Below are 115,343 nucleotides of genomic sequence, written 5' to 3' on the forward strand. Positions count from 1 at the left end.
AAATAAGTGAAAAGAATATAATAAGTTAACAGCTTTAATGCTGTAATATTTTTGAAGGAAGGTGTGTATATTTTATTATAAGATGTAAGTATAAAAAGCGCCAGAACTCAGGAGATTTTTTAAAATATATATAATTATTTTAAATGTATAAATTACTTTGAGTTGACGAGGATGGGGAGTATCGAATCTTCGGCGGGTGCCCCACGGTATCGCACTACCGTTAACAGCTGGTAAAACCAAAAAGTGATTTTTGGTACAATATCAGCCTGGTGTTAAAACCTTTAATAAATTAAAGCCTTATAACTGGCTTTAAATAGCATAGTTGCCTGTTTAAAATTTTGATAATAATCAGGTTTTATTTGATTATGATTTTTGTATTCAATAGTTAATATTGAACTTTTATTAAAAAACTATGCTTAAGTTTATTATATTAAATATGAAAGGAAGATTAGTATGTGCGGAATAGTTGGCTTTGTTGGAAAAAAAGATGCATCACCTATTTTAATTGAGGGATTAAGTAAATTGGAATATAGAGGATATGATTCTGCAGGTGTTGCTATAATAGATAATGATCATATTAATGTATTGAAGTGTAAAGGAAGGCTTAAAAATCTTCAAAAAAAATTGTCAGGACATCCCCTAAAAGGCATAGTTGGAATTGGTCATACCAGATGGGCAACTCACGGTAAACCTTCAGATTTAAATGCGCATCCCCACAATAGTCAGGATGGAATAATAAGTGTAGTTCACAATGGAATAATAGAAAATTATTCACAACTTAGAGAGTGGCTTATTTCTAAAGGATATAAATTTGTATCTGAAACAGATACTGAAGTTATACCACAACTAGTGAATTATTTTTACAATGGAGACTTAGTTGAGGCAGTTATGAAAGCTGTATCTAAATTAAGAGGTAGTTATGCACTGGGAGTTATTTGTTCAAAAGAGCCAGGAAAATTGGTTGCAGTAAGGAAGGACAGCCCTCTTATAGTAGGCCTTGGAGAAGGTGAGTACTATATAGCTTCAGATATACCTGCTATATTGAATCATACCAGAGAGATATATCTTTTAAATGACAATGAGTTTGTAGTTATAACTGAAAGCGGTGTAAAACTTTTATCAGAGGATGGCAGTGAAGTTAAAAAGGATATATATCATGTTACCTGGAATGCAAATGCTGCTGAAAAGGGTGGATTTGAACATTTTATGATGAAAGAAATCCATGAACAGCCAAAGGCTATTAAAGATACAATGACATCTAGGATTATGATGGATAAGCCTATAACTTTGGATGATATAAAGATAACAAAAGATGAAATTAAAAATATAGATAAAATATATATAGTGGCTTGTGGAACTGCCTATCATGCGGGGATAGTTGGAAAATATGTAATTGAAAAGTTAGTTGGAATGCCGGTGGAAGTGGATATTGCTTCTGAATTTAGATATAGGGAACCTATAATAAATGAAAGGACACTTATGATAATTATAAGTCAGTCGGGAGAAACTGCAGATACGCTGGCGGCTTTAAGAGAATCAAAGGCCCGTGGAGCCAGAGTTATTGCCATAACCAATGTAGTGGGAAGTTCTGTATCCAGGGAAGCGGATGATGTTCTATATACCTGGGCAGGTCCTGAAATAGCAGTTGCTTCTACAAAAGCTTATGTAACTCAGCTTATTGCAATTTATATAATAGCTCTTTTCTTTGCACAGAATAAAAATACTATTAGTAAAGAAGAGATAGATGAAATAAAAAGAGAAATGCTTAGACTTCCTATAAAGGCAGAAGAAGTTTTAGGAAATAAAGAAGCAATCCATGAATTTGCAGCAAAGATTTTTAAAGAGGAAGACTTATTCTTTTTGGGAAGAGGACTTGATTATGCAGTTGCTTTAGAAGGTTCTTTAAAGTTAAAGGAAATATCCTATATCCACTCGGAAGCTTATGCTGGAGGGGAACTAAAGCATGGACCTATAGCACTTATTGAAGATGGAACTGTAGTTATTGCAGGGGCTACACAGGAAAAATTACTTGAGAAAATGATAAGTAATATTAAAGAAGTGACTACAAGGGGAGCTAAGGTCTTAGCTCTTACATCGGAGGGAAATAATGAAATTGAGGAAACAGTGGATTCTGTAATATATCTGCCAAAGGTAATGGATATATTAGCACCGGTGATTTCAGTAATTCCGCTGCAGCTTTTAGCATATTATATATCCATGCAAAAAGGGTGTGACGTAGACAAACCAAGAAATTTGGCCAAGTCAGTCACGGTGGAATAAAGGTAATGGATTAAGTAAAGTTTGTTGTAGTTTTGAAAGAAAGTTAAATCAAAATTAAATAGAATGCCAGTATTAAGCTGAGATATTTAGTATGGGAAAAAATATGAAAGCATATAAAGCTAGACATTTTAAATTAAGAATGCCTAGCTTTTTGTTATATTTAGAGATGGAAAAATGGCGAAAGGGAAAAGAACTCATAATATTGAGAAAATGATTAAAGAAGAATTAGAGGGGGAAGAGATAAATGTCCTTTGGTAATTCCAAATGACTTAAATGGTTCTTTAATACTAAAAGTAAGAATGAGGAGATGTTGACAGGTATATACATAAACATTAAAATAAAGGAAGTATATGAATATTAATGTAAAGATTAGATATATATGGTCAATTACATTAATATAAAAATACAATAAAGCAAATTAGTACATGGGAGAAAATAAATGGATTTTAAATTGGATATTGGTGAATTAACTAATACAATAAATGAAGATGAAAACATTATAAAGACATTAGAAGAAGAAAAAGAAAATATAAATAGAACTATAGCAGAGCTTACTGAAGCTGGATGGTCAGGTGAAGCAAAAGATAAATTTATGGAAAAGCATATTAAAAATCAGGAGTTTTATACAAATTTAATAGAAGATATAAAGTACGTGAAAAATGCTTTAGAAAATGAAGAAAAGCCAAGGGCAGTTAGGTTAAAAAAGCAAAGTGAGGATTTTGTAAACTGCATAAAAAGAAGTGGGGGTGGGACAGCCCTTACAAATGATGATACAGGAATTATTTCACTCCAATATGGGGGACAATTTCAAATAAATAACAATGTTAGTGAATGTATAGATAATTATAAAAAGATGAATTCTAAATTTGAAGAAATATTAAATTTAGCAAATAGTTTAAGTTTTACATCCTTCCCCATTGCAGATGATGTCCTCAATTTACAGAATTCGCTTAAAAATCAAACAACAAGTTTGACAGAATTTAATGACTCATTTAATACATATTGTAATGGTGTAAGAGATATGGAAGAAAATATATGTTCAGTATTTTCAAAAATATCAGGAATAACTGTAGGAATATCTGAATTCAGGGGTGTTTCTGCTATTTCAGAAAATGGACAAGTAGATAAGAATAAAGTAATACAGTTAATGTTAAAAAATCCAAATGACTTGACTAATGGGGAAAAAGAGCTATTATCATATGTAGAAAAAGTATTAAGTAAAGATGAATATAAGAAAATAAAAGAAACCGTATTTACATATGAAGAAGCAGAAAAATATATTAAGTGTGATATTTTAGGACTTAATGTAGGACTTAAGACATATTTTCCAAATGAGATATCTAATTTGCCTAAACAAATAACTTACGAAAAAGATGGATATATTTATACTTATGTTTTAACAGAAAATTCTCCACTTACATTTAATGGAGTAGAACTTCCTGATGATGATATAATAACAAAAGATGGTCAAGTAATTAGCAATAAATTATATGGTTATAAACTTTTTTATACTAATGAACCAAAGATATCGGCAGGAACTGTTTTTGTTTCACCTACAAAAGGGGCGGGAGAAGCTGAACGTGTGGTAAATGGAAAAGGCAATCCATATCCTAAGGTAGAAGTTGAGGGACACGGGGAAGTTCCATTTCCAGAAGGACCTTATGAACCTAATAATAGTAGTACCTTAAGGCCACAATTCACCGATTCTTACAAAAAGCAATTTAAAGAATGGTGGACTGGTCAAGGTAAGCCATGGCCAGAAGGAGAAGTTAACATACATCACATTAAACCACTATCTAAGGGTGGAGATAACAGCTTTGAAAATTTAGTTCCACTTGTACAGCCAGAAGAACATCAACCATTTACAAATTGGTGGCGTAGTTATCCACCAAAGAAATAAGGAGGTTAAACTATATATGAAAGGATTAATTGATTTTAACGCATTAATTAGCACATTAGATGGATTAAAGTTACAAAAATTAGATTGCGAGGGGAAAAGCATTGAAGTAAGGTTTGAGTTAAATGAACCAGCAAATATAGATGACATAATGAATGTTGAGAGAGAATTGGGAGTAAAGTTACCCGACTCATACAAGGAATTCTTAAAGAATTATAATGGTGCACGTATATTTGATTATGATGGTTTAGATGGGTTTATAATATTAGGAACAAAAGATATTCCTAAGGTAAATAAATTCGCTAAAGCTACATTTGAAGATGATTGGCTCGAAAGTATAATTATATTTGCAAAATATATTGGAGAAAGCAATTATTTGGGCTTTGATGGCTCCAAGGATGAAAGTGAGTACGCGGTTATCGATTGCTTTTTCGAAGAACTTCCAGAGGATTGGTCTCAAATAGCTATTAATTTTGACGATTTTCTTGAAAAAGTTGTAGAGCAACAAGGAAAAAAGTTCTGGTTGAGTTAACTTGTATTAAAGTTAAACTGACTACAGAATTATACCGATACTCACTTCAAAACTTCATATGATATGTTTAAAAATCAAAATGATTGATATATATTGTCTCTGAATGAAACAATATTTTGAAGTATAGCTGCATAATTGTAATAATGCAGTGAAAAGATGAAATGAATCAGCTGAATTTAAGTAGGCTGGTTCATTATTTCTTTAGCAGTTAACATATGCTATAAATACATTCTTCAAAAGAACTACATTAATTACTACTGATAGTAAAGAAAGATCTCCTGAAGGAATATAGATATTGGCCCTGTCAAGTTCTATTTTAACGTTTTTGTTTTCTTTCACATCATTCTTTATATTTGTAAACCTGGATGTTCTACCCTTTACCTCAATTGCATGAAATGGAGAAAATAAATGGATTTTAAATTAGACATAGGTGAATTAACTAATACAATAAATGAATATGAAAACATTATAAAGACATTGGAAGAAGAAAAAGAAAATATAAATAAAACTATCGCAGAGCTTACTGAAGCTGGATGGTCAGGTGAAGCAAAAGATAAATTTATGGAAAAGCATATTAAAAATCAGGAGTTTTATACAAATTTAATAGAAGATATAAAGTACGTGAAAAATGCTTTAGAAAATGAAGAAAAGCCAAGGGCAGTTAGGTTAAAAAAGCAAAGTGAGGATTTTGTAAACTGCATAAAAAGAAGTGGGGGTGGGACAGCCCTTACAAATGATGATACAGGAATTATTTCACTCCAATATGGGGGACAATTTCAAATAAATAACAATGTTAGTGAATGTATAGATAATTATAAAAAGATGAATTCTAAATTTGAAGAAATATTAAATTTAGCAAATAGTTTAAGTTTTACATCCTTCCCCATTGCAGATGATGTCCTCAATTTACAGAATTCGCTTAAAAATCAAACAACAAGTTTGACAGAATTTAATGACTCATTTAATACATATTGTAATGGTGTAAGAGATATGGAAGAAAATATATGTTCCGTATTTTCAAAAATATCAGGAATAACTGTAGGAATATCTGAATTTAGAGGTGTTTCTGCTATTTCGGAAAATGGACAAGTAGATAAGAATAAAGTAATGCAGTTAATGCTAAAGAATCCAAATGACTTGACTAATGGGGAAAAAGAGCTATTATCAAGCTATTATCATATGTAGAAAAAGTATTAAGTAAAAATGAATATGCTGAATTAAAAGAACAAGCGATAAAGGGAGATAATGGTCAAGAGATAGCCCATAATTTAAAATTAAAGTTTGGTGACACAAGTATATATGATATGGACCATTTTTTGGAATTAGCAAATAATGATGGTTTTCTTAAGTCTATAAAGAAGGCTGGGAAAGATTTTATAATAGGAGCAGGTAATTCACTTGATAAAAATATTTTTTTGGGGACTGTATTTACTGTTGGTGGAATAAATCAAAGCGGTATGCCTAAATCAATACCATATAAAATAGGTGAGTTAGCTGGTGATATAGGGTCATTTGCATTTGGAGCTGCAGAGGCTGGAACTGGAGTCGGAGGAGAGCTTTTAGGGTTTACAGCAGATGGTACAGTAGTACTCGCTCCCGCTGGTGTTGCTTTAAACGCTGCAAGTTTAGGTCTTGTAACCCATGGGGGTGCTGCTACAATTAAATCAGCACATAATTTTAGTGAAGACTTGTTCTCATTGATTAAAGGTGAAGGGAATAAGGGGTCGGCTGAAGCTGATTTTACAGGTAAATTAAGAGGGGAAGATGTTACATTAAAAGATGTAAAAACGCAAGAAATATCATATGTAAAAAGAGATACTGCAGAATTAAATAGTTTAAGAAGTGCTTTTAATAAAACTGTTAGGAGTGATTTCGTAAAGGATTTATCAAAAAACATAGAGTACTTAAAAGAAGCTGGATTTTCAGATAAAGATATCTTAAAAATGCAGAATGGGAGAATACCAGATGGATGGCAAGTTCATCATAAGTTACCATTAGACGACAGTGGTACAAATAGCTGTGATAATTTAGTTCTAATACAGAATGAACCGTATCACAAGGTTATCACAAATTATCAAAATTCTTTTGCTAAAGAATTAAAGATAGGTGAGATAAAAAAAGTCGAATGGCCAATTCCAGATGGAAATATTTATCCTGAAAAACATTAAAGAGAGGTGGATAAAAGATGTGGGAAGATGACTTTAAGAAAATAGTTGACGAAAAAAAAATGTATAAGGAAGAGGTTAACGTAGGAGCTACAAAAGAAGAAATTAAAAAATTCACCGTAGAAGTTAAAAAAAGCTTGGATAAGGAAATACCAAAAGAATATCTGAATATCATTGAACGAGTAAATGGAATTGAGTTCAATGGATTTATACTATATGGTATTGATGAATTTCTATTAGAAAATGAGCCAAAGCAACATATTTATGGATTGATTGATCTAAATCAAATTTGGTATGAAAATGAGGAACAAAAGCAATATTTGTTTCTAGGTGAGAGTAATATTAGTTGGTATGTATATAAATATGATAACGAAAGTTTTATAGAGCTAGATAATCCATCTGGAAGAGAAATTAATAAATTTTCTAATTTTGAAGATATGTTTGAAAAGTTATTACTAGATGCTTTGATGTAGAAAGGGACAGCATAATTAATAGATGACTAAATGCAAAAAATTTAAATATTAGTAAGCATGTGTAAGCACTAAAATTGGAAAAAATCAACTGTATGCATAATTGTAATAATGCAGTGAAAAGATGAAATGAACTAGCTAAAACTGAGTAGGCTAGTTCATTAATTTTTTTAGTAGGTAATATATGCTGTAAATACATCATTATGAGGTTCATAATCGGAAAGCCATAAGCGCAGCACTAGGAAGTCATAGTATGAGGATGCAGATGGTATACCATGGTCAAAACCACATATATCAAAAAGCAAAGGATCTGAGGCTACTCTTTCAGCCCAATTTGTGATAGAATAGACCTGTTGATCAAGCATCAATATGAGAGATCATATTTATACCTTGCTGATTTTTGGCGGGGCGGCCTAAATCAGAATATAAGGGCTTGATTACGGGAAGCAGGTTATCAAGGTTGAGAAGGATAGAATTTTGAAATACTTTTATCTAGAGCAGCCACCCTGCTTCTTTGCATTTCATTAATGAAGTATCAATTTAAGGCAAAGCTGTTCTTGATATTTTAAATGTAGATTCCAATCTCGTAACATAGTGTACCTCCTCAAGAAAGTAATATTTTTAAATTATAATACAATTTTACTGGAGAAGGGTAAAGGTGAATTTCTTGGAAAAAATCATAATAATTTAGTCTGAATATTAGGGGTGAAGCAGAAATGTGGAACCTTGTAATATATAAAAATCAAGCTCTTTCAGTTTTCGAGAGCGTTCCTTGTAACCCATGGGGGTACTGCTACAATTAAATCAGCACATAATTTTAGTGGAGACTTATTCTCATTGATTAAAGGTGAAGGGAATAAGAGGGCGGGTAAAGCTGAGAATATTCCTAATCGACCTTCATTGGAGGCAATCAGATTTTCCTGATTATGATCCACAGAAATCATTCATTGATGGTGAGGAGGTTCCTTATGGGACAAAAGGAAGTTCTAGACCAGACTTTTATACAGATGAGTCAAGTATAGAAGTTAAAAATTATAAAATTACTACTTCAGAAGGAAGAAGTAGACTGATTAATAACATTTCAAATCAAGTAAATAAAAGAATTACTGATTTGCCAGATGGAACGTCTCAAACTATAATAATTGATACTAGAGGCCAAGATGTTTCTAATGAAATTTTGAGAAATATTAGGGATAGTATTATTGAAAAATCAAATACCAATGTAACTATACAATTTAAGAGGTGATAAAATGGCTATTGGATTTAGAGTAGATTTTTTATGGTATCAAGTAGGCACACCAGATTTTCTACATGCATTCTTTTCTACTATTTGTTATAATTTGGAATCAAAAAAATGGGGAGATAAATATCCTTATTTAATGAACGAATTATATCAAGGGAAATTAAGTTGGAAGAATGCAGATAAGGTAATAGAAGAATTAAAAGAAGTTAAAAGTAAATTCAAGGATTTTAGCCCATCACAAGTAATTTGGGATATTGGAGATATCTTAAAGCAACCTCCGTGGGGTGATAAAATAAGTCCTGAGATTACAGATCTATCTAATTATTTTGTAACAAGTGATGGCAGAGATTTAATTGAGAGTATGCTAATGTCTAAAAACGAAGGGAGTAAAGAAACATGACAAAGGAATTAGTACAAAAATTCAAAACATATTTGGAGGAAAAAGGAAAGAGTTCAAATACGGTAGAAAGCTATGTGGGAGATACTTTAGCATTTGTAACATTTCTTGAAGGTAAAGTAAGTGAGTTTTGCGATATCAAGATAAAGAATAAGGAAGAAACGGCTATATCGTATCTAAAGGAAGGAAACTTTAGTGTTCAAGGGAATCGGGATACATACCCTGAATTTGGAACATTATTTGGCATACAGGCTTTTGGGATTTCAAGCGTGTATTAGAAAGTTAATTGTTGCACCGGGGATTGATCCCAAAGAAAAAGCGATCGTTGTTACCAGCCCGTTATAAATATTATGTTGCTACTTATAAAAATAATTATTATTTAAAGTATTGAACTATTTCTTTTTCTAAATCTTTCTGCTACAATTTTTAATAACATATCAGTTTTGAAATGAGATGAGGATTATAATTCATAAGGATTTTAATAAGTTTAGAATTTTTGCGTTTATATACTGGGGTATGATAATTAGTGTCAGCGGAATGTATACAATGTACATATCACAGATTGGTTTTTGTAAGGAAGAAATTGGAATGACAGTAACACTTTATAGTGTATCAATGCTTGTAGGCCATAGTTTTTTAGGATATCTTGTAGATAAATTAAGATGTATAAAAAAAATTATGTTGTCATCAATCAGCATTGGGTTAATCATAGCCGCAGGGCTGCCCTTGGCGGGATTAAATTGGCAAGTATGCCTTTTAATAGCTATGTGGGGCTTTTTTATAGGAGGTGCATCAACCCTCTTCGATACCTGGTGTATTAGTACATTAAAAGCACATGGAGAGCAAAATAATTTTGGAAAGATCAGAGGCTTTGGTTCTGTAGGTTATGGCCTTTCGGGAGCACTCCTCGGGTTGCTTCTTTCGAAGTTTGGATGGAACATATACTATTTGTATATTGCTGCGGTTGTTATGTTTACTTTGATAATTATATACATAAATGATGATAGGCATATAGAAAATATGGGAGGCAAAAGTCCTAATGTTTCTATAAAGGAAGCACTAACTCAGATCCTTAAAATTAAACCTTTTATTATAATGTTAATCATAGTATTTACGTATAATTTTATATACATGGGAATATACAACTATCTGGGTGTTCTCGTTAAAGATTATGGTGGTGGAGCATTAAGCCTTGGTTTAACATACTTTTTTGATGCTACTCCTGAGATAGTTACTTATTTCCTTACTGCTAGTTTGCTTAAAAAATATAAGAATAAGAGTCTTATTTTTGTAGCTTTTCTTCTTCAGGCAATAAGGCTTGTAGTAATTTATATATTTAGTAATGCACTTGCAGTGATGCTTATGGGCATATTATCAGGTTTTGCCTTTGGTATTATGGATGCCTCTTATAAAACATATGTATATGATCTTGCACCAGAAAAATATAAGACAAGCTGCTTAAGCTTATTTGATTGCATAGTTGGATTTTCGGGCATTATATGTGCACCTATATTTGGATTCTTATTTGTAAGGCTTGGTACAAATGCTATTATAGTTTTTGCACTTATTATAGATATAATTATGGCTTCTGTATTGTTAATAAATATGCTATATCCTGTAATGTCAAGAAAAGGTTTTTCAAAATGCAAAACAACCATTAAAAGTGAAAATACGAATAATGTGCGTTGACAATTAAATAATGTGATGTTTGAAAATCTAAACAAGAACACATGAAAATAATTATAGGTTCAATGAAAGTTAAGCTTTATGGAGAAGATATTTTTAAAAGATATAATAAGATGATATTTTTATAGTAATTTTTTATCACTCAAATTAATCAGCTTTACCTGACTACAGCATGAATAAATTCCTTGGAAATAATGCTTTTCAAATTTATCCCATTCAGAACAATGTACCAGTTACACACTGTGTTGAAATTTATACTGCTTTCTATCTTGTCAATCTACTAAGTCAATAAGGACAAAATAAAGGGTGTTTTAGAGTAAAAGAAGTTATTAATATAAAAATATAAAGTCAAAAAAATCCTTGTAGTATTAATTGATATCAGTATACTTAATATTAACGGCGCCGTAAATAAAATATAAAATAAGGAGATTTATTTATGGAACAGTTTAAATTAAGAGCAGTTGGGAAGATTTGTGTAGATGGCCAAGACATGAGAGTAGTTTTAAATAAAGAGTACATTCCTGCCCTTATAAATTTGGAGGGATTTAGCTATGTAAATGTACTATGGTGGTTTGATAAGTGTGATAATTTTAAATCCAGGACAAAACTTATTGAGAAGAATCCCTATAAAAATGCTCCTGAAATATTAGGAACTTTTGCAACACGCTCCCCAGAGAGACCCAATCCTATTGGTCTCAGCTGCAGTTATGTTACTTACATTGATTATAACAAGGGCATTATTGGACTAGCCTATATAGATGCTATTAATGGAACCACTGTTTTAGATATTAAACCATATACTCCTAGTCTTGATAGAGTAGAGAAACCAGTAGTTCCAAAATGGTGTTCCAATTGGCCCCAAAGTATGGAGGAGTCTGGAGATTTTGACTGGAGTACAGTATTTAATTTTTAATCTACACCAAAACTAAAACTATTTAATATCTTTAGTTTCCTCAAAATGAAGATATGCAGTACGCCTAGATAAGTTTTTCTAAGGTTCAGATGGAGATAAGCATTTCTCTATGGTAAACTTCACCTGAATCTAAGAAAAACTTGAAAAGTATAACTGCAATTTGTAATCTGAACTAATATAGAAAAGTCTCTAACATAAAAATACCATCTGTTGTATCTAGTAAAATCAATCCTGCGGCAAAGAGAATTGGGAGGCATATAAAGAAACAACAGGGATGGATTAAGATGTCGTCCTAGCTGAGATAGCCAATAGTGCTGTTCCAGAGGCAGTATTAAATCCTAATCCAAACAAAAAACTAAGGGGATATAGGGGATATATATGTCAGCTTCTATTGATAAAATCATCTATATGTGACAATACCACTACAATAGTACAATCATTCTTGGAAGCGTTTTTAGATTAAAGCTCATATTTTAAATACTACTTTTATAATTTATTAATTATACTGGCACTATAAGCTGCACCGAAGCCATTATCTATATTTACCACAGTAACACCGCTTGCACAGCTATTTAGCATTGTTAAAAGAGCTGATACTCCTCCAAAATTTGCTCCATATCCAACACTTGTTGGTACTGCAATCAAAGGTTTATCTATGAGACCTCCAACAACACTAGCAAGTGCTCCTTCCATTCCAGCTACAACTATGACTACCTTTGCGCCCCTAATAACGTCCAAACTTTCAAATAATCTGTGAATACCAGCTACTCCAACGTCGGTAATTTTTACTACCTTATTTCCAAATATCATAGCTGTTTCTGCAGCCTCTTCTACTACAGGCAAATCAGAAGTTCCAGCCGAAACTATAGCTATATAGCTATTTGTGAGGTTGTTATTTCTTTTTTTGATAGTTATTGTTCTGCCAAGTGAATTATATTTTGCTTCTTTACAGATTTCTTTTACTGCTTTGTACATTTCGTCACTGGCTCTAGTAGCTAATATGTCATTATCTTTTGTAAGCATGAATTTTATAATATCTTTTACCTGTTCTACTGTCTTTCTTTCACAATATATCACTTCAGGATAACCCATCCTTATTTCTCTATGATTATCAATTTTTGAAAATCCTAAGTCTTTAAATGGTAATTCTATAATTTTTTCAACAGCTTCATCAATTTCCATTTTATTACTGCGTATCATTTTAAGCATTTCTATTAGATCATTCTTATTCATTCCATTCCTCCTAAAGTAAATCTCATGATTTTACTTCTTTCAATTGCTGCCTTCTTCTTTAAATTTTTTGTTCATTATTTTTTAGAAAGAAAGTTTTGCTTCAAATGTATCAGCTATATCCTTTAAACACTTCGTAATCTCAATATGCTGTGGACAACTTTTTTCACACTGTTTGCATCCAATACAGTCTGATGCTTTTCCATGTGTTTTTATATAATTATCATAATATAATCTTTGCGTGGAAAAACCTGAGCTCAGAGATTGTTTTTCTGTATTGTATAATGCAAAATACTTCGGAATAGCTATATTTTTGGGACAGCCCTCTACACAGTACTGACAGGCCGTACAGGGAATTGCAATGGCTTCATTAATAATTCCAATTGCTTTTTTGATGACATCATATTCTTCCTGTACAAATGGTTTAAACTCCTGCATGTAGCTTGTATTATCCAGTAACTGCTCCATATTAGACATTCCACTTAATACCATCATAATTCCCTCATGGCTTGCCACGAAACGGATAGCCCATGATGGTATAGACATGTTAGGATGATATTCTTTAAATAATTGCTCTGCTTTTTCAGGTACCTTTGCAAGGGAACCACCTTTGACAGGCTCCATGACAATAATAGGTTTGTTATGTTTTCTTGCTACTTCATAGCATTTACCTGACTGAATGCTTTCATTGTCCCAATCCATATAATTAATCTGCAGCTGAACGAAATCTACCTCAGGATGTGTTGTCAATATTTTCTCTAGTAAATCCGCATTATCATGGAAAGAAAAACCAATATGTCTAACTTTGCCTTGTTTTTTCTTTTCCTGAATAAATTCAAAACTATTTAATTTTTCAGCTGTTTTATAATTTGTTACACCTAGGTTATGAAGAAGATAGTAATCAAAATACTCTACACCACATTTCTCTAACTGCTCATTAAAAATTTTTTCCTGATCTTCTTTTGTTCTTAAAAGCATAGTTGGAAGTTTTGTAGTAAGGGTAAATTTATCTCTGCTGTGCCTTTTAACCAAAGCTTCTTTTATAGCTACCTCACTCTTGAAACCATGATACATATATGCTGTATCAAAATAAGTAAAGCCTCTTTCTAAAAAGGTATCCACCATTTGATTCAGTGTATCCATATTAATACTTGATGGATCTTCCTGGTTCTTTAATGGCAAACGCATTAATCCAAATCCCAGTTTTTTCTTTTTCATATTTATATTTCCTCCTCTATTTTTATTTATTTCTGAAATGATTTTATGGATGCACGTCTTTGTCTTAGCATCTTTAAAATAATAATACACCTTAGAGTTAGCTCCAAGTCAAGAATTTTCTTTAAAAAAATTTCTAGAGATATGAGCCATTAAAATTTTTCAGAAAAACTACTTGACTTGGAGTACACTTAAAGTGATAGAGTATATATAGAACGAATAAATACAAGTAAAAAGTAAATGAGGTGCTTTTCTATGATGATTGCAGAAGTAAGTCAAAAATATGATATAACAGCTGATACACTGCGGTATTATGAGCGTGTAGGCTTGATTCCACCTGTGAATCGAAATGCCAGTGGAATTAGGAATTACACGGAAGAAGACTGTAATTGGGTTGGATTTATAAAATGTATGCGTAGTGCCGGACTTTCCATTGAAGTATTAGTTGAATATGTAACTATGTTTCAACGGGGAAATTCTACAATTAAGGCTAGAAAAGAGCTTTTGATAGAACAACGTAGGCAGCTTATTGAAAGAATTAATGAAATGAAACAAACGCTGGAGCGTCTGGATATGAAAATTGATGGATATGAAGAAAGAGTATTGGTAAAAGAAGAACAATTGAAAAGAATGGATGACTAATTTGTGTTCTTTAGCATATTTAATTTCAGAAAATAAAAAGGAAAGTTCAATTCGAATGCTCAGAGGGAGTGATAAACATGAAGATTTTATATTATGATTGTTTCTGTGGTATAAGTGGCGACATGAATTTAGCGGCATTGATAGATTTAGGGGTTTCAAAAGAATATTTAATGGAAGAACTTTCAAAAGTTAATTTGAATTCTGAATATGAAATGAAAATTGAAAGGTCTGTAAAACTTGGAATAACAGGAACTAGAGTAGATGTTAAGCTAAATGAAAGTAGTCATAGTGAAGAAGAACATGGTCATGACCACCAGCACCATCATAGAAAATTAAAAGATATAGAGAAAATAATAAATTCAAGTCACTTAAGTGATAAAGTAAAAAACATTAGTTTAGGCATGTTTATGAAGATTGCAGAGGCAGAGGCAAAGATTCACGGAAAAAGTTTATATGAAGTGCATTTTCATGAGGTAGGAGCTATCGACTCAATTGTAGATTTGGTGGGGGCAGCTATTTGTATAGATTATTTAAAGGTTGATAGAATTATTGCATCACCGGTTCAAGTTGGCGGTGGCTTTGTTAAATGTTCTCATGGTATTATGCCAGTACCGGCCCCTGCAACAACAGAAATACTAAAAAACATTCCAATTAGTACAGGAATAGTGCAGTTTGAAACGACTACCCCTACTGGCGCTGCAATACTTGCAGTTAATGTTGAAGAATTCACCTCAAAAATTGATTTTTCAATTAAAAAGACAGGTTATGGAATAGGCCATAGAGATTTAGAAATTCCAAATGTTTTAAGGGTATATTTAGGTAAACAGGAGCGTTCTGAAAAAGTAGAAGAACAGTATATACTTGAAACTAATATAGATGATATGAATCCAGAACTTTATGAATATGTACAAGAAAGACTTTTTGAAGTAGGAGCATTAGATGTATTTAAAACACCTATATATATGAAAAAAGGAAGACCAGGTATAAAATTAAGTGTGTTAACTGATGAAAAAGGTGAAAAGGATATTTTAGATGTTATTTTTCAAGAAACAACTTCAATAGGTGTGAGAAAACATAAAGTTGAAAAAATAATGTTAAATAGAGATTTTTCAAAAGTAAAAACAGAGTATGGAGATATTACAGTAAAAAAATCTTATTATGAAGGAAAGTTAGTGAAATATAAACCAGAATATGAGGAATGCAAGGCTATAGCAAAAGAAAAAAATATATCTATAGATAAGGTATATAAAGCAGTATATAGACAAGATTTAAATTGATGTTATAGATTAGGAATGTAATAATTAATATTAATTTTCCTTTGGATTCAGAACTGTAATTTAAGTATTTTTTATCTGAATCATTGGGTTTTTTACAGTGTAAATATTTATTTAACTTGTACAAAATAATATTGTAACAATTAGAGAATATAATCATAGCAAAAGTATATAATATCCCCAGGTGTTATAGATATGTAGGACTGTGTCTATGGTTGCAGGGCACAATAAATTTAAATGCAACTATCAGAAATTTATGTATCAAACTCGCACCCTTAAAATAATATTTTTAAAAATAAGTCTTCGTCATTTAGAGGGTTTATTTTTATATTAACACATATTTAAAATGTCAATATTATTTAACCTATACGTAATAATATCATAACAATTGATAAATATAATAATTATATACAATACCCAATAATAATGAAATACAACACTACATTCATGTAAGTATAATTCCTTGTAGTATAAGTATACTTATCAATCTAAAAACTTAAAACCACAAAAAGTACCAAGATAATATCTGGTACTTATTTTTTTATTTATTGTAATATGGAGATTTCAACATAATTTCATAGCAATCTTTCTCATTTTATGATATAATAAAAATAATAAGGTGATGGAGTTCACCATAACCGCAGAAATGCTGATGACTCCTACAAATAACATTCTGTTATTTGTAGGAGTCATTTTGTTTAAAGAGGTTCTGAAAGAATACCTATGTAGGACAAGGAGAAAAGAAATGAGAAAGTATATATTTATTAGTATTGGGGGTATTTTAGGCGCTATATTAAGGTATGTTATCAGAAATATTCCTATTGTTCATTATCATGAGAATATTCCCTTAAATACTTTGATTATCAATATCACAGGAAGCTTCATTTTGGCTTTGATTTTAACAGTGGCTTATGAAGTTTTAGAACTTGATTCTGATATCCGGCTCGGGATTGCCACAGGCTTTATAGGAGCGTATACCACCTTTTCTACATTATGCAAGGAAACTGTGACATTGTTTTCTAAAGGGGATTATTTCTCGGCAATTTCCTATGTAACTGTTTCAACCATGTTAGGAATTGCCTTTGTGTATTTGGGCGTCGTGCTTGCCAGAGAAGTTGTAGTAAAATTAATTAATAAGGAAGATAAAAAGTTAAAAGAAGAATCAATTAATGAAAGCGGGTCGGATTGAATATGAATTTTGTTTTTGTGGGGATAGGCGGTGCATTTGGAAGTTTAGCCAGGTATCAATTAGGAAAAGTTATTTCACAGAAATCTGCGACTACGTTCCCTGTAGGTACTTTTATAATCAATATAACAGGTGTTATTCTCTTAGGCATGGTCAGCAGTTTGGATATCAGTAAGAATATGTACTTGCTATTGGGAGATGGCTTCCTGGGTGCATATACTACATTTTCAACATTTATGTATGAGGGCTTCAATTTGTTTCAGGAGAACGAGAAGCTAAATGCATTTATTTATATTTTGGGTTCTTTGATTTTGGGTATCATTGGCTACATATTAGGTTTTTGGTTAGGCAATCTTATTAAAATAATATAAGAAAAAGGAAAGGTGGATAAACATATGGATATCAAGGGGAAATGTAAGATTTTAAAAATCTATATTGGTGAGGATTCCATGTATAAAAAACATAATCTTTATCATGCAATTGTCTTTAAGCTCAAAGAATTAGGAATAGCTGGAGTGACTGTTACACGAGGGATAGAAGGTTATGGTAAGGGAAAAAGATTAAGAACAATGAGGATTCTGGACCTTAGCTCAAGCCTGCCAATTATCGTGGAAGCCATCGATGTACAAGAGCGCATCGAAAAGGCTATACCGGCTATGGAAGAAATGGTGAATGAGGGGCTAATTATGGTTACAGATGTAGATGTTATAAAATACGGCAGAGAACAGACAAATTAGCAACTGTAATCGAAAATATTGCTATAGGTCAATTAGCATCTATCATATGACATTAGCTAGTAAACAAAAATTTGATTTAAGTTGTAGAGTGTGCTATAGTTAACGAGAATTTAAATCCTTTAATAAATAATAGGTTAAAACAGTATAGAGCGGAAAGTATTAGAATCAGCAATATTAAATTGGAATGCTTTCTTAATCTATACAAAATATAAAAAATAAGTAATACTATAGAAGTTATTTAACTGACTATAAACTTATTATACGGGGAGTGTATAAACATAGAAAATATAGGTATAAACAATTTCATTTCTATTGTTGTGGGAATGTTTCTAATTTTATTATGTTGTATAATTTCTTATCTTTTCCAAAAGCATCTATTTAGTAAATATAAGAATAAAGTAAAAAATATAGTAGATAAAGATGACAAACCTATATCCTAATTTAACCTCTTTTCTTTAAAATTAGTGCCATGAAAAAGAGAAACATTTCTAGTACAGTTTCAATAAATATAGCCACAAAAGGATATGAGTAAAAATCAAAGGTTGCTAAATCTAATATGTTTTTAAATGAGGTCGTACTGATAACAAAAGAAAGTAATACAGCTGGGAATACAAGAGGCTTATATGTACTTAATCCTATAATTTGAGATATTCCTAAACTAAAGGCCCATATCATATTTGATGAAGCTATAATTGCTGCTCCAATAGAAATCATGAGCCAGATAGCTTCCACCCGTTCAAAAAATTCACCAATGTGAATAAACCTCGTAAGCTCAAGACTAGCATTAAGCATATTTTTTGCTTGGGGATAACTAAATATTCCTATTGTACTAATAATAAATATAATAATAATGAATGCACCCATGCTTACAGCAGTAAATTTTCCAATAAATCCATTCTCAGGATGATTACAAAGGGGAATATACATACCCATTATAAAACATATTCCTATAAAAGATAAAATAAGGGGAGCACCTGTCAAAGTTGGATATAAACCAACCTCAAACTGGGGTTTAAGTCTATCTATTTTTATATCCGGGATAACAAATAAAAAAAGTACAATGGAACTAAATAGATATACCGGTCCTAAAATTTCACATACTCTTCCTAGTACTTCTATACCTTTTAGAACAGCATAACCAATCACAATATAGGAAGTAGTAAGAAATATCAATTCTGAAGTTTTAGGAAAAAATACTACACTGAGAATCATACTTAGACCCCTTTGTAATATAGCAGAAACTAATAAAAAGAAAATAGGAAATAATATTCCTACAATTCTACCTAACTTTTTTCCAAGAATAGTCATACTATATTGCACCATGTTCTGTCCTGGAAAACGTATGCCCATATAAGCATAGACTACAGCTAAGAGAACATCCAAAAACCAGGCCAAAATTACAGCTAACCAGGCATCCCTCCTTGCTTGAAAAATTAATAATCTTAATACTTGCAAGCCGGTAAAAGAGGTAATAATACAAAAAAGCAGCCATATATATTGATTTGTACTAATAACTTCTTTTTCATGCATATTTTATTCCTCTCCAGACATTTATAATTTATTAAAAAGAATTTTTCCTAAAGGTTTAAATAATTGTTCTATAAAGTTTATTGGAGTTATTATATTTAAAGCTTTACTAATTCCAAGAAGCAGGGATGTTAATAATATAAATGCTATGGATAATAATTCTTTCCACATTTTTTTTTTAATAGTGGAATTCCTTCCAGTACACATATTAGTAATACGGCAATGATTATAGTTGCTATCATTCGGCTTTTCCCTCCTAATCATTTGATACAACAGAATCTTTAATTATACCTATATTGGTTATCTTAATTTTAAAAGTAATTTCATACTTTATATTTGGAAATATTTTATCCCAATTATTTTTCATGATAATCCACTTTTGGGGATAATTATTATATGTTTTTGTTGAAAAACCAACAAAATCTGCATTGAAATGTTTTTGTGATTTATCTATTAATTCACTTAATTGGTTTTTTAATACTATTTCAATATTATGTTCTATTTCCTCTATTATTTTAGGACTCACATCAATGTTTTGTATTTCTCTAATAAAGGCATCTCCTGTGCATTGAATTTCTATATTAACCCTATCTTCAGTCATATGAGGAATTATTCTATTAGATTTTTTTAAAACTTCTACAGTTATATTTTCATTATTTTTTACTGATTTAGTGAGAGATATAACCATATGGCTTTTTGAATAATCAATTAACCACAATAAATTTTTAGATTCTTCATTTGTTAATATTCCAATTAAACGACCATTTTTAAAAACAGCTGTTTTTTCAATTATAATTTTTCCGTTAATATCATCTTTTGACTTTTCAAGTTCAATTACAGGGGCAAAGCTTGTTTTTGATTCCTTTTTTGATTCTATAATAAAGTCGTTTAGAGTGACAGGTAAAATAGAGGGATACTTTTTGAAGCGGTTCATCATATTGGTTATACCCCTTGAAGCAATATCTTCCCCAGGTGTCCTACTCTCTAAAATTTCTCGGGCTGTTTTATTTGTAGCAACTATCCAATTAGTACTACGAATTTGACGATTTCTGTTTAAGTAATCCAGTATCTCAGAAACTCCTGATTCGCATAAATTTCTTGAAAAAATGATTATTTTAGCATGTGAAAAATCCAGAGTTGAAGAATTATTCTTTGAGAAGTTTTGGATTGCATCAAAAATAGAAGTTCCGGTGCTTACTTTTACAATAGATTTATTTTCTTTGCTAGAGGTATTATTGTCACCTTTACCAGATTTAGGATTAATAATTTCTAATGTTAAAAGAAATGGTTTATCGCCGGGGATTTTATCAATACCCATACCCATTACAACGGAAACTTCATTTAGTTCAATTTTATCGCTGCTGCAGCCATAAAGGAGAATAGAAAACGTAAAGATGAAAATATTGAACAATATTAATTTATACTTTACAGTATATTTCATGTCTATTGCCTCTTCTCATCTTTTTTATTTTCATCAGGTGGATCAGGTTTTAAATAAGGTCTTTGCCGCTGTGAGTCACTGGCATAATGGGGTCTATGATTCATATGCCACCATGGAAACCTTATTATGACATCTTTAAATTCTTTTAGGTTTAGAGGTGAAATAGGGGAAAGATAATTTACACCAAAGGATCTTAAGGATGACAGATGAATTAAAATTAGAATAACACCAAGCATAATCCCATATAAACCTAAAAATCCTCCTAGAAAAATCATACAAAAACGTAAAATACGAATAGCATAACCCATATCATAAGACGGTATGCTAAAAGAAGCTATTGCTGTAATAGCTATAATAATAACTGTAATAGGTGAGACAATACCAGCTCTAACAGCTGCCTCGCCAATAACAATTGCACCAACCATACCTACAGTTTGATTAGATGGTGCGGGAAGACGAATTCCTGCTTCTCTAAATGCTTCAAAGGTGATTTCCATCATTAGTGCTTCAACAAGAATAGGAAAAGGAACTCCACGTGCAGCTCCAAGAATACCAATAAGTAGTGGAGTAGGAATCATTTCTTTATGATACAAAATGACTGCCACAAAGCATCCAGGCAGTAAAAGTGAAATTCCAAAAAAAATCAGTCGTATTAATCGAATAAATAAAGCAGTTGGATATCTTTCATAATAATCTTCACTAGCCTGCAAAAATTGAATCATGGTGGCAGGAAGTATCAAAGCACAAGGTGTATCATCTATTAAAATGGCTACTCTACCTTCTAAAATGCCAGCTGCTACCCTATCTGGCCTTTCACTATGTTGAATTTGTGGAAATACTGTATAAGGAGTATCCTCTATTAATTCTTCTATATATCCACTTTCTAAAATGGAGTCTACGTCTATTTTTTCAATTCTTTTTCTTACTTCTTTAACAATGCTGTCGTCCACTATTCCCTGCAGATAAGTAATATTTATTTTTGTTTGTGTCTGTCTACCTACTATGAATTCTTCAATTTTTAATTGATAGGATTTAATCCTTCTTCTAAGCTGAGATATGTTTATGGAAATATTTTCTGTAAATCCTTCGTTTGATCCTCTAAGTACCTTTTCAACGTTTGTTTCTGATACATTTTTTTCTTTCCAACCTGGTGTTGTCATCTTTAAAGCTTTAATATCTCCATCTAATAAAAATACAGTATTTCCATTTAATAAAGCATATACCACTTCTCCAATAGTTGATATTTCACTTGTGTTAGCGATCTTAAGAAAATGTTTCTTGGTTATTTCTATAACATGGGTTAATGCTAAATCCTCTGAGGATATTTCTTTAATATCCATAATTGATGTAAGTATATTTTCATTAATTAATTTAACATTTGCCAGGCCGTTTATGAAAATAAGCGCAGAGGAACGTTGAATTGCGTCTATAATAAATTCATGATAAACTATATCAATGCAATTGGAAAATAAGCTGCGTAAAATATTTAAGTTGTCTGCAATAGATTTGCTTAGAGGTAAAGATTCTTCATCATTAGGTAATTTTTGTGTGTAAATACAGGTTGAAGTTGAAATATTGCCAGAGTTAAAAAATTTCTTCACAATTAAAATCACTCCAATAAAAATTATAATGTATAATTATTCTTTGCATTATGGAAGAAAATATGCAACTTGATATCATATAGGATGCACTTCTCAAATCTTGTAAGGGGTGCCGCCCCATATTGATAAAAATTTTGTTTGGTAGGTGATATAATAAATTTATAATTTATTATGCAGCAGACATAGAATTGTCTGCTATTATTTTTTAATTGATGCAATATATATTTGACATAAAATATATTATATATTACAATATGTAATGTGAGGAGGTTATGATGAAAAATAAAAGAATGAAAATTGCTCGTATGGAACATGACATGAAACAAGAAGATTTAGCAAAAGCTGTCGGAGTTACACGTCAAACTATTGGAATGATTGAATCAGGCAATTATAATCCATCATTGAAATTATGTATTTCAATATGTAAAGTACTTGATAAAACACTAAATGAATTATTTTGGGAGGATAATAATTAATGGGAAGAAAGTTAATGGAGGACGAGAGAATAATAGCTCAAAAGCGCAAGATTCAAAGTGATACTTGCAGTATAGTACTTATTGTACTGCTTATGTCTACAGTTGTTCAGCAATATATTTTTAATGCACCTTTTTCACAATATGCTGTAGAATTCGTATGTTTTCTAGGAGCTTCTATATATATTGTAATCAGAAATATTATCTCAGGAAATGATTTATATGGTACGGAAAATAATGATAGAAAATTAGTTGTAGTGAATAGTCTTGTAAGTGGTATTATAATATGTGTTATTGCAGGAACTTCAAGTTATATAAGATATAGTGAAAAATTCACAAATGGCTTATTGCTTATAACTTTGATAATTACATTTATTTGTGGAACTTTTGCAGCATTTCTAGGATTTTCAGTTATGTACTTTCTAAATAAAAGAAAACAGAAAAAAATATCTGAAGAATTGGACAAAGAAGATGATAATATTTGATTTCTATTTGTAATGTTCTTATTAGACGAACTAATTCAAAAGGCAGTTATGCCTTTGTTCTTTTACTCGATAAAAGTAGTATAATAATTGATTAGGAACCTAAATATTTGTGTTGACATTTAATAAAAGGGTTGGTATACTAAAATTAAGTTAGGTACCTAAGTTGATTTCAACATATTTAGGAGGAAAAAATTATGTCGAAAATAAATTTAAATGATTTGTATCGTACTTTACATCGCTTGAACAGGCAGATGCATCGTGTATCCCATAAAGAAGGTCATAGAAAGGGTAGACTTTATCATGGGCAGGCGAATTTGTTATTGCTGATTTCACAAAATGATGGTGCCAGTCAGAGAGAATTGGGAGAACAGATGGATATACGTCCATCTTCCATGACTGAAATGTTGACGAAGTTAGAACAAAATGGTCTGATTGTGAAGAAACGGGACGACAAAGACCAGAGGGTAATGCACATTCATTTAACTGAAGAAGGTAAAAAAGCATCTGAGAAAATTACTGAAAGTAAAGATACACTTGCAGAATCGTTGTTTACAGGTTTAACAGAGGATGAACAAGAACAATTACTTATTCTTACTCAAAAATTGTGTGCAAGTTTAGAAATGATTGAGAATTCTCATGGAGAAGAAATATACCATAGCCATGGGCTCGGTCATCATGGTGGGCATTGTCATGATTTCTGGAAAGAAAATGGTATGCATCATAGGCATGGATATCATCATAGATATTATTCTGAGTATGAGTAAACCAATAGTTTAAAATTATAAATATAGGATTGAATATTATGGAAGATTTTGAGATGTTGCTTAAAGAAAAAGGATATAGATTGACTGAGCAGCGTCAAATTATATTGAATGTGATGCTGGAAAGTATGGGGGAACACCTAAGCATAAAGGAGATATGGGAGATAGCTAGGAAAAAAGACAGTACATTAGGAATCTCTACTGTTTATCGAACTTTAAAAATTATGGCTGAGATAGGGATTGTTACAGACTTTGATAAAAAAGATGAGCTTAACAAATATGAACTTAATACAGATGAAAAAAACTTTATACATCCTCATCTAATCTGTATGCGTTGTGGAAAGATTATTGGGATTCAAGAAAACTTGCTTATAGGCAACCCGAAAGTAAAAATTTACAATAAGTATAACTTTAAAATAGAAGATATTCGAATTAAATGTTATGGATTCTGTGAGAAATGTGACGAAGAATCGATTAAAAATGTGAAATGATACAATAAAATCATAAAAATGAATTTTAAATGTGTATATTCCATATTTAAATTTAGCTATATATAGAATGTCAAGTGATTCTTAGGTTCAGGTGGAGTTTGCTTATGAGAACTGCTTTTCTCCAGCTGAACTTTAGAAGAACTTATCCAGGCGCGTAGCAGTGCTTATCCCCCACCTTTGATAGAAGATGGGGGTGTTAGCAGTGGTAGCGATCGGATAAAATTGAATAAAAGCAGAGATACACTTTGAAGGATTTAGAGTGGTTTCTGCTTTTATTTCATTAAACTAAAAGTTATTATAGAATACTATTTTCTCTAATGACTCTCTTTTATAATGCAGTGGATTCGGTGAGGCACCTGCTGCAGGGTATCCTAAAGGGAGCAAGGCAACCGGCACAATATGATCTGGCAAAGAAAATTCTTTTTTGATAATATCGGGGTCAAAATGTCCTACCCAGGTAGTACCAAGTCCAAGTTCTGAAGCTTGTAGTATTAAATGTGTAGTTACGATACTGGCGTCTATATCTCCACTATCTTTACTATCGAAACTACGTTTCCAGCTTTCTGAATTGTCATAGCAGATGAGTAATACTACCGGTGCGTTAAAATGATAGGGCGTGCATTTTCTTATTTTCTCCAAGGCTTCTTTATTTTCCATCACAAGAATACGCTGTGGTTGATTATTACAAGCAGTAGGAGCAAGCAGGCTAGCCTTCAGCACAAGGTCAAGTTTTTCTTTTTCCACTGGTTTTTCACTAAATTTGCGAAGGGAATATCTGCTTTTTGCAAGGTCAATAAATTTCATACATCTCATCCTTTCATAACATATTTTTAATAATGTGGAGTGAGCTTTAATAAATCATAAGGGTCAATATTAATAGTTTGCTTAAATACTTGTCAGTTTAACGCCTATATCAAAGGCTTTTTTAAAGTCAATAGAATTGCTCTGCTCTTATGTAAAATTTTACTTTTATTAATAAAAGTATTATACTAATTAAGAAATAAATAATCAAGTACGCATATTTTTGTGCCTTGAATTTGAGGAATATTTAAATTTGTGAACAAACGCTACCTGAACCAAAGAATCACTTGATAGAAAAAAGCTGACCCAAGGTCAGCTCAAAACAATTCGAAAGGGTAATGATATTTATAGTATGTCCAAAATTTTCAAATTATATACATAATTATTTAGGTATAATATAAATGATGTAGGAGGAAATGTTATGAATTATTTAAATAAACCATTAGATACAGGTAAATTATTACTAAAAAATAGATTGATTATGCCCCCTATGGCAACAGCAAAATCGGGGATAGACGGAAGGATAAGCAAAGACATTTTAGATTATTATGATGAAAAATCAAGAGGGGGATATATTTCTCTTATTATCATTGAACACAGTTTTGTATCACAGCAGGGGAAAGCTAGTAACAATCAGCTGTCTATTGCACAGGAAAGTATGGTGGAGGATCTAAAAAAACTAGCAGAAATTATTCATAAAAATGGATGTAAAACGATAATGCAGATAAATCATGCTGGAAGTGCAGCAAATGTTGAGGTCACAGGTATGGAAATTGTGGGGCCTTCAGCTGTTCCTAATCCCTTTGGAACAGGAATGACTCCAAAAGAACTTCAAAAAAATGAGATTAAAACAATTGTAAATGAATTTAAAGAGGCAGCACTAAGGGTAAAAAATGCGGGTTTTGATGGTGTAGAGATTCACTCTGCCCATGGCTATCTTTTAAATCAGTTTTTATCTCCTATTACCAATAAAAGACAAGATGAATATGGAGGAGATATAACAGGAAGAATTAAGATTCATAGGGATATTGTAAAGAATGTACGTGAAGCTGTAGGTGAATCTTTCCCAATATTTATGAGACTGGGTGCATCTGATTATATGGATGGAGGTTTAACTATAGAAGACAGCAAGATAGCCGCACAGCAGCTTGAAAAAGCTGGGGTGAATGTTTTGGATATTTCAGGAGGACTTTGCAGATATACTATTCCCGGAGTAAATGAGGAAGGTTATTTTACACCTCTTTCAAAGGCAATTAAAGAAGTTGTGTCAATACCTGTAATTGTAACAGGTGGAGTTATCCATGCAAAAACAGCAGATGAGATTTTAAGTAGGGGAGAAGCTGATTTAATAGGAGTGGGAAGAGCTATATACAAGGATTCAGATTGGGCTAAGAATGCTATGAAATAATTGAAATACAGTATTTAAGGAATTATATTAAAATAGACAGTTTTGAAAGATTTAAACTGTCTATTGATTTTGTTATTAAATTGTAGGCTATAATGAAAGTCATCAATTTAGGTTATTTGATTTTCTCTGCACTTATTTCTTGACCTGACTCATACAGGGAGATTCCTGTAACCTGATTTTTGTCATTTATATTAAAATTTATTTGAACATCAGATACTCTCAGAAAAAATTTATTTTGTGATTGGGCAAAGAGTTCATATTTTTGTCCACTATTGTTTTGCTCACAATATAGGTGTCCATTCTCATGTGTTATGGATATGCTTCCAAGATTGCCCTCAATTTTATAATTCCCTATATATTTGTCAAGGAGGGCATCATCAACTTTTATTATGGATTTTTTCTTGGGCATCTCATAGTTTTTTCCAAGGGATATATCTGCCAGAGTATCATTAAGAGAATTTATATTGTAATATCCCACATTAGTGAGAATAATTATAGTTAAATCTTTATCTGGATATCTTGCTATATTGCTTGTGAAGCCAAGTGTATTTCCGCCGTGATATATTTTTTTCCCGTAATTTTCTTTTGATAACATCCAACCATAGCCATAGTATATTCCAGATGATGTTATCTGTATGTGATTTGAAAAAATATCTTTTAAAGTTGATTGTTTTACTAATTTATCTGTATAAAGGGCTCTGTCCCATTTATACAAATCTCCTGTGGTGGAACATAAGTCACCTGCACCATAGGCACCGTTAATTGTCACCATATCGCTTATGGGGAAAACATCCAGATAACCACTATATCCTGTGGAGGTATACATTTTTTTCATTCCATTATAACCTAGTCCCGTATTTTTCATGTTAAGAGGATGAAATATATTTTTTTGCAGATAATCTATATAATTTGTTCCGCTTACTTTTTCAACTATATACCCAAGTAGTATATACCCTGAATTGCTGTAGCTAAATTTACTTCCAGGTTGAAATTCCAGAGGCTTATTTTTAAATAAATTTATTACATTATTTATATCATTAAAGGAATCAATACTCATAGACCAGAACTCAGGTAAATTTGTACAGTTTACAATTCCTGAACTGTGGGTCAGAAGCTCTTGTATTGTTATAATATTCCCATTTGGAAAATCTGGTATGTATTTGGATATAACATCATCTACATTTATAGAGCCTCTTTCAACCAGCTGCATTATTGCCATGGCTGTAAATTGTTTGGTCATGGAACCTATGGGAAATGTGGTGTCTTCAGTGTTTTTAATATTTTGTTCAAAGTCAGATTTCCCATATCCCTTATTAAGAATTATACTGCCATTCCGTGCCACAAGTACACTGCCGTGAAAGTTATCTGTAGTTTCCAGTGCATTTAAATAGTTATCCAATTTTTGTGAAATGGTTAAATAATTTTTTAGATTTAACACATCTTTAAAAGAGTATTCTATATTTTTTGAAGAAGTATATATTTCAATGGATTTTGTACTGTTGTCCCAATTTATTGTCTTACCAAGTACTTCACTGAAAAATTCAAGAGGTACAAAAACAATATTCGTTTTAATAACAGGTGCTGTGGCCAAAGTGATATTTTTCCCATTTACAGATATTTTTTTGTTATTGTTTTCAATTTTTATCTTATAATTGGAGATATTCAGTAGAGCACTGTCATTTTTTACTTCAAGTTTTGCATCCGTATCTAGTTTCTGACATAATACGTTAAGTGAAAGCATAACTACTGAATTTAAATTTTGATAGGGTTGTACATATTTTGATGGAATATTGGTGCCATCTACGTTTATGGTAAATTCATTTGAAATGGATGCTGTCTCAGCATGTGCTGTTATCTCTATTATACTACCACTTGAAAATGCTAAAAAGATTGAGAGAAAAATACACATCAATGATTTCTTAAACATTAAATTATCATCTCCTCTGTTAAAAATTAATGGAATAATATAATTATATCATAAAAATAGATAATTTTTATAAATAAGGAAAATTATTACTTTATTTTTGGTGTATTAATTTCATCTCATATTATATGATAGTCAGATTCAGGTGGAGGTTAAATAAGGAATATTTTTCTCCTCCCTGAATCCTAGAATTATCTGATAATTGTTAAAAGCATTTTGAATCTTTCTCCAGCTTCAAGTGCATGAGGAATATTAGAAGGCATTATTATGGTTTCACCTGCTTTGACAGTGAAAGTATTATTATCTATTGTAATTTCTGCTACTCCATCTAATATTTGAACCATAGCATCTCCAGAAGTTACGTGAGTGCTTATTCCTTCACCTTTATCCAGTGAGAATAGGGAGATATTCACAGAAGGTGTCTGTGCAATAGTTCTGCTTACAACTTGACCTTCTTGATAGGATATTAGTTCTTTTAAAGTAAGTATTTTTGAAAATGGTATATTTTTAATTAAAGTATTCATTGTTTTCCTCCTGCTATAATTTTGATTTATTATTTATAGTATAAACCCAGCAGGTCTGAGAGTATGTAATATATGTTACCAACTTTAAAGGTGGATTAAAAATTTTTATTCAGTGTAAAATACCATACTTAACCGTCAGTTAAATTCACCTAGCAGTTATCCTATTTGAAAATAAATTTGAAATTCAATTTACAAGTGGCAAAAATATGATAAAATGTGGTTATCATTTCATATTAATAAAAGCTTATGAGTTTACAAATACAAGGTGGTAGTAAAAAATGACAATTCAAGTTTATTTGGTTTTTATTTTAACCTTTATTATTTACATGATAGGAACATTGGCATATTCTGCAAGAATTGTAGGAGTAAGAACAGGGAGAATTGCGGTATCTTTTGCCGTATTTAATGTATTTGTACTGATACAGAGAACGGCCAATACTGTACAGGCACCTTTACTTGCAAAAACTATTGAGAATGGTATAAATTCAGGACAATCTGCCGGTTTAATACATATCTTTAGATGGGTAATCTTTTCTATTACATTAGCTACAATAGCAGGTGCAATTTTAATGCCTACTTTTATAAAAATATTCAACAAATTAGTTATATCATTTAGTGTTTACAGATCTCTGCCTAGATTAATGATGCATGCATTTTCAAAGTCGGGAATCGAACAATTTAAAAATAGTATTTCAATCCCTAAAAGAGAAAACCTATCTGAACTTAAAAATTTTAACAAAACTCCTAAAAAAGTGATTTTATTAAATATGATTTCATTTTCAGTATCAAGTATAAGTGTTTTGTCAGCTTTGTATGCAGGATGTCTTAGTCCAGATTTGAGAACTACATGCAGCACTTTATCAGCGGTGATTAATAGTATTTCAACAATATTTATGGTTATGTTTATTGATCCCTATTTATCTATGATGACAGATGATGTAATAAGGGGAGAATCTACAGAACTGGAGTTTAATCGTTGTATAATTTTTATTGTAGGAGGTTTAATTGCGGGAAGTATACTTTCCCAATTTTTATTAGTACCTGCTTCAAAGTTAATAGTAATTATTGCAAGGCTTATTTAATTTTTCTAATTCTAGGAGGCTCCCTATGTATTTTTATAGCATAATGTTATTTTCATTGGCTTTTATATTAGTAGGATTTTATGCTTTCCTACATAAAAGAATTAATGTTTCAGGTGTAAGGCCGTTTATTATATGTGTTTTGTTAGTTGCTGTATGGAATAGTACATATTCTATGGAACTATTAAGTTATACACTGAAAGCAAAAGTCATATGGTTTGTAATAAGAATGGCGTTTATATTATATATTCCTGCATTCTGGCTGATGATAACGCTGGAGCTAACAGATAGGCGGAATTTTAAAAGTTGGAAAAATAGTCTTCTTGTCATTATGCCCACCATTTCAGCTTTTCTCATTTTAACCTCTTCCTACAATAATTGGTTTATATATAATTTTTATCTTGAACCCAGTTATGGATATAAAGTTCTGCGATTTGCTACAGGTTCTTGGTTTTGGGTTAATGCAGCTTATAATTATCTTCTCAATACAGTTAATATAGGATTATTAATGCAAGCTGTATTTTCAAAACAATATATTTGGAAAAAGCAGGCCATCATCATGATTATTGGAATGCTTATACCGATTATTAGTAATATTATGCTAGTGGGAAATTTAGGGTTCAATAAGAATTTGGATTTTACTCCTATTTCGTTTTTACTTTCATTGTTAGTAACTGCTTTTGGAATGTTTAAGTATAGGTTTATGGATATTGTTCCTGTTGCTCAAGAATATGCTTTTGATGATATGAATGAACTGATGATAATACTTAATCAAAGTAAAAAGATTGTAGATATGAATAAGAAGGCACTGAAAATGTTCAATACTTCTATTCCAGAAGTAATTGGAACACCAATACATAAAGTTATACAGGATATTACAAAGTATGATTTTTCTAATCCACATAATTCTGCGGTGAAGATTGGTTTAAATTATAAATTTGCAGAGAAAGAGTTTTATTATTATGGTTCCATTAATGTAGTTAAAGGGAGTAGATGCAATATAGTTGGCTATTTAATATTATTGGAGGATATAACAGAATTGACAATTACCCAGCAGAAGTTAGAAAAAGCAAATGAAGAATTGTGGAAATTGAATCAAGAACTTTATAATAAATCCATTAAAGATGGTTTAACTGAAATGTATAACAAAAAACATATTATTATGTTATTGGGGAAAAATCTTCAAAAAGCAATAAAAAATAAGATACCTCTTATAATAGCTATATTTGACATTGATTATTTTAAACGACTTAATGATAATTATGGACATTTAGTTGGAGATAGTGTACTTAAAAAAGTAGCGGAATTAATTAGAGCAGAGTTAGGAGACAATGGAACAGTAGGAAGATTTGGAGGGGAAGAGTTCCTGATATTTATGCCCAATGTAGAATTAAATGCTGGTGGCAAATTATGCGATAAAATCAGATTTACCATAAGTAATTACAAGTTTGAATATGATAGGGTAACTGTTACTATTAGTGCAGGTGTATCACAATTGAAATCAGATGATGATATTAATTCGTTAATAAAAAGAGCAGATGATTGCTTATATAAAGCAAAAGCAAATGGAAGAAATAAAATTGAATTGGAAGAACAATAACACACCATTAATAAAATTTATCTGCATATGGTATAATATGAGTATTTAGAAAGTAAAATTTACTTTTAAAAGGTGATTATTATATGGAAGTAACAGATAAGCTTATGAAACAAATTGATGAAATGAGGTATCTTACAGCAGAAAATGCCTGGAGATACAGAAGTATTTTAAGGTTCTTCTATCTGCAATATGAAAAAATGAAATACTGGATGTATAAAGAAGAGGTATTTGAAGAACTGAAAAAACACGATAAATTTAAGGATTATACCATGGAAGCCTGCCGTCAGGATTTGGATGTGCTTATATCATGGAAAAACCTTGCTGCAATCCAGGATACTGCAAAGGTTACTACAGTGGAGGAATTTAAAAACAAGCAATTCAGGTATGAACTTTCTGAATACAGTGTGGAAATTGAAAGACTGACTATAAAGCTTGAGAATCTGTTTGTGGAAAGTGCTTCCCTTGAACCATCACTTCTTGAGAGAATAAAAGAACATATTGAAAAACTCACTGAAATGGTGTCTAAAAATGAAAAAGAAGTGGGAAATTGGTGGGGTTCTCTAAACAGTGACTTTAAAAGATTGAATCAAAATTATCAGGACTATATAAGAGATTTGTATGGCATTAAGGCAGATGAACTTATGAAGACCAGAGAATTTATCATATTCAAAGATAAATTCATAGATTACTTGAGAGATTTTATAAAAAGTCTTCAATATAATTCATCCCATATAGAGTACCTTCTTGGAAACTTAGATAAGGATCAGGTAAATGAGGTACTTCAAAAGGTTTTAATATATGAAAAGTCTATACCTAGAATTGATATGAAAGTAACGGATGATATGCTAAAAGATAATATCTACGGGCGTTGGGGAAGTCTGTATAATTGGTTTATCGCACCTGCAGGCAGAGAAAGTGAAGCAGAAAAACTTCTTAATATAACAAATGAAATAATAAGAAAAATAACACGATTTGCATCACAAATAGCAGAAAGTAGAAATAATGCCTCTAACAGGAGAGAAGAGTACAGAAAACTTTGCAGTATGTTTTTAAAATGTCAAAACATGGAAGAGGCCCATAAACTCTCGGCAGTAAGTTTTGGGATTTTTAGTATGAGACATATTAAAGCACATACAAATAGAATTACCGAAAGTATAAACAGTGGGATTTTTGAAGAAGAGCCCTATATAAAAAAAATTAATCCTAGAATTCGCAGTTATAGGGAAAAATTGGAGAGAAATGCTATAGTAGACAATGAACAAAAGAAAAAGACTATGCTTCAAAGAATAATGAAGAAAAGAGAAGAGGAGAAAAATATTATGGAGGGTTATGTGAAAGATGGATGCATAGAATTTTCCGCACTTCCTAAAATACCTTCAAGTGTCAGAATAACTCTTCTTAGATGGCTCAGTAAAGGAATAAATAGTTCTGACGGCAGAGGTAAAACTGAAGATGGCATAAAATATATAGTGGAGATACCAGAAGATGAGAAGGAAAAATGTACCCTGAATTGCGACGATGGTAGCCTTATAATGCCTTCTTATATTATAAGGTTTGAAAGGTAGAATTTAAATGAATGATCTTAAAATATTGCTTGAAAATTATTGGATAGGGAAAGATAAAAATAAGGAATTATATTACAGGGTAAAGGACAGTATACCCAAGTTTAAAAACTTTTTAACAGATAAATTGGGTTATAACCTTGTTGTGAATCCACATTTGATAAAACTTGAAAAATTCCCCGGAAAAGCGGAGAGTTGGATGGGAATTAAAGATTTTGAAAGCACCATGGAATATGCATTTTTGTGCATTCTTATAATGTTCCTTGAGGATAAAGGCCGTGAGGAACAATTTGTTTTATCAGAAATTACCGAATACATACAGGCAAATTATCCGGGAGAGGAGAGTGTGGACTGGACGCTGTATAGACATAGAAAATATCTTATAAAAGTTTTGAGATTTGCCGTTTCAATGGATATGATACTGGTGGATGATGGAGATGAGCAGAATTTTAAAAGCAATATGGAGGCAGAAGTGTTGTATGAAAGTACAGGGCTTTCAAGATATTTTGCAAGGAACTTTCCCATGAATATATTAGATTATGATACTTATGAAGATATTGAGAAAGAAGAATGGACCGATATTGAATCAGACAGAGGATTTATAAGAAGACAAAGAGTATATAGAAGACTTGTGATGGGACCTGTAGTATATAATACCGGCTCTGAAGATGTGGACTATAATTACATAAAGAATTACAGAGGCATGATTTCAAACGATATTGAGAAATATTTAGACTGCAATATTCATGTACATAGAAATGGAGCAATGATGGTTATAGATCCCGAAGATAATCTCAAAGATACTTTTCCGGGAAATAGGGCAATAAGTGATGTGGTGATGTTTTTCAATTATTTAATAGTTAATGAAATAAAAGAGGGAAGAATTGAGTTAAAGAGTGATGATACTTCAGTAGTTTCCAAAGCTTATTTTGAAAGCCTGGTGGAAAAGCTTAAACAAAATTATGGTATGGGCTGGAGCAAGGAATACAGGGAAATGAAACAAAGTGATCTGACTGAAGAGATAATATCATACATGAAGGACTTTAACATGATAAATCTTTTGGAGGATGGAAGAGAAATTCAAATACTTCCTCTCTGCGGCAAGGTGGTAGGAATATATCCAGATAGTTTTGTAAAGAAACTGCAAACATAGGAGGGATATTATGGAAGATAACAGGTGGATTATAAATAAGGCGGGACTTTTAAATTTTTGGTACTATGATGAGGAAGAGTTTGATTTTTCAGATGGTAAGCTTCTTTTAAGGGGTTCAAATGGCTCTGGCAAGTCAGTTACCATGCAGAGTTTTATTCCACTTCTTTTAGATGGAAATAAAAGTCCTGAAAGATTAGATCCATTTGGGTCCAAGGCCAGAAAAATAGAAAATTATCTACTTGGCGATGAAGATAGCGGAAAAGATGAATCCATTGGATATATCTATATGGAATTTAAAAAGAGAAAAACAGAAAATTATATGACCATAGGCATGGGATTCAAAGCTTCAAGAGGAAAGGCACTTAAGTCATGGGGCTTTGTTATAAATGATGGAAGAAGAATAGGACAGGATATTTTTCTTTACAAGAAGTCTGGAGGAAAATTGCCTCTTACAGCCAAGGAACTTCAAAATAGGATAGATTCAGGAGGCCAGGTAGTAGAAAGCCAGCACGGATACATGAAACTTGTTAATAACTATCTTTTTGGTTATGACAATATAGATGATTATGATGAACTTATAAAACTTCTGGTTCAGCTCAGAACTCCCAAGCTTTCCAAGGATTTTAAACCTACAGTAAGTTATGAAATAATGGAAAATTCCCTTCAGCAGCTTTCGGAAGATGATTTGAGGCCTATGTCAGAGGCCATAGAGAATATGGATAACATAAAAAGTAGATTGGAAGAAATGAAAGAATCCAGAAAAGCGGTTAATAAAATAAAGTCTGCCTTTGACAAATACAATAGATTCTTCATTCTGGATAAGGCTAAACTTTATATAAAATACAATAAACAATTTCAGGGTATAAAATCTGAAAAGGTAAATTGTGAAAAAGAAAAAGAAAGGGCAAGAGGAGCCCATGAGACTGCGGAAGAAGAACTAAAAAATCTTGATATGGAGAAGAATATATTAGAAGATAAGAAAAGGGAATTGGATAAACATGACAGCATAAAAATAAGAGAAAAAATTGAAAAATTAAAACAGTATATTGAAACTCTAAGTGTACAAAAAACTCAAAAAAATGAAGTACATGAGAAAAAAAGAAGAGATGAAATTACCTTAAATAATAATATAAAAAAATTGGAGGAAGAAAAAGATATAAAGCAGGAAAAAATAGAGGATATATTAGTTGAGATGGATGAAATTTCAAGAGAAATATACTTTGATGAACAGAGTTTTTTTAAAGATGAACTAGAGAGCAATTTAAATAAAAAATATTCCTTTAATTATGTGGAAAATAATCTGGAAAAATACATAAAAGATATAGAAAAGGCACTGGAGGCATTAAAAAAAGAGAGAATAAAGAATATAGAGTATGATAGGGCACTTGAGGAACTTGAAAAAAGCAAACATTACAGAGAAGAAAAGCTTAAGACACTTGAGGAAACAAAAAATCTGCTTATGGAAATAAAAGAGGAATATATTGAGAAATTATATGAATGGAGAAAGAATAGCGTAGAATTTAAATTCTCAGAAGAAGGTATCGTTTCCGCAGCAAGGGCAGTAAACAATTTTGACTATTTAAGTTCTTTTGACGATATAATTACCCTGGTGAGAAATGAATACAATAATTTTGAAAAAGAACTTGGAGGTATGAAATATAAAATTGAGATAGAAGAGGAAAATAGGAAAAAGCTGTTGAAGGAAAAAAATCAGGAAATGGAAATGTGGAAAAATAAAAAAGATCCTGAACCCGAAAGAGAAGAAAAAGTTATTGAAAATAGGAAAAAACTTCAGGAAATGAATATCCCATTTGTACCTCTTTACAAGGCAGTAGATTTTAAAGAGGATGTTCCAGATGAAATAAGAGGTAGGCTGGAAGAATCACTTATGGATATGGGGATTTTAGATGCACTTATCATTCCCAAAAAGTATGAAGATAAAGTTTTAAGTTTCAATTTGAACACTGCTGCAGATAAATATATATTTCCACGTAATAAAAACGAGAAAAATAATATATTGAAATTTCTTAAAGCTGAAAACATTGATTTAGACGGACTTGGTTGTGAAGAGGTTAAGAATGTACTTCAGAGTATATGGGTAGATGAAAATAAAAGTGGAACTTGTGTTAATGAAAAGGGTCAATATTCCATAGGAATTATAAAAGGAAATGTAACTCAATTTTATATGCCCAAATTTATAGGGGCAAGTGCCAGAAATAAATATAGAGAAGATATGATAAATAAGCTTTTAGATGAGATTAAGGAGATAGAAGCACATATTTTAGTCTGTAAAGATGATATAAATAATATTGACTTAAGACTGAAAGTGCTTCAGCAGGAATTTAACAGTATTCCATCTAATAAGGATTTGTCTGAAGCTTTACATCAGCTGAAGGATGCGGATTTTAATTATGAAAAAGCCTGTGAAGATATAGAAAACAAAAATAGTATTGAGAGAAAAATATATGGAGAATTGAAGACTGTTAAAGAAAAAGTATATGAACTTACCTATAAATTAAATATCAAGACCAATGTGGAGAATTATGAAGAAGCCCTTGAAGCTTCACAGGATTACAGGCAAAATTTATTTAAACTTGAAAAAATACACGGTGAATTTCTCCAGGCTCTAGAAAAAATAAAAATTTTCAGGGATAACCTGGAGGATGTTTTGCAGGATATAGATAATATCATATATGATCTATCTTCAATTGAGAGAGAATTAAAAGAATCTTCTATTACCATGGAGAATTCCAGACAACAGCTTGAGCTTTCAGACTATGAATCTGTGAAAAATCAGGTGGAACAATGTATAAGGCTTTTGGGGGAGATACCTAAAAAAATTAAGGACACTGCAAGAAAGAGTGAGAGAGAAAAGAGCATATATGAACAGCAAAATATAAAAATCACAGAAATATCTGGAGAAATAGAAAGACTTGAGAAAATTTCAGGTATATATGAAAAAGCTTTTATGGAAGAGCTTTCACTTGGATATATAAGTAAAAATAAGGATACTAAATCCTTGGAAATGGCTGTAAGTATTGTAAGGGAAATATTAGTGGGAGAGAAAAATTTAAGGGTAAGAGAAGATTATGGGAACCTCCTTTTTCAAAAATTTCAGGAAAATAATCAATATTTAAGGGAATATACTGTAAGAACCGAATATATTTTTTCAGAGGCGCTGGATGATGCGGATGAAGACTTAAATATAGCCAATGCCACAAGAAAACGGGTAGATATAATGGCGAAAGTAAGGGGCAAAGATGTAAGTTTTTATAAATTGGTTGATTTTATAGAAGAGGGTATAAGTGAAAATGAGAAACTCCTTCAAGAAGGGGACAGACAGCTTTTTGAGGATATTCTGGTAAATAACATAAGTAAAAAGATAAGAGCAAGAATATTTCACAGTGAAAAATGGGTGAAGAAAATGAATGAACTTATGGAATCTATGAATACATCCAGTGGATTATCTTTTTCACTTAGATGGAGCAGTAAAAGGGCGGAGACTGAACAGCAGCTGGATACAAGAGAATTGGTAGAACTTTTGAAACAGGATGGAAATTTACTGAAGCCCTCGGATTTGAATAAACTTTCAGAGCATTTCAGATCTAAAATATCAGAAGCACGAAGAATGCTGGAAGATAAAGGACAGAGTCAGACTTTTCACAGCATTATGAGAGAAATACTTGACTATAGAAAATGGTTTGAGTTCAAGCTCTATTATGTGAAAAAAGGAAGCAGCAAAAAGGAACTTACAAACAATGCTTTTTATCAATTCAGCGGAGGGGAAAAAGCCATGGCAATGTATGTACCTCTTTTTTCTGCGGTATATGCAAAATATGAAGGTGCCAGAGGTGACAGCCCTAGAATAATATCACTGGATGAAGCTTTTGCAGGGGTGGATGAGAGAAATATAAGGGATATGTTCAGACTTTTAAACGAACTGGATTTAAATTATATAATAAATTCCCAGATATTATGGGGAGATTATGATACTGTTCCATCTCTTTCTATATGTGAACTTTTAAGACCGGATAATGTGGAATACGTTACAGTTATGAGATATAGATGGAATGGCAGAGTAAAGGAGCTTGTGATGTAATCTTATGGATGAAAAATTATTGGAAGAGTGTGTTGATTATTTTAAAAACAACCCAGGTTTTAAAAGAGCATTTAAAAAGATTGAGGAAAAATATAAATCCCTGGGAGTTTTAGGTGGTACAATAAATTTAGTTAATTTAAGTGACTTTGAGAAAGATGCATTTACAGGATTTTTTAAAAAAAACTACTATAAAAAAGAAGCCTCCATTAAAGTTGAAAATTTTGTTAAAGCATTAGGTGATACAAAATTCTCCGGTGTGGATTTTAAAATTGTACTGGAGAAATATTTTAATCACAAGTTCTATTCAAAAAAAGAAGAAAAAACTCAGTATGATGAGAAAAGATACTTGTTTTATAAAGGTATCATGGATGAATTACATGCATCACGAGGAAAACAGTGGCTCTCAATTATACTTGAAAGTGATGGAAGTGGAACAAGGTTTATAAATCAAAAATATCATGAAGACAGGGAGAATTTAAAGTATAACTTAAAAGCTGTATGCAGGGCGGTTGATATAATATCTTTTAACAGAGACAATTTAATCAGGCTTGCAGTTCTGGCATCTAGAGTAACAAAAAATCCTCACTTTTTTGACAATGATAAGGATGCAGGGAAACTCCTTGTATTTGCAATAATATTTTTTAAAAAGGTACCCTACCCTAAAAATGCAGAGGGTCTTTCAGAGTTAATGTACAGTGCAGGAATAATAAGAGATGAGGTTTCAAATTACACGCTCTGCAGTGGTATGTTGGCATACTCTGAAAAAAATGAAATACACAGGGGATGGCAGGGATTCTATAATAGTGGGGAACCCATACAGGTATCACTTTTTAATATAAGCAGAACCACAAGAATTGTAAGTCCCTGCAAAAAAGTGTATGTATTTGAAAATCCTACTGTTTTCACCGAGATACTTAATAGAACCCTTGAAATTAAGCCTTCTCTTATGTGCACTTTCGGTAATTTTAAACTGGCCTCTCTTATTCTAATGGACAAATTGGTGGAAAGTGGTGCTCTTATATACTATTCGGGGGATATGGACCCGGAAGGCATAATTATGGCAGATAAATTAAATCTCAGGTACGGAAAAAAGCTAATTCTATGGAGATACGATATAGAGGATTACAAGAATATAATATCAGATGTGGAGCTTGGTGAAATGAGAATAAAAAAATTACAACTGGTGGAGAGCCCCAAGCTAAAAAAAATATGTGAAACTATAATAAATTACAAACGTGCAGCTTATCAAGAATTATTGATAGATAAATATGAAGAAGATATCAGAAAAGCGGAGATCCTCTTCAAGGATTTAAAGTGATTTCTGCTTTTATTGTGGAGAAACTTACAATTGTCTTAAGTACTTATAATATGTTTGATTATTTTATGTTTGAAATAATATTAGGATATGTAATTATTGAAAGTTTTTATAGAAGTAATGAATAGTATATTTTAAAAATAAAATGCATTTAATTGATGTGTTTTATTTTTTTTGTCCTTATGTGGCATTATAATCAAATACATGTGAGAGCAGTGTATTATTGCTGTTTTTACTTTTTCATTAATTTAAATATTTCTATATAATTTTGTGAAATATTAATCATATTATTCGTATTAATTAGTGATAGGATAAACTGAAAGGAGCTAAAAATGAAAATTAATGACGAAAATTTTTTATTAGAACTTAAGAAAAAAAATCCTATAGCTTTAGAATACATAATTAATACTTACTGCAATTTAGTTTTTAAAATCGTAATGAATGTACTTGGAAAGGATAATTATGAAAATGCAAAAGAATGTATTAATGATGTATACCTTTTAATATGGAATAAAAGCCATTTATATAATCCTGAAAAATCTTCATTCAAAAATTGGCTTTTAGCTGTAAGTAAATATAAGGCTATAGACTATAAAAGAAGTTTGGTCAAACAGGACAACCTTCAAATAGAAGAACAAATATTAATTTCTAAAACTGATGTTGAAAATGAGTATATATCTAAAGAAAAGAAAGAAATATTGATAAAGCTTCTGCAATGTGAGCATGAGCTGGACAGAGAATTGTTTATACGAAAATACATTTTAGATGAAGATATGGGCAGCTTATGTAAAAACTTTAATTTATCAAGAGGAGCTGTTTACAATAGATTATGGCGTACTAAAAATTCACTTATAAGAAAGTTAAATATTTCAAATGAAGTGGAGGAATTAAAATGAAATTAAATTTAAATGAAGATGATATTTTAATGCTTTTGAATGATATTAATATAAAGGAAAATGAATTTAGCAATGATGAGCTCAATGAAATTGAAAAGAAAAGAATCTGTAAAAATATTATTAGTAAAGTAAATTCTAAGAGAACTAAAAGTAAAAGAAATTTTATTGCAGCAGCGGTTATTTTGTTGATAAGTATTCCAATATTCATATCACAAAAAGATGTTTTAGCTAATATGATAGAAAAACTCACTGTCATATCTGGCATTGGAGAAGTAAAGATTTCTTCAGATACCCCAAAAATTCTTAAAAACAGCCTTAAAAAAGGCAATATAACTTTAGCTAATATGTATGTAGACAAAAGTAAAATTGTAGTTACTTTAACCATTGAACCAGAAGAACTTAAACCCTCTTATTATATTATTAGAGACGAATATGGTAATTCCTATGAACTTAATAGGAGTGATAATCTTGCCATGATGCCAGATAATCACATAGGTTCATATAGAGCAGAATACAATGGTAAAGTAAAAAAAGCTAATAGTTATACTTTAAGTATTATAGATAATGATAAAAAATTTACTAAGGCAACTTTTAAACTGAAAAATTCCGATTTTAAAGAAGCCCCTAAATCAAATATATTATATACTGCAGTTAATGGAATAACTACATTAAACGTGACTTCATTAAAAAGAGAGGGTAATATTTTAAAAGTAGATTACTATTTTACAGATAACTTACCAGACTTTAAACGTAAAAAAATAGATAAAGTTAATTGGGGAACCTTTGAAGAAGGAAAACAGTGGGGATGCAAAGAACCAATTAGTACAGAATCTATAAACAACAGTTCTATACAAAATTCCTATATTATAATTTCTGATGAATATAATAACGCAGTATATGGACATAACAATACTAATTATTTAGATCAGGGAAATGAATCTCTATTTGATTTAAGCAAACTCACCGGCAAAAAGTTAAAATTAACTGTTCCAAAGGCAGTATATCATATTCAAAATGATTACTTGGGTAAAAATAATGATTTTAAGATAGAATTAGATGTTCCTAAATCAGGAAAAAGTATTTTAAATAAAACTGGTGAGTATAAGGGAATTAAGTATAAAATCATTAGTATTGAGCGTTTATCAGATGACAGCGTAGAATTAATTTATAATTATATAAATGACAGCAGTGCAAAATTACAAATTTGGAATATTTACTTTGCAAGCATCACTATAGGTGGAAATGGAAGTAACTATTATAGCCGATATAATGATAGTATTAAACATATTCTTAAAGATGAAAAAGTAATAGGTGATAAATTACAATTAAACGAAATTGATGCATCCTTTTCTTCAATTGGTCCTTTTGAAATAGAAGTAGATCCATCAATAATTAAGTAGTTTCTATACTCATAGTTAATCCATATTTTATATAATAGATTTTAAAAAGTCTGTAAAGAGAGAATCTCTTTCATGGTTCATGTGTTATACACAAGTTATGAAAGGGGTTCTTTCTTTTTTCATCAATATATTAATCTATAATTGACTTTAATAAGTGGTATGAAAAAATAAAAATAAATTGTATAATATTTGATTAAAAGATGATTCAAAAAACTTTTGTAGAATTATAGATATAGACGATGATCAAAAGAGATAATTGAATATGCTGTGATAGAGTACCATTAAACATATATTAGATAATAAAAGCTAAATGAAAGGATGATATCAGATATGATTAAATTTAAAGAGTTAATTAAGCCTATAATACAAAATCCTTTAAAGTATACTGAAAGAGCATTAAGGGATATAAAAAGAACCCATCATAATGATGAGAGGCTCAGGCAGATACTTTTAAATCCAAAAAAAGTAGATATTTATGGTAAAAATACTTTTATAATTCAAGGGAGGAAGACAGCAAAAATGAAAGTTGAGATTATTGAAGGTAAGTATTTGTTAGTGCATTGGTTTGAGTATAATAAAACACTTATTATCTAAAGTGGATTGACAGTATAGTTTGTTTAAAAAGCCGAAAGAGGTCACCGTATTTTTAGAAGTTAAGAGAATTAAAGCATAGGTAACTAATTTATCCACAATATATTGAAAATATTTGAATTTGAAAAAATAAACCTGTGTAGGAAAATGAGGTTTTATATTTATGAAAATAAACAGATTATTGGCAATTATAGTTATGCTTTTAAATAGAGATAAAATATCTGCTGTGGAGTTATCACAAAAATTTGAGGTTTCCATAAGAACCATTTATAGGGATATAGATGCAATCAATATGGCAGGAATTCCGATAGCTTCAAAACAAGGAAATAATGGGGGATTCTATATCTTAGAAAACTATAAAATAAATCATCAATTCCTCACACTGGAGGATATGATCTCCATAGTGGAAGCTTTGAAAAATATAAATGGGGTATTAAATAATAAAAATGTAGAAATTGCCATGGAAAAGATGAAGAATATAATACCGTCTAATAAGAAAAGTGAAGTTGACCTGCACTTCAAGCAAGTTTTTATAGATACACTGCCCTGGGGGTTTAAAAAATCTGAAAATGAAAATATTAAATACAAAGTTATATATAAAGCACTAAAGGAAAATAAGTGTATAAGTTTTAACTACAGAAATTCAAGGGGAGAGTATATTTTAAGAGAGACGGAACCTGTTACTCTTGTATTTAAAGGATTCTCCTGGTATATTTTTTCCTTTTGTCTTTTGAAAGGGGATTACAGAATATTTAAACTCACTAGAATGGATGGATTGGAGATTTTAAATAGGGAAGTTTCAAGAGAAAGAATTTCCTATGGAGAATATATAAGCAGTAAAAGTACGGAAAAAAGTCCTGTAAGACTTTTACTTAAGTTTTCAGAAGAAATCAGATATAGGATACAGGATTATTTCCATGAAGAGGAGATGACATTTCTTGAAGATGGCAGTGTTATAGTAAATACGGAAGTTATAGAAGATGGCTGGGTATATTCTATGGTGTTGAGTTATGGTGAATATGTGGAAGTGCTTGCCCCAAAACATATAAGAGAAATTATAAGAAAAAAGTGCAAAAAAATAATTGATATGTATAAATAAATTCAAACATGACATAATGATGGCAAAGTTCTTCTATATAATGTAGATATCAAATATGAAAGGGGAAATATATTATGGAAGAGAAATATTGTCAGAGTTGTGGAATGCCTTTAAGTGAGGAATTTTATGCCAGTGAATCAGATAATAAGAAAAACTATGAATACTGCATGTACTGCTATGAAAATGGAAGTTTTAAACAGCCGAATTTAACTATGGAAGAAATGATTGAGGTTTGTATTCCTTTCATGAAAGAAAAAGGAATGGGAGAAAAGGAAGCAAGATCTCTTATGAAAAATGTTCTTCCAAATTTAAAAAGATGGAAAAAACAGTAGAATATTTTGAACTTTATGATAAAAGATACAATGATAATGAAAACCCCGAAGTGGATATATATGTGGCAGTAAAATAATTTAAGAGAAGGATATTTTGATACAGAATAGTATTTACATAAAATAGATATGTAAAAAATATTTCATATATCTATTGACATTAACGCTGCGTATAAGTTTATAGTTGAATTGTCAGGAGGTATAGTTATGGAATATACAGTGCAGAAGTTGGCTCTTATGTCAGGTGTCAGTGCACGGACACTCAGGTATTACGATGAAATTGGAATTTTAAAGCCTGCCAGAATAAATTCATCAGGTTACCGTATATATGGGGAAAAAGAAGTGGATAGACTTCAGCAAATACTTTTTTACAGGGAATTCGGAATAAAATTGGATAATATTAAAAGTATTATGGATTCTCCTTATTTTGACAGAGCGAAGGCACTTAAAAAGCATCATAATAAACTTCTTGAAAAGAGAATGCAGTTGGATCTATTGATTTCAAATGTGGAGAAAACAATTGAATCCATGGAGGGGAGAATTAAAATGAATGATAGTGAGAAATTTCAAGGATTTAAAGAAAAGCTCATTTATGATAATGAAAAAAAATACGGAGGAGAAATCAGAAACAAATATGGAAATGATGTGGTGGATAGCTCAAATAACAGGTTAAAAAATATGACCCAGGAAGAATATGAAGAAGTTACTAATCTTGAAAAGGAAATCCTTGAGACTCTGGATAAAGCTTATAAAACAGGTGATGCTTCAGGAGAGTTGGCTCAAAAGGCTGCAAAGCTTCATGCTAAGTGGATAAGTTTTTACTGGGGAAATTATAATAAAAAAGCTCATGCATCCCTTGCACAAATGTATGTGGAAGATAGTAGGTTTAAGGCGTATTATGATAGAAAGCAGTCTGGAACGGCAGAGTTTTTAAGAGATGCAATTTTGATCTATACAGGAATAAAAAAATAGCATTAATTTAATAAGAGCATTCAATACCTATTTGAGTTGAGTGCTCTTATGGTGTTGATATATATGGCTAAATTATATAGTCCAATTTATGATTTGGCAAGATCAACGTTTAATGAAAATATGATTATCTGCCATCCCATAAATATTTTTTCATATCTATATGTCCATCTTTTTTTAGAATGATTCCCTCTGATTTTAAAAGAGCTCTTTGAATGTCAGAGCTTCCAAATACATAATCTGGAGACAGTTCACCGGATTTTTTCACAACTCTGTGACAAGGGAGATGGGAAGGAGCTTTTTTCATTGCCCACCCAACTATTCGGGCACTTCTGGGTTCTCCCAGCATGGAGGCTATTTGACCGTAGGTAGCTACTTTGCCTCCGGGTATTCTGCCAACTAGGTCATAAACTTTTGAGAAAAAATTTTTGACCAACTTAAAACACCTCCTGAAAATATCAATGAATATTATACACTATTTTTAAAATAAAAAGATTTGTTGTCTATGGCCCGCATTGTAGCAAGTATACCGTCTAAGTGGTCATATTCGTGTTGTATCAGTTCTGAAAGATCACCTTCAAATTTTATGGAATTTTCTTCGAAATTCATATCCTTATAGGTTACCGTACAATTTTTAAAGCGCTTTACTTTCACCAAAAGGTTGGGAAAAGACATACAGTCATCCATTACTTCCATCATTTCTTTATTGGGAAAGGTAAGTATGGGATTAATGAAAATCAAAGGTTCGTCAATGTACATATATATAAGCCTTTTGAATACACCAATTTGAGGTGCGGCAATTGCCCTGCCTGCATTGTATTTTTTACGGAAATCAATTAAAGTATCATGTAAATTAGAAACGGTTTGTTTTATTAAATCTATGTCTTTTTCTTGCACTTGTGAACTTTTCCTATATAGATCATAATTTCCAAGAAGCAATATTTCTTTTATCATAAATATAAAACCTCCTACTGTATAATATTTCTTTTATATAATTTTACTACATAAGTATAGTTAAAAAAAGATTGCTATAAGTATTTGGGGCTTTGTAGTTTATGATAAAATTAAAACATATGATGTATATGACTTAATTTTATCATTTTAGGAGGTAGTATATTTATATATGTATAAAATAATGATAATTGAAGATGATAGGGCACTTTCAGATAATATTATGGAAATGTTGATTAAATGGGATTTTAATGTGTATGGAGTAAGAGATTATTCCAATATTCTCTCTGAATTTATTGAAAATAAACCCCATTTAGTTGTTATGGATATTAACTTACCTTATTTTGATGGGTTTTATTGGTGTAATAAAATCAGAGAAATTTCCCAATGTCCCATTATATTTCTTTCTTCAAGAGATAGCAATATGGATATTATTATGGCTGTAAATATGGGGGCAGATGATTACATAACAAAACCTTTTTCTATGGATGTTTTAATTGCAAAAATAAGTGCACTTATAAGAAGGACTTATTCATATGGGGAAGGAGCTTCTGAATTATTAGAGTGTAATAGGGCTATATTGAATTTGACATATAAAACACTTTCGTATAATGAAAGAAAAATTGAACTTACAAAAAATGAATTTAAAATTATGCTGCTTTTAATGAAAAATAATGGAAAAACTATATCAAGAGAGAGAATAATGAGAACACTTTGGGATGATGACAATTTTATAAGTGATAATACCCTTACAGTAAATATTAATAGACTCCGTATGAGATTGAGAGATATAGGGCTCTATGATTTTATAAAAACAAAAAAAGGACGTGGGTATGAAATATCATGAATAAATTAACTTATATGAAAAATTCAGTTTTTAAAATGATATATTTTATCTGTATTTTTGCTGTGATAAATTTAATATTATACAGTAGTAAGCCCGTTGGTGCATCATTTTATGATATAGTTTATATGGATTTTTTAATTATAGCTATATCAGTATTTTTTATGTTTATTGATTACAAAAGATGGAAATGCAATTATAAAGAAGTATATGAATCTGTAACTGGTGGAAAGGAAATAAACTTAAGTATATTAAGAGGAAATCATGTTTTTGAAGTTTGGCTTATAAAGGAAATTCTAAAAATTAAGGATAGAGAGAAAAATGAAAAGGTTCAGGAAGTAAAATATAATTTAGATGAAATCAATGATTACATGACAAAATGGATTCACGAAGTAAAGATCCCCTTATCTGTGTGTGAACTTATTTTAGATAAAATGGAGGAGACAGATATATCTGAACAGCTGAGACTTGAAATGGATAGAATAAAATTTCTTATAAACCAGGTACTTTATATAAGTAGAGCTTCAAGCCTTTCAGAGGATCTCCAGGTGGGTGAAATTAATATTGCCCGGATCATTAAAGCAGTAGTGAAAAAAAATGCATCATTTTTTATAGCAAAGAAAATAAATTTAAATTTTGAAAATGTTGATTTTAATGTAATAACGGATGAAAAATGGATTTCCTATATTATAGATCAAATTATAAATAATAGCTGTAAATATATGTATGAGGGTGGAAGAATAGATATATGGGGAGAAGAAAATGATAAGGAGGTAAAACTTCACATTAAAGATAATGGAATAGGCATAGAAGAAAAGGATATAAGGAGAATATTTGACAAAGGTTTTACGGGAGAAAATGGAAGACAATTTGGCAAATCTACAGGAATGGGTCTGTATCTTTCAAAAAAAATAATAGATAAGTTAAATCATCAATTAAAAGTTGAATCTCAAGTTGGCAGCGGAACAGAATTTATTATATATTTTTACAAACTATCGGATTATTTTAATGTTAATACATAAATAATTTCAAATGTAGTACCTCTTAAATCTTTCCTACAAGATCGAGACTTGGCTTAAGGGTTGAAGATCCTTCCTTCCATTTGGCAGGGCAAACTTCACCTGAATTGTTTCTAACATATTGTGCTGCTTTTATTTTGCTGACAACAGTGTTGGCATCTCTGCCTATGCTGCCAGCGTTGATTTCTACAGCCTGAATTATACCATCTGGATCAATGATAAAAGTACCACGGTTAGCGAGACCCTGTTCTTCAATGAGTACATCAAAGTTTCTGGTTAATGTTTGGGAAGGGTCCCCAATCATAGTGTAAGTGATTTTATTTATAGTTTGTGAACTGTCATGCCATGCCTTATGTGTATAATGAGTATCTGTGGAAACAGAGTATACTTCAGCCCCAAGGCTCTTTAGCGTTTCATAATTGTTTTGCAAATCTTCAAGTTCAGTTGGGCACACAAAGCTAAAATCTGCTGGGTAGAAGCAAACTACGCTCCATTTCCCCTTGAAATCTGCCTCGGTGACGTCTATAAATTTTCCATTGTGATAAGCGGATGCTTTGAAAGGTTTTACTTCAGTTCCAATCAATGACATGATAATTACCTCCTAAAATTTAAATTTAATATCATATAAGCTCTTTTATATATTGTGTAGATGAAAATAATAATCATTATCTTATGGTATTAATTATTATATATCTTTACGAAAAAGTCAAGAGGTTATGAAAAATTTTTTTATAAATTTTTTTACAAAGTGATTAAAGATTGGTAAAATTCTACTGTAAAAGCTATTCAAAGTTTGTTATGTTACATAAATGTAAGGTTAAAAGGGAAAATGTAAGTTAAATTGGATGGAAACCTGCAAAGTCAAGAGATAAAATAACACTGAGCTTTAAAAAAGGAGGATTTTTTATATGGGTATAGTTATAGAAACAAAAAATTTAAAAAAGGTTTACGGTTCAAAATCTATGTCTTTTACTGCTTTAGCTGGAATTGATTTGCAGGTTGAAGAAGGGGAATTTCTTGGCATAATGGGGCCTTCAGGAGCAGGGAAGACTACTTTGCTGAATATTATTTCTACAATTGATAATCTAACTAGTGGAAGTTATTTTTTTCAGGGAGAGGATATGTCGAAGTTTAAAGGTAAAGCGCTGGCAAGTTTTAGAAAGAATAAAATAGGTTTTATATTTCAGGATTTTAACCTTTTGGATAATATGTCAGTTCAGGATAATATAGCTCTTCCACTTGCACTTGGGAAGGTTAAATACAGTGAAATAACAAGGAAAGTAAATGAGATATCGGATTTTTTGGGACTTAAGGAACATCTAAATAAATATCCCTATCAGCTTTCTGGGGGACAAAAGCAAAGAGTTGCAGCGGCAAGGGCGCTTATGACAACACCTTCTGTGATATTTGCAGATGAACCTACGGGTTCTCTGGATTCAAAGTCTGCGGCAGAGCTTCTAGGATGTCTTACAGATATGAATATAAAATATAAAACAACTATAATAATGGTAACACATGATGCCTTTGCTGCCAGCTATTGCAGAAGAATAATGTTTATAAAAGACGGAAAAATTCATGCAAAACTGGATAAAAACAAGGATAGAAAGGAATTTTTCCATAGGATTATGGATATGGTTTCCTCCATGAGTAGCGGTATAGATTATTATGTACAGGATGATAAGAGGAGGGATTATTAATGAATTCTCTCAATATGGCTTTTGATAATTTCAGGAGAAATATAAAAGTTTATGGGCTTTATGTAATGTCAATGATTTTTTCTGTACTTATATATTATAATTTTATTGCTTTAAAATATAATCCAGATTTTGAAAAGGCAAAAGAAGTTACACAGTACATTAAGGGAACCTCCACAGCAGTATCATATCTGCTTCTTTTATTCATTATATTCTTTGTGTGGTTTTCAAGTTCATTCTTTCTAAATCAAAGAAAAAGGGAAATAGGGATCTATGCTTTTATGGGTGTTACAAACTCTGAAATTGCCCTTATATATTCTATAGAATTTATTTTTATAGGAATTACAGCAATTGTATTAGGGTTATTTCTCGGAATTATATTTTGCAAGCTGTTTCTTATGATGTTGGCTAAAGTTGCCATAATGAACATGAAAATAAGGTTTTTTATATCCTATAAGGCAATAGCTGAAACAGCTGTTACATTCTTTATAATCTTTTTTGTAAATTCAATTTTAGGTTATATAAATATAATAAGGACTAAGCTTATTGATCTTTTGAATGCATCTAAAAAGGAGGAAAGCTATCCAAAAGTAAGCTATATAAAGGGCATATTGTCTTTGGTATTTATAGCTATGGGATACTATTTTGCAAGAAAAGCAGCAGGTGGTGTAGGCAATTTTATGGAAAATTTGCCCCTGGCTATTATATTTGTAGTGATAGGGACTTATTGGCTGTTTGGAGCGGCGTATTCTGTACTAATGAAGTTTATAATAAATCAAAAGAAAATACTTTACCGGGGGATAAATATAGTAAGTATATCTAACATTGCTTTCAGAATAAAAAACAATTATAGGACTCTAGCAGCAGTAGCCATTTTAGTAACTGTAACGCTGACTTCCTATGGGACTGTGGCATCTCTTAAGTATTTTGTTAAAATAAGAGATTCTATACAGGCTCCCTATGAAATTTCATATATTTTAGAGGACAATAACAAAGTAAAATCTGAAGTAAAGGACAAGTTAAGAGAAGGTGGCAAAGATATAATTCTTGATGAAAATATAAAATTTCTTATTTTAAAACCACATATAGAAAACCAAACTGAGTTTAAAATGAAAGATTCTGATACGGCGGTAGTAAGATATTCTGATTTTATAAAGATAAGTAGAGATTTAGAGGTAAAAAAGTTAAGGAAAATAGAAAAAGAAAAACTTTTAAAAGGAGAAGCTTTTTATGTGCAAACACCCACAGTGGTAATGAGCCTTATGAATTTTGAAAAGGTAAAAGCATATATAGATGGAAAAAGTTATTTTATAAAGAAAACCTATAAAACCCCTTTGTTTGGCAATGGTATGCCTACAGAATGTCTTATATTAAATGACGAGGATTATAACCTGCTGAGAAGTAAAAATAAGGAATATGATTTTACTGGATTGAAAATAAATAATGTAAATGATATAAAAACAACAGCTGAAAAATTAAAATCTATTGATGCAATTAAAAATACCCTGTATGTCACTGTAAGCAAAGATGTTACAAGTTACAGCACCTTTGGAATAATCTACTTTCTTGGTGCCTTTTTAGCTCTTGTATTTATAATAGCTACGGGAAGTATAATATATTTCAAGCTTGTAAGTGAAGCTTATATAGACAAAGAAAAATACAGCATTTTGAAGAGAATTGGAATGACTTATAAAGAAATATACGGTGCTTCTGCAAGGCAGATAGGTATTTCATATTTGTTTCCTCTCATAGTTGGAATAATTCACAGCTGTGTGGCAATGTCTGTATTAAGTAATCTTATGAGCTACAATATAATAGTGCCTGCAATTTTAAGTATAATAATCTTTATTTTTGTATATGGCATTTATTTTGCTGCAACCACCAAAAAGTATTTAAACATAGTATTATCAAAATGAATTATCTTTTTGGGTTTTTGTCTGTAAGGTGGTATTATAAAAATAACGGTTTTATATTTTTTCAAGCAGACAAAAGAAGCAGCGGATATTGATTCCAGTAAAAGGAAGTGATGAGGTTAAAGTGAAAGTTGATAGAGAAGACAGACTATTTAGTTGTAATAATATGACTGTGATAGAAAGATGTGAAGATTTTACTGTATATAGAATAAAAGATGTTACAGGAGAAGGTATTATGACCTGTCACAAGGTATTTCAAGGTATTGATCTCATATATAATGACTTTCATATGCTGAATTGCTTTTCAGAGTTTGTACCAAAAGTGGAGATGATAGGGATTGATCACTGCAGGGAAGGGAGAATTGAGTGGGAATTTGAGGATAACTCTTATATGTATTTGGGAGAGGGAGATCTTCAAATTAATTCCAGAGATAATCATAACATGGGATTTGGATTTCCTTTAAGTCATTATCATGGAATTACTGTGGCAGTATATGTTGAAGAAGCAGTAAAAACATTATCTACTATTTTAGATGGATTTTCTGTGGAACTCTTTGCATTACGAAAAAAATTCTGTAGTAAAAAGAAACCTTTTATTATGCGTGCCGAGGATTCTATAGAGCATATTTTTTCTGAATTGTATACTATTCCTGACAAAGTGAGGAAAAACTATTTTAAGATTAAGGTTTTAGAGCTTCTATTGTTTTTAAGCATACTGGATGTTCCGTTAAACGGAGAAGAAAGGCCATATTTCCCCAGAAAACAAGTTGAAAAGGTAAAGTTAGTGATGAAGTATATAACTAGAAATGTAGATAAACATATTACATTGAAGGAATTGTCTCTAAAGTTTAATATGCCCATTACCTCCTTGAAACTTTGTTTTAAAGGTGTTTATGGTACTTCACCTTATTCATATATGCGCTATTATCGTATGCATGTTGCGGCATCAATGCTCCGTGGCAGTGATGAAAGTATTGCTGATATTGCAGGAAAGGTAGGTTATGATAATTCCAGTAAATTTTCAGCAGCTTTCAAGTCAGTTAAGGGAATGTGTCCCTATAAATATAGAAAATCTTTTGTCTGAATGGGGTTAAAATGGTTATTGCGGAGTAGATGGCAATAATGAATACAAATATAATATGGGTTGATTAGTTGTAACTAATCAACCCATATTATATTTGTTATGAAAGGGGAGGATACAGAATGAATAAAAAAAATTGGCTGGGAGTGGTGTTGTATTTTGCCAGCTCCTGTAGGATACAGATGATCATTTCGGTAATATGTGCCATTATCAGTGTAGCAGGAGGACTTGTTCCCTATGTAGGTGTATATCAGATTATAATTTTATTTTTTCAGGGACAGGAAAATATAGATGCTATTTTGTTTTGGGCAGCAATATGTGCCGGCGGATATGTGGTAAAGTTTATATCTTATGCAATATCTACTACACTAGCACATTATTCGGCATATAGCATATTAGAAAATATTCGTCTTGATATTGGGGATAAATTGATGAAAGCTCCGCTTGGAACTGTTTTGAATCATACAGTAGGAAAATTAAAAAGTGTAATTATAGATCGGGTGGAAACTATAGAACTTCCACTGGCCCACCTTATTCCAGAAGGTATATCCAATCTTCTACTGCCTATAGCTGTATTTATTTATCTTATTGTGATAGATTGGCGTATGGCGCTCATGTCAATGATTACTATTCCTATAGCATCCATAGCCTATGGCATTATGATGAGAAATTACAATAAAAAGTATAATGATTATATGGAATCCAGCAATTATGTAAACAGTGTTATTGTAGAATATATAGAAGGAATTGAGGTAATCAAAGCATTCAATCAGTCCACATCCTCTTATGAAAAATTTCAAAAAGCAGTGGAGTCTTTTAAGGAGTATACGTTAGATTGGTTTAGAAGTACATGGAAACTTATGAATTTTGGAGGGGCTGTTTTGCCTTCAACTTTATTTGGTACTGTGCCTCTTGGAATGTATTTATATATAAGAGGTTCTCTAAGTCCTGCAGAGCTTACCATGTGTTTGATATTGTCTTTGGGGATTGTGACACCTTTAACCAGCTTTACTGTATTTGTAAATGATGCAAAGTCCATAGAATATGCAGTAAAAGATGCAGATGAATTTTTAAATTTGGATGAGCTTGAAGATGTAAAGGATCAGGTAAATCTTATGCACTATGACGTGGAACTTAAAGGTGTATCTTTTTCTTATGATGTCCACAAAATTTCTGGAGCCGTTAATTCAACAAACAATGTGCTTGAAAATATAGATTTAAAACTTTCCCAGGGTACTTTCGCAGCTTTGGTAGGTCCTTCAGGAGGGGGAAAATCTACTGTTGCAAGGTTAATTGCAAGGTTTTGGGATGTAGGTAGCGGAGAAATAAAAATTGGCGGAGTTAATATTAAAAAAATTCCACTGGTACAGCTTGCTGATACAGTGAGTTTTGTTACTCAGGATAATTTTTTGTTTAACTGTTCTATTATGGAAAATATAAGACTTGGCGATCCAAAGGCATCTGATTCAGAGGTTATTAATGCGGCAAAAGCAGCTTGCTGTGATGAATTTATCAGAAACCTTCATAATGGATATGATACAAATGCAGGAGAAGCAGGAGGAAAATTATCAGGAGGAGAAAAACAGAGAATTGCAATTGCAAGAGCAATATTAAAAAATGCTCCAATTATTATATTGGATGAAGCAACAGCTTTTACAGATCCTGAAAATGAAGATAAACTTCAAAAATCCATTGCAGCTCTTACCAGAGGGAAAACATTATTGGTAATTGCCCATAGGCTGTCAACTGTTAAAAAAGCAGACCAAATTATTGTTATAGAAAAAGGACATATTGTAAATACAGGTACACATGAAAAACTCATTGGAGTATGTACTCTTTATAAAGATATGTGGGAAGCTCATATAGGTTCTAAAAAATGGGCCGTTAATAATGATGACAAGAGGGGTGAAGTATATGTTTAAATCCATAAAACGAATTATTAAGTGGTCCGGGAAACGGAAAAAACGCTTATATATAGGATTTGTGTACTCTTTTTTCAATACTATATTTACGGCAATGCCAATTATGGGAGCTGCTTATGGGTTAAGTCTTATCCTGCAGGATATAAATGGTGAGATCACTTTGACAACAGAGTGGGTATTATATATGTTTATATTTATGATTTTTGCAGTGGCAGGTAGATTTTTATTTGCCTATCTTCGTGCCTCTATTCAGGAAAGTATAGGTTATGAAGTAACTGCAGAACAAAGAATTCTAATTGGTGATATATTAAAACGGGTTTCACTTGGTTTTTTCAGCAAGAAAAATACCGGAGAGATTGCTTCAGCGGTAACAACGGATTTATCTTTTTTTGAAATGTTTGCCATGAAGATGATTGATGTGGTGATAAATGGATATATAAGCGCATTTACTATGGTACTTTGTGTGGCTTTCTATAATATATGGATTGCTTTAATTGCAGTAATAGGGATACTTTTATCTGCTTTTTTCTTAAAACTTATGGGTGATAGAAGTAATAAAAATGCACCCATTCATCAGAAGGCACAGGACAGTATGATTGCGGCTACCATAGAATATATAAGGGGTATGCCTATAGTTAAAGCATTTAAACAGGATGGAGTTTCAAAGGAAGGAATAAAGAAAGCTTATAATATGAGCAAGAATATAAATATTAAAATTGAAAAAAATTATGTGCCTTATAATTGTCTTCATCTGTTTTCACTTAAAATGGCATCTCTTGGAGTTGTGCTTGCATCTGCCATATTTGCTGTAAATAAAACTATGGATATACCTATTATGCTCATGATGACTATTTTTTCCTTTGTGATTTTTGGACATGTTGAATCCATAAATAATTCAGCTCATGTATTAAAAATTATTGATGCTACCATGGACAAATTGAAGGATATAGAAAACGCCGAATTTATTGATAAGCAGGGCAGGGATGTTCAGTTATCTGCCTATGATATTCAATTTGACAATGTGACTTTTTCTTATGAAGATAATTATGTGTTAAAGAATGTGACATTTACCATACCACAGAATAGTACTACAGCAATTGTAGGACCTTCAGGAAGTGGGAAGTCCACCATATGCAGTCTAATTGCCAGATTCTATGATGTAAATAGTGGAAGTATATTGGTGGGAGGTGTTAATGTAAAAGATATGACCTGCGATAGCCTTCTTAAAAATATGAGTATGGTATTTCAAAAAGTATATTTGTTCAATGATACGGTATTTAATAACATCCGCTTTGGAAAACCAGAGGCTAGTTTGGAAGAGATAGTGGAGGCAGCTAGGCAAGCTAGGTGTCATGACTTCATTATGGATCTTCCAAAGGGATATGAGACAGTTATAGGTGACGGCGGTTCCACTCTTTCTGGAGGTGAAAAACAACGTATATCCATAGCCAGGGCAATGCTAAAAAATGCTCCCATAGTTATTTTAGATGAGGCAACTGCTAGTGTAGACCCGGAAAATGAACATGCCATTCAAGAAGCCATCAGTGCGTTGGTACATGGTAAGACTATTATAATTATTGCACACCGTTTGGCTACCATTGAAAATGCAGATCAGATTATTGTAGTGGATAAAGGCAGCATTGCACAGAGAGGAACTCATGAAGAGCTTATGAAGCAAGAAGGGGTTTATAAGAGATTTTTATCCATAAGACAAATAGCAGAGGGCTGGAATATTTGAATTAAAATAGAAAATACAGTGTAACAATTTTAAATATTTTTAATCTATTAATTAAAGTGCCAAAAATTGAATTTGGTACTTTTTGTTATATATTTTTATTATGTTAAATGTAAGTTTACATCAATTAATACAGCATAATTAATAAATTGATAAATTAACAAAAGTCATATTGAAATTAACAAAAATTAATTATATTATAATAATAAATATTAGTTTAAAATAATAATTGATTTTTATAAGGAGAATGTTTATGAAAAAACAATTAGAGTATAAAAAAGATTTGAATAATAAAATTGAGATAATAAGAGAATTGCTCTATGAAAAGATAGAAGATAATGTTGATAGAGAAGAAATTCAGTTTGTAAGCGAGATTTTGGACAAACTTATAGTTGATTATTTTAAATGAGTGAATGTTGTGTTGTTATCTAAATGTACTTAAGAACTGAACATACAATTTTTATCCAATTTGACTTATAAAATACAGCTCTATGTTTTAAATCAATTATTAAAGTAACGATTTCATAATTTTAAGGAGATTTTTTTGATAAATCGTCAAAAATCCTATTGCCTTTTCATAAAAGTTATGATATAGTTTAATACAAGTTATTATTCAAGATAATGTTAATTTACATTCAACAAAAATTAATTACTGTTAAAGTCATCTCATAAACTATTAAAATGCTTTTAATAGTCTTGTAAAGTAAAGCTAGATTTAATTCCATTGTTCATTGTAACTTGTTAACAAAAGTAACTATGTAAAACCACCACAAATAAGTGTATCCATTTAGTTAAAAAACCAAAAGATACACTCACAAATAAGTTAAAACCATCACATTTTAACCAACTAAATTTTATCATGAAAATCATTAATTGTCAATATGAAAGGATTAATAGAAATAATTTTTTGAAAAATAAGGAGGAAAATAATTATGCCATATCATGAATTTGAATGCAGCAAGTGTATTCCAGAAAGAAAACAGCACGCTGTTATAAAAGGTCCTGGAGAGAATTTGACAGATGCTCTTCCGTTGGGATATCTTAACACAATCCCGGGGACTATTTCAGAACGAGGCTGTGCATACTGTGGGGCAAAACATGTTATAGGTACACCTATGAAGGATGCCATTCATATGAGTCATGGACCTGTTGGATGTACTTATGATACATGGCAAACCAAACGTTATATAAGTAATAACGACAATTTCCAGATAAAATATACTTATGCTACAGATATGAAAGAAAAACATGTTGTATTTGGTGCTGAAAAATTGCTGAGGCAGAACATCATTGAGGCATTTAAAGCATTTCCAGATATTAAACGGATGTGTATTTATCAAACCTGTGCTTCAGCTCTTATAGGGGATGATATCAATGCGGTGGCTCAAAAAGTAATGAAAGAAATGCCTGGCGTAGATATTTTTGTTTGTAATTCTCCAGGGTTTGGAGGACCGAGCCAATCTGGAGGACATCATAAAATCAATATTGCATGGATAGACCAGAAGGTAGGAACACTTGAACCAGAAATTAAAAGCGACTATGTTATCAATTATGTGGGAGAGTATAACATTCAGGGTGATGAGGAAGTTATGATGGACTATTTCAAGAGAATGGGTATTCAAGTCCTGTCCACCTTTACCGGTAATGGTTCCTATGATGACCTCAGGAGCATGCACAAGGCACATCTAAACGTACTTGAATGTGCACGTTCTGCAGAATATATTTGTAATGAACTAAGAAAGAGGTATGGCATTCCCCGTCTTGATATCGATGGATTTGGCTTCGGGGCACTGTCATTATCCCTTAGGAAAATTGGATTGTTTTTTGGAATTGAAGATAAAGCTCAAGCTATTATTGATGAAGAAACGGCTAAATGGAAACCGGAACTTGATTGGTACAAGGAACGGCTTAGAGGTAAAAAAGTATGTCTCTGGCCGGGAGGATCCAAACTCTGGCACTGGGCTCATGCAATTCATGAAGAAATGGGAGTGGAAGTGGTATCGGTATATTCAAAATTCGGCCATCAAGGAGATTTTGAAAAGGGTATTTCCAGGTGTGAAGTAGGTGCACTGGCTATAGACGATCCAAATGAACTTGAAGGACTGGAGGCTATGGAAATGTTGAAACCAGATGTTATCTTTACTGGTAAACGTCCGGGAGAAGTCGCAAAAAAAATTCGAGTACCATACTTAAATGCACATGCTTATCATAATGGACCTTATAAAGGATTTGAAGGATGGGTTAGGTTTGCACGTGACATATATAATGCTATTTATTCTCCTATTCATAAGCTTGCTTATTTGGATATAAGTAAAGATGAAATACCTACGGATAAAGGATTCTTAACACAAAGGATGATTTCTAATGTGAATTTAAGTGAGGAAGTAATTTCTTCACCTGATTTAAGAGAGTATACTGGTAAATGTAATATAATTTCAGATTTGTGCAGCAAAACTTATCCGGATTTTCCTCTGCAAAAACAAGTGTCCACATTATAATGGAGGTAGTGATTTATGGAAGATGTAATGAAAGATAGAATCGAACAACTTATTGATTATATTATGAAGAACTGTCTATGGCAATTTAACTCGCGGGCGTGGGACAGAGAGAAACAAAACGAGGGAATACTTACGAAAACCATGCAAATATTATGTGAGGAACCCGCAGAACATGAAACTCCAGCTGACAGGTGCTACTGGGCGGACGCGGTGTGTCTGGCTGATGCTTTCAAAAGCCGCTACTCCTGGTTGGCTGCCATGGACAAAGAAGAAGTTAAAATATTGATGAAGGAACTTAAAGAGCGTATGGATTTTTTAACTATTACAGGTTCTCTTAATAAAGAACTTACAGTTCCACTCTATTAGAAAGGGATGATATTATGTCTTGTGAAGTGAAAGAAAAAGAACGTGCTGGTATTATCAACCCCATATTTACATGCCAGCCTTGTGGTGCCCAGTATGCTAGCATAGGTATAAAAGATTGTATTGGAATAGTACATGGGGGACAGGGGTGCGTTATGTTTGTCCGCTTGCTCTTCTCCCAGCATTTTAAGGAGAGTTTTGAACTCGCATCTTCTTCTCTGCACGAAGATGCTGCGGTATTTGGTGCCCTAAGACGTATAGAAGAAGCAGTGGATGTGCTTTTGATGAGATATCCCCATATAAAAGTTGTACCAATTATCACAACCTGCTCCACGGAAATAATAGGTGATGATATTGATGGTGTAGTTAATAAACTTAATAAAGGGCTTTTAAAGAAAAAATTTGCAGACAGGGAAATTTATCTTGTTCCAATTCATACACCAAGTTTTACCGGAAGTATGGTCAGTGGATACAATATTACAGTAAAGGAATTTGTAAAATATTTTGCAAAAAAAGGTGAACCTAATGGGAAAATCAACCTGATCACTGGCTGGGTCAATCCAGGGGATGTGACAGCACTGAAGCATCTTTTATCAGAGATGAAAGTGGATGCTACTGTTCTTTTCGAAATTGAAAATTTTGACTCCCCTCTTATGCCGGAGGGAAATACAGTTTCTCATGGTAATACAACAGTTGAGGATCTGACAGGAACAGCCAATGCTATTGGAACCATTGCTCTTAACAGGTATGAAGGTGGTCAGGCAGCTGAATATTTAGAAAAAAAATTTGGTGTCCCAGCTGTTATTGGACCTACACCTATTGGCATACGTAACACTGATATTTTTTTAAAAAATTTAAGCAGGATGACTGGAAAGCCAATTCCTAAATCTCTGGTTCACGAACGTGGAATTGCCATAGACGCGATTACAGATGTTGCTCATATGTTTTTGGCAGATAAAAAAGTAGCTATTTATGGAAGTGCTGATCTTGTTATAGGTCTTGCGCAATTCTGTCTTGATATGGAAATGAAACCTATGCTGCTTCTTCTGGGAGATGACAATAAATCCTATATAAAAGACCCACGGATTGAGGAACTTCAGAAAAATGTGGATTATGATATGGAGATTATCACCAATGCAGATCTATGGGAATTGGAGGACCGTATAAAAAATAAGGGACTTAAACTCGATCTGATTCTTGGTCATTCCAAAGGAAGGTTTATTTCTATCGATAACAATATTCCAATGTTACGGGTGGGTTTTCCGGTTTATGACCGTGCAGGATTTTATCGTTATCCTATAATGGGATATGCAGGTGCCATGTGGCTGGCAGAAGCTATAGCAAATACCATATTTACTGATATGGAGTACAAAAAAGATAGGGAATGGATATTAAATATGTGGTAATATATATTTTAAGAAGATACATCTTTAAGTAACTAAATGATGGTAAGATTTATTTTTGATTCTATTAAATTCTGCCAGATATTGTTTGTTATTAAATACTGGCAGAATTCTTAAAAAGAGGTGTAAATAATTGAGTAATATTAAAATTCACTATTTACAGCATGTGTATTTTGAAGGACCTGCAGATATTGTAAGGTGGGCACGTAAAAAAGGACACAAGCTTACAGGAACTCATTTATATAATTATGAGGCACTTCCAGATATGGATGGGTTTGATTGGCTGGTGATTATGGGGGGACCCATGAATATTTATGAAGAAGAAAAATATCCATGGCTTAAATATGAGAAACAATTTATTAAAAAGGCTATTGAAAGCAATAAGGTTGTACTTGGAATATGCCTTGGTGCACAGCTTATAAATGATGTTTTAGGAGGGAAAGTTACTAAAAATTTGGAGCGTGAAATAGGGTGGCTTCCCGTTACTTTTAACTCATCGATTTTAAAATCCAGCTTTTTTAAAAATTTTCCAAAGGAACATTATGTGTTTCAGTGGCATGGTGATACATTTAGTACATTGCCTGAAGGCGCCGTTTGTATTGCCAGCAGCGAGGTCTGTAGTAACCAGGCGTTTATTTATAATAAGAACGTAATAGGCTTTCAATTTCACATGGAAAGCACTAGAGATAGTATTTCCCTGCTTATAGACAACTGTTTGGATGAAATAAAAGATGGGGGCAGCTATGTACAATCAGAGGATGAAATTAAATCTCAAATGAATTTGTTAATTGATGCCAACTCACTGATGGAGAATTTTCTCAATGGACTTGAGGCGTATTATTTAGAAGGGAAGTAATAATTATGGAAAAAATAAGTTATACAGCCAGAATATGCAGTGACGAAGAAAAAATCAATAATTTTTTAACTGAAAAAAGGGTAGGGGTATTAGGTATGTGTGATAAGGAGGGTAAACCTTACTCCATACCTGTAAATTATATATATGAAGATGGTAAAATATACATTCATGGTATGGGAAGCGGCAAAAAAAATAATATACTCAAAGAAAAATCTTCTGTTTGTTTTACGGCTTTTGAAGAATTTGGAACAGTTAAAGACTCCGTACCCTGTAAATGTGATACTTCTTATTTTAGTGTAGTTATCTTTGGAAAAGCAATCTTAGTAGAAGATTTGGAAGAAAAAGCCCGGATACTTACACTGATTGCAGAAAAATTTGTTCCAGGTTTTTTTAAAAATCCCCTTTCCAAAGAATTTGTAAGTAAATATCGCTCTTCCCGTGATAATAATACCACAGCTGTCTATTGTATTTCCCCAGAAGATATTACTGCTAAAGAAAACCCAATTGATATGGAGAATATGGTATAATCTAGCTAATAGAATAGATGAAAATTTATTTTACATACTTTTAGTGTAGAAAGGATAAAAAATGCTTGGTATTACTAAATTATTATGCGGATCTGAAAATTTTGGAGACGGGTTGCGCTATGCTTCTGGTGCAGGAAGTGAAAAAAGTGGTGCAGCTAAGGGAAAGGGACCTGTAGTTGTATGGAATTGTACTAATAGCTGTAATCTAAAGTGCAGGCACTGCTATGCCGATTCTCAAAATAAAAAGTTTGAAGAAGAACTGGATTCAAATGAAGCAAAATATTTAATAGAGGATTTGGCAGAATTAAAAGTACCGGTACTTCTTATTTCCGGTGGAGAACCTCTTATGAGAGAGGATTTATTTGAATTATTAAATTATGCAAAAAATTATAACATTAGAAGTACAATTTCAACTAATGGAACATTAATAGATAAAAGAACAGCTAAAGATTTAAAATTAAATGGTGTAAGCTATGTAGGGATCAGTCTGGATGGAATAGGCACAAATCATGATAAGTTCAGAGGGGTAATTGGAAGCTTTAACAAGTCTTTAGAGGGAATCAGAAATTGTATGGAAATAGGTCAGAAAGTGGGACTTAGATTTACAATAAACAAGAGCAATTACCATCAGCTAGAAGACATTTTTTACTTAATAAAAGAAGAGAAAATACCCCGGGTATGTTTTTATCATTTAGCCTATTCTGGAAGAGGAAATGCTATGGCCAGAGAAGACATTACCTTTGAACAAAAAAGACAAGCCCTTGATATTATAATGGATAGGGCAGTGAGATTTGGAAAGAATGTTGAGATTCTAACGGTAGGTAACCATGCGGATGCGGTTTATTTATACCTTCAAGTTAAAAAGAAATATCCCCATTTAAGAGATAGAGTATGGGATTTAATACAGACAAATGGTGGCAATAGATCGGGAATGGCTCTTGCAAATATTGATTTTAAGGGACATGTACATGCAGATCAATTCACCCAGCAGCACAGCTTTGGAAACATAAGAGAAAGAAAATTTAGTGACATATGGAAAAATCCTTCTAATCCTCTAGCTGTTGGACTAAGAAATAGAAAATCCTTATTAAAAGGAAGATGCAGCAGTTGCAAATGGTTAAATGTATGTAATGGAAATCTCAGGGTAAGGGCAGAAGCTACCACAGGAGATTTTTGGGACTCTGATCCATCCTGTTATTTGACTGATAAAGAAATAGGGATTTTAATATAGTGAAATAGGAGGATGTATAAGTCTTGATAATATCATGGAATACTACAAATAAATGCAACATGAGATGTAAGCATTGTTATAGAAATGCTGGATCAGAAGTTGAAGGTGAGTTAAATACATCAGAAGCTAAAAAGTTAATTGAGGATATAAAAAAAGCCGGATTTAAAATCATGATATTCTCCGGGGGAGAACCATTGATGCGTAAAGATATTTTTGAGCTTATAGAACATGCGGCAAAATGTAAACTTAGACCCGTACTTGGAAGTAATGGCACTTTGATTACCAGGGAAACAGCTCTGAAGCTTAAAGCTGCAGGTACTATGGGCATAGGTATTAGTCTTGATAGTCTTGATAGTAATAAACATAATGAATTTAGAGGATTAAATACAGGCTGGCAAGACACCATAAAAGGAATAGAAAACTGCAGGGAAGTGGGTCTAGGCTTTCAAGTACACACTACAGTTATGGATTGGAACTTTAAAGAAATACTGGATATAACAGATTTTGCTGTTAAAATGAGAGCTGTTGCCCACCATATTTTTTTTATAGTACCTACAGGTCGTGCCCAAAATATTCAACATGAATTTTTAAATGCCCCTCAGTATGAAGAACTTCTCACAAACATAGTCAATAAGCAGAAAGAAGTATCCATAGAGATAAAACCTACTTGTGCACCGCAATTTATGAGAATTGCAAAACAAAAAGGAGTTCCATATAGATTTTCAAAAGGATGTATAGCGGGAATAAGTTACTGCATTATTAATACTAAAGGTGACGTGCAGCCCTGTGCATACCTGGATATATGCGTAGACAACGTTAGAAGTAAACCTTTTTATGAAATATGGAAAAACAATAGTGTGCTGAGGGAACTTAGAACACTAAATTATAAGGGAAAATGTGGAATTTGTACATATAAGAATTTATGTGGGGGCTGCCGTGCCAGAGCTGCATTTTACAACAATGGTGATTATATGGCAGAAGAAAGTTTATGTATTTATGAGGAGAGAGGTCAATAAGTGAAAGGAAAAAGTATGGATTTACTAAATATTATGCAAAATGACTTTCCCATAGAATCAAGACCTTTCTTAACTTTGGCAAATAAATTGGATATGACCGAAGAAGAGGTTATAGAACTTATAAAGAAATTTAAAGAATCAGGCTATATTCGCAGATTAGGAGGGGTTTTTGATTCAGGAAAGTTAGGATATACAAGTACCTTATGTGCAGTAGAAGTTCCAGAAGAGAGAGTTGAGGAAGTGGCATCTATAATAAATGGTTATAGTGGTGTCACTCATAATTATCTAAGAATGCATAAATATAATATGTGGTTTACATTAACGGTATCCACCAGTGAGAGTATTGAACATACTCTCGAAGAAATAAAAAATAGCATAAAAATTAATAATATATTGGTTCTAAATTCCTTGAATACTTTTAAAATAAAAGTGAACTTTAATGTAGAAGGAGTATAAAATTTATGGATTTACTAGATAAAGCTATCATTTCTAAGCTTCAGGAAGATCTGCCTTTAGTTCCCCAGCCCTATAAGCATATAGCTTGTGAATTAGGGATTTGTGAAGAAGAATTACTTGGTAGATTGAAAAAATTAAAGGAAGAAGGAATACTGCGTAGAATAGGTGCTATATTACATCATAGAACTGTAGGGTTTAAAGCTAATGCCATGGTTGCATGGAATATTTCAGAGTGTAGAATTAAAGAGGTAACAGATATGATGGTTACTTTTCCAGAGGTAAGTCACTGTTACCAGCGCAGGGCCCTGCCAAACTGGAATTATAATATCTATACAATGATACATTCTAAAAGTTTTGAGCAATGTGATAGTATTATCTTACATATAGCACAGCGTATAAATATAAATGAATATGAAGTTTTATACAGTACTAAAGAATTAAAAAAAAGCAGTATGAAATATTTCCTATGAGCTTTCTGAATAAAAATGATTCAAAGACAAAAAACTAAACTGATTAATGAGTATTTTAAAAGAGATTGAAATTGTTTAATTGCAATAATATAATTATTGTTATAAAATTGTAATTAACAAATTTATAATAGGAGGTTTTGCTGCGATGGAGGTAAGAAAAGGTAAAAATAAATTTTATATAGGATATGAAGAAAAGGAACCTTTGGGTGAAATAATATTGGATGATTTCAATAAGAATCCAATAACAATTGAACATACTTATGTGTCAGAAAAGCTAAAAGGTCAGGGTGCAGGTAAACGGTTGGTTAAGAGCGTTGTTGATTTTGCAACGGAAGAAAATAAAAAGGTTATACCAGTGTGTGAATTTGCAAAGAAAGAATTTTCAAAAAATAAAGAATATGAGAGTGTATTGGATGCTTCCACAACTATTTGAGTATAAGCACTACTAAGATTGAATTAGTAGTGCTTATATATTTGAATATTCTTCAAGAAAAATTTATTTTCACTAAATTCTCCTTTTTCTAAATTGGAAAGGGTATCCTGGAACTGATATATAATAGCATCCATTTCATCTAGTTTGTTTAATAATTCGGCTTCTAGAATCATGGGTCTTCTAGGAGAGCCATTTTCTTCAGAACCATGGTGAGAAATTAAAATATGTTTTAAAACCATTTCATCCTCCGCAGGAATATTTAATTCCATGGCTGCATCGTGGAGCATAATTACTCCCTGTACTATGTGACCAAGCAATTTACCTTCTGCAGAATAATCTTCTACTATGCCATTTTCATTGGAACTTAGTTCATTCAATTTTCCTATATCATGAAGTATAATCCCTGATATGAAAAGTTCTGTATCTATACCATATTTATATATATCTGCAAGGGCAGCACCGCTTTTATACATTCTATATATATGATATAAAAGGCCTCCTTGTATAGCATGATGGACTACTTTTGCCGCAGGATAGTAGAGAAGTTTGTCTTTATTATCCTCTAAAAGTTTTGTAACCACTTTTTTGAAGCTTTCATTTTCAAAATGGGATACTCTTGTTAAAAGTTCATTATATATATCCAAAGGTTTTATAGGAGAAGTTTTTATAAAATCTTCTATGCATACATTATCATCTTTGGTAATTGTTCTGCACTGTAATACGGTGAGCTGGAGAGTATTTTTGTAAGTTTTAGGAATTGTCCTTATTTTAATAACACTACCAGGGGAGATATCGGGGATATCTGTAATACTTTTATCCCACATAACTCCTTTTATGGAATCTTTGCCGTCGGTGAAAGTAAATTTAATGTAGGGTGAATTATTAGAGGTTAGTCCTTCAGATATCTCATTTACCATAAGAAAAATATCACTAAGTTTATTATGAATTAATTCTTTAATTTTCATTTAACAGTACCTTCTTTCATTTGATTTTATATCATTAAATATTATAATGATATAAAGTGATTAAAATGATTCTTAGGATAAAAGTATGTATCGTAGATACAGTTAATATTATACCCTAAGTTCAAATTTATTGTACATGAATGACACAAAATCAGGAAGGATATGTATATAAAATGATATTTGTAATTCAGTTGTTAGTTAAAACATGTATAGAAACCGTATATCTTATAGGAATGATAACTTTAATTGGGTTACTTCTTGGAGTATTAAGAAATAATTCCATAAGGAATTTTCAGAGAAGTTTTGGGAGTAGGGCATTAATGGTAACAGGGGTCATAGGAGTTCCCATACATGAATTGAGTCATGCTATATTTGCCTTATTGTTTAGGCATAAGGTTAGTAGAATAAAATTGCTTCAAAAACCAGATGCACAGGGAGTCATGGGATATGTACAGCATAGTTATAACAAAGGAAGTATTTATCAGCAGATAGGAAATTTTTTTATAGGTATTGCACCTATATTTGGAGGAGTTCTTTCCATTATCTTATTGATGAGAATTACAATACCACAGGCTTATGAAAAATTTGCCAGTATATTGATAAAGGGTTTAAATATCACAGTGATTAATAAAAGCACAATGGAAATAATGATGAATTCTTATGGGGAATTGATAAGGATTATTTTCTCAGTAAAAAATTTTGAGAACATCTACTTTTATATATTTTTATTTATAGCTGTGTGTATATCATCTCATATGTCATTAAGTATTGCTGACATAAAAGGAGCTTCCAGAGGACTTGCAGCCATATTTTTTATATTATTAGTACTTAACTTTTTTAATTTATCCAAATATTTAGCTTCATTTAACTTTATAAAGTATAATATTATAGTAACAGGGTTTTTGCTTATAGCTGTGATACTTTCTGTAATAACATACCTGGTAAGTTTGATTTTAGTTGCCCTGAGGAGAACTTCCTTAATATAAAAAGCAAGGAGAGGAAACATGGACAAGTATAACAGAGAAACTGAAAGTTCTGATTTTCATGTAAGTAGAGATAATGATATAGAACGGTATATTGTAAATGATAGTATAGAAAAATATATAGTTCAAGGTAACGTAGAAACTAAAAAAGAGAATTTACCTACCATAGCAAAGAGTAAGAAGAACAAAAAAGATAAGAAGGGTATTTGGGGTATAATTGGAATTATTATTGCAGCACTTATAAAACTTAAATCTATAATAATACTTATTTTTGCCAAGTTAAAGTTTTTATTAATATTTTTTAAATTAGGTAAATTTGCTTCAACATTAATATCCATGTTATTAATGATTTTGGTGTATGCTAAAATCTATGGATGGGCCTTTGGACTGGGTTTTGTAGTATTGTTATTTGTCCACGAAATGGGACATTATTTAAGTGCTAAAGCTGTTAAGCTTGATGTAACTCTTCCTCTTTTTATTCCATTTGTGGGGGCCTTAATAAGTATGAAAGAAGAGCCTAAGGATGCAGTAACAGAAGCTAAAGTTGCAATAGGCGGTCCTTTAATTGGAAGTCTGGGAGCATTAATTTGTTTTATATTGTATTTTTCACTTAAAGAAAATTTTTTAATGGCTCTGGCTTATACAGGGTTTATGCTGAATTTGTTTAACCTTATACCTCTGCACCCTCTTGATGGCGGCAGAATTGTATCTGCAATATCTCCCAAGTTATGGTTCATAGGAATACCTATTGCGGCAATTGCATTATTTAAGTTTTTCAACCCTATTATTTTACTATTGCTTATACTCGGAATTTTTCAAGTTATTAATCAATACAAAAATCCTGATAAGGCTTATTATGAAGTAAATCCTGCTACAAGGTGGATATTTGCTTTTATGTATTTTGGATTAATTTTATTTCTTGGAATGGGAATAGCATATATCCATGGTATCCATGAATATATGCTGGTTAAGTAGAAGGACTGTAATTACAGTTCTTTTCTTTTGTATATGTTTAAAGATATTAAAATAGAAATTATAAAAATTACAATTGATATTAATGGCAGGATAGAAGAATAGGTGTTAAATATTTGTTCATATGGAACATTTACATTAAGTTTTAAAAAAAGTACTACAAGGATCCAAGGCACGAAAAATACCATCATTATTATTAACCTGCTTTTTTCTACGCCATATTTAAATAATATGGGCAAAATAATGGATATATATAAAATTCCCACAGCAGAAAGTATAGTGGACTCAAATAACATTTCTTTAATTTCAGTTGAACCTATGAGCAAATTAAGTATTATATTAAGAAGAAAGGCTGCTGCGAAAAAAAATATACTTATAATATATTTACTTATCACCATATCATCTCTGGAAAGAGGCATGGATAATGCATATTTATCCCATTTTGCTTTTTCATCGTAGGACATAAAAGTTGTAGGAAGGATAGCGCACATTACCATAATCATGGCACCCATAAAGTTATTTTTACTTGATACAGACATAAAACCATAAAAAATTAAAAATATAGCCCAAATTTTCCACTGCTGCTTTAAATTCATAAAATCTTTTAATATCAATCCTTTCATTATATTGCCTCCTTCGTATAATACAGCATTATATCTTCGATATTTGGTGGATCTATAGTATATTTTCCATGAATTTTATCTCTTAATATCAGTGCCTCTACTCCAAAATTATTTTTACGATATCCTTTAACTGCTGACTTATCAATAGCTTCAAACTGTGAAGGGGAACATTTTAATATACCATGACTTTCTATCAAGTCATCTTTAATGTCACTGAATATAATTTTACCTTTATGGAGAAAGGTAATGTAGTCACAGACTTTTTCGAGATCACTTATAATATGGGATGACATGAGGATAGAATGATCCGAATCCTGTATAAATTCTAGAAATACATCCAGAATTTCATCTCTTACTATAGGATCAAGTCCACTGGTGGCTTCGTCAAGTATAAGGAGTTTTGAATCATGGGATAGGGCAACTGCAATAGAAAGTTTCATTTTCATGCCCCGGGAATACTCCTTTATAATTTTATTATTAGGTAAATCAAAATATTTTATATAGGATTGAAAACTGTCCTCTTTCCAAGTTTTATAGATATTTTTCATAATAACGTTAATATCTTTTGGGTTTAAATTTTCAGGAAAACAACTTTCATCCAGAACAACACCTATATGTTCTTTCACTAATTTCATATCTTTTTTGTTATCATGGCCTAGAATAGTAATTGTCCCGCTGTCACCATTAATTAAATCAAGTATTAATTTAATCATGGTGCTTTTACCTGCACCATTTTCCCCAATAAGGCCCATTATAAAACCCGTAGGCAGTTTCAAGTTTATATTATCCAGTTTAAATCCGTCATATTCTTTTGATATACCGTTAATTTCTAAAGCATAATCCATTTCTTACTCTCCTTTATATAGTAGTGTCATTATTTCAATCAATTCATTTAAACTGAGTCCGCAAATATTTGCGGATTCAACAATTTGCTGCATAAGATTTTCAATGTTTCTAAGCTGTTCTTCTCTTATAAATTCAGTATTTTTACTGGCTACAAAACTTCCTTTACCTGTAATAGATACAATGAATCCTTCACGTTCAAGTTCCTCATATGCGCGTTTTGTAGTTATTACACTGATGCGAAGCTCTTTGGCAAGCAGCCGCATGGAGGGCAGCGGTTCTCCTTCTTTTAATTTATCTGATATAATCATGTTCTTAATTTGAGATGCTATTTGTTGGTAGATTGGCTGTCCGCTTGAATTACTGATAATAATATGTATATTCAATTTTATTCTCCTTGTGAATATTGTATATATATAATATATACAATATTTATAAAAGTGTCAAGGGCAAAACAGTGGATTAAGTTTATTTTAAATGATATATTATAGGAAATTTCCCAATTCCTCTGATGGGATATGGAATCTCACCTATAATAGGCTAGGCCTATAAGAAATAATATTTCTGGTGACCGGATTGATGGAGTAATTAGAGAAGGGAATCTATGACTTGTTTCTGATAAGTCAGTTAGGACAGATGGAAAAAGGGCTTTTGAAAAATCAAAGCTGCCCTTTTTCTTCTTTAGTATTATTTTTAAATATTTTGTATGAGTATATGACTAAAAGCAATACTATGAATATGGTGGAGAATCTATACATAAAAACATAATTGCTGCGTTCTGCAATAAAACTTAAAAAAATGGCTCCTAGTGTGTAGGATAAGTCCATAGAAGATAAAAAAGTTCCATTTGCAGCTCCTTTTCGGTTATGTGGAGAACGATTTACTGTCCAGGCTTGTAGAGATGGCTGCACAGCCCCGTATCCAAGGCCATAAAACAAAGAAGATATTATAAGTAATAATGTGGAATTTGCATAGGATAGTATTATTAGTCCTATTATCATGGAAATTGATCCTGGAATTATTATGATAACATGTCCTCTTTTATCAAATATTCTTCCTACAAAGGGTCTTGTAATTAAAATCATTGCAACAAATCCTATGAAATAAACCCAAATAGAAGATATATTAATTTCTTTACCATATAACATTATATAGCTCATAATTCCACATAGTGTTATTACTAGAAGAAAACACAGTAAAGAGGGCAGGGCAGCTCTTTTTTCAAAGGATTCTACCGGTGAAAAAATTTTCTTTGAGTTAGATTTTGCAGCAATTTTCTTAGGTGTCTTAACCTGAAGAAGAAATAGCACTCCAATAATTACTAAAGCTATTGAAATAAAAGCAATATTTTTAAAACTATATAGGTTCATTAAAATTATTGCAATCATGGGGGATAAAGCCATGGATATTATCATAGAGAGGGAATAGTAACCCATGCCTTCACCACGTTTTTCTTTAGGTATAATATCGGAAAAAATGGCAGCAGCACCAGTAGAAGCAAGTCCCCATCCTACTCCTTGAATAACACGAACAATTATTATGGCATCTACAGGAAGCCAAATATAAGATAGTGTAGTTATATTAAGAATTATTCCCCCTATTACAAGTAAGGGCTTGATTTCAAGTTTGTCCATGATGCTACCTGAAATTAGCCTGATAAGCAGTGAAGTTATTGAAAAAGTGCTTACTACAAGACTTGCTTCAAAGTTACTGCCGCCACAGAGTTTTGTGTATGCAGGTAAAGTCGGTACAAGCATATAAAATCCTAAATATATAAATAGATTGCAAAATAGCATTACTATGTAACTTTTAGTCCATAGCCTTTTAGACATCCATTGAAGTTCTCCTTCCAAGATGATTCCTCCTTAAATGTTAATTTATCCGAAGGCTACCATTGCTAACACCCATCTTTTTCAAAGTGGGAGATAAGCACTGCTACGCCCTTGGATAAGTTCTTCTAAGGTTCAGATAACGATGTGTATTCCTTATAAGCAAACTCCACCTGAACCTAAGAATCACTTGATGTTTTTGTTAATCTGCAAAAGAACTTTGCGGTATATATTTAATTCCTCGCAAGATATATCATGAAGTATATCCTTAAATATTTCCTCTAAAAAGGGAGTAACTTTCTTACATATGTTTACACCATCTTCTGTTATATGTATTGAAAAGGAGCGTCTGTCATTTTCAGAGGCATGTCTTTCAATAAAATTTTTTCTTTCCATTATATCAAGTATTCTGGTTAATGTGGACTGATCTTTATCTGAAATTTCTGCTAAAAGTTTTTGACTTATTCTATTCTTTTTCGATAAATTTACTAATACCAACCACTGCTCAGTAGTTAGATGAAATTTTTTTAATTGCTTATTCACATAATGCACTAATTTTTTGGAAATCTTATTAGTTAACATTCCAATATCTTCATCATAAGATTTAAGCATGGTATTCTATCTCCTTAAAATAAAATTGTTATATCAATAATTTGTACAACAACTAATTATAAACAGATTTAAACACATTTTTCAATAGGTATTATATAAATTAAAGTTAATAACATAAAATGATTTCATTGTCAAAAATCAATAAATTACATTATTATACAGAGGTTTTTATACTTTTTTGTAGAATAATTACTATAATGTATATTAATATAGATTTAATAGTATTGATAAGTTTAATTTCAAATAATTTATAATGAGGTAGCTTATGGTAAATATATTAGTATTAGAAGATAACCAAGTTCAAAGAAAAATTCTAGTTGAAACAATAACACAAATAGACAAGCACTTTATTATTTATGAGGGGGATAGTGAAAAGGAAGGTCTGGAAATTGCAAATGAAAAGGAAATATCATTATTTTATGTAGATATCAGTTTAAAAGGCTCTTCAGGACTGGATTTTGCAAAAAAGTAAGAGCCATAAACAAATATAAGTTAACATGGATTGTATTTATAACCACTTATGTAAAACATATGTTGGAGGCATTTAAAGAAATCCATTGTTATGACTATATTATAAAACCCTACAAAAAAGAAAAGGTAAGAGAAGTTACTTTAACTCTTCTAAAAAATAAGAGGCGGGAAGATATAAGACTTATTGATGAAAAAAAATATGTAGTATTTAATGTAGGGGGAACTCTCCTTAAAATTTGTGTTGATGAGATTATTTTTATTGAAGTATATTTAAGAACTTTTATTATACACACTAAAACTGGAAAATATGAGGCAAAAAATACTTCCTTAAAGAAAATAAAAGAACAGATGAAGTATTTCAATTTTATTCAAGTGCATAAATCGTATATTGTCAACTTTAAATTAGTAAAATCCATTGATAGGACTACATGTCCATGGAACATACAATTTGAAAATTATAAAGAGTGTGTACCTATAGGAAATAAATTTAAAGATGATGTACTCAAGAAATTTAAAGATAATTTTAGAGGTGTGCTATGAATAACTATGAACTTTTTTTTAGTTCTTTTACAGAATTAATCAGTATACTTATATTGTTCAATGCCTTCAATAAGAATTCTCAGAATAAGTTTATAAAAAGTTTTATTATTATTTTATTATCGAGTATAGTGGCAGTCATAACCAATTCTTTTACTTCATGGATAGGAACACTCATCAATTTTGCTTTTCTAGTATTTATGCTTATGTTCTTTTATAAAAAAAACATGAGGGATCTGGTGATAGAATATACATTTATAATAGTATTTGTCATGGTAATGGAATTAATTGTAGATAGAACTTTAACAGTATTTGTATTCGGAGAACTTAATAGTGAATTTCTCAATTATATTTTCACTAATACGATAATGATAATTTTATGTATTTGCATTTATTTTTGGGTTATCGATAAAATTATATTTAATATGTATAAAAGAATAAATAAATTGTATTTTTTATTAATAAACTTCATTATCTATGGTGTTGTAGCAAAGCTGATATGGGAAAGTGACAAATATATTATACTGGAGAATGCCTTTGCATTTATCATGATACCTATTGTGATGTGTATTGTAAATTTAATATTTATTGTCTATAGTGAAAATATTGTAGAACATAAAAAATCCCTGGAAACCTATAACAAATACAATTCTGTAATTTTAGATTTAATAGATGAAATAAAAAGCAGGCAGCATGATTTTAAAAATCATTTCTCAACTATATATGGAATGGTATTAACTTATGATGAAAAAGAGTTAAGGTATGAACTGAAAAATTATTTGGAATCCCTGCAAAAGTCTCTTTCAGACACTGAAGAATATATATACATGGGCAGCAAGGTTTTTGCCGCAGTAATTTATGTAAAAGTTAGAGAAGCAAAACAAAAAAATATTGATTTTTGTTTTAACATTGAAGATAATACTATAAAATTTCCGTTAAGAGGATACGAACTGTCAGAAGTGCTAAATAATTTGATTGACAATGCCTTTCAAGCAGTAATGAACATGAAAACAGATAAAAAAAACGTATATTTAAGGATAATGCAAAATGATAAGGAAAAGTGTATAGAGGTAGGTAATACCAAACCTGAAATGTTTGAAAAGGTTATTCCAAATATTTTTTACAAGGGTTTTACTACTAAAAAAGAAGATGGGCATGGATATGGATTGTACAATGTAAAAAAGATAGTACAGAAGTATAAAGGTAAGATTGAAGTTTTAATAGAAGATGAAAATGTAATTTTCAGGATAACGTTTTATTCCATATGAATTTTTATTTGGAGATTATTTGAAATATTTACGATACTATAATTTGTACAGAATGTAAATACAAAAAGCATGAAATGGTGTTTTTTAAGCATGAAAAATTGTTAAAAGGTAGTAATATGTTTTTCATGCATGAAATAGGCTGTTTCGTGCTTTTTGTATTGAATATAAAATATATATCCATATAATCCTAAGTATGGCAACTGTATGTATAATTATAATACTTTACATATAAATTTTCTAGGTTGCCAAGATTTTTAAGGGGGAATAAGAAATGTTAAGAAGGAAACTGTCAACACTTTTTTTATGTGCATCCTTGTTACTGTGTAATTTACCTTTTAGTTCATCAGCTTTTGCTAGTCCATCAGATGTAGATACGGCTAATATTCAAGATATTACTTTAACTGAAACTGATAAATCAAGTATCAGGGAGTCTATTGATGAGGTGTTATCTTTTAGGTATGAAGTATTAAAAACAGGTGAGGCAAAAGATTACCGTTATGTAATCAAGGAACCCAAATTATTAGAATTAATTAATAAAAAAAGTAAACTTGATGTAGATTGGTTTAAGAAATTTGACGGTAGGACTAAAGAGTATATTTCAGATGTAAATATACTTGACTTAAATAAAACAGCAGATAATACTTATGTAGTAAATGTACTTTATGGTGTAGAATATCAATTAGAAGGAGCAAACTTTACATCCAAATCTAAAAATGAAAAGTATAGGTTTGAAGTTAAATATGAAGATGGTAAATGGTATATTACTAAAATGCTAGATTTAAATGAAGATAATGGTATAGATACAAACCAACAAATAAGTCAGGCAAGTTCTTCAGCAATTAAAGATAATAGTACCGAGTTTTCAAATTATAATGATATTATTGATTCAGAAATAAAAACTATAGATGATAAATATCAAAATATGGATGAAAATTATAAAAATTATGTACAAAGTGATTATGAAAATAGTAATTCTAAAATTAGTTTACAATCTTACTCAGGCTATAATGCTGCTAGTGCAGTGGCTTATGCACAAAGGTATGGTGCAAATCCTAATCCTAAATATGTATATTCCAAAGACTCGCATGGTAACGATGCAGATTGTACAAATTTTGTGTCTCAGTGTGCTTTAGCTGGTGGAATTCCCGCTAGTAGATATTGGTATGCCTATTCAGCAGCATGGGTTAATGTAGAGAAATTTTATACTTATATGGCTTCTAATGGGTATGCATCCACTATTGAAGGTGCTAGAGGTAAAGGTACAAAAGGTGCTAGAGCAGGTGATATAGTTCAATTTCGTAGAGGTGGAGAGTGGGTACATTCAGTAATTTTAAGTGGAACTGTAAATGGTGGTCAGTGGGTATATTGTGGTCATTCTAATGATTGTGTTGACTCTCCTCTGTATGAGAGATATGATTCAGGTGGATATTCAAGCCTACGAACACTAAAATTTTGGCATTAATGTAGTTTAAACATGAAGAATATATGGAGTGTTAAAAATTGCTTCCTAAAGGTGGCTTTTAGCACTTCATTTTTATATTGATGCCTAGAATTTGCATAAAATATTTAGTATAACCTAATAGTATAATAAAAAATAAATAAAACCTCTTCCACGGAGAATTTTCCAGTCCTTTTATACATATAATATTAAAAAAATATGATCTGGCAATATTAATGGGTATAAAAGGAAATGTAGAGGGATATTAGCTTAAAAGAAAAACAGGAAATAATATTAAAACATTTAAGAGATGTAAAATAATATACTCATTTTTGCTCATTTAAAGTTTAATAATCATTAATAAGGATATGTTAAATTCATAACAAAACTATAAAATTAGTTTACTGAAATATGAGGAACATGAATGTTATCTAAAAAAGAACCTATTTATAGTATAAGATTTGAAAATCAAAAGTATACTATAAATAGGCTATTTTATTTATTTCTATAGATTTAAGCTATTTTTTATATGATTGTTATTCTCCCCAACCATCAATTAACCAAGTTGAATTTTTGTCTTTTCTTATGACAGTGAACCATTTAGTCTCTTTATCTCTATGAAATACCCAATCTACACTAATATATTCAATTTTATAAATTTTTACATTTTCTTCTGTTGCACCATTTCTTCTTCCTCTTCCATTTTCTAGGTATGATTTCTTTTGAAAGGGGTTAGTCTCTTCTGATATACTCTTAATTTTAATATAATTAATGTATTTAATATTCTTAGTATCTTTAGAACCCTTTCCCCAAATTATAGAAGCATAATCTTTAGTTACTAAATTTTTTTGAGCTTTTTTATCATTTTGATTCAAATATTTTATATAATTTTCAACTACTTTCTTAGGTTGCAGTAATTGTCCTTTAGTATTTATTTTATCACTACCGTCATCTTTAGAAAATATATTAACACTAATCAGTGAAACTATGATTACCATCACAACTAAAATTCCTATCAGGACACCTTTTTTTCTCTTTTTCAAATTAAACATATTTTTAAGTCTTCCCTTTAATATATTCTTATTATTAAATCCTGTAATTAAATTCTGTTTCAAAGTATTATTTTTATTAAGCCTTATTGAATTAACAAGAGCGGAGGCATATAATTTTCTTTCTTCCATATCTGACTTTTCAAGTACAGCTTCATCACAGGACAATTCACAGTCTTTGTTTATTTCTCTGCACATAACATAAACCATAGGATTAAACCAATGCATGGATGAAATTATTAATACTAAAAGCTTATACATCATGTCATATTTTTTATAATGCATAAGTTCATGTTTTAAGATATATTTTAATTCTTGAGTATTATATAAAACTGAAGGAATTAATATACAGGAATTAAATATTCCAATGCCAAGAGGTGTTGAGATTCCCCGGCAGAACTTGAGAGAAATTTTTCTTTTAATATTCATTTCAACTAACAATTCTGAATATATATTTCTAATTTCACTGTCGGGTACATCATAAGTGAAATGTTTGATTTTATTGTTGAAAATAATATAGGAAATAATATAATAAGCTAAAAATATTACTGACACAATGAGCCATATATAAAACAGTATTGTGAAGTAGTTTTCCATAGGATAGCTGCCAGTTATTATATTAGGACTGTTTTTTATTTTCATACTTTCATTTAAAGAAATTCCACTATCTATAATTGTCTTTACATTGTTTGGAGCGTGTTGAAAAGTATTGGATATCTTTTCTGGAATATAAATTGGAATTTTAAAAGGCATAATCATTTTAAGTATTACAGCCAGCCATATATAATAATTAAAGGCACTGGTATATCTTTTAAATAAGGTTTTTCTTAAAATTAGAATAAGTATAATTATTATGCTGCCTGTTAAAGAGGTTTTTAAAAGATTTTTCATGAATATTTCAATCATACTATCACCTATTTTTAATCCATTTGTCTAACTCATCTAAATCATCTTCTGTAATATCATTATTATCATGAAGTGTGGTAATAAAACTTTTTAATGAACTTCCATGGACTTTTTTGAAGAAATCCCTTGTTTCCAATCCTAAATATTCATTTTCTGTTACAATGGGTGTATAATAAGTAATTTTTTTACCCTTTGCCGCTGCTATGAACTTTTTCTTTGCCAGACGTGAAAGTAGTGTTAAAATAGTTGTATTTTTCCAACCCTTTTTTTCTTCTAAGATTTTAATAATTTCTTTTGAAGATATAGGAATTTCACCACTCCAGATAACTTTCATGACTTCCAGTTCCGATTCAGGAATTTTCATAATTGACAATATAAAGCACCTCCTTAATATATATTCTACGTGTGTAGAATATATATGTCAAGTGCTTTTAAATGAAATGTTATTTTTATATAATAATAGCCACATGTAGTATTTTATCTGAAATATAAAATACTACATGTGGCCGTTTTTTACATGAATCGGTGCCATACATCATGTTGGTGACATCCTATCTTCATAGTGATAAGCCTAGCAATCTTTTACAAATTTTATTCTGACTTTTAAAACTTTAGCTCTATGTGTGCTGCCATTTTTATTTGGTAGATATAATCTGCTGTGCCATTTTGACCAATTCATCTTTTGATATATTAGAATCAATTGTTAAGAAAGAATAGTCAATTCCATTTTGCATCCAATTTAAATATTGAATTTGGGAGATTTCTACCTCATCAGATCCATAGCTGAATACATATTTACCAGAGGATTTATCCTGCTTATCCTGTTCTGTTAATTTATAGTCTGCTGGTACAAACTTATTAGCATAGGAATGATAATATAAATCTATACCGTTAGAAGTAGCAATAACAGTCTCTTTCTTTGATCTTTCACCTAACCTTCCATTTTTCATAGAAAGATTTAATTTATCATTCCCTTTTGTATAAGTAAAATCAAGTGATTTTGTTTTTGCTACAGAATTACCTTTCTTATCATTTCCTTCAATATTTACAGTATATCCATTTGCAAAAGTGTATCCATTATCAAATTCCTTAACTAATTTAGGAGCAAATTTAAAATCATACTTTACTTGTTCTACTGTAGGCATAGTAGTATAGGTTGGTATGTTACTGCTCTGTAAATTTATAAAAAATATTTTTCCCGCGGCAAATACCGTTGTTCCCAGTACCATAGCAGCTACTATTGCAATAATAATTTTTTTCTTAATTGATATCTTCCTATTTTCCATTTGGCCATTCTCCTTTTGATCCGGTAAGTTGTTTAATGTTGCACTTACCTTATTTTTAAAACTTTCAGGTGTATCTGGAAAGGCATTATTCCAATTATAATTATTCATAGGTTGCCTCCATATGCTCTAACTTTATTTTTAATAATTTTCGTCCTTTTGCTAATCTGCTTTTTACAGTTCCTGCAGGTATTTTTAAGATCTGTTTAATTTCTTCTACGGTATATCCCTCTACATAATAAAGAACAATTGTAATACGAATGCGCTCTGGTAAATTCTTAATAGCCAAATATAATTCGCTATAATCTTTTTTATCATCAGCCTTTGCAGACTCAAAGTATTCTTCATAAGATACCTGTGAATATTCTTTCCGTTTTAAACTGTAACATTCATTTATGAGTATTCTAATCAACCATGTTCTAAAATATTGCTCCTTCTTTAGTGTACCTAATTTGTTATATGCTTTTAAGATTGCTCCCTGAACGGCATCCTCACAATCTTGCTCATGAGTCAAAATTGATTTAGATACATGATATAAAGTGGAATTAGCCTTAAGAACATTATCTATAAATGTATCTTTATTCAATTGACTTTCCTACCTTTCCTTGCAAACTGCAGCGCTACTTTTTTGCTTTACACTAATTAGATGTATATATCCATCAAATGGTTCATTTAATTTTTGATTGAAATTAAATTTTTATAATTGACAATAAAAAACACTTAACAAATATATTCTATATGTTAAGCGTTTTTGAATAGACTATTATTTTTTTAGATATATTCCATTCATGGTTATATGGCGACCTATTATAAGGATTTTCTATTATACTTTGCTCATGAGCAAAACTCCATCTGAATCTAAAAATCACTGGTATTACCAACCAATTAAGTTTTTTTCCTCTTGTGTTTTTATATTTACTGTCTTTGGCTTCTTTACATTTCCTCCATCTATTAAAATAAAGGAATCATTATCATACCAGCCAGCAGGATAATGGGATGTTTTTTTACTTGTATCATATTTGTAAATTTCAGAACTACCTATACTAGCTACTGTAATTTTATCATCATTATAAGACCTCATAAGAATCCTATTTTTGTTTGGCGAAATATAATATAGTGGAAAATCCTCTAATTTATCTTGTACTTTAAATAGAATTTCTTTATTAGCTAATGTGTCAAATACATGAATTTCATTGTTATTTAGGAAGGTGAGCATATCTGTAGTATCAAATACTGGAATAGCATTTGAATTCATTGGTATTGAATATACTTTGCTAATTTGTCTTGTTTTTGGTACCAACTTCGAAACTTGATTTTTATCCATTAAATAACAGTTATCTGCACTATTTTTGTAGATGTATCCATCCCAGTTATCTAGCACTTTGTTCCAATTATTATCTGAATACTGATATAAACTATTATCAATTACACAAAGAATATATTTATCTTTAATATATACAATATTACAATTACGCTTAAACTTGCCATTAGGCCTTTTTATTTTTTCACTTTTGTTGCTTTTTACATCATATATGTATATACTATCTAATCTATTACTGCTAAATATATACTTACCATTATCCCTTGACCAACAGCCCACTGCATTGTATCCACCTTTTTTAATAAGAGTTTTTAACTTTTTAGATTGTATATTATATATTTTTAATTGATCTTCATCTTTATTTTTATCAATTAAATCTTCATCTGCTCCATGAAAGTTAAATATAATATTTTTACAATCGGGACTAATGGTGTTAATAACTGTGGTACTTCCCTGTACTCTTGTGGCGTGTACTTTTTTGGAATCAAAAAGTTTTGTTATGTTTTTTTCCTTGACATCAATCAATAATCCGTCTGTAGGATTGTGCACAAATATTTTAGAGCCATAAATGTCCTGAATAGTATAAGGCCAATTTGAAAAGTCATAACCTGTTTTGCTGTTACAGCCTACACATAAAACAATAATTAATAATTGCAAAATAAATATAAATAGGATGTTTCTTAATGAAAATACTCTTTTTAAAATTGTTTTATCCATCATATTTAACCTCCTTTGGGCATAAACCCACATTATAACTTTAATAGGTTTCATATAAAATGTAAACACAAAAAGCATGAAACGGTGTTTTTTTGACATGAAAAGCAGGTAAGGGGAATTAGAATGTTTTTCATGTATGAAATAAGCTATTTTATGTTTTTTGAATTGCAGCATTATTTTTACAGGAATATAATGCAAATATATTTAAAAAGTAGTTTACGTATAGATTAAAAGTAACCGTAAAAAAATTAACACCTATATTTAAAAAGTTTATTTTGCTAATATTACAGATATAAAATAGGAGGAAATCTGTAATGGGAATACAAAAGCATTAAAATAGAACTTGGCAGGGCCAATAATATATTCCTTTAGGAGAGCTTTCTTTACTATCAGTAGTAATTAATGTAGTTCTTTTCAAGAATGTATTTATAGTATATGCAAAAATAATCTCCATTTCCTATTCCATAGAATGGTATCATATGGGCATTCCAATTACCATTTCTCATTTCATGATTATATACATCTTCTATTGTATCATTTCCATTATTATTTCCTTTTGATACATTATAAATATTCCCTGGAAATGACCATAATGACGTCAATTCAATAAAATATCTAAATTCATCACTAAATGAACAATTAAACTTATTGCTTAATTCTTGCCACTCCTCAGCTGTTGGTTTGTCTAATATATCTGTTTCTTTTTCTAATATAGTTGATAATATAGATTCTATTTCATTGTATTCCATCCGCTATCACCTCTATTTTTTATTTTTATATACTCTCTCCTGGTAATATATATTCACTACCACGTTTCTTCCAATACTCCCTTATTTCTTTAGCTCTTTGAGCTGGAGTAAGTTCCTGACGGTTCGGTATGTCTAGTATGATTTCCACCACGTCTATGAGTATACTCCTCTAAATCATCTAATATTCCACCATTCTCTACTGATTTTTGTCTTCTATGATGAGTCTTCTATATTTCTATCTTCATGAGTAGCTTTAGCTGTTGGCCCTCTACCTTTTCTCATTCTTTCAATTTTCTCTATTGTTTTAGGTCCATATCTTACTTGTGGTGCTGTAAAATCTGGGTCTGGATTAGGATAATTTGATAGACTCATAGGTTTAGTTGGGGCATATATTCTACTACCAGGGTTAGTCTCCCCCCTTGGGGTTGAAACTGTAGCTACAAAAATAAATGGTAGCAACATCATTTACCTGTTACTACCATTTTAGCATTAATTCTGTTTTTGCTCATCTGCTCACTGCATAATGATAATTATGCAGTGAGCACAATATTATTTTTATGGTCTTAATTTATTAAATCATATAGCATACTTATGCCTAGCATCTATTCTAATTATTATGCAGTTAGAATGATTTGTTTTTTGCAGTAAGTCTATGAGTGACAATCTCTTATTCTTGAGGTTCATGCAACATCAATATTAATTCTGTAAAAGTGTCACATAAATAACTTATCGCTGACTCCGTATCATTAAATGCTTTTTCATGTTCCCAAAATACTACTACTGGCTGCTCATTGCTTCTATAATCAAAACATATCATATTCCCAAATGGGTCTTCTGCAAACGGGATTACTCTTCCAATTAGCCTATCCTTTATATCATTATAGGTATCTATAATGTTACTGTAATCTTCTTCATCAAAGCTTAAGAGATTATTAAATACTTCCTCATTATCATTGAAATTGAATCTATTTGGCTTCGGATATCCACTATCATTTTTCATTGCAATTTCAATATAATCTTTAGGGAATTTCACACCCAATATACTTTCTACATTTGAGATAGTTGTAATTTCAACATTATCATTTTCAATTGCATCTATAACATTCACTATATTAGAAGACACTAAGTGTAAAAGGCCACAAATCCCATGCAACAGCCATTTGGGAAAAATCAAGTGCTTAAATGCCTATTTATGAAGGGTTATGTTTGTGTGCATAAGCTCTATTATTAAGATATTCGCTTATTTTCTTGTTATATTCCAATTCCTCTATATCTTGAAATCCTGAAAAACAAACTTCTTCAATCTGCTCATGATTAAATAATATTGAACTTTCAGGCCTCAAATTTCCTTCTGGATATAAACAGGCACAATAATCCCATCGATTTTTATCTTTGCCTTCTAATTGTATTTGTAACCTTCCTGTTATCATTAATTTTTTGTCACTATCTTTTAGCAATACAACTGAACCTATTGGTAGCAATGTTTTCATAGTTAATTTCTCCTTTATTTTCTCAAAAAACTAAATAATTTTTCCCATATAGGTAATATAAAATTTTTAAATACTAGTATAAAAACATAAATTACAATAAAAAGTATAGTTCCTGCAAGAAGTGTTGCTCCTAAAATAGCTAATATTAATAAACTGTATTCACTAATGGTTGATATACTCATGGTATTAAATAATGATTGTTTAACATAATTGATTCTTATAATATATTGTATAAATACAATAACCAAGCAGCCTATATATAATTTATTGGATATCATTCTTTTTATTAAATTTTTCATACTTGTTAATTTCCCTCCACTAACTCTTCTAAAGAATATTTTTTATTACAATTGGAGCAATAATAAAAAATTTTAACTTCGTATGCATCACCAAAACATAAACCTTCAACTGGACTTCTAAACTTTTTCTCTCCAATATACTTTTCCTCGGTTACTCTCTTCATTTTTCTTCCACAGATTTTACAAATTTTTTTCTTAAATAAAAAAAACTTTAATTCTTTAAATCCAAATGATCATTCCTTTATGTCTCCCAAGAATAATTACCCCCTTAATCTGCAAACCCTACCGATACTGAGAGACCTATTCCCAAAAGTGCAGCAGCGCTTGCTGATACCTTAAGCTTACCATTATCTATTCCAGCTTCAGCAGTTCCCCCAATTGCTCCTAAATGTCCCTCTTCTTCAACACTTATTTCTAGACCAAGTATTTTAAACTTTTGTTCAGCTTTTGCCGAATGAAGTGTTGCTATAGCTCCTGCCTTTCCCTTACAATTTAATTTTCCAGTCACCTCATCTTTTCCCATTTCTATACCCAATTCTGCTTTTCCACTATAAGCAGCTGTAGATATCTTTCCTTCCATTCCTAAATCTTTATCTCCACCTTGCATTTTCCCAGATAACTCTACTGTTTTAAATGATCCTTCCACTCCAAGATTAAGTTTTGGTGAAAAGTCTTTTTTAATTTTATTTCCATTTTTTCTATATTATTTCTTATACTCAAATAAACCTACTTTAGCTTGTTTATCTGCATCTAATTCTAAAGCAGTTATTTTTGCACTAAATAAACTTTTGTCATCACCAGCTATATATTCATCTATAACTGTTTTTGAATCATCTTTGGGCTTATTTTTAGATTGTATATTATCTTTTAATTTTAATTTATTATATTAATCTCCTAAAACAATTTTTGCATATTCTAGTATTTGCTTTTCTTCTGCTGTTAACTCTCCTGGATTCTTTAGCATTAACTGTATTACTTTATTCTTATCTACTTGTCCATTTGTGTTTTGAAATTCTGTACTAATTCATTTTTCATACTTATTTGCTCCTTTCATTGTTTTAGGCATAGAAAAAAGGATAACGCCTTTTTGTCAGCGTTAACGTCGATTGTTTCTACCATGTATTTAGTTTTACTTTTGCTACAACTAACTGCATTATGATAATTATGCAGCATTTTCACTTATAGCCTTGTATAGTTTTACTATTATCCTATAGAATTATTTTTTTTGCAGTTAATATAATCATAATTTTGTAGTAAGATTATAATCTAGATGTTAAAACTTTTTTAAATTATTCATTCCTTTAATAAAATTCAAAATAGAATCTTTGCTCAACATCAAATTACTTAAGTACAGTAGAAAATCAAATTCATCCTCATCATCACCAAAAGTTAACACGAATGGACTTATATATGGTTTATATGTAATATCACATACAACCTTATCCTTTATTTTAACTTGAAAGTTACGTTTTCCATCATCTATTCTCGCATTTGTACAGATTATCTCATCAGGATTTGTCTCATATTTATTATCATTATATAGAAAAAAGAATTTATCTGCATCAACATAAATACCTAACAATTGTCCATCTTCACTAAATCCTCCTACCCCTTGCCTAGCTAACTGTGTTTTATCTTTTTCAACTATTGAATATCCAGTAGATTCTAATATAATATATGTCCTCGTCTTAGAGTAATTATTTAATATTATCAAAGTTATCCCTCCTAATGCACTAATCCTAATAGTGTATTTATTACATCATCATCACTTTCCAATTGCTTAGATGCTTCAAGGTAATCTGCTCTTGTTTTCTGTTGTGTTTTTGCCCAATCAACATCTGTAAAATCATATTCTGATCTATCATATTCAGTACCTTTATTTGGTAAATATCCATATGCTCCATTATCATCAGCATATATCTGTTTAAGTACATCAGGTTTTACATTTTCTAAATGTATTCCTTCACCTGTTTTACCTACTCCAGCTTCAGCCGCTCCCTCAATTATTTTTTTAGCCTCATTAGACACATTATCTTCAATTTTAGAAAACTTAAATAAATCTTCTGAAGCATTTATTGTTCCCATTCCATTTGGTAATGCAAATTGATGTTGTCCATATAATACTGACCTTATGTATTGTGTCATATTTTCAGCTTTATTTCCCGGTGTTTTTATATTTCCTATTGTCTTCATATCTGGAATTTTTAAATCTTCACCTATGGATAATTTTTCATGAATTGGAATCTTACCCTTTGATAGAGCTTTTCCACCACGAGTTATCCCAATTAAATTTATTGTACTTTCAGTCCACTTTTCTGCATCATCCAATGACATGTCTGGATTTAAGAAGAAATCTTTTATTTTATTTATATCTCCTGTTGTCTTTATATCTTCCCATATTCCTTTTGGAATGTTTTTTATTATATTATATGCATTATCCCCTGCATAATATAATTCTTGTGCATTTTTCGCTAGTGCTTTTTTATAAGTTTCATCATTATCCATTCCATTTGTTCCAAAAATTCTATCCAATTCTATTTTTGCAACATTGGTTAATTCACCACCAAATTCTCCTGCTGATTTTATCAGTTCAAGTAGAGCTTTTACGAAATTGATGCCACCAGATGTTATAGCTTCTCCTCTAATTGTTAAATACTTTACCAGAGGATAATACTCACTACTTTTTATAACCTTTCCGAAATCACTTTTACTAACACTACTATTTAAATATTTAAAAGAATCTACAGGGTCATTTATTAAATCTTTCTTTATCTTTAAACAACCTTCAATTAAATCTTTTATCTTTGATACAAGTTCTTCATTTTTCTTCTGTTTTAGCACTTGTTCTTTTAATTCATCATATTCATCTTTACTTAATACTTTTTCTACATATGATAATATCTCTTTTTCTCCATTAGTCAAGTAATTTGGATTTTTTAGCATTAATTGTATTACTTTATTCTTATCTACTTGTCCATTTTCTGAAATAGCAGAAACACTCCTGAATTCAGATATTCCTACAGTTATTCCTGATATTTTTGAAAATACTGAGCATATATTTTCTTCCATATCTCTTACACCATTACAATATTCATTAAATGAATCATTGAATTCTGTCAAACTTGTTGTTTGATTTTTAAGTGAATTTTGTAAATTCAAAACATCATCTGCAATTGGGAATGATGTAAAGCTTAAACTATTTGCTAAGTTTAATATTTCTTCAAATTTAGAGTTCATCTTTTTATAATTATCTATACATTCACTAACATTATTATTTATTTGAAATTGCCCTCCATATTGGAGTGAAATAATTCCTGTATCATCATTTGTAAGGGCTGTCCCACCCCCACTTCTTTTTATGCAGTTTACAAAATCCTCACTTTGCTTTTTTAATCTAACTGCCCTTGGCTTTTCTTCATTTTCTAAAGCATTTTTCACGTACTTTATATCTTCTATTAAATTTGTATAAAACTCCTGATTTTTAATATGCTTTTCCATAAATTTATCTTTTGCTTCACCTGACCATCCAGCTTCAGTAAGCTCTGCGATAGTTTTATTTATATTTTCTTTTTGTTCTTCTAATGTCTTTATAATGTTTTCATATTCATTTATTGTATTAGTTAATTCACCAATATCTAATTTAAAATCCATTTATTTTCTCCCATGTACTAATTTGCTTTATTGCATTTTTATATTAATGCAATTGACCATATATATCTAATTTTTACATTAATATTTATATACTTCCTTTATTTTAATGTTTTCGTACATGCGTGTGAATATTGTTTTATTCTTCCTTGATGCTGTAAAATATTTGTAACCGCAAAAAAATTAACGCCTATATTTAAAAAGTTTAAAGAAACAGATGTTATTTTTGAACACATAATATTTTTATTTCAAACTTACGTTATTATAATAGAATAGACAGTAAATCTTTTGATTTTACACAAACATTCTGTTAAAAAGGATTAATTTAGACAAAAACATTCCAATAGTGGAAAAAATATAATTATTATGTTATAATAAGGAATAGAATCTAAAAAGAGGGGGGAAATCAAAATGTCAGATCAAATTAGAATTTCACCAGAACGTATGATAGAAAGATCAAGGGATTATCATCAAGAAGCAGAAAAAATTAATGAGGTAATTACTAGGATGACTTCATTAATATCAGAATTACAAACTGAATGGGAAGGACAAGCAAGTACAAGCTTTGCTAATCAATTCAATGAATTAAGACCAAGTTTTGTAAATATGCATGATCTTGTAGAAACTATTTCTCATCAATTACAACAAACTGGAGCTGCAATGCAAGAAAGAGATCAAGAAATAGCTTCACAATTTGGAGTTAAATAATACAGTTAATAATTAAATTAAAAGAGAGATGTTAAATATCTCTCTTTTAGGAGTTAAAAAATGAAAAAGAATATAATAGTAAGTATATTAGTGATTCTAATTACATTTACGTCTAATGTATATAAAGTTAATGCAAATAATGAATTGAATATAGATCCTGATTCTTTAAAAAACAGCGAAAGTGAGTCATATATGTCAGTATCAGACATATATGGAATTGAATTGTTTACGGATAAGGTTGAAAAGACCAAACAAGAAGTAAGTAATAAACAGCAGGAGAATAGAAAAGCCTTATATAATAGCATTTTCTTATCAACAGATAATGCAAAATCTATTAGAGATAAAGAATTCTCTCAAAAGGTAGAAACATATAATTTGTTTTCTCAATCAAATATGCAGAAAAAAATTGAATATGAAAAATATGATAATGATGATAATAATATTAAAATTATGGCTGTTTCAGTAATTACATTTTTATGCATACTAACAGGCGTGTTGACTAGATTGTATTATATAAATAAACGAAGGGAAGAAGAAAAACGCGGTGAATATAATGATTACACTGGATTTTAGAGCACAGAATAAAGGTCAATTTGATATATCTTTAAATAGTGAACAAGTGATACAAGAAGCTATAAAGATAGTTAATGATGGTTTAGCTTTAAATTTAGATTTACAAAAGATAAATTATTGTAAATCGAATAGAGAGAAGAGAATAATTTCTGTATATAGCACTTTTGAAGAAAATAATATATATACAGGAGATAGATTAGAATTACTATAGAGGATAAATGATTATGAAAAAAAATGAATTTGAAAAGATAGTTAAGATATCAGAGCTAAATGCTAAAAGGGATAGTGAAATTAATAGAATAACTTATGAAAACACATATTTAATTCCATGTAAAGTAAACATTAAAGATGAAGAGGTAAAATTTATATATGATTTAAATGAGTTACAACCTTTTAGTGAAATAAAAAATAGAAGAGCTGTTGAAAAGCTAAGATTTTTAATAAATGTTAGCAATGTTTTAGAAATAGCAGATGAATATTCATTTAAATTAGAACCAAATAACATTTATTATGACTATAATTATATTCCAAAAATCTTGAACAGAGATATAAGATTAGAGGATGAAATTATGGATTATAAAGATTTAGTTTTGCAGTATAAAAGTTTAATTGCAGATGTATTTGACAAACGATGTTCATACAATGACTTTTATAATGGTGGTATGGATTTGATAAAAAAGAATAAGAGAATTAAGAAATACATATCACTTGAAACAATTGAAGAAATTAAAAATGAACTTTTAGAAGATTTAAAAATGCAAGAAAAAGAGGATGAAGAAAACTACATAGAAATAAAATTAAAAAATTATAAAGTAAAAAAGTATAGTATATGGACAATGAGTCTAGTAATACTGGGATTAATGATTTATACAGTTTATACATCTGTATTCTTAGTTCCATTTGATCAAAAGGTAATTAAAGCTAATAGTTACTATATGAAACAGGATTATGAAGGTGTAATAAAATGCTTTGAAAACACAAGAGGCTTAAAACTTGATAAAGAATCGAAATATAAGCTGGCATATTCATATGTAGTGTCAGAAAATCTTGCAGAAAGTAAAAAGAAGAATATAATAGCTACATTAAATGATAAGAGTGATGAAAATATTTTAGATTATTGGATTGCAATAGGAAGGTCAAAATATGATAATGCAATAGATTTAGCTAAAAAGGTGCAAGATGACGAATTACTTTTATATGCTCTTTTAAATAAACAAAAGTATATACAAGATAATGATGAAATGACCGGAGAAGAAAAGCAAAAAGCACAGGAGGGATTACAATCTCAAATAGAAAAGTTAACTAAAGAACTAAATGTAGGAGAAGAAACTGAAAAAAATGCAGCAAAAGATTCAACAACTACTAATACATCTAAAGCTCAAAGTACAAGTGGAGATAAATCCAGTGAATCAGGAAGCGGATTAAATTTAGTTCCAAGTGAGTAGGAGGAAAAATGTATTATCGAAATAGTGTATTATTTCTTGAAAATGAAATGGTAAGGGAGATTCCATGCGATAAAAAGGTATATATTTCAAGTGATTTCAAAGTAGGAACTAAAGAAAAAAATATTGGAGATTTAACTTGTTATAATGAAAATAATATAGCAATCTTAAATATTGGACAGAAAAAGATAGAATTAAAACCTTATGAAAAGTATGTGTATAATGATAAAGAAAATTTATCTATCATCTATTTTATAAATGATAGAAAGAAAGTATCAATAAAAGGAAATAGTTTTATTACCATAGGAGATTCAAAAGACAGTAGTATTTATTTAAAAAACATCAAGAAATTAAACTTAAGATTAGAAAAAGGCAAATTGTATAGGTTTACCGAATATGAAATCTATGTGAATGGAAAGTTAGCAAAGGAAAATCCAATTGTTTTGAGCGAAGATGATTTAATTTTAATCGATAAAGTTAAGATTACTTATCATAATAATGTATTATATGTTGAAGGAGACTCAAGGTCATATGAAACTTCTCTTCACACTATGGATTTAGAACAAATAAAATTTGAAGGTTTTCCAGAATATAAGAGATCACCTAGAATAATTAAAGATTGTCCAACTGAAACAGTAAATTTTAAAAATCCACCAAGCAAAGTGGAAAAGAAAAAAGGACAGCTAGTAAGATTTATAGCACCACCACTAGTAATGCTAATTATAACCATTGCTATAAGTTTAATAAGTCCCAGGGGAATATACATTATAATGAGTATTGCTGGTATGGGGATGAGTGCTGTATTTTCAGCAACTTCGTATATAAGTGATAAAAAAGAGGACAAGAGAAAAAATAAGCTTAGAAAAGAAGTATATAATAAATATTTATTAAATCTCAGAAAAAAATTAGATAATTTAAGGAGAAGACAGATGGAATCCTTAAAATATCATAACCCCACATTAAAGCAGATAGATAAGATGACAGAATTCTATAGCAGCAGAATATATGAACGTACGTATACCGATGAAGATTTTTTAAGTATATCAATAGGAAATGCTGATATAGAACCAAGCTATAAAATGAAGTTTTCCAATGAGTCTATACAACTTGAAAAAGATGAATTATTAGAACAAGCAAATGAAGTTTATAATGAATTTAGTATGGTAAAGGACATGCCAATTGCTATTGACTTAAAAAAAGCACACTTTGGATTAGTTGGAGAGAAGAAGTATATTCATGAACAATTAAACATTATATTTGCTCAGCTAACGTTGTTTCAAAGTTATAATGATTTGGAAATAATATTGATACATAATGAAAAATATAGAGAAAATTTTGATTGGTTAAGATGGTATCCTCACTTTAAAATAAGTGCAATAAATGTTAGAGGTCTTATAGATACAGATAGAGTAAGAGATCAAGTGCTTGGAAATATTTCTAAAATATTAAAGGATAGGGAAATAAAAAACCAGGAAAATAAAGATAAAATAAGATTTATACCCTATTATCTATTTGTTATTGATGAACCAAGTCTAATACTAAACCATTCTATAATGGAATATTTACAAAAATATGATTCTAAATTAGGCTTTTCAATAATATATACAAGCCAGTTAAAAGCTAACTTACCTGAAAACATTAAAACGATTTTTAAAATTGACAATTATGAGTATGGAACACTTGTAATAAATGAAGGAATTTTAGTAAATAAGAAAGTTAAGCTTAATCATGTAGATATAAAATTAAGTAATTTATCTAGAAGATTATCTTGTTTAAAACATATTAAGGGAATGATGAATCAAATTCCAGATAGCATAACATTTTTTGAAATGTACAATGTTAATAGTCCTAAAGAATTAGGCATAGAAAATTTATGGATGAAGAATCAAGCTTATAAAACTTTAGCAGTTCCTCTAGGTGTAAGAGGTAAAAATGATTATGTGTATTTAAATCTTCATGAAAAGGCCCATGGACCGCATGGTCTTATAGCAGGTACTACAGGATCTGGAAAAAGTGAGATAGTACAGTCATATATTTTATCTTTAGCTGTGAATTTTCATCCCTATGAAGTTGGATTTTTGTTAATTGACTATAAAGGTGGAGGCATGGCTAGTTTATTTAAAAATTTGCCTCATTTATTAGGTACAATTACTAACTTAGATGGCTCTGAAAGTATGAGAGCTATGGCATCAATAAGGAGTGAATTAGCAAGAAGACAGCAAATATTTAATGAATATGAAGTAAATCACATTAATCAATACAATAAATTGTTTAAAAATGGTGAGGCTAAAGAACCAATGCCACATTTATTTTTAATTTCGGATGAATTTGCAGAATTAAAAAAGGAGCAGCCTGATTTCATGAGAGAGTTAGTTAGTGCTGCCCGTATTGGAAGAAGTTTAGGAATTCATTTAATACTTGCAACTCAAAAACCATCAGGCGTAGTTGATGATCAAATATGGAGTAACTCAAAATTTAAATTGGCATTAAAAGTTCAAAATGAATCAGACAGTAATGAAATCATAAAAACACCAGATGCAGCAAGAATAACTCAACCTGGACGAGCATACTTGCAAGTTGGAAATAATGAAATCTATGAATTATTTCAATCAGCCTGGAGTGGAGCAGCATATGAAAATAATGAAGATGACGATTCAATAGATGATAGAGTGTATCTTATTAATCATATGGGACAAGGTCAACTTTTGAATAATGATTTAAGTAGTGGTGCTGAAGATTTAAATCTCAAGGCAACAGAGTTAGATGTAACAGTTGATTACATAAATAAATTATTTAGTAACTTACAATTATCAAGTGTAAAAAAACCGTGGTTACCTCCATTAGAAACTAAAATCAGTTCACCACATATTGATGAAGAAAATATAGTTGATGCAGCAGAATTTAAAGAATTAGACACGAATATTAGCATAGGAATTGTAGATATACCAGAAGCCCAATCACAAAATGAATATAAATTAAATTTTGTGAAGGATGGAAATTTTGTTATATTTTCGTCAGCTGGATTTGGAAAAACTACAACATTAACAACAATTATGTTATCACTTGCAGTTAAAAATTCTCCTGAAAATCTACAATTTTTTGTATTGGATTTTGGTAATTCAGGATTAGTACCAATGAAAGAGTTACCGCATACAAGAGATTATATTAAATTTGATGATGTTGTTAAATTCCAAAAAATGTGTAAGATAATAGACGATGAATCTAAGAAAAGAAAAAGAATATTAGGTGAAGCAAGTGTAGCAAATTTTAATATGTATAATGAAGTAAGCGATGAAAAATTACCAGCGTTATTTATCATAATAGATAATTATGATGTAATAAAGGAATTTGGTATAGAAGCAGAAGATTTTATTATGAAAATAACTAGAGATGGAGCTGGTATAGGAATATTTACAATAGCAACAGCTTCCCGTCAAAATGCAATTAAATTTGCAGTGTTAAATAACTTTAAAAACAAAATGGCGCACTATTTATTTGATGAAACTGAAACTAGAGCTATTATTGGAAAAGGTGATTATACATTACCAGATATACCAGGCAGAGCTATGGTTAAGCTTCAAAATGTTAATATAATGCAGGTTTACTCAGCTGTTGAATTTCAAGATGAATTAGAATATGCAAATAAAATATTAACTATGATAGGAAAAATAAAAGATTTATATACTGGGGACAGAGTAGAAAGTATAAGAATGCTGCCAGAAATTCTTACAATCAGTAAGCTTAAAGAATTTGCAGATGAAAAGAAATATAAAAATAAAATTCCTGTTGGATTAGATGCAGAAAATGTAAGAACTCAATTTATTGAATTAGATGGAGGTACTAAATTAGTAGTAGGTGGAATGCAAACTGGTAAAACAAATGTTTTAAAAATAATGCTTTCATTAAGAGAAAATATAGAGACTTATGTATTTGATTCTAAAAGTGGAGAACTTTATCCATATAGAAATCAAGTTAACCAATATATTGTATCACAAGATGAGCAAAGAGATTTTTTGGGAAAAATGCAGGAAATAATTGATGAGAGAAAGGCTGAATTTGAAAAACATAGGGCAGAGGAACCAGGATTAATGCCAAAAATATATTATGCTTCATTAAGTCCTATTATGGTATTAATAGATGATTGTGATAATTTTGTAGTAGAAATAAATTTAATCACTGATTTACCTGTAAAGGAAATAATAGAAGAGGCAATTAGTGTAGGTGTGACATTTATAGCTAGTGCTCAAGCAAATGGTCTTAAAGGATATGATCTGGTGACTAAAATATTTAAAAACTCTATAAATGCAATTATTTTAGGTAATCCAAATGATCAAACTGTAATTACAAATTATACCAGAAATCCACAAGCAGCTGTAGATTTAGGATATATGTATAACAAAGGTAAAATGCAATTGATTAAAATGCCTAAAGTAAAATAAAATGATGATTACTCAACTATTAGTAAAGTTTTTATCGGAGGTTGACATGAGTAAACTTGCAATAAAATACGCAGGTTGTCAAGATACTGTGGACAACTTAAAAAATATTAGTAGTGTTAAATATGAAGATTTAATAAATAATTTGACTGATGTACTGAATTCATTAAATAACTTGACATATAAACCAGATACATCAGGGATAAGTAATGCTATATCAAAAGCCAAGGAAAACCAAAAGAAATTAATGAATTTTGCAAATGCATTAGAGAGTTATGCGAGAGAGTTATATGCATTTGATAATACATTTTACAATAATTTTGTATCATTAGATGGGACAAACCTAAAAAATTATAAAAACAATATAGGAAGCATGGAAATAAGTGATGATGAAATAGAAAAGATATTTTTTAGTGACAAGAACAGCTTGGAGAGATATTTATATTTGCTTTCAAAAGCGCTAAGAGGTGATTTGGGCTCAGAAGATAATTTTTTAATCAAAGCAATAGGAAAAGAAATGTTTAAATTTTCAATAGATCCAGGAAAAATGAAAGCATTAAGATTTCTTTTAAAAGGAAACTCATTTCAAATAATAAAAAGGGGAGAAAAGATATTTATTAAATTAAAAAATAGTAAATTAGATCCTAATGATTTAGAAAAATGTGCGAGATATCTGCATGATGAGTTTAAAATATTAAATGATAGAGAGTTAAATAGAATTTTAACTGGGCCAAACTCTAGGAATATTAATAAATTGAAAAAATTCCCAGAGAGATTATTAAATGAAGGCGGAGAAATTTATGATACAGAAAAAGGAAAGTGGTCTAAATATGCAAACAAAATATTAAAAGGAGAGTATGATGATTTAAATAAATATATTAAAATGGCTAATCTAGGAGATGTAGAACGTGTTTTTACCAATTTTAAGAGCGGTGCAATAGAGGATTTATTAGGAGAAGTAAAGTATATTAAATCAGGTAAGGTTATTAATGATATAAAAAATATTAAAATATCATCAGGAGTAAACTTGTTTGGAAAAGCTTTTGGCGTTTATGACAAAATAAAAACTATTAGCGATAATGTAGATAATGATCTTAGAGATGAAAATAGCAATATAAGTTTAGCTAATGGTGAGAGAGATAAGAAATTTGTGGTAGATACAACAGTTGACCTGGGCTCTAGTGCAGGAGCAGCAGCAGCAGGAGCAGCAATTGGTTCTTTGGTTCCAGTTGCAGGAACTGTAGTAGGAGCAGTAGCAGGAGCGGCAATAGGCGTAGCAATAAATCATAAGTTTATTGGAAAGCCACCAAAAAGTTTTGTAGATGAAACTAAAGATTTGGCTAATGAAGGTGTTGATAAAGCAGGAAGTTGTATGAAGAAAATATTTTGGTAATGAGTAGGAGGAAAAATCATGCTAGGATTAAAAAAATGCTCAGAGGAAGATTTTTATCAATTTATATATTCAAATTCAAAATATTATCCTAAAGATATAGATGCTAGGTTGCTTGGTGGCTTAATTGGTGTTTTGATTTTTGGAGGATTAGGATGGTTTTATATAGAAGGTTGTAATATAGAGTGCCCTTATTTAATAAGTATAATGGTTAAAGTTTTTATCATAGCTGATATTGGTCTTTTTATATTTAGTAGAGTAAATAATAAAAAGTATGCATTTAAATTTCAAAGATTTTTTGTGATTGTTGCAGCAATAAATTGGGTTGCTTTATCTTTATGTATATATCCAATGCCGTTGGCTATAGCTTATTCTAATGATAATGCATTATTTAAAATAATAATATACACAATTATATTAGTATGCATATATTCAATATTTGTTTTTATAAGACTTATAATTTTAATTAGAAAAGGTGAAATGAGAAAAGATTCTGTTGGACTGTATGAGAGACTTTTCAGTAGAAAGATTGCGTACCTAGGATTTTCTGTTCCAATAATAGTTATAGCAAGCAAATTAGGACGTAGAGCAGCAATATCTATGGATAACAGTGGAGTTAATATGGGAGTGCCAATATTAATGTTTGTATTAGCATTTATAATGCAGGTAATATTAGTGAGTATTATTCCAGAATGTATTATAGTGGCGTATTGTAAATCGAGATTTAAGTCATTTAATTTTCCATATAAAACATATCCAACTTTTAAAAATAAAAACAAGATAAATCCATCCTTTAAGAATAAAAATAAGAAAAGAAAAGGTTCTTCGTAAAAATAGAGGCTGCTTCGGGTAACATAAAGAGAAAATTGGAGGATAACAACTTAGGAGAAAAATAATGTTAGGATTACAAAAATGTTCAGAAGAAGATTTCTATCAATTTATATATTCAAATTCAAAATATCATCCTAGAGATACAGATGGATATTTATTGGGTAACTTAATTGCTATTTTGATTTTTGGAGGACTAGGATGGTTTTATATAGAACAGGGACATATAAATTGTCCTCATTTAATAAGTATAATAATTAAAGTGTTTATCATAGCTGATATTGGTCTATTTATATTTAGTAGAGTAAATAACAGGAAGTATGCATTTAAGTTTCAAAAATTTTTTGTGCTTGTTACAGCAGTAAATTGGTTTGCTTTTTCTTTAGTTGCATATCCAATGCCCCTAATTGAAGCTTATTATTATAATAATGATGTTTTCTTTAATATAATAACTCAACTTTCGCAGTTTAGGTATAGGGTTTATTAATCGTAAATCTAAGATATTTAAACAATAATAAATTATTGCGGTGCAATTATGAACTTTATCACTTATATTATATGGAGGTAAGAAGATGAATTTAATGGAAAATGAACAGATCTATTTTAATGTGTTAGCCAATCTTTTTAGAGGAGCAGAATCAGTTGGTGGTAAGTTAAAAATAACTGATAGAAGACTTATATTTAAATCTCATGCTTTTAATATTCAAACTGGTACAACAGAAATACTAATTGAACAAATTGCAGAAGTAAAGAAAAGAAACACTTTAGGACTTGTTCCAAATGGCATATCTATTATTACAAAAGATGAGATTGAATACAAATTTGTTTTGTGGAATAGGAGCAAAATAATTGATTTCATAAGCAAACGTATGACTAACTATTAATCTAACATTGATTAGAAAGAAAACTTAGTTGATGGTGATACATAATATTCATAATTTACGAACAAAGCTTCGTTAGTTAATAATTAAGAATTAATAATTAATAGTGAAGGTTAATTTTTAGCTATCGCAAAAAATTTTTAAATTTATATGAATCGGCTGTGAATCAGCAATGTTTCGCTTTAGCGAAGCGAGCTATCAAAGATTTTTTGTAGTGTAACGGAAAAAAATCCACATTAACTATTAACTCTTCATTCTTAACTATTAATTAAAAATGTTGCTTCGTTCTTTGCCTATATTAAGTCAAAATTTTGTATGTGCGAAAGTTGAGTAATAATATACATAATTATAACAGTATGCATATATTCAATATTTGTTTTTATAAGGCTTGTAATTTTGATTAGAAAAGGTGAGATGGGAAAGAATTGTGTTGGATTATATGAAAGGCTTTTTAGTAAAAAGATAGGGTATTTAGGATTTTCTGTTCCAATAGTAGTTATTGCAAGCAAATTAGGACGTAGAACAACGATAGCTATGCAGAATAGAGGTTTTAATATGGGGCCAGTAATATTAATGTTTGTATTAGCGTTTATACTGCAGGTAATATTTGTAAGTTTTATTCCAGAATGTATTATAGTGGTATATTGTAAATCAAGATTTCAATTCTTTAATTTCTCATATGAATCATATTTAAATAGAGGAAAAAAGGTAAAAAGCCAATAAAGCAAAAAAATAAATGACAACAAAATAGAAGGTATTTTGGTATGACATAATATAAAGGAAAAATTGAAAAGTGTGTAAATGGAGGGAACATTAAAATGAAGATCAAACGTAATCCGCTAATTTTTCATAATGTATTAAGTATAAAAGTAACTTGCAAAACAAATGAATGGGTAAATCATGCAAGGGAATTAAGAAATTCAATCATTAAAAATGGTCTTTATACAACAGGACCAGTAATATATACAGTTGAAGATGTAGATAAAGAGGATAATACGGTTAAGGTTGGTATATATATACCTATAAATACAGAGCTTGATTTAGAACCAAATGATAAATATGTATTTGTAAAAGAAATGAAATTTGAAGATGGTTTAACACTTAGACATGCTGATTTAGATGATGATATTGAAACAGTCACTTATGATACGTTAAGAGCAGCTGCTGGAAATTACAATTTAAAATTAGTAGAGCCTTTTTATAATATATATTTAGATGTTTTTGGTGATGGAATAATTGATGTTTATGCACCTATAGAAAAAAATATGTGATTTATCCGCGTGCTATCACTTTGCTAACATTCCCATCGCACTCTGTGAAAGCGATTCACACAAAATTAAAAAATTTGGTTCTCTGCTTTTCTATCAAAGTGTGGCATAAGTACTGTTAAGCATCTGGGTAAGTTCTTCTAAGAATCACTTGATTGGAGGGTAAAATGATTAATACTTATGATTATATAAGATTAACAAATGTAATCTCTCAAAAATATTATTTTAATTATAAAGATTTTGAAAATGCAATGAAGGATTTTCTTAATGAGGTAAATGCTTTAAATGTAAATATAAAAGGATTTCCGTTCTATTCTATTAATGTATTTCCAACTACAAATGAAAATGTAGGGATGGAGTTCTTTATTTCAGTAGAAGAAGATTATATAAATGTACCAGAAGGCATGAATTTTCATAGTTACTTTAGTATTGAAAATATGATTTCTACTACTGTATTTAATGACTATGAAAAAAACAGTAATGAAGCTTTTTTAAGATTAAAAAAGTTCATAAATGAAAATAAGTTAGAACAAATAACACCATTTTTTAATGTAATTTCAGGTGATTATACCTTACAATATATATTTTTAAAAGTTGGAGTTATCAAATCAAATGAATCACTTTTGTCAACCTTAAAATTTTGAAACATCAAGTGATTCTTAGGTTCAGGTGGAGTTTGCTTAAGAGAAATACTTTTCTCCATCTGAGCCTTAGAAGAACTTATCCAGGCACGTAGCAGTGCTTATCCCCCACTTTAAAGAAGCTGGGGGTGCTAGCAATGGTAGCGTTTGGATAAAACGTATATGTACGAAATTTATAAGTTTATAGTGAGGTAATTATGGAAAACAGTGATGAAAAAAAATAAATTATGAATTATTTGAAAAAACAATATCTGAACTTACTGATTTACACAAAGAGTTAGAAGATGAGAAAAGAGAATTACAGAATAACAATACTACATTAACAGAAGAATCTAATTGGAAAGGAGTTTCAAGAAATTATTATAAAAATATAACTGTAAAACAGGAAAAAGTTTTTGAAAAAATAAATGATTCATTTAAAAATTTAATATCTAGTTTAAATGATACATTAAAGAAGTTTGACAGTTTGGATAAAAATATTGCAAGTAAGTTTGAAAAATAGTAAGGAGGAGATAAATGGGATGTCATTGTAGAGAAATATCAATAATTGAGAGTGATCTTGGAGTAATTAGAAATGCTATTTCAAGATTAGGAAATATGGTTATAAGCAGTGGGGAGATATCAAAGAATACATTTAAGTATGCAGAAAATCTTAATAATAATATTGATATGACTAATAAGCAAAATGTGGTATTTACATTAGAGGATTTAAATAAAGATGAACCTAGTGGAATATCTATAGGTGAAAAAGACTGTACAGATTACAAGATACAGCTTGAAAATAAACTAGAAATTTTAAAAATGGAAGATAGATATTATCATGAACATGATGATTAGAAAATTGAAAAGAAGGGATATAAATGGCTGGATCAGATAGAGATTATTTGGTGGAATTACAGACTTTAGTAGAATGTATACTTAAGTATTCTGAAATACATAATAATATTTCACAAAAAATAAATTCAGCTAAAAGTTCTGTTAATGGACTATATGAAGTTGGCTGGAAAGGTGAAAGTAAAGATGCATTTAAGAAAACATTTGATACTTGGATAAATGATATTAATGCTTTTAATGAAAATTTGGCTCAACTTGAAAATGCACTTAAGGTTATGTATGAAAATGATACAAAACTTAAGGATGAAGGAGGAAAACTGTTAAGTTTTTTATAAGAGGGAAATATAAGTAAACCCCACATAAAATATAAACATTGTTAAAATATTGTTGGCAACTTAAAAATAGTCAATGATTAGATAGATAAAAATATTAAAAGAAAGAAGAGGTGAAAAAACCTGATTTTTGGATAGCTAACGGAAAGAAATTATTAGGGATAGTAAGTCAGTACTAAAATAGAGACATTTAATCTTTAAAATAGAGATACATTGCACAAGTACACTAAGTTAAAAGGCTTGTGTAAATAAAGGCTGATGAAAAATTTTAATATGAAAATATTAACCTTAGTAGTTGAATCTTGTGATGCTGCCGTTCTATTGGTCGATAGAATAAAAATATTGGATGGTTAAGATTGTTGAATATTTTTAAAGATTAGGAAAAATAAAATTTGAAAGGAAAATTAATACCAGCACTTATTATTATGAGTGTTATGATCGCAACATCTATTACTTCATTTTATGTTGGAAAGCAGGTACAAGAAAGAAATTTTTTAGCCGCGAACCAAGAGCAAAATGCAATAAAGGAATCAACTAAAATTGCAGTTGTAAACCAAGATTTAGGAACAAAGTATAAAGATGAAAAGGTAAATTATGCATTGGATTTTCTTGATTCTTTAGATAATGGGTATGAAATAACAAATAGAGAAGCAGCCCAAAAGGGAATAGAAAATGGTAAGTATGGAGCTATGATTGTAGTTCCAGGAAATTTTTCTGAGAATATAACAACGATAAATGAAGTTACACCATCAAAAGTTAAAATTTATTATCAATCCAATGATAAATCAAGTAAGGAAAATAAACTTATAGTATCAGGGAAGATAGATGAGTTTCAAAAAAAATTAAACAGTAAGTTAAGTTATATGTATTTATCAGGTATATTTAATGAATTACATAATGGACAAGATTATGCATCAGATATATTAAAAAACGATGATATTGATCTAGAGGCAATTAATTCAATAAATGATTCAGATATATTAGCATCAATTAAGTTAACTACATTAGAAGATGAAGATATTAAATTTAATAATTTAGATTTAAGCAAAGATTTTGATGAAAACAAAAAAATAATATCAGAAGTTGATAAAAAATATAGAGACAAAATGACAACTAAAGAAACACAATTAACAGGTATTAAAGATGAACTTGTAGATGTTATGACAAATGAAAATACAGGAGTTCAAACATTTCCAAATAGACTAGAAAAAATGGATCAACAGGAGTTAAAAGCTAAATTTGCAGGTAGGTATAAATATAATTATGATGGGCTGGCAGATAATTATGAGACCAATGTATCTGATGTTAATTCATATCTAGAAAACTTAACTAAAGATAAGGGCAAAATAGATGATTTAGTAGATAAGTATGAAAAGCAAACATTATCAAAAGTAAATGAACAGGGAACCAATGCTATTAAAAAATCCAATGAGAAACTTAAAGACATACAAGAAAAAACAAATTCAGATTTGGATATTATAAAAAATATAAAAGAAAAAAATCAAAATGATCCTAAGGTACAATCACTTAATGAAGAATACCTATTATATGGACAAATGATGAGTAAATTAAATGAAACTAATCCAGCAGTTTTTGATGATATTTATAATCAAGTAGTAAATGATAACAATATTAATTACAATAAAATATTAAAGAATCCATTAGGTGATTCAAATGATGATAATTTCTTTAAAGATTCAAATGAATTAAAGCAATATATAAGTGATGGGATTAGTGGAAAAAATGAAAACACTGTATCATCAAGAAGCAGTAAATATACAAAATTTAGTGAAACTGACAAGAGTACAAATGATAATTTAAATAAAGTTGAGAGTGATTTAAATGATGTATCGTCTTCAGCACAGTATATTATGAATGATGAAGATTATAAATATCTTGAAGATATATTTAATGAAAATGCAAATGAATCTTTAGGTGAAAGATTGAAAATAAAAGATAATCTTATTAACCCAATAAAAGATTTAATGGGCGAGTATAACAGAAAACAATTAATTTCTACAATTAAAAGTAACAATACAAAAAATGTGGACAGTGTAAAATCAATAGTACAAAAAGAAGTTGAAAAAGTTGTAGAAGGTGATGGCCCAATTGATATTAAGGATCTAGTAGATGTATTTGCAAAAGACTATGTGAGCAAATTCAATAATATTATAACTAGTGTATCCAACATTGATAAAACACCTGCAAAAACACAGGATGATGAGGAAATATCAAATCTTTTAGGTCAATATGATAAATCCAATCAAAATCTGAATACTAAAGTATCAAAACAGTTAGATGAATACAACAAAGTTGAAGATCAAGTTCGAGAGCAAGCTAATAAGCATGTTACTACTATGAAAGATGATTTAGATAAAGGAATTGAGGAATCTAAAAATAAACTAGTAAGTGGATTACAGAACGCTAAGACAACCAAGAAAAAAACAGCAAATTCTAATCAAGAAAAATTAGATTCCTTAGTAAATGTATTGTCAAATTCAAGAGTAGGAACTGTAGAAAATACAAATGTGTATAGGTTTATTATTAATCCTGTATCTGCAGTTCAAAACAAATCATTGGGAGGCACCATAGTTAAACCACAGCGAAATGATAATAATGAAGTTGAAAAAGCAGTAGTTTCAATTTTAGCTGCATATATTATGCTGCGGCCTGCAATGGTTCTATATAAGAAAAAATAAAACTAAAGTTAAATAAATAGTTTAATAAATCCTATGTAAGAGACACAGTGAAATGTATTACTTATATAGGATTTGTTATTAATTGGCTACTATTAAATAACATCTTTTGACTAATAGCAAATATGAATAGAATTTTTCAATTTCTATTTTTAATATAATTAAGTTTCAATTGAAATTATGATTAAAGTTTATAAGGAGGAAAATAGGAAAATGGCTGAAAATAAAGAAATCAAATTAAATGAACAAGCTTTTGAAAGTGCAAATTCAAAATTAACAGATTATAAAAATGATTTAACTACAACAAAAGATAATTTTAATAAAGCTAATACTAATCTAAAGGCAGAGTGGCTGGGAGATGGAGGAACTGCATTTATACTTAGTGCTAATGTACTTGGAGCAAGGTTTGTCAAAATGGTACAAGACTTACAAGAGGAAAGTAGTGATTTACAAAGTGCAAAAATTTCTATGTTCGGTTTGGATTCTAATTTAGCAGACTGTATAGCAGAAGCCATTTTGGGACCGGCTGCAGCAGGAGTTGTACCAACTGCAGATACAGCTGCTGAGTATATTAAAATGAAGTGAGTAGTAAATAGTGAAAAATATAGATTTAGTTTAAATTGTAATTTAATAAAAATAGGAATATATAAAGAAAGGAAATAGGAATATGGGATGCAGATGTAATGATATTACAAGATGTACAAATGATATATTTAAGATAGGTGAAATGAAGAGTTCATTTTCTAGTACAGAAAGTATAGATTGTTCTGTATCAATAGAATTACAAAAGCTCGCAATAAATTGTATGACAACATTCTCTTGCATTAATATGGGGGAATTAATGTCTGAAGAGAAGAAATTAAATAAAGATGTGACAGAGTCATTACCTAAATCAGTTAAAAAATGTGAAGATAAAGTTGAGCAATTAAAATTACAAAAGAGATCAATGCAAATAGAAGATATTGAGTATCATAGCAGGGATTAATACCGCAAGGAATAAGGGGAGGGTTAGAAATGGACTTTAGGTTAGACATAGGTGAATTAACTAATACGATAAATAAATATGAAAATATTATAAAGACATTGGAAGAAGAAAAAGAAAATATAAATAGAACTATCGCAGAGCTTACTGAAGCTGGATGGTCAGGTGAAGCAAAAGATAAATTTATGGAAAAGCATATTAAAAATCAGGAGTTTTATACAAATTTAATAGAAGATATAAAGTACGTGAAAAATGCTTTAGAAAATGAAGAAAAGCCAAGGGCAGTTAGATTAAAAAAGCAAAGTGAGGATTTTGTAAACTGCATAAAAAGAAGTGGGGGTGGGGCAGCCCTTACAAATGATGATACAGGAGTTATTTCACTCCAATATGGAGGACAATTCCAAATAAATAATAATGTTAGCGAATGTATAGATAATTATAAAAAAATGAATTCTAAATTTGAAGAAATATTAAATTTAGCAAATAGTTTAAGTTTTACATCCTTCCCCATTGCAGATGATGTTCTCGATTTACAGAATTCACTTAAAAATCAAACAACAAGTTTGACAGAATTCAGTGATTCATTTAATTCATATTGTAATGGTGTAAGAGATATGGAAGAAAATATATGCTTAGTATTTTCAAAAATATCAGGAATAACTGTAGGAATATCTGAATTCAGGGGTGTTTCCGCTATTTCAGAAAATGGACAAGTAGATAAGAATAAAGTAATGCAGTTAATGTTAAAGAATCCAAATGACTTGACTAATGGAGAAAAAGAGATATTATCATATGTAGAAAAAGTATTAAGTAAAGATGAATATGCTGAATTAAAAGAACAAGCTATAAAGGAGGATAACGGTCAAGAGATAGCTGATAATTTAAAATTAAAGTTTGGTGACACAAGTATATATGGACCATTTTTGGAGTTAGCAAATAATGATGGTTTTCTTAAGTCTATAAAGAAGGCTGGGAAAGATTTTATAATAGGAGCAGGTAATTCACTTGATAAAAATATTTTTTGGGGGACTGTATTTACTGTTGGTGGAATAAATCAAAGCGGTATGCCTAAATCAATACCATATAAAATAGGTGAGTTAGCTGGTGATATAGGGTCATTTGCATTTGGAGCTGCAGAGGCTGGAACTGGAGTCGGAGGAGAGCTTTTAGGGTTTACAGCAGATGGTACAGTAGTACTCGCTCCCGCTGGTGTTGCTTTAAACGCTGCAAGTTTAGGTCTTGTAACCCATGGGGGTGCTGCTACAATTAAATCAGCACATAATTTTAGTGAAGACTTGTTCTCATTGATTAAAGGTGAAGGGAATAAGGGGGCAGGTAAACCTAGTTCAAAACTTGTAGGTGAAGAGTTAGATTTACCATGGTTAAGTGATAACTATAGAGCGGTTGATGTTAGTAGTACAGTTAAGGTTGGTGGCGAAGTTAGAGATGTAAGCAGAAGAGTTTATCAAAGAACTGACATCGACTGGGACTATATATCATCACATCCTGATGCATTAGGTAGGTCAAATAGAGAGCTGGCGAAACAAGGGAATGCTCCTTTTCACACAGATGATGCAAGAATTGAATTGCACCACTTAACTCAGACAGAACCAGGTGGAATGGTTGAAATTCCAGGGAGCCTACATGATGATTATACAAACACTTTACATGGTTTAGTAGAAGATGGAGGTAGCTTTAGAAACAATCCAGTTCTAGATAAACAGTATAATAACTTCAACAGTAAGTACTGGAGATGGAGAATAAAACAAGAGAAATAGGAGGTTGTACATTAATATGGAAAATGAAGAAATAGCTAAGATAATATCACAATATTTAAATACTGGTAGATTTTACGGTAAGGTTGAAGAAAAGTATATAAATAATGCTGAGGAGCAACTGCAAGTAAGTTTTCCCGAAAGCTACAAACAGTTTTTGAGACAATATGGTTCTGGAGGTATTTTGGGGATAATTATCAGTGGTGTTCAATCAAATGATAATTCATCTGTAGTCTCTGGTACTGAAAGATATAGGAAACTTGGATTAGATATCAAGTGTGTAGTTGTTCAAGATTGCGGAGAATTTGCCATGTGTTTAGATACGTCGGAAATGGTGGATAGTGAATGTCCTGTAGTAAGTTGGGATAGAGCAAGTAAGACAAAGAACAAAAGATATAAAAATTTCTACGATTATCTAATAGACATACTAAATGAAGCCATTAACAATTGGGATGAAGATATTGATGAGGATGAATAAAGATTATTATATCTTCTAAATAACTTCGGTAAATAAAAAGCTAACTGCATTAACTAATTAGAATTAGCTGGAAAATAACTAAAAGTTTTTGTATCTCCAGATAACAATTCAAACATCTAGTTTCGAAGAATATCAGCATAAGGAAACTCACATCATAATAATGATTCTGTAGTGAGTAGCTGAATAAGATTTAGATTAATGTTAAAATGGTAGTAATAGTTAAAAGCTGTTGCTACCATTTGCTTTTGTAACTACAGTTTCAGCCCCAAGGGGACGGGAGAAGCTAATGAAATTGGAAGTGCAAGTCGTGGGTATAACCCATCAGAGCCTTTAAGTCCATCAAATTATCCTAATCCAGACCCTGACTACTCAGTACCTCCTGTACGTTACGAGCCTAAGTCAATTGATGAAGTAGTAAGAATGAGACAAGGAAAGGGACCTACTACAAAAGCAACACATGGAGATACAAATATAGAAGCACATCACAGAGGTCAAAGGTCAGTAGAAAATGGTGGTATTTTAGATGACCTAGAGGAGTATATACACAGAAGAGATGGTAATCATACACGTCATCAACTTCCATCAGAATTAACGCCAGCACAGAGAGCAAGAGAGATAAGAAACTACTGGAAGGAAAGAGGAAGTGAATATATATTACCAGGTGAAGGAATTTAAAGAAATAGTGGAGGTGAATAAAAATGACAAGAAATGAAGTTGAATCAATTCTATCGAAAGTATTGGAAAAAGAAGAGATGCAATTAGACTTTCTATCTAATGAAGATTGGAATGCTATAGGTAATAAATTCAATTGTAAATTTAGTGATGATTTTAGGTTCTTTATTGACTTAATGTCAAAGTATATATTCCCTGGAGATATTTACAATGTGGCAACAAGCAAAACTAATGGAAATGACAGTATCATATTCGTTTATGATTATGAAATGAAGGGTGGGAATTGGAGTCAAGATTTAATTCCTTTCTACGGAATTGGTAATGGAGATTATTTTTGCTTGAATGTAAAGGAATGTCCTAACTCAAAAGTATATTATTATTATCATGGGGACTCAAGGATAGAGAAATACAATGATAGCTTCAAAGAGTGGATTAAAGACTTGCCAAATTTTCTAAGTTAAAAATATCATATAAACTAACTACAAAAATATGTATAATCTCAATATAAAACTATACAGTGAAATTCTAAAGTTCATTAAGTGATTATTTGTTGGTTGCTATGGAAACATAGGGCGAATGACTTCAAGTAAAAGGAGGAATAAAAATGTCTATAGAAAATTACAGTAAAGCGATTAAAGTTATTAATGCCAATAAGGAACATTGTTTCTTTGCTGGTAATAAGAGTGAGGAACTTGTTTCAAAGGCTGAAGAAGCTTTAGAAATTAGGTTTTCTTCTCAATATCGTAAATTTGTTTTAGATTATGGTGCAGGAAGTATTGGCGCTGAGGAGATTTATGGAGTAGTTGACGATGATTTTGATAATTCTAGTGTTCCAAATGGGGTTTGGTTTACCCTAACAGAGCGCCAAGAAATTCAAATGCCTGAAAATCTTTTAGTATTATGTGATACAGGGAGCGATGAATTTTTCTGTCTTGATTTTAATAAATTAAATAACGATGGAGAACCACCGGTGGTAGCATTTATACCAGGTGTAGATAATGAGCACCAAACTTATGAAATAATTGCTGAGGATTTTGGAAACTACTTATTACAAGTAGTAGAACAAGAACTTGTATAACTCTGATTAACTGCATAATAATGCAGTAAGTTGTAACAAAAGTAAAAGTCAAATAATATATAGTAATAACTTGCATTCCGCATGTAGAATTTTCCAGTATGTCTATTGGAGACTCTTACATTCTACAAAGAAAATATAGACTAGCATTACATAGCATTACAACTTTAATTAAGCATTATATGTTATATTTACCACACAAAAATCAAAAAGTTAAAGACCCATTAATAGTTTGTGGTATAAATAGGAATTTTTTAATATTTCTAGATTAATAGATAAAATCCTCTGTATATATTTTTTCACTAAAACCAGCTAAATTTAAAATCCTCTTTGTATTATCATTGAGGTTGTTTATTACACGCACAGTACTGCCGTCCTTAAAGGTGATAATAGATACAATGATATTCTTCAGGAGTTCCATAATATTTTTAGCCGTAGGAGTGTAACTTTTAACTTTACCAGGTATTATAACAGGCTCTTTCTCTTTTTTTAAAGCATTTCTTACTTCCCTTTCAATTGTAGTATAAACCATCAGTGCCAGCAGAAAAACATATCCCAAAGCCTCTATCCTTTTAGGTGTTTTAAGATAAATTTCGTCTATAAAGTCAGAGTTTTTAAGAGACTTAAAGTTTGTTTCTACGCAAACTTGTTCCTTGTATTCCTTTAATATATCTTCATCAGACATAGCCTGGGTATCTAATATGTTGGTTAGAAGTACAAACATTCCTGCTTCATTTTTAGCTCTTTCAAATGCATCATAGTTTATATCATATTGCAGAGACAATTTAAATTTAGTCTCCATTTGAACTTTCTCTCCCGCCTTTAATTTCCCCCTTTTTTCTGTTTTCTTTTTTTTATCCTTAGAGTAGACTGTGCCATCTATAGTATAGAAATAAAGTTCATTCTCACCAATAAATCGTTTAAGTTCGCTTACTGCATCCTGTTCACAATAATACTCATTCTTCTCAAAGTCCTTTATAATCTTTTTAATATTCATTTCTTCTTTATCTCTTTTTTTCTTTAAAGAATTAATTTTACGGTTATCTAACGCACTTGAATGACATACAATAAACCTATACTTCTGGTTATTAATTTCATCAATAAAGCTTTGGATTTTGTACTTTGCAGAATCTTTTCTATTGCTGATTTTATCTACATCAGTCCACTTTTCTGTATTTTCATAAGCCTTATTCCTAAGTTCTTTTTCAATATTAAAAGTAGATGGCAGTAAGGAAATAAGACTTATATTATGCTCAAAGGCTGCATAAAGATTGTCTTTTGTAAGTGCAGCACTGTCAGCAACATATATCATATTATTAACATCAAGTCTATCGGCAGTAGTTCTTATTTTCTTTATGAAGTCTGTATTCCATGTTTTATCACTAGTGTTGCCATCCAAAACTTCCTCGGTAACAATAGTTCTGTCATTAGTGCAGGCGATTCCAAACATAATTTGTTTCAGATCAGGTCTTTTGTCTTTACTATGACCATGGATTATTTTAATGCAATTATCATCTGATGATGGAGAAGTGTATTGTCCATAGACATTTTTGCTGGTGGTATCAGCATGAATACTTTTAACTTCCACATTAAAAGTTTTAATTCCTTCGAGAGCTATGTCTGAGAAAGATTTTTTAGGATTTATCTCATAGAAATCATCTAGTGCCCTACCAAGAGCATCATCATTTAGGTGTCTATAATTTATACCGCTGCCAAAAAACTTTTCAACATCAGTATTCTCATAAAATTCATCTAATCTTGATAAAGGATGTCTGTCTACTAGAACATTAGCAATAATGGCTTCAATAGCAGTTCCAGATGATACTAGTGGTCTTTCCTTATCAAAATTTATCTTATCATTAATATATTCTGCAATCTTAAGCTTTCTGCAGTATTTTAAAATTAATGGTATAGCTCCATCTATAACAGGTTTTATATTTTTTATATTCATTTTTTCCTCCACGTACTATATTTGAACAATATAATAACATATTCTGATATCTTAGTGGAGTATTAAATGTAATTAATTATTTGCTAATTTTTACATGCGGAATGTAAGTTAGAAGAACAAAAAGAAAATATCAAGCGATTCTTAGGTTCAGGTGGAGTTTGCTTATGAGGAATGCATTTCTCCATTTGAACCTTATTAACAATATTCTTAGTGTCTTTAGCACTTAGAATATGTTATCCTTTAGGGGAAGAACTTATTCAGGTGCGTAGCAGTGATTATCCTCCACTTTGAAGAAGATGGGGGTGTTAGCAATGGTAGCATTCGGATAAATAAAACTATCGCAGAGCTTACTGAAGCTGGATGGTCAGGTGAAGCAAAAGATAAATTTATGGAAAAGCATATTAAAGATCAGGAGTTTTATACAAATTTAATAGAAGATATAAAGTACGCGAAAAATGCTTTAGAAAATGAAGAAAAGCCAAGGGCAGTTAGATTAAAAAAGCAAAGTGAGGATTTTGAAAACTGCATAAAAAGAAGTGGGGGTGGGGCAGCCCTTACAAATGATGATACAGGAGTACTCGCTCCCGCTGGTGTTGCTTTAAACGCTGCAAGTTTAGGTCTTGTAACCCATGGGGGTGCTGCTACAATTAAATCAGCACATAATTTTAATGAAGACTTGTTCTCATTGATTAAAGGTGAAGGGAATAAGGGGGTAAGAGATCCTAATATAATAGAAGTTGAAATTTCGAAAAACAAGTACCCAGAATCAGCAAAGCATATTGAAGATGCAATAGCTAATGGACAACCAGAAGTTTTAACTATTGATAGAGCAGGTTCAAAGGCTAATCGTAAGGCATCATTGAAAGGTATAGATAAAGTTCCAGGAAAGGATTTAGATGAATATCCACCAGCTATGTCCAAAGAAGGTGGGAACGGTGCAAGTGTTAGACCTATTAACCCTTCTGATAATAGAGGAGCAGGATCAACTTTCGGGTATAAGTTAAGACCATATCCGAATGGAACTAAAATCAAGTATAAAATAACTGATGACTAAATTTAAAAATATAGGAGGAAAAATGAGTAATATAGATAATAATTTATGGCAGGAAATAAATAACATGTTTATAAGTTCTAATAGACAATTAATATTAAATTTAGACGAATTAGAGGATGGGATAAAATCACTTGATGTTTTACAAATAACATCAAAATCAGCATTAGGTTCAATAATATTAAATACATCTGGGATAGTAATTGATAATTGGATTAGAATACTTGGACACGACAGTAATAGAGGTATACTATCATATAATTCAATTGGAGAAAATGGAGTTGCAACGAAGATTGATAAAATGTTAATAGTTGCAGATGATGTTGTTGGAGGACTTTTTGCATTAAATGCTGGAAAATTCTCTGAAGGAATAGGAGCGGTATGGTATTTTGCTCCAGATACGTTAGAGTGGGATTCATTAGAAATGCAATATTCAGAGTTTATAGCTTGGATTGCACAAGGAAATGTAGATGAATTTTATAGTACCATGAGGTGGAGTACATGGAAAGAAGATTGTAAAAATGTTAAATTCAATGAGGCTATATTGATATATCCATTTTTATGGTCTAATGAAATACAATTAGAAAAAGCAGATAAAAAAATAGTGTCGGCTGAAGAATTGCTAAAAATAAATCAAGAATATAGTAAGAAGTTTAATTTGAGTTAATAATGATAGAATGCATAATAATGAAAAAAGTAACTGCATAAAAATATTATTTTATAAACTATTGTAATTTGAATAAAATAGTAAAATAAACTGATAGCATAATTGTAATAATGTAGTATGATTAAGTCAAAGAAACTAGCTGAAAAATAAAGTAGGCTAGTTTCTAGTTTTTTGAGATAAGTTTTGGAAATACTAGCCTGTAGCAGTAAAATGTAATAAGACAGGCTCTGCCCCAGGGGGCGAGAGAAGGTGAAGAATACAATATAGCAAGAAAAGAAGCAAATAATGCAAATGCTGATATACACATTAACAAGATCCTTCGCTAAAAGGTATGCAAATTCACGAGGTTCATCCTGTAAAATTTGGAGGAAGTCCAACCGATATTTCTAATAAGATACCTTTGACTCCTAAAGAACATGCCCAATATACAACTTGGTGGAATAGATTACTTAAAGAGTTAAAAAAATAAACATTTTGGAGGGAAGTATATGAATGAAAGTATTAAACAGTATCTTAGTAAAATGAATCTGAATGCATCAACAACTACAGCAGATATTGAGCATACAGAACAAATTTTAAGTGTACAATTCCCATCGGATTATAGATTGTTCATAGAAGAATTCAATGGTGCGGAAGGTGAGATTGGTCCCAATGCATATGTTGCATTTTGGTCATTAGAGGATATTGTTGAATTGAATGAAGCATATGAGGTGAATGAGTTTGCACCAGGACTGATTTTAATTGGTTCAGATGGTGGTGATATAGCATATGCATTTGATAATAGATATGATTCTAAACCTATTGTAGAAGTGCCGTTTATAGGTATGGATTTAGAAGAAGTAAAAGCATGTGCTAATACATTTGAAGAGTTTTTGGGATATTTGTATAAATCATAGATAAAAGACTTATGATTCTTATAAAATGGATTGCTTTATAATTTATGATAGTCTATTATATACTTGAATCTTAAAAATATACTTTTGTATACTAATTATATCTCGGGAATTTAATTGGCTTTAGAGGAGGTATTTTAACACCAATTTATACTTATTATTATTTTTTTGAACAGACAATATGCGTTTTCTCTCTAACGTATTATAGTAAAGGAATTGATGCATAGTTTAAGAGATTTAATCAGTAAATTAGAGAGTAATAAGATGTCACACATTAAGTGGGCTGTCAAAGGTTATGACATCTTCGCTACAGCAGTGATAGCTGTACTTATTTTATAAGTATGTAGCAATAATGCTAAACAAATTGAATTTAAAATAGATGATAAATATATATTATAACAATGATAAAAGAGTTAATGTTTCCAATCAGGGAGCATTAATTCTTTTTTAATGTAAGGAAATTGAAGGGAGTAAAGGTGATGTGCAAAGTAATAGAAGATTTCAAGATAAGCTTAACTGAGGATGGAAAAAGTCCTAAAACAATAGAAAGTTATGTTGGTGACATTAAGGTTTTCATAGAATTTCTAGGAACTAAAAAGGAAGAATAAAACAATGTTGACACGCATGTACAAAAAAATTAAAATAAAGGAAGTATATAAATATTAATGTAAAAATTAGATATATATGGTCAATTACATTAATATAAAAATACAATAAAGTAAATTAGTACATGGGAGAAAATAAATGGATTTTAAATTAGATATAGGGGAATTAACTAATACAATAAATGAATATGAAAACATTATAAAGACATTGGAAGAAGAAAAAGAAAATATAAATAAAACTATCGCAGAGCTTACTGAAGCTGGATGGTCAGGTGAAGCAAAAGATAAATTTATGGAAAAGCATATTAAAAATCAGGAGTTTTATACAAATTTGGTAGAAGATATAAAGTACGTGAAAAATGCTTTAGAAAATGAAGAAAAGCCAAGGGCAGTTAGATTAAAAAAGCAAAGCGAGGATTTTGTAAACTGTATAAAAAGAAATGGGGGTGGGGCAGCCCTTACAAATGATGATACAGGAATTATTTCACTCCAATATGGGGGACAATTTCAAATAAATAATAATGTTAGTGAATGTATAGATAATTATAAAAAGATGAACTCTAAATTTGAAGAAATATTAAATTTAGCAAATAGTTTAAGTTTTACATCATTCCCGATTGCAGATGATGTTTTGAATTTACAGAATTCGCTTAAAAATCAAACAACAAGTTTGACAGAATTCAATGATTCATTTAATTTATATTGTAATGGTGTAAGAGATATGGAAGAAAATATATGCTCAGTATTTTCAAAAATATCAGGAATAACTGGAGGAATATCTGAATTTAGGAGTGTTTCTGCTATTTCAGAAAATGGACAAGTAGATAAGAATAAAGTAATGCAGTTAATGTTAAAGAATCCAAATGACTTGACTAATGGAGAAAAAGAGTTATTATCATATGTAGAAAAAGTACTAAGTAAAGATGAATATGCTGAATTAAAAGAACAAGCGATAAAGGGAAATAATGGTCAAGGGATAGCTGATAATTTAAAATTAAAGTTTGGTGACACAAGATATGGACCACTTTTAGAGTTAGCAAATAATGATGGTTTTCTTAAGTCTATAAAGAAGGCTGGGGAAGACTTTATAATAGGAGCAGGTAATTCACTTGATAAAAATATTTTTGGGGGGACTGCATTTACTGTTGGTGGAATAAATCAAAGCAGTATGCTTAAATCAATACCATATAAAATAGGTGAGTTAGCTGGTGATATAGGGTCATTTGCATTTGGAGCTGCAGAGGCTGGAACTGGAGCTGGAGGAGAGCTTTTAGGCTTTACAGCAGACGGTACAGTAGTACTCGCTCCCGCTGGTGCCGCTTTAAACATTGCAAGTTTAGGTCTTGTAACCCATG

The 115,343-nt window shown here is 30.5% G+C and carries 120 protein-coding genes and 1 riboswitch (1 of these 121 only partly in view); of the genes, 84 read left to right on the forward strand and 36 right to left on the reverse strand.

Annotated features, from left to right (window positions below):
• Window positions 1-453: 453 nt before the first annotated feature.
• The 3 genes from glmS (at window position 454) to BS101_RS02020 (ending at window position 4,709) form a co-directional block, all read left to right on the forward strand.
• The gene (glmS, locus tag BS101_RS02010; RefSeq protein ID WP_073537297.1) at window positions 454-2,280 is read left to right on the forward strand and encodes a glutamine--fructose-6-phosphate transaminase (isomerizing); all 1,827 of its coding nucleotides are present in this window, start codon (window positions 454-456) and stop codon (window positions 2,278-2,280) included.
• Window positions 2,281-2,719: 439 nt separating this feature from the next.
• Window positions 2,720-4,180, forward strand: coding sequence for an HNH endonuclease signature motif containing protein (locus tag BS101_RS02015; RefSeq protein ID WP_073537298.1), 1,461 nt, complete (start codon window positions 2,720-2,722; stop codon window positions 4,178-4,180).
• A gap of 16 nt (window positions 4,181-4,196) precedes the next feature.
• Window positions 4,197-4,709 (forward strand): SMI1/KNR4 family protein, encoded by a 513-nt coding sequence (locus BS101_RS02020; RefSeq protein WP_083585623.1) that lies wholly within the window; start codon window positions 4,197-4,199, stop codon window positions 4,707-4,709.
• Between the two features lie 201 nt (window positions 4,710-4,910).
• On the opposite strand, the gene BS101_RS23165 is transcribed toward BS101_RS02020, so the two are convergent.
• Window positions 4,911-5,048 carry a hypothetical protein gene (locus tag BS101_RS23165; RefSeq protein WP_198039544.1) on the reverse strand — a complete coding sequence of 46 codons (138 nt, stop codon included), beginning with the start codon at window positions 5,046-5,048 and terminating at the stop codon, window positions 4,911-4,913.
• 69 nt (window positions 5,049-5,117) lie between these two features.
• On the opposite strand from BS101_RS23165, the gene BS101_RS02025 reads away from it, so the two are divergent.
• The 3 genes from BS101_RS02025 to BS101_RS02035 all read left to right on the forward strand — a co-directional run bounded on the left by BS101_RS02025 (window position 5,118) and on the right by BS101_RS02035 (window position 7,347).
• Window positions 5,118-5,894, forward strand: coding sequence for a WXG100 family type VII secretion target (locus BS101_RS02025; RefSeq protein ID WP_073537299.1), 777 nt, complete (start codon window positions 5,118-5,120; stop codon window positions 5,892-5,894).
• A 119-nt stretch (window positions 5,895-6,013) separates the two neighbouring features.
• Window positions 6,014-6,877: an HNH endonuclease signature motif containing protein gene (locus BS101_RS02030; RefSeq protein ID WP_073537300.1), complete on the forward strand. Its 864-nt coding sequence runs from the start codon at window positions 6,014-6,016 to the stop codon at window positions 6,875-6,877.
• A 17-nt stretch (window positions 6,878-6,894) separates the two neighbouring features.
• Window positions 6,895-7,347 (forward strand): YrhA family protein, encoded by a 453-nt coding sequence (locus BS101_RS02035; RefSeq protein WP_073537301.1) that lies wholly within the window; start codon window positions 6,895-6,897, stop codon window positions 7,345-7,347.
• Window positions 7,348-7,514: 167 nt separating this feature from the next.
• Here the strand turns inward: BS101_RS02035 and BS101_RS23170 are convergent, their stop codons facing one another.
• Window positions 7,515-7,709: a hypothetical protein gene (locus tag BS101_RS23170; RefSeq protein WP_198039545.1), complete on the reverse strand. Its 195-nt coding sequence runs from the start codon at window positions 7,707-7,709 to the stop codon at window positions 7,515-7,517.
• Between the two features lie 482 nt (window positions 7,710-8,191).
• Here BS101_RS23170 and BS101_RS02040 point away from each other — a divergent pair, with 482 nt between their 5' ends.
• The 5 genes from BS101_RS02040 (at window position 8,192) to BS101_RS02060 (ending at window position 11,583) form a co-directional block, all read left to right on the forward strand.
• Window positions 8,192-8,590 carry a hypothetical protein gene (locus BS101_RS02040; RefSeq protein WP_073537302.1) on the forward strand — a complete coding sequence of 133 codons (399 nt, stop codon included), beginning with the start codon at window positions 8,192-8,194 and terminating at the stop codon, window positions 8,588-8,590.
• 4 nt (window positions 8,591-8,594) lie between these two features.
• Window positions 8,595-8,987: an immunity 70 family protein gene (locus BS101_RS02045; protein WP_073537303.1), complete on the forward strand. Its 393-nt coding sequence runs from the start codon at window positions 8,595-8,597 to the stop codon at window positions 8,985-8,987.
• On the forward strand, window positions 8,984-9,262 hold the full coding sequence (locus tag BS101_RS02050; RefSeq protein WP_073537304.1) for a hypothetical protein: 279 nt from the start codon (window positions 8,984-8,986) through the stop codon (window positions 9,260-9,262). Before BS101_RS02045 ends, BS101_RS02050 begins: the two co-directional genes overlap by 4 nt.
• 175 nt (window positions 9,263-9,437) lie before the next feature.
• On the forward strand, window positions 9,438-10,673 hold the full coding sequence (locus BS101_RS02055; protein ID WP_073537305.1) for an MFS transporter: 1,236 nt from the start codon (window positions 9,438-9,440) through the stop codon (window positions 10,671-10,673).
• A gap of 433 nt (window positions 10,674-11,106) precedes the next feature.
• Window positions 11,107-11,583: an SAM-dependent methyltransferase gene (locus BS101_RS02060; RefSeq protein WP_073537306.1), complete on the forward strand. Its 477-nt coding sequence runs from the start codon at window positions 11,107-11,109 to the stop codon at window positions 11,581-11,583.
• 486 nt (window positions 11,584-12,069) lie between these two features.
• Here BS101_RS02060 and larB read toward each other — a convergent pair whose 3' ends face one another.
• Together larB and BS101_RS02070 are read right to left on the reverse strand one after the other, a co-directional pair.
• Window positions 12,070-12,816, reverse strand: coding sequence for a nickel pincer cofactor biosynthesis protein LarB (gene larB, locus BS101_RS02065; protein ID WP_073537307.1), 747 nt, complete (start codon window positions 12,814-12,816; stop codon window positions 12,070-12,072).
• 81 nt (window positions 12,817-12,897) lie between these two features.
• Window positions 12,898-14,031, reverse strand: a complete 1,134-nt coding sequence (locus BS101_RS02070; protein ID WP_073537308.1) for an aldo/keto reductase — start codon at window positions 14,029-14,031, stop codon at window positions 12,898-12,900.
• Between the two features lie 252 nt (window positions 14,032-14,283).
• Here BS101_RS02070 and BS101_RS02075 point away from each other — a divergent pair, with 252 nt between their 5' ends.
• From BS101_RS02075 to BS101_RS02095, 5 genes are all read left to right on the forward strand, one after another.
• Window positions 14,284-14,670, forward strand: coding sequence for a MerR family transcriptional regulator (locus BS101_RS02075; RefSeq protein WP_073537309.1), 387 nt, complete (start codon window positions 14,284-14,286; stop codon window positions 14,668-14,670).
• Between the two features lie 77 nt (window positions 14,671-14,747).
• The gene (larC, locus tag BS101_RS02080; RefSeq protein ID WP_073537310.1) at window positions 14,748-15,947 is read left to right on the forward strand and encodes a nickel pincer cofactor biosynthesis protein LarC; all 1,200 of its coding nucleotides are present in this window, start codon (window positions 14,748-14,750) and stop codon (window positions 15,945-15,947) included.
• Between the two features lie 606 nt (window positions 15,948-16,553).
• Window positions 16,554-16,613, forward strand: a riboswitch (Fluoride riboswitch).
• Window positions 16,614-16,689: 76 nt separating this feature from the next.
• Entirely contained in the window at window positions 16,690-17,133 is a 444-nt protein-coding gene (gene crcB / locus BS101_RS02085; protein WP_073537311.1) for a fluoride efflux transporter CrcB, read from the forward strand.
• A 2-nt stretch (window positions 17,134-17,135) separates the two neighbouring features.
• Entirely contained in the window at window positions 17,136-17,501 is a 366-nt protein-coding gene (gene crcB / locus BS101_RS02090; RefSeq protein ID WP_073537312.1) for a fluoride efflux transporter CrcB, read from the forward strand.
• A gap of 24 nt (window positions 17,502-17,525) precedes the next feature.
• On the forward strand, window positions 17,526-17,867 hold the full coding sequence (locus BS101_RS02095) for a DUF190 domain-containing protein (RefSeq protein WP_073537313.1): 342 nt from the start codon (window positions 17,526-17,528) through the stop codon (window positions 17,865-17,867).
• Between the two features lie 441 nt (window positions 17,868-18,308).
• Here the strand turns inward: BS101_RS02095 and BS101_RS02100 are convergent, their stop codons facing one another.
• The 4 genes from BS101_RS02100 to BS101_RS02110 all read right to left on the reverse strand — a co-directional run bounded on the left by BS101_RS02100 (window position 18,309) and on the right by BS101_RS02110 (window position 22,436).
• On the reverse strand, window positions 18,309-19,397 hold the full coding sequence (locus BS101_RS02100) for a GerAB/ArcD/ProY family transporter (protein ID WP_073537314.1): 1,089 nt from the start codon (window positions 19,395-19,397) through the stop codon (window positions 18,309-18,311).
• A gap of 21 nt (window positions 19,398-19,418) precedes the next feature.
• Entirely contained in the window at window positions 19,419-19,565 is a 147-nt protein-coding gene (locus BS101_RS22230; protein ID WP_242951368.1) for a hypothetical protein, read from the reverse strand.
• 85 nt (window positions 19,566-19,650) lie between these two features.
• Entirely contained in the window at window positions 19,651-20,835 is a 1,185-nt protein-coding gene (locus BS101_RS02105) for a Ger(x)C family spore germination protein (protein ID WP_073537315.1), read from the reverse strand.
• A gap of 2 nt (window positions 20,836-20,837) precedes the next feature.
• Entirely contained in the window at window positions 20,838-22,436 is a 1,599-nt protein-coding gene (locus tag BS101_RS02110) for a spore germination protein (RefSeq protein WP_073537316.1), read from the reverse strand.
• A gap of 275 nt (window positions 22,437-22,711) precedes the next feature.
• Between BS101_RS02110 and BS101_RS02115 the strand changes: the two genes are divergently transcribed.
• The 4 genes from BS101_RS02115 (at window position 22,712) to BS101_RS02130 (ending at window position 24,646) form a co-directional block, all read left to right on the forward strand.
• Window positions 22,712-22,912 (forward strand): helix-turn-helix transcriptional regulator, encoded by a 201-nt coding sequence (locus BS101_RS02115; RefSeq protein ID WP_073537317.1) that lies wholly within the window; start codon window positions 22,712-22,714, stop codon window positions 22,910-22,912.
• A complete protein-coding gene (locus tag BS101_RS02120; protein WP_073537318.1) occupies window positions 22,912-23,394 on the forward strand; it encodes a DUF6773 family protein in 483 nt (160 codons plus the stop codon). The genes BS101_RS02115 and BS101_RS02120 overlap by 1 nt, the downstream gene beginning before the upstream one ends.
• Before the next feature lie 239 nt (window positions 23,395-23,633).
• A complete protein-coding gene (locus BS101_RS02125; protein ID WP_242951369.1) occupies window positions 23,634-24,158 on the forward strand; it encodes a MarR family winged helix-turn-helix transcriptional regulator in 525 nt (174 codons plus the stop codon).
• Between the two features lie 38 nt (window positions 24,159-24,196).
• Window positions 24,197-24,646 (forward strand): Fur family transcriptional regulator, encoded by a 450-nt coding sequence (locus tag BS101_RS02130; RefSeq protein ID WP_073537320.1) that lies wholly within the window; start codon window positions 24,197-24,199, stop codon window positions 24,644-24,646.
• 285 nt (window positions 24,647-24,931) lie between these two features.
• On the opposite strand, the gene BS101_RS02135 is transcribed toward BS101_RS02130, so the two are convergent.
• Window positions 24,932-25,450 (reverse strand): nitroreductase family protein, encoded by a 519-nt coding sequence (locus BS101_RS02135; RefSeq protein WP_073537321.1) that lies wholly within the window; start codon window positions 25,448-25,450, stop codon window positions 24,932-24,934.
• Window positions 25,451-25,868: 418 nt separating this feature from the next.
• On the opposite strand from BS101_RS02135, the gene BS101_RS02140 reads away from it, so the two are divergent.
• Window positions 25,869-26,855 (forward strand): NADH:flavin oxidoreductase, encoded by a 987-nt coding sequence (locus tag BS101_RS02140; protein ID WP_073537322.1) that lies wholly within the window; start codon window positions 25,869-25,871, stop codon window positions 26,853-26,855.
• A gap of 112 nt (window positions 26,856-26,967) precedes the next feature.
• Here BS101_RS02140 and BS101_RS02145 read toward each other — a convergent pair whose 3' ends face one another.
• Both BS101_RS02145 and BS101_RS02150 read right to left on the reverse strand, forming a co-directional pair.
• Complete coding sequence (locus BS101_RS02145; protein ID WP_073537323.1) at window positions 26,968-28,782, reverse strand: serine hydrolase; 1,815 nt, start codon at window positions 28,780-28,782, stop codon at window positions 26,968-26,970.
• Between the two features lie 188 nt (window positions 28,783-28,970).
• On the reverse strand, window positions 28,971-29,303 hold the full coding sequence (locus BS101_RS02150) for a cupin domain-containing protein (RefSeq protein WP_073537324.1): 333 nt from the start codon (window positions 29,301-29,303) through the stop codon (window positions 28,971-28,973).
• Window positions 29,304-29,581: 278 nt separating this feature from the next.
• On the opposite strand from BS101_RS02150, the gene BS101_RS02155 reads away from it, so the two are divergent.
• From BS101_RS02155 to BS101_RS02210, 12 genes are all read left to right on the forward strand, one after another.
• Window positions 29,582-30,385 carry a lipid II flippase Amj family protein gene (locus BS101_RS02155; protein WP_073537325.1) on the forward strand — a complete coding sequence of 268 codons (804 nt, stop codon included), beginning with the start codon at window positions 29,582-29,584 and terminating at the stop codon, window positions 30,383-30,385.
• 25 nt (window positions 30,386-30,410) lie between these two features.
• Window positions 30,411-31,982, forward strand: a complete 1,572-nt coding sequence (locus BS101_RS02160; protein ID WP_073537326.1) for a histidine kinase N-terminal 7TM domain-containing diguanylate cyclase — start codon at window positions 30,411-30,413, stop codon at window positions 31,980-31,982.
• A gap of 83 nt (window positions 31,983-32,065) precedes the next feature.
• On the forward strand, window positions 32,066-33,547 hold the full coding sequence (locus tag BS101_RS02165; protein ID WP_073537327.1) for a TIGR02677 family protein: 1,482 nt from the start codon (window positions 32,066-32,068) through the stop codon (window positions 33,545-33,547).
• Window positions 33,548-33,554: 7 nt separating this feature from the next.
• On the forward strand, window positions 33,555-34,697 hold the full coding sequence (locus BS101_RS02170; protein WP_073537328.1) for a TIGR02678 family protein: 1,143 nt from the start codon (window positions 33,555-33,557) through the stop codon (window positions 34,695-34,697).
• A 10-nt stretch (window positions 34,698-34,707) separates the two neighbouring features.
• Entirely contained in the window at window positions 34,708-38,796 is a 4,089-nt protein-coding gene (locus BS101_RS02175; RefSeq protein WP_073537329.1) for a TIGR02680 family protein, read from the forward strand.
• A gap of 4 nt (window positions 38,797-38,800) precedes the next feature.
• Window positions 38,801-40,114 (forward strand): TIGR02679 domain-containing protein, encoded by a 1,314-nt coding sequence (locus tag BS101_RS02180; RefSeq protein WP_073537330.1) that lies wholly within the window; start codon window positions 38,801-38,803, stop codon window positions 40,112-40,114.
• Between the two features lie 329 nt (window positions 40,115-40,443).
• Entirely contained in the window at window positions 40,444-41,007 is a 564-nt protein-coding gene (locus tag BS101_RS02185) for a sigma-70 family RNA polymerase sigma factor (RefSeq protein WP_073537331.1), read from the forward strand.
• A complete protein-coding gene (locus BS101_RS02190) occupies window positions 41,004-42,407 on the forward strand; it encodes a hypothetical protein (protein ID WP_073537332.1) in 1,404 nt (467 codons plus the stop codon). The genes BS101_RS02185 and BS101_RS02190 overlap by 4 nt, the downstream gene beginning before the upstream one ends.
• Window positions 42,408-42,737: 330 nt before the next feature.
• Complete coding sequence (locus tag BS101_RS02195; protein ID WP_073537333.1) at window positions 42,738-43,001, forward strand: hypothetical protein; 264 nt, start codon at window positions 42,738-42,740, stop codon at window positions 42,999-43,001.
• 160 nt (window positions 43,002-43,161) lie between these two features.
• Window positions 43,162-44,097: a helix-turn-helix transcriptional regulator gene (locus BS101_RS02200; protein ID WP_073537334.1), complete on the forward strand. Its 936-nt coding sequence runs from the start codon at window positions 43,162-43,164 to the stop codon at window positions 44,095-44,097.
• 74 nt (window positions 44,098-44,171) lie between these two features.
• Window positions 44,172-44,429, forward strand: a complete 258-nt coding sequence (locus BS101_RS02205; RefSeq protein ID WP_073537335.1) for a zinc ribbon domain-containing protein — start codon at window positions 44,172-44,174, stop codon at window positions 44,427-44,429.
• A 204-nt stretch (window positions 44,430-44,633) separates the two neighbouring features.
• A complete protein-coding gene (locus BS101_RS02210) occupies window positions 44,634-45,398 on the forward strand; it encodes a MerR family transcriptional regulator (protein ID WP_073537336.1) in 765 nt (254 codons plus the stop codon).
• Window positions 45,399-45,522: 124 nt separating this feature from the next.
• Here the strand turns inward: BS101_RS02210 and BS101_RS02215 are convergent, their stop codons facing one another.
• Together BS101_RS02215 and BS101_RS02220 are read right to left on the reverse strand one after the other, a co-directional pair.
• Window positions 45,523-45,831, reverse strand: a complete 309-nt coding sequence (locus BS101_RS02215; RefSeq protein ID WP_073537337.1) for an MGMT family protein — start codon at window positions 45,829-45,831, stop codon at window positions 45,523-45,525.
• Between the two features lie 32 nt (window positions 45,832-45,863).
• On the reverse strand, window positions 45,864-46,349 hold the full coding sequence (locus BS101_RS02220) for a peptide deformylase (protein ID WP_073537338.1): 486 nt from the start codon (window positions 46,347-46,349) through the stop codon (window positions 45,864-45,866).
• A 169-nt stretch (window positions 46,350-46,518) separates the two neighbouring features.
• Between BS101_RS02220 and BS101_RS02225 the strand changes: the two genes are divergently transcribed.
• Window positions 46,519-47,193 carry a response regulator transcription factor gene (locus BS101_RS02225; RefSeq protein ID WP_073537339.1) on the forward strand — a complete coding sequence of 225 codons (675 nt, stop codon included), beginning with the start codon at window positions 46,519-46,521 and terminating at the stop codon, window positions 47,191-47,193.
• Window positions 47,194-47,207: 14 nt separating this feature from the next.
• Window positions 47,208-48,212 carry a sensor histidine kinase gene (locus BS101_RS02230; RefSeq protein ID WP_242951370.1) on the forward strand — a complete coding sequence of 335 codons (1,005 nt, stop codon included), beginning with the start codon at window positions 47,208-47,210 and terminating at the stop codon, window positions 48,210-48,212.
• Between the two features lie 22 nt (window positions 48,213-48,234).
• Here the strand turns inward: BS101_RS02230 and ahpC are convergent, their stop codons facing one another.
• A complete protein-coding gene (gene ahpC / locus BS101_RS02235; protein WP_073537341.1) occupies window positions 48,235-48,798 on the reverse strand; it encodes an alkyl hydroperoxide reductase subunit C in 564 nt (187 codons plus the stop codon).
• A 319-nt stretch (window positions 48,799-49,117) separates the two neighbouring features.
• Here ahpC and BS101_RS02240 point away from each other — a divergent pair, with 319 nt between their 5' ends.
• From BS101_RS02240 to BS101_RS02310, 16 genes are all read left to right on the forward strand, one after another.
• A complete protein-coding gene (locus BS101_RS02240; protein WP_073537342.1) occupies window positions 49,118-49,906 on the forward strand; it encodes an ABC transporter ATP-binding protein in 789 nt (262 codons plus the stop codon).
• Complete coding sequence (locus BS101_RS02245) at window positions 49,906-51,819, forward strand: FtsX-like permease family protein (RefSeq protein ID WP_073537343.1); 1,914 nt, start codon at window positions 49,906-49,908, stop codon at window positions 51,817-51,819. Before BS101_RS02240 ends, BS101_RS02245 begins: the two co-directional genes overlap by 1 nt.
• A gap of 163 nt (window positions 51,820-51,982) precedes the next feature.
• The gene (locus BS101_RS02250; RefSeq protein WP_198039592.1) at window positions 51,983-52,900 is read left to right on the forward strand and encodes a helix-turn-helix domain-containing protein; all 918 of its coding nucleotides are present in this window, start codon (window positions 51,983-51,985) and stop codon (window positions 52,898-52,900) included.
• Between the two features lie 119 nt (window positions 52,901-53,019).
• Window positions 53,020-54,819: an ABC transporter ATP-binding protein gene (locus BS101_RS02255; RefSeq protein WP_073537344.1), complete on the forward strand. Its 1,800-nt coding sequence runs from the start codon at window positions 53,020-53,022 to the stop codon at window positions 54,817-54,819.
• Window positions 54,812-56,557, forward strand: coding sequence for an ABC transporter ATP-binding protein (locus BS101_RS02260; protein ID WP_073537345.1), 1,746 nt, complete (start codon window positions 54,812-54,814; stop codon window positions 56,555-56,557). Before BS101_RS02255 ends, BS101_RS02260 begins: the two co-directional genes overlap by 8 nt.
• A 250-nt stretch (window positions 56,558-56,807) precedes the next feature.
• Window positions 56,808-56,963, forward strand: a complete 156-nt coding sequence (locus tag BS101_RS22545) for a Spo0E family sporulation regulatory protein-aspartic acid phosphatase (protein WP_198039546.1) — start codon at window positions 56,808-56,810, stop codon at window positions 56,961-56,963.
• Between the two features lie 523 nt (window positions 56,964-57,486).
• Complete coding sequence (gene anfD / locus BS101_RS02265; RefSeq protein WP_073537346.1) at window positions 57,487-59,052, forward strand: nitrogenase iron-iron protein, alpha chain; 1,566 nt, start codon at window positions 57,487-57,489, stop codon at window positions 59,050-59,052.
• Window positions 59,053-59,067: 15 nt separating this feature from the next.
• Window positions 59,068-59,418 (forward strand): Fe-only nitrogenase subunit delta, encoded by a 351-nt coding sequence (gene anfG, locus BS101_RS02270; RefSeq protein ID WP_073537347.1) that lies wholly within the window; start codon window positions 59,068-59,070, stop codon window positions 59,416-59,418.
• A gap of 14 nt (window positions 59,419-59,432) precedes the next feature.
• Window positions 59,433-60,821 carry a Fe-only nitrogenase subunit beta gene (gene anfK / locus BS101_RS02275; RefSeq protein ID WP_073537348.1) on the forward strand — a complete coding sequence of 463 codons (1,389 nt, stop codon included), beginning with the start codon at window positions 59,433-59,435 and terminating at the stop codon, window positions 60,819-60,821.
• A 139-nt stretch (window positions 60,822-60,960) separates the two neighbouring features.
• Window positions 60,961-61,674 (forward strand): type 1 glutamine amidotransferase, encoded by a 714-nt coding sequence (locus BS101_RS02280; protein ID WP_416232351.1) that lies wholly within the window; start codon window positions 60,961-60,963, stop codon window positions 61,672-61,674.
• A 5-nt stretch (window positions 61,675-61,679) separates the two neighbouring features.
• Window positions 61,680-62,201 (forward strand): pyridoxamine 5'-phosphate oxidase family protein, encoded by a 522-nt coding sequence (locus BS101_RS02285; protein ID WP_073537350.1) that lies wholly within the window; start codon window positions 61,680-61,682, stop codon window positions 62,199-62,201.
• 61 nt (window positions 62,202-62,262) lie between these two features.
• Window positions 62,263-63,432 carry a putative heme d1 biosynthesis radical SAM protein NirJ1 gene (gene nirJ1 / locus BS101_RS02290; protein ID WP_073537351.1) on the forward strand — a complete coding sequence of 390 codons (1,170 nt, stop codon included), beginning with the start codon at window positions 62,263-62,265 and terminating at the stop codon, window positions 63,430-63,432.
• A gap of 23 nt (window positions 63,433-63,455) precedes the next feature.
• Complete coding sequence (nirJ2, locus tag BS101_RS02295; protein ID WP_073537352.1) at window positions 63,456-64,448, forward strand: putative heme d1 biosynthesis radical SAM protein NirJ2; 993 nt, start codon at window positions 63,456-63,458, stop codon at window positions 64,446-64,448.
• Complete coding sequence (ahbA, locus tag BS101_RS02300) at window positions 64,449-64,904, forward strand: siroheme decarboxylase subunit alpha (RefSeq protein ID WP_242951371.1); 456 nt, start codon at window positions 64,449-64,451, stop codon at window positions 64,902-64,904.
• Window positions 64,905-64,909: 5 nt separating this feature from the next.
• Window positions 64,910-65,374, forward strand: a complete 465-nt coding sequence (ahbB, locus tag BS101_RS02305; RefSeq protein ID WP_073537353.1) for a siroheme decarboxylase subunit beta — start codon at window positions 64,910-64,912, stop codon at window positions 65,372-65,374.
• A gap of 145 nt (window positions 65,375-65,519) precedes the next feature.
• Window positions 65,520-65,807 carry a GNAT family N-acetyltransferase gene (locus BS101_RS02310; RefSeq protein ID WP_073537354.1) on the forward strand — a complete coding sequence of 96 codons (288 nt, stop codon included), beginning with the start codon at window positions 65,520-65,522 and terminating at the stop codon, window positions 65,805-65,807.
• A 23-nt stretch (window positions 65,808-65,830) separates the two neighbouring features.
• Here BS101_RS02310 and BS101_RS02315 read toward each other — a convergent pair whose 3' ends face one another.
• Window positions 65,831-66,772: a 3'-5' exoribonuclease YhaM family protein gene (locus BS101_RS02315; RefSeq protein ID WP_073537355.1), complete on the reverse strand. Its 942-nt coding sequence runs from the start codon at window positions 66,770-66,772 to the stop codon at window positions 65,831-65,833.
• Window positions 66,773-66,945: 173 nt separating this feature from the next.
• Here BS101_RS02315 and BS101_RS02320 point away from each other — a divergent pair, with 173 nt between their 5' ends.
• A complete protein-coding gene (locus tag BS101_RS02320; RefSeq protein ID WP_073537356.1) occupies window positions 66,946-67,758 on the forward strand; it encodes a hypothetical protein in 813 nt (270 codons plus the stop codon).
• Window positions 67,759-67,776: 18 nt separating this feature from the next.
• Window positions 67,777-68,730: a site-2 protease family protein gene (locus BS101_RS02325; protein ID WP_073537357.1), complete on the forward strand. Its 954-nt coding sequence runs from the start codon at window positions 67,777-67,779 to the stop codon at window positions 68,728-68,730.
• A gap of 11 nt (window positions 68,731-68,741) precedes the next feature.
• On the opposite strand, the gene BS101_RS02330 is transcribed toward BS101_RS02325, so the two are convergent.
• The 5 genes from BS101_RS02330 to BS101_RS02350 all read right to left on the reverse strand — a co-directional run bounded on the left by BS101_RS02330 (window position 68,742) and on the right by BS101_RS02350 (window position 72,634).
• A complete protein-coding gene (locus BS101_RS02330) occupies window positions 68,742-69,350 on the reverse strand; it encodes an ABC-2 transporter permease (RefSeq protein ID WP_073537358.1) in 609 nt (202 codons plus the stop codon).
• Entirely contained in the window at window positions 69,350-70,195 is an 846-nt protein-coding gene (locus tag BS101_RS02335) for an ABC transporter ATP-binding protein (RefSeq protein ID WP_073537359.1), read from the reverse strand. Before BS101_RS02335 ends, BS101_RS02330 begins: the two co-directional genes overlap by 1 nt.
• A gap of 3 nt (window positions 70,196-70,198) precedes the next feature.
• On the reverse strand, window positions 70,199-70,573 hold the full coding sequence (locus tag BS101_RS02340; RefSeq protein WP_073541039.1) for a GntR family transcriptional regulator: 375 nt from the start codon (window positions 70,571-70,573) through the stop codon (window positions 70,199-70,201).
• A gap of 279 nt (window positions 70,574-70,852) precedes the next feature.
• Window positions 70,853-72,046 (reverse strand): MFS transporter, encoded by a 1,194-nt coding sequence (locus BS101_RS02345; protein WP_073537360.1) that lies wholly within the window; start codon window positions 72,044-72,046, stop codon window positions 70,853-70,855.
• 162 nt (window positions 72,047-72,208) lie between these two features.
• Window positions 72,209-72,634, reverse strand: coding sequence for a MarR family winged helix-turn-helix transcriptional regulator (locus BS101_RS02350; RefSeq protein ID WP_073537361.1), 426 nt, complete (start codon window positions 72,632-72,634; stop codon window positions 72,209-72,211).
• 265 nt (window positions 72,635-72,899) lie between these two features.
• Here BS101_RS02350 and BS101_RS23645 point away from each other — a divergent pair, with 265 nt between their 5' ends.
• The 4 genes from BS101_RS23645 (at window position 72,900) to BS101_RS02365 (ending at window position 76,372) form a co-directional block, all read left to right on the forward strand.
• Entirely contained in the window at window positions 72,900-73,106 is a 207-nt protein-coding gene (locus tag BS101_RS23645) for a response regulator (protein WP_242951372.1), read from the forward strand.
• Between the two features lie 59 nt (window positions 73,107-73,165).
• Window positions 73,166-73,645 (forward strand): LytR/AlgR family response regulator transcription factor, encoded by a 480-nt coding sequence (locus tag BS101_RS23650; RefSeq protein ID WP_242951373.1) that lies wholly within the window; start codon window positions 73,166-73,168, stop codon window positions 73,643-73,645.
• Window positions 73,642-74,910, forward strand: coding sequence for a sensor histidine kinase (locus tag BS101_RS02360; protein ID WP_073537362.1), 1,269 nt, complete (start codon window positions 73,642-73,644; stop codon window positions 74,908-74,910). Before BS101_RS23650 ends, BS101_RS02360 begins: the two co-directional genes overlap by 4 nt.
• 271 nt (window positions 74,911-75,181) lie before the next feature.
• Entirely contained in the window at window positions 75,182-76,372 is a 1,191-nt protein-coding gene (locus BS101_RS02365) for an amidase domain-containing protein (protein WP_073537363.1), read from the forward strand.
• Between the two features lie 512 nt (window positions 76,373-76,884).
• Here the strand turns inward: BS101_RS02365 and BS101_RS02370 are convergent.
• The 15 genes from BS101_RS02370 to BS101_RS23180 form a co-directional block, all read right to left on the reverse strand.
• The gene (locus BS101_RS02370; protein WP_073537364.1) at window positions 76,885-78,303 is read right to left on the reverse strand and encodes a M56 family metallopeptidase; all 1,419 of its coding nucleotides are present in this window, start codon (window positions 78,301-78,303) and stop codon (window positions 76,885-76,887) included.
• 4 nt (window positions 78,304-78,307) lie between these two features.
• Window positions 78,308-78,676, reverse strand: a complete 369-nt coding sequence (locus BS101_RS02375; RefSeq protein ID WP_073537365.1) for a BlaI/MecI/CopY family transcriptional regulator — start codon at window positions 78,674-78,676, stop codon at window positions 78,308-78,310.
• Window positions 78,677-78,938: 262 nt separating this feature from the next.
• Entirely contained in the window at window positions 78,939-79,697 is a 759-nt protein-coding gene (locus tag BS101_RS02380) for a hypothetical protein (RefSeq protein ID WP_073537366.1), read from the reverse strand.
• Window positions 79,690-80,172 (reverse strand): RNA polymerase sigma factor, encoded by a 483-nt coding sequence (locus tag BS101_RS02385; protein WP_073537367.1) that lies wholly within the window; start codon window positions 80,170-80,172, stop codon window positions 79,690-79,692. Before BS101_RS02385 ends, BS101_RS02380 begins: the two co-directional genes overlap by 8 nt.
• Before the next feature lie 288 nt (window positions 80,173-80,460).
• On the reverse strand, window positions 80,461-81,627 hold the full coding sequence (locus BS101_RS02390) for a hypothetical protein (protein WP_073537368.1): 1,167 nt from the start codon (window positions 81,625-81,627) through the stop codon (window positions 80,461-80,463).
• A 386-nt stretch (window positions 81,628-82,013) separates the two neighbouring features.
• A complete protein-coding gene (locus tag BS101_RS02395; protein WP_242951374.1) occupies window positions 82,014-82,373 on the reverse strand; it encodes an SMI1/KNR4 family protein in 360 nt (119 codons plus the stop codon).
• 25 nt (window positions 82,374-82,398) lie between these two features.
• Window positions 82,399-82,524: a hypothetical protein gene (locus tag BS101_RS24150; protein WP_278335274.1), complete on the reverse strand. Its 126-nt coding sequence runs from the start codon at window positions 82,522-82,524 to the stop codon at window positions 82,399-82,401.
• A gap of 62 nt (window positions 82,525-82,586) precedes the next feature.
• The gene (locus BS101_RS23175; protein ID WP_198039547.1) at window positions 82,587-82,838 is read right to left on the reverse strand and encodes a hypothetical protein; all 252 of its coding nucleotides are present in this window, start codon (window positions 82,836-82,838) and stop codon (window positions 82,587-82,589) included.
• Between the two features lie 202 nt (window positions 82,839-83,040).
• Window positions 83,041-83,496: an SMI1/KNR4 family protein gene (locus BS101_RS02405; RefSeq protein ID WP_198039548.1), complete on the reverse strand. Its 456-nt coding sequence runs from the start codon at window positions 83,494-83,496 to the stop codon at window positions 83,041-83,043.
• Window positions 83,497-83,563: 67 nt separating this feature from the next.
• Complete coding sequence (locus BS101_RS02410) at window positions 83,564-83,863, reverse strand: DUF4176 domain-containing protein (protein ID WP_073537369.1); 300 nt, start codon at window positions 83,861-83,863, stop codon at window positions 83,564-83,566.
• Between the two features lie 14 nt (window positions 83,864-83,877).
• Window positions 83,878-84,162 (reverse strand): hypothetical protein, encoded by a 285-nt coding sequence (locus BS101_RS02415; RefSeq protein ID WP_073537370.1) that lies wholly within the window; start codon window positions 84,160-84,162, stop codon window positions 83,878-83,880.
• Window positions 84,163-84,167: 5 nt separating this feature from the next.
• Window positions 84,168-84,326 carry a hypothetical protein gene (locus BS101_RS23655; RefSeq protein ID WP_242951375.1) on the reverse strand — a complete coding sequence of 53 codons (159 nt, stop codon included), beginning with the start codon at window positions 84,324-84,326 and terminating at the stop codon, window positions 84,168-84,170.
• Window positions 84,327-84,430: 104 nt separating this feature from the next.
• Window positions 84,431-84,808, reverse strand: a complete 378-nt coding sequence (locus BS101_RS02425) for a hypothetical protein (RefSeq protein WP_198039549.1) — start codon at window positions 84,806-84,808, stop codon at window positions 84,431-84,433.
• Window positions 84,809-85,435: 627 nt separating this feature from the next.
• Complete coding sequence (locus BS101_RS02430; protein ID WP_073537372.1) at window positions 85,436-85,876, reverse strand: hypothetical protein; 441 nt, start codon at window positions 85,874-85,876, stop codon at window positions 85,436-85,438.
• A gap of 11 nt (window positions 85,877-85,887) precedes the next feature.
• Entirely contained in the window at window positions 85,888-87,813 is a 1,926-nt protein-coding gene (locus BS101_RS23180) for a hypothetical protein (RefSeq protein WP_198039550.1), read from the reverse strand.
• Between the two features lie 408 nt (window positions 87,814-88,221).
• On the opposite strand from BS101_RS23180, the gene BS101_RS02440 reads away from it, so the two are divergent.
• From BS101_RS02440 to BS101_RS02545, 22 genes are all read left to right on the forward strand, one after another.
• Complete coding sequence (locus BS101_RS02440; protein ID WP_073537373.1) at window positions 88,222-88,518, forward strand: WXG100 family type VII secretion target; 297 nt, start codon at window positions 88,222-88,224, stop codon at window positions 88,516-88,518.
• A 60-nt stretch (window positions 88,519-88,578) separates the two neighbouring features.
• Window positions 88,579-89,091 (forward strand): hypothetical protein, encoded by a 513-nt coding sequence (locus BS101_RS02445; protein WP_073537374.1) that lies wholly within the window; start codon window positions 88,579-88,581, stop codon window positions 89,089-89,091.
• Complete coding sequence (locus BS101_RS02450) at window positions 89,072-89,302, forward strand: hypothetical protein (protein WP_242951459.1); 231 nt, start codon at window positions 89,072-89,074, stop codon at window positions 89,300-89,302. Before BS101_RS02445 ends, BS101_RS02450 begins: the two co-directional genes overlap by 20 nt.
• 13 nt (window positions 89,303-89,315) lie before the next feature.
• Window positions 89,316-90,536, forward strand: coding sequence for a type VII secretion protein EssB (essB, locus tag BS101_RS02455; protein WP_073537376.1), 1,221 nt, complete (start codon window positions 89,316-89,318; stop codon window positions 90,534-90,536).
• 8 nt (window positions 90,537-90,544) lie between these two features.
• On the forward strand, window positions 90,545-94,972 hold the full coding sequence (gene essC / locus BS101_RS02460; protein ID WP_073537377.1) for a type VII secretion protein EssC: 4,428 nt from the start codon (window positions 90,545-90,547) through the stop codon (window positions 94,970-94,972).
• Between the two features lie 46 nt (window positions 94,973-95,018).
• Window positions 95,019-96,362, forward strand: coding sequence for a hypothetical protein (locus BS101_RS02465; protein ID WP_073537378.1), 1,344 nt, complete (start codon window positions 95,019-95,021; stop codon window positions 96,360-96,362).
• Window positions 96,363-96,380: 18 nt separating this feature from the next.
• Window positions 96,381-97,190 carry a hypothetical protein gene (locus BS101_RS02470; protein WP_073537379.1) on the forward strand — a complete coding sequence of 270 codons (810 nt, stop codon included), beginning with the start codon at window positions 96,381-96,383 and terminating at the stop codon, window positions 97,188-97,190.
• Window positions 97,191-97,254: 64 nt separating this feature from the next.
• On the forward strand, window positions 97,255-97,674 hold the full coding sequence (locus tag BS101_RS02475) for a hypothetical protein (RefSeq protein ID WP_073537380.1): 420 nt from the start codon (window positions 97,255-97,257) through the stop codon (window positions 97,672-97,674).
• An 85-nt stretch (window positions 97,675-97,759) separates the two neighbouring features.
• The gene (locus tag BS101_RS02480; RefSeq protein ID WP_073537381.1) at window positions 97,760-98,071 is read left to right on the forward strand and encodes a GRAM domain-containing protein; all 312 of its coding nucleotides are present in this window, start codon (window positions 97,760-97,762) and stop codon (window positions 98,069-98,071) included.
• Between the two features lie 393 nt (window positions 98,072-98,464).
• Complete coding sequence (locus BS101_RS02485) at window positions 98,465-98,791, forward strand: hypothetical protein (protein ID WP_156875987.1); 327 nt, start codon at window positions 98,465-98,467, stop codon at window positions 98,789-98,791.
• Between the two features lie 95 nt (window positions 98,792-98,886).
• Window positions 98,887-99,339, forward strand: coding sequence for a DUF5085 family protein (locus BS101_RS02490; protein WP_073537383.1), 453 nt, complete (start codon window positions 98,887-98,889; stop codon window positions 99,337-99,339).
• A gap of 164 nt (window positions 99,340-99,503) precedes the next feature.
• On the forward strand, window positions 99,504-99,980 hold the full coding sequence (locus BS101_RS02495) for a DUF5085 family protein (RefSeq protein WP_073537384.1): 477 nt from the start codon (window positions 99,504-99,506) through the stop codon (window positions 99,978-99,980).
• 513 nt (window positions 99,981-100,493) lie between these two features.
• Complete coding sequence (locus tag BS101_RS02500) at window positions 100,494-100,814, forward strand: hypothetical protein (protein ID WP_073537385.1); 321 nt, start codon at window positions 100,494-100,496, stop codon at window positions 100,812-100,814.
• Window positions 100,815-100,837: 23 nt separating this feature from the next.
• Complete coding sequence (locus tag BS101_RS02505) at window positions 100,838-101,146, forward strand: WXG100 family type VII secretion target (RefSeq protein ID WP_073537386.1); 309 nt, start codon at window positions 100,838-100,840, stop codon at window positions 101,144-101,146.
• A gap of 389 nt (window positions 101,147-101,535) precedes the next feature.
• Window positions 101,536-103,842 (forward strand): YhgE/Pip domain-containing protein, encoded by a 2,307-nt coding sequence (locus BS101_RS02510; protein WP_073537387.1) that lies wholly within the window; start codon window positions 101,536-101,538, stop codon window positions 103,840-103,842.
• Between the two features lie 210 nt (window positions 103,843-104,052).
• A complete protein-coding gene (locus tag BS101_RS02515) occupies window positions 104,053-104,424 on the forward strand; it encodes a hypothetical protein (RefSeq protein WP_073537388.1) in 372 nt (123 codons plus the stop codon).
• A gap of 82 nt (window positions 104,425-104,506) precedes the next feature.
• A complete protein-coding gene (locus BS101_RS02520) occupies window positions 104,507-104,824 on the forward strand; it encodes a hypothetical protein (RefSeq protein ID WP_073537389.1) in 318 nt (105 codons plus the stop codon).
• 29 nt (window positions 104,825-104,853) lie between these two features.
• Window positions 104,854-106,599, forward strand: a complete 1,746-nt coding sequence (locus tag BS101_RS23185; protein ID WP_198039551.1) for an HNH/ENDO VII family nuclease — start codon at window positions 104,854-104,856, stop codon at window positions 106,597-106,599.
• Between the two features lie 16 nt (window positions 106,600-106,615).
• Window positions 106,616-107,074 carry an SMI1/KNR4 family protein gene (locus BS101_RS02530; RefSeq protein ID WP_073537390.1) on the forward strand — a complete coding sequence of 153 codons (459 nt, stop codon included), beginning with the start codon at window positions 106,616-106,618 and terminating at the stop codon, window positions 107,072-107,074.
• Window positions 107,075-107,494: 420 nt separating this feature from the next.
• On the forward strand, window positions 107,495-107,749 hold the full coding sequence (locus BS101_RS02535) for a hypothetical protein (protein ID WP_198039552.1): 255 nt from the start codon (window positions 107,495-107,497) through the stop codon (window positions 107,747-107,749).
• Window positions 107,750-107,772: 23 nt separating this feature from the next.
• Window positions 107,773-108,207 (forward strand): SMI1/KNR4 family protein, encoded by a 435-nt coding sequence (locus tag BS101_RS02540; RefSeq protein WP_073537392.1) that lies wholly within the window; start codon window positions 107,773-107,775, stop codon window positions 108,205-108,207.
• Between the two features lie 143 nt (window positions 108,208-108,350).
• On the forward strand, window positions 108,351-108,824 hold the full coding sequence (locus BS101_RS02545; protein ID WP_073537393.1) for an SMI1/KNR4 family protein: 474 nt from the start codon (window positions 108,351-108,353) through the stop codon (window positions 108,822-108,824).
• A gap of 265 nt (window positions 108,825-109,089) precedes the next feature.
• Here the strand turns inward: BS101_RS02545 and BS101_RS02550 are convergent, their stop codons facing one another.
• Complete coding sequence (locus tag BS101_RS02550) at window positions 109,090-110,772, reverse strand: IS1634 family transposase (RefSeq protein ID WP_073537394.1); 1,683 nt, start codon at window positions 110,770-110,772, stop codon at window positions 109,090-109,092.
• A 271-nt stretch (window positions 110,773-111,043) separates the two neighbouring features.
• Between BS101_RS02550 and BS101_RS02555 the strand changes: the two genes are divergently transcribed.
• From BS101_RS02555 to BS101_RS23660, 5 genes are all read left to right on the forward strand, one after another.
• Complete coding sequence (locus BS101_RS02555) at window positions 111,044-111,826, forward strand: NucA/NucB deoxyribonuclease domain-containing protein (RefSeq protein ID WP_073537395.1); 783 nt, start codon at window positions 111,044-111,046, stop codon at window positions 111,824-111,826.
• Window positions 111,827-111,848: 22 nt separating this feature from the next.
• Window positions 111,849-112,490, forward strand: a complete 642-nt coding sequence (locus tag BS101_RS02560; protein WP_073537396.1) for a DUF2625 family protein — start codon at window positions 111,849-111,851, stop codon at window positions 112,488-112,490.
• A gap of 488 nt (window positions 112,491-112,978) precedes the next feature.
• On the forward strand, window positions 112,979-113,386 hold the full coding sequence (locus tag BS101_RS02565) for an SMI1/KNR4 family protein (RefSeq protein WP_073537397.1): 408 nt from the start codon (window positions 112,979-112,981) through the stop codon (window positions 113,384-113,386).
• A gap of 476 nt (window positions 113,387-113,862) precedes the next feature.
• Window positions 113,863-113,991 carry a hypothetical protein gene (locus BS101_RS24155; protein WP_265874825.1) on the forward strand — a complete coding sequence of 43 codons (129 nt, stop codon included), beginning with the start codon at window positions 113,863-113,865 and terminating at the stop codon, window positions 113,989-113,991.
• 136 nt (window positions 113,992-114,127) lie between these two features.
• A protein-coding gene (locus tag BS101_RS23660; RefSeq protein ID WP_242951376.1) for a polymorphic toxin type 15 domain-containing protein crosses the window boundary here: on the forward strand, window positions 114,128-115,343 show its 5' portion. The gene runs 596 nt beyond the window's last position; the window shows 1,216 of its 1,812 coding nt (coding positions 1-1,216); the start codon lies at window positions 114,128-114,130; its stop codon lies off the right edge, out of view.

It is taken from the genome of Clostridium kluyveri (assembly GCF_001902295.1).
Lineage (GTDB): Bacteria > Bacillota > Clostridia > Clostridiales > Clostridiaceae > Clostridium_B > Clostridium_B kluyveri_B.

Bases quoted from the DNA above. Each gene is read 5' to 3' on its own strand.
- BS101_RS22230 (WP_242951368.1), bottom strand. From the start codon at position 19,565: ATGTGGAAAGAATTATTATCCATAGCATTTATATTATTAACATCCCTG.
- essC (WP_073537377.1), top strand. From the start codon at position 90,545: ATGTATTATCGAAATAGTGTATTATTTCTTGAAAATGAAATGGTAAGG.
- BS101_RS02335 (WP_073537359.1), bottom strand. From the start codon at position 70,195: ATGGATTATGCTTTAGAAATTAACGGTATATCAAAAGAATATGACGGA.
- BS101_RS02025 (WP_073537299.1), top strand. From the start codon at position 5,118: ATGGATTTTAAATTAGACATAGGTGAATTAACTAATACAATAAATGAA.
- crcB (WP_073537311.1), top strand. From the start codon at position 16,690: ATGAGAAAGTATATATTTATTAGTATTGGGGGTATTTTAGGCGCTATA.
- BS101_RS02185 (WP_073537331.1), top strand. From the start codon at position 40,444: ATGAAAATTAATGACGAAAATTTTTTATTAGAACTTAAGAAAAAAAAT.
- BS101_RS02020 (WP_083585623.1), top strand. From the start codon at position 4,197: ATGAAAGGATTAATTGATTTTAACGCATTAATTAGCACATTAGATGGA.
- BS101_RS02230 (WP_242951370.1), top strand. From the start codon at position 47,208: ATGAAAAATTCAGTTTTTAAAATGATATATTTTATCTGTATTTTTGCT.
- BS101_RS02220 (WP_073537338.1), bottom strand. From the start codon at position 46,349: ATGATAAAAGAAATATTGCTTCTTGGAAATTATGATCTATATAGGAAA.
- BS101_RS23650 (WP_242951373.1), top strand. From the start codon at position 73,166: ATGTTGGAGGCATTTAAAGAAATCCATTGTTATGACTATATTATAAAA.
- BS101_RS02115 (WP_073537317.1), top strand. From the start codon at position 22,712: ATGAAAAATAAAAGAATGAAAATTGCTCGTATGGAACATGACATGAAA.
- BS101_RS02365 (WP_073537363.1), top strand. From the start codon at position 75,182: ATGTTAAGAAGGAAACTGTCAACACTTTTTTTATGTGCATCCTTGTTA.
- larB (WP_073537307.1), bottom strand. From the start codon at position 12,816: ATGAATAAGAATGATCTAATAGAAATGCTTAAAATGATACGCAGTAAT.
- BS101_RS02015 (WP_073537298.1), top strand. From the start codon at position 2,720: ATGGATTTTAAATTGGATATTGGTGAATTAACTAATACAATAAATGAA.
- BS101_RS02135 (WP_073537321.1), bottom strand. From the start codon at position 25,450: ATGAAATTTATTGACCTTGCAAAAAGCAGATATTCCCTTCGCAAATTT.
- BS101_RS02140 (WP_073537322.1), top strand. From the start codon at position 25,869: ATGAATTATTTAAATAAACCATTAGATACAGGTAAATTATTACTAAAA.
- BS101_RS02360 (WP_073537362.1), top strand. From the start codon at position 73,642: ATGAATAACTATGAACTTTTTTTTAGTTCTTTTACAGAATTAATCAGT.
- BS101_RS02070 (WP_073537308.1), bottom strand. From the start codon at position 14,031: ATGAAAAAGAAAAAACTGGGATTTGGATTAATGCGTTTGCCATTAAAG.
- BS101_RS23645 (WP_242951372.1), top strand. From the start codon at position 72,900: ATGGTAAATATATTAGTATTAGAAGATAACCAAGTTCAAAGAAAAATT.
- BS101_RS02150 (WP_073537324.1), bottom strand. From the start codon at position 29,303: ATGAATACTTTAATTAAAAATATACCATTTTCAAAAATACTTACTTTA.
- BS101_RS22545 (WP_198039546.1), top strand. From the start codon at position 56,808: ATGAAAAAACAATTAGAGTATAAAAAAGATTTGAATAATAAAATTGAG.
- BS101_RS02165 (WP_073537327.1), top strand. From the start codon at position 32,066: ATGGAAGTAACAGATAAGCTTATGAAACAAATTGATGAAATGAGGTAT.
- BS101_RS02250 (WP_198039592.1), top strand. From the start codon at position 51,983: ATGACTGTGATAGAAAGATGTGAAGATTTTACTGTATATAGAATAAAA.
- BS101_RS02465 (WP_073537378.1), top strand. From the start codon at position 95,019: ATGAGTAAACTTGCAATAAAATACGCAGGTTGTCAAGATACTGTGGAC.
- larC (WP_073537310.1), top strand. From the start codon at position 14,748: ATGAAGATTTTATATTATGATTGTTTCTGTGGTATAAGTGGCGACATG.
- crcB (WP_073537312.1), top strand. From the start codon at position 17,136: ATGAATTTTGTTTTTGTGGGGATAGGCGGTGCATTTGGAAGTTTAGCC.
- BS101_RS02395 (WP_242951374.1), bottom strand. From the start codon at position 82,373: ATGGAATACAATGAAATAGAATCTATATTATCAACTATATTAGAAAAA.
- BS101_RS02515 (WP_073537388.1), top strand. From the start codon at position 104,053: ATGGCTGAAAATAAAGAAATCAAATTAAATGAACAAGCTTTTGAAAGT.
- BS101_RS23180 (WP_198039550.1), bottom strand. From the start codon at position 87,813: ATGGATTTTAAATTAGATATTGGTGAATTAACTAATACAATAAATGAA.
- BS101_RS02445 (WP_073537374.1), top strand. From the start codon at position 88,579: ATGAAAAAGAATATAATAGTAAGTATATTAGTGATTCTAATTACATTT.
- BS101_RS02285 (WP_073537350.1), top strand. From the start codon at position 61,680: ATGGAAAAAATAAGTTATACAGCCAGAATATGCAGTGACGAAGAAAAA.
- BS101_RS02050 (WP_073537304.1), top strand. From the start codon at position 8,984: ATGACAAAGGAATTAGTACAAAAATTCAAAACATATTTGGAGGAAAAA.
- BS101_RS02560 (WP_073537396.1), top strand. From the start codon at position 111,849: ATGAGTAATATAGATAATAATTTATGGCAGGAAATAAATAACATGTTT.
- BS101_RS02520 (WP_073537389.1), top strand. From the start codon at position 104,507: ATGGGATGCAGATGTAATGATATTACAAGATGTACAAATGATATATTT.
- BS101_RS02325 (WP_073537357.1), top strand. From the start codon at position 67,777: ATGGACAAGTATAACAGAGAAACTGAAAGTTCTGATTTTCATGTAAGT.
- BS101_RS02550 (WP_073537394.1), bottom strand. From the start codon at position 110,772: ATGAATATAAAAAATATAAAACCTGTTATAGATGGAGCTATACCATTA.
- BS101_RS02195 (WP_073537333.1), top strand. From the start codon at position 42,738: ATGATTAAATTTAAAGAGTTAATTAAGCCTATAATACAAAATCCTTTA.
- BS101_RS02030 (WP_073537300.1), top strand. From the start codon at position 6,014: ATGGACCATTTTTTGGAATTAGCAAATAATGATGGTTTTCTTAAGTCT.
- BS101_RS23655 (WP_242951375.1), bottom strand. From the start codon at position 84,326: ATGAAGAGAGTAACCGAGGAAAAGTATATTGGAGAGAAAAAGTTTAGA.
- BS101_RS02330 (WP_073537358.1), bottom strand. From the start codon at position 69,350: ATGAAAGGATTGATATTAAAAGATTTTATGAATTTAAAGCAGCAGTGG.
- BS101_RS02470 (WP_073537379.1), top strand. From the start codon at position 96,381: ATGCTAGGATTAAAAAAATGCTCAGAGGAAGATTTTTATCAATTTATA.
- BS101_RS02540 (WP_073537392.1), top strand. From the start codon at position 107,773: ATGACAAGAAATGAAGTTGAATCAATTCTATCGAAAGTATTGGAAAAA.
- ahbB (WP_073537353.1), top strand. From the start codon at position 64,910: ATGGATTTACTAGATAAAGCTATCATTTCTAAGCTTCAGGAAGATCTG.
- BS101_RS02475 (WP_073537380.1), top strand. From the start codon at position 97,255: ATGTTAGGATTACAAAAATGTTCAGAAGAAGATTTCTATCAATTTATA.
- BS101_RS02155 (WP_073537325.1), top strand. From the start codon at position 29,582: ATGACAATTCAAGTTTATTTGGTTTTTATTTTAACCTTTATTATTTAC.
- BS101_RS02565 (WP_073537397.1), top strand. From the start codon at position 112,979: ATGAATGAAAGTATTAAACAGTATCTTAGTAAAATGAATCTGAATGCA.
- anfG (WP_073537347.1), top strand. From the start codon at position 59,068: ATGGAAGATGTAATGAAAGATAGAATCGAACAACTTATTGATTATATT.
- BS101_RS02350 (WP_073537361.1), bottom strand. From the start codon at position 72,634: ATGCTTAAATCTTATGATGAAGATATTGGAATGTTAACTAATAAGATT.
- BS101_RS02060 (WP_073537306.1), top strand. From the start codon at position 11,107: ATGGAACAGTTTAAATTAAGAGCAGTTGGGAAGATTTGTGTAGATGGC.
- BS101_RS02530 (WP_073537390.1), top strand. From the start codon at position 106,616: ATGGAAAATGAAGAAATAGCTAAGATAATATCACAATATTTAAATACT.
- BS101_RS02415 (WP_073537370.1), bottom strand. From the start codon at position 84,162: ATGAAAAATTTAATAAAAAGAATGATATCCAATAAATTATATATAGGC.
- BS101_RS02480 (WP_073537381.1), top strand. From the start codon at position 97,760: ATGAATTTAATGGAAAATGAACAGATCTATTTTAATGTGTTAGCCAAT.
- BS101_RS02120 (WP_073537318.1), top strand. From the start codon at position 22,912: ATGGGAAGAAAGTTAATGGAGGACGAGAGAATAATAGCTCAAAAGCGC.
- BS101_RS23170 (WP_198039545.1), bottom strand. From the start codon at position 7,709: ATGCTTGATCAACAGGTCTATTCTATCACAAATTGGGCTGAAAGAGTA.
- anfK (WP_073537348.1), top strand. From the start codon at position 59,433: ATGTCTTGTGAAGTGAAAGAAAAAGAACGTGCTGGTATTATCAACCCC.
- BS101_RS02130 (WP_073537320.1), top strand. From the start codon at position 24,197: ATGGAAGATTTTGAGATGTTGCTTAAAGAAAAAGGATATAGATTGACT.
- BS101_RS02240 (WP_073537342.1), top strand. From the start codon at position 49,118: ATGGGTATAGTTATAGAAACAAAAAATTTAAAAAAGGTTTACGGTTCA.
- BS101_RS02175 (WP_073537329.1), top strand. From the start codon at position 34,708: ATGGAAGATAACAGGTGGATTATAAATAAGGCGGGACTTTTAAATTTT.
- ahpC (WP_073537341.1), bottom strand. From the start codon at position 48,798: ATGTCATTGATTGGAACTGAAGTAAAACCTTTCAAAGCATCCGCTTAT.
- BS101_RS23185 (WP_198039551.1), top strand. From the start codon at position 104,854: ATGGACTTTAGGTTAGACATAGGTGAATTAACTAATACGATAAATAAA.
- BS101_RS02075 (WP_073537309.1), top strand. From the start codon at position 14,284: ATGATGATTGCAGAAGTAAGTCAAAAATATGATATAACAGCTGATACA.
- BS101_RS02490 (WP_073537383.1), top strand. From the start codon at position 98,887: ATGAAGATCAAACGTAATCCGCTAATTTTTCATAATGTATTAAGTATA.
- BS101_RS02535 (WP_198039552.1), top strand. From the start codon at position 107,495: ATGAGACAAGGAAAGGGACCTACTACAAAAGCAACACATGGAGATACA.
- BS101_RS02170 (WP_073537328.1), top strand. From the start codon at position 33,555: ATGAATGATCTTAAAATATTGCTTGAAAATTATTGGATAGGGAAAGAT.
- BS101_RS02545 (WP_073537393.1), top strand. From the start codon at position 108,351: ATGTCTATAGAAAATTACAGTAAAGCGATTAAAGTTATTAATGCCAAT.
- BS101_RS02145 (WP_073537323.1), bottom strand. From the start codon at position 28,782: ATGTTTAAGAAATCATTGATGTGTATTTTTCTCTCAATCTTTTTAGCA.
- BS101_RS02200 (WP_073537334.1), top strand. From the start codon at position 43,162: ATGAAAATAAACAGATTATTGGCAATTATAGTTATGCTTTTAAATAGA.
- glmS (WP_073537297.1), top strand. From the start codon at position 454: ATGTGCGGAATAGTTGGCTTTGTTGGAAAAAAAGATGCATCACCTATT.
- BS101_RS02315 (WP_073537355.1), bottom strand. From the start codon at position 66,772: ATGAAAATTAAAGAATTAATTCATAATAAACTTAGTGATATTTTTCTT.
- BS101_RS02205 (WP_073537335.1), top strand. From the start codon at position 44,172: ATGGAAGAGAAATATTGTCAGAGTTGTGGAATGCCTTTAAGTGAGGAA.
- BS101_RS02495 (WP_073537384.1), top strand. From the start codon at position 99,504: ATGATTAATACTTATGATTATATAAGATTAACAAATGTAATCTCTCAA.
- BS101_RS02370 (WP_073537364.1), bottom strand. From the start codon at position 78,303: ATGATTGAAATATTCATGAAAAATCTTTTAAAAACCTCTTTAACAGGC.
- BS101_RS02055 (WP_073537305.1), top strand. From the start codon at position 9,438: ATGAGGATTATAATTCATAAGGATTTTAATAAGTTTAGAATTTTTGCG.
- BS101_RS02440 (WP_073537373.1), top strand. From the start codon at position 88,222: ATGTCAGATCAAATTAGAATTTCACCAGAACGTATGATAGAAAGATCA.
- nirJ1 (WP_073537351.1), top strand. From the start codon at position 62,263: ATGCTTGGTATTACTAAATTATTATGCGGATCTGAAAATTTTGGAGAC.
- BS101_RS02390 (WP_073537368.1), bottom strand. From the start codon at position 81,627: ATGATGGATAAAACAATTTTAAAAAGAGTATTTTCATTAAGAAACATC.
- BS101_RS02105 (WP_073537315.1), bottom strand. From the start codon at position 20,835: ATGAAATATACTGTAAAGTATAAATTAATATTGTTCAATATTTTCATC.
- BS101_RS02190 (WP_073537332.1), top strand. From the start codon at position 41,004: ATGAAATTAAATTTAAATGAAGATGATATTTTAATGCTTTTGAATGAT.
- BS101_RS02225 (WP_073537339.1), top strand. From the start codon at position 46,519: ATGTATAAAATAATGATAATTGAAGATGATAGGGCACTTTCAGATAAT.
- BS101_RS02100 (WP_073537314.1), bottom strand. From the start codon at position 19,397: ATGCATGAAAAAGAAGTTATTAGTACAAATCAATATATATGGCTGCTT.
- BS101_RS02410 (WP_073537369.1), bottom strand. From the start codon at position 83,863: ATGAAAACATTGCTACCAATAGGTTCAGTTGTATTGCTAAAAGATAGT.
- essB (WP_073537376.1), top strand. From the start codon at position 89,316: ATGAAAAAAAATGAATTTGAAAAGATAGTTAAGATATCAGAGCTAAAT.
- BS101_RS02045 (WP_073537303.1), top strand. From the start codon at position 8,595: ATGGCTATTGGATTTAGAGTAGATTTTTTATGGTATCAAGTAGGCACA.
- BS101_RS02260 (WP_073537345.1), top strand. From the start codon at position 54,812: ATGTTTAAATCCATAAAACGAATTATTAAGTGGTCCGGGAAACGGAAA.
- BS101_RS02505 (WP_073537386.1), top strand. From the start codon at position 100,838: ATGGCTGGATCAGATAGAGATTATTTGGTGGAATTACAGACTTTAGTA.
- BS101_RS02500 (WP_073537385.1), top strand. From the start codon at position 100,494: ATGGGATGTCATTGTAGAGAAATATCAATAATTGAGAGTGATCTTGGA.
- BS101_RS02160 (WP_073537326.1), top strand. From the start codon at position 30,411: ATGTATTTTTATAGCATAATGTTATTTTCATTGGCTTTTATATTAGTA.
- BS101_RS02320 (WP_073537356.1), top strand. From the start codon at position 66,946: ATGATATTTGTAATTCAGTTGTTAGTTAAAACATGTATAGAAACCGTA.
- BS101_RS02035 (WP_073537301.1), top strand. From the start codon at position 6,895: ATGTGGGAAGATGACTTTAAGAAAATAGTTGACGAAAAAAAAATGTAT.
- BS101_RS02450 (WP_242951459.1), top strand. From the start codon at position 89,072: ATGATTACACTGGATTTTAGAGCACAGAATAAAGGTCAATTTGATATA.
- BS101_RS02255 (WP_073537344.1), top strand. From the start codon at position 53,020: ATGAATAAAAAAAATTGGCTGGGAGTGGTGTTGTATTTTGCCAGCTCC.
- BS101_RS02310 (WP_073537354.1), top strand. From the start codon at position 65,520: ATGGAGGTAAGAAAAGGTAAAAATAAATTTTATATAGGATATGAAGAA.
- BS101_RS02380 (WP_073537366.1), bottom strand. From the start codon at position 79,697: ATGAATAATTATAATTGGAATAATGCCTTTCCAGATACACCTGAAAGT.
- BS101_RS02180 (WP_073537330.1), top strand. From the start codon at position 38,801: ATGGATGAAAAATTATTGGAAGAGTGTGTTGATTATTTTAAAAACAAC.
- BS101_RS02245 (WP_073537343.1), top strand. From the start codon at position 49,906: ATGAATTCTCTCAATATGGCTTTTGATAATTTCAGGAGAAATATAAAA.
- BS101_RS24155 (WP_265874825.1), top strand. From the start codon at position 113,863: ATGTGCAAAGTAATAGAAGATTTCAAGATAAGCTTAACTGAGGATGGA.
- BS101_RS02095 (WP_073537313.1), top strand. From the start codon at position 17,526: ATGGATATCAAGGGGAAATGTAAGATTTTAAAAATCTATATTGGTGAG.
- BS101_RS02210 (WP_073537336.1), top strand. From the start codon at position 44,634: ATGGAATATACAGTGCAGAAGTTGGCTCTTATGTCAGGTGTCAGTGCA.
- BS101_RS23175 (WP_198039547.1), bottom strand. From the start codon at position 82,838: ATGATGTTGCTACCATTTATTTTTGTAGCTACAGTTTCAACCCCAAGG.
- anfD (WP_073537346.1), top strand. From the start codon at position 57,487: ATGCCATATCATGAATTTGAATGCAGCAAGTGTATTCCAGAAAGAAAA.